Origin of the sequence: Neobacillus sp. 19, from assembly GCF_049463095.1 — a bacterium.
Lineage (GTDB): Bacteria > Bacillota > Bacilli > Bacillales > Cytobacillaceae > Neobacillus.
Genome location: NZ_JBMPZU010000011.1, coordinates 1 through 115,343 on the forward strand (window position 1 = coordinate 1; position 115,343 = coordinate 115,343).

General features: G+C 37.8%; 111 protein-coding genes, 3 pseudogenes and 1 riboswitch (1 of these 115 running past the window's edge). Of the genes and pseudogenes, 88 read left to right on the plus strand and 26 right to left on the minus strand.

What is annotated here, in order from left to right; translation table 11 throughout:
• From ACO1D1_RS02185 to ACO1D1_RS02210, 6 genes and pseudogenes are all read left to right on the plus strand, one after another.
• Positions 1-471: pseudogene (locus ACO1D1_RS02185) on the plus strand (transposase); the annotation flags it as partial.
• Between the two features lie 968 nt (positions 472-1,439).
• Positions 1,440-3,290: an Ig-like domain-containing protein gene (locus ACO1D1_RS02190; protein WP_423334748.1), complete on the plus strand. Its 1,851-nt coding sequence runs from the start codon at positions 1,440-1,442 to the stop codon at positions 3,288-3,290.
• A 453-nt stretch (positions 3,291-3,743) separates the two neighbouring features.
• Entirely contained in the window at positions 3,744-4,013 is a 270-nt protein-coding gene (locus ACO1D1_RS02195; RefSeq protein WP_423334749.1) for a hypothetical protein, read from the plus strand.
• A gap of 453 nt (positions 4,014-4,466) precedes the next feature.
• Positions 4,467-4,595, plus strand: a complete 129-nt coding sequence (locus ACO1D1_RS02200) for a hypothetical protein (RefSeq protein WP_423334750.1) — start codon at positions 4,467-4,469, stop codon at positions 4,593-4,595.
• Between the two features lie 6 nt (positions 4,596-4,601).
• Positions 4,602-5,039, plus strand: a complete 438-nt coding sequence (locus tag ACO1D1_RS02205) for an SMI1/KNR4 family protein (RefSeq protein ID WP_423334751.1) — start codon at positions 4,602-4,604, stop codon at positions 5,037-5,039.
• A gap of 37 nt (positions 5,040-5,076) precedes the next feature.
• The gene (locus tag ACO1D1_RS02210; protein ID WP_149872297.1) at positions 5,077-5,280 is read left to right on the plus strand and encodes a serine kinase; all 204 of its coding nucleotides are present in this window, start codon (positions 5,077-5,079) and stop codon (positions 5,278-5,280) included.
• 437 nt (positions 5,281-5,717) lie between these two features.
• On the opposite strand, the gene ACO1D1_RS02215 is transcribed toward ACO1D1_RS02210, so the two are convergent.
• Positions 5,718-6,740 (minus strand): hypothetical protein, encoded by a 1,023-nt coding sequence (locus ACO1D1_RS02215; protein WP_423334752.1) that lies wholly within the window; start codon positions 6,738-6,740, stop codon positions 5,718-5,720.
• 211 nt (positions 6,741-6,951) lie between these two features.
• On the opposite strand from ACO1D1_RS02215, the gene ACO1D1_RS02220 reads away from it, so the two are divergent.
• Entirely contained in the window at positions 6,952-7,173 is a 222-nt protein-coding gene (locus ACO1D1_RS02220) for a hypothetical protein (RefSeq protein ID WP_423334753.1), read from the plus strand.
• 559 nt (positions 7,174-7,732) lie between these two features.
• Here the strand turns inward: ACO1D1_RS02220 and ACO1D1_RS02225 are convergent.
• The 3 genes from ACO1D1_RS02225 to ACO1D1_RS02235 all read right to left on the minus strand — a co-directional run bounded on the left by ACO1D1_RS02225 (position 7,733) and on the right by ACO1D1_RS02235 (position 10,628).
• On the minus strand, positions 7,733-7,870 hold the full coding sequence (locus ACO1D1_RS02225; RefSeq protein ID WP_423334754.1) for a hypothetical protein: 138 nt from the start codon (positions 7,868-7,870) through the stop codon (positions 7,733-7,735).
• 120 nt (positions 7,871-7,990) lie between these two features.
• Positions 7,991-9,304 carry a hypothetical protein gene (locus ACO1D1_RS02230; protein ID WP_423334755.1) on the minus strand — a complete coding sequence of 438 codons (1,314 nt, stop codon included), beginning with the start codon at positions 9,302-9,304 and terminating at the stop codon, positions 7,991-7,993.
• 97 nt (positions 9,305-9,401) lie between these two features.
• Positions 9,402-10,628 (minus strand): LysM peptidoglycan-binding domain-containing protein, encoded by a 1,227-nt coding sequence (locus ACO1D1_RS02235; RefSeq protein WP_423334756.1) that lies wholly within the window; start codon positions 10,626-10,628, stop codon positions 9,402-9,404.
• A 518-nt stretch (positions 10,629-11,146) separates the two neighbouring features.
• On the opposite strand from ACO1D1_RS02235, the gene ACO1D1_RS02240 reads away from it, so the two are divergent.
• From ACO1D1_RS02240 to ACO1D1_RS02265, 6 genes are all read left to right on the plus strand, one after another.
• The gene (locus tag ACO1D1_RS02240) at positions 11,147-11,659 is read left to right on the plus strand and encodes a hypothetical protein (protein WP_423334757.1); all 513 of its coding nucleotides are present in this window, start codon (positions 11,147-11,149) and stop codon (positions 11,657-11,659) included.
• Between the two features lie 1,035 nt (positions 11,660-12,694).
• Complete coding sequence (locus tag ACO1D1_RS02245; RefSeq protein ID WP_423334758.1) at positions 12,695-12,907, plus strand: helix-turn-helix transcriptional regulator; 213 nt, start codon at positions 12,695-12,697, stop codon at positions 12,905-12,907.
• Positions 12,900-13,199 (plus strand): DUF2178 domain-containing protein, encoded by a 300-nt coding sequence (locus ACO1D1_RS02250; protein WP_423334882.1) that lies wholly within the window; start codon positions 12,900-12,902, stop codon positions 13,197-13,199. The genes ACO1D1_RS02245 and ACO1D1_RS02250 overlap by 8 nt, the downstream gene beginning before the upstream one ends.
• Positions 13,200-13,220: 21 nt before the next feature.
• Complete coding sequence (locus ACO1D1_RS02255; protein ID WP_423334759.1) at positions 13,221-13,415, plus strand: hypothetical protein; 195 nt, start codon at positions 13,221-13,223, stop codon at positions 13,413-13,415.
• A 185-nt stretch (positions 13,416-13,600) separates the two neighbouring features.
• Positions 13,601-13,756 (plus strand): hypothetical protein, encoded by a 156-nt coding sequence (locus ACO1D1_RS02260; RefSeq protein WP_423334760.1) that lies wholly within the window; start codon positions 13,601-13,603, stop codon positions 13,754-13,756.
• A gap of 208 nt (positions 13,757-13,964) precedes the next feature.
• Positions 13,965-14,309: a hypothetical protein gene (locus tag ACO1D1_RS02265; protein WP_423334761.1), complete on the plus strand. Its 345-nt coding sequence runs from the start codon at positions 13,965-13,967 to the stop codon at positions 14,307-14,309.
• Here the strand turns inward: ACO1D1_RS02265 and ACO1D1_RS02270 are convergent.
• Together ACO1D1_RS02270 and ACO1D1_RS02275 are read right to left on the minus strand one after the other, a co-directional pair.
• A complete protein-coding gene (locus tag ACO1D1_RS02270; RefSeq protein ID WP_423334762.1) occupies positions 14,306-14,515 on the minus strand; it encodes a Spo0E family sporulation regulatory protein-aspartic acid phosphatase in 210 nt (69 codons plus the stop codon). The genes ACO1D1_RS02265 and ACO1D1_RS02270 overlap by 4 nt on opposite strands.
• Positions 14,516-14,835: 320 nt before the next feature.
• On the minus strand, positions 14,836-16,854 hold the full coding sequence (locus ACO1D1_RS02275) for a putative bifunctional diguanylate cyclase/phosphodiesterase (protein ID WP_423334763.1): 2,019 nt from the start codon (positions 16,852-16,854) through the stop codon (positions 14,836-14,838).
• 246 nt (positions 16,855-17,100) lie between these two features.
• Here ACO1D1_RS02275 and ACO1D1_RS02280 point away from each other — a divergent pair, with 246 nt between their 5' ends.
• The 25 genes from ACO1D1_RS02280 (at position 17,101) to ACO1D1_RS02400 (ending at position 45,829) form a co-directional block, all read left to right on the plus strand.
• The gene (locus ACO1D1_RS02280; protein ID WP_423334764.1) at positions 17,101-17,832 is read left to right on the plus strand and encodes a LytR/AlgR family response regulator transcription factor; all 732 of its coding nucleotides are present in this window, start codon (positions 17,101-17,103) and stop codon (positions 17,830-17,832) included.
• A gap of 104 nt (positions 17,833-17,936) precedes the next feature.
• Positions 17,937-19,898, plus strand: a complete 1,962-nt coding sequence (locus ACO1D1_RS02285; protein WP_423334765.1) for an ATP-binding protein — start codon at positions 17,937-17,939, stop codon at positions 19,896-19,898.
• Positions 19,899-20,206: 308 nt separating this feature from the next.
• Positions 20,207-20,641, plus strand: coding sequence for a hypothetical protein (locus ACO1D1_RS02290; protein WP_423334766.1), 435 nt, complete (start codon positions 20,207-20,209; stop codon positions 20,639-20,641).
• A 25-nt stretch (positions 20,642-20,666) separates the two neighbouring features.
• Positions 20,667-21,422 (plus strand): EAL domain-containing protein, encoded by a 756-nt coding sequence (locus ACO1D1_RS02295; protein WP_423334767.1) that lies wholly within the window; start codon positions 20,667-20,669, stop codon positions 21,420-21,422.
• A gap of 112 nt (positions 21,423-21,534) precedes the next feature.
• Positions 21,535-22,257 (plus strand): LytR/AlgR family response regulator transcription factor, encoded by a 723-nt coding sequence (locus ACO1D1_RS02300; RefSeq protein ID WP_423334768.1) that lies wholly within the window; start codon positions 21,535-21,537, stop codon positions 22,255-22,257.
• 352 nt (positions 22,258-22,609) lie between these two features.
• Positions 22,610-23,359 (plus strand): YveK family protein, encoded by a 750-nt coding sequence (locus ACO1D1_RS02305; protein ID WP_423334769.1) that lies wholly within the window; start codon positions 22,610-22,612, stop codon positions 23,357-23,359.
• Positions 23,349-24,053 (plus strand): CpsD/CapB family tyrosine-protein kinase, encoded by a 705-nt coding sequence (locus ACO1D1_RS02310; RefSeq protein ID WP_423334770.1) that lies wholly within the window; start codon positions 23,349-23,351, stop codon positions 24,051-24,053. The genes ACO1D1_RS02305 and ACO1D1_RS02310 overlap by 11 nt, the downstream gene beginning before the upstream one ends.
• A 148-nt stretch (positions 24,054-24,201) precedes the next feature.
• The gene (locus tag ACO1D1_RS02315; RefSeq protein WP_423334771.1) at positions 24,202-24,966 is read left to right on the plus strand and encodes a tyrosine-protein phosphatase; all 765 of its coding nucleotides are present in this window, start codon (positions 24,202-24,204) and stop codon (positions 24,964-24,966) included.
• Positions 24,967-25,571: 605 nt separating this feature from the next.
• Entirely contained in the window at positions 25,572-27,398 is a 1,827-nt protein-coding gene (locus tag ACO1D1_RS02320) for a polysaccharide biosynthesis protein (RefSeq protein ID WP_423334772.1), read from the plus strand.
• A gap of 59 nt (positions 27,399-27,457) precedes the next feature.
• Positions 27,458-28,339: a UTP--glucose-1-phosphate uridylyltransferase GalU gene (galU, locus tag ACO1D1_RS02325; protein WP_423334773.1), complete on the plus strand. Its 882-nt coding sequence runs from the start codon at positions 27,458-27,460 to the stop codon at positions 28,337-28,339.
• A 35-nt stretch (positions 28,340-28,374) separates the two neighbouring features.
• The gene (locus tag ACO1D1_RS02330) at positions 28,375-29,034 is read left to right on the plus strand and encodes a sugar transferase (RefSeq protein WP_423334774.1); all 660 of its coding nucleotides are present in this window, start codon (positions 28,375-28,377) and stop codon (positions 29,032-29,034) included.
• On the plus strand, positions 29,031-29,879 hold the full coding sequence (locus ACO1D1_RS02335) for an NAD-dependent epimerase/dehydratase family protein (protein WP_423334775.1): 849 nt from the start codon (positions 29,031-29,033) through the stop codon (positions 29,877-29,879). Before ACO1D1_RS02330 ends, ACO1D1_RS02335 begins: the two co-directional genes overlap by 4 nt.
• A 357-nt stretch (positions 29,880-30,236) precedes the next feature.
• Positions 30,237-31,142, plus strand: coding sequence for a glycosyltransferase family 4 protein (locus ACO1D1_RS02340; protein ID WP_423334776.1), 906 nt, complete (start codon positions 30,237-30,239; stop codon positions 31,140-31,142).
• Entirely contained in the window at positions 31,135-32,172 is a 1,038-nt protein-coding gene (locus ACO1D1_RS02345) for an SDR family NAD(P)-dependent oxidoreductase (RefSeq protein WP_423334777.1), read from the plus strand. The genes ACO1D1_RS02340 and ACO1D1_RS02345 overlap by 8 nt, the downstream gene beginning before the upstream one ends.
• A gap of 14 nt (positions 32,173-32,186) precedes the next feature.
• Entirely contained in the window at positions 32,187-33,296 is a 1,110-nt protein-coding gene (locus ACO1D1_RS02350; RefSeq protein ID WP_423334778.1) for a capsular polysaccharide biosynthesis protein CapF, read from the plus strand.
• A 3-nt stretch (positions 33,297-33,299) separates the two neighbouring features.
• The gene (gene wecB, locus ACO1D1_RS02355) at positions 33,300-34,430 is read left to right on the plus strand and encodes a non-hydrolyzing UDP-N-acetylglucosamine 2-epimerase (protein ID WP_423334779.1); all 1,131 of its coding nucleotides are present in this window, start codon (positions 33,300-33,302) and stop codon (positions 34,428-34,430) included.
• Complete coding sequence (locus ACO1D1_RS02360; RefSeq protein WP_423334780.1) at positions 34,427-35,623, plus strand: glycosyltransferase family 4 protein; 1,197 nt, start codon at positions 34,427-34,429, stop codon at positions 35,621-35,623. Before wecB ends, ACO1D1_RS02360 begins: the two co-directional genes overlap by 4 nt.
• A 1-nt stretch (position 35,624) precedes the next feature.
• A complete protein-coding gene (locus ACO1D1_RS02365; protein ID WP_423334781.1) occupies positions 35,625-36,731 on the plus strand; it encodes a glycosyltransferase family 4 protein in 1,107 nt (368 codons plus the stop codon).
• Between the two features lie 127 nt (positions 36,732-36,858).
• Complete coding sequence (locus ACO1D1_RS02370) at positions 36,859-38,286, plus strand: O-antigen polymerase (protein WP_423334782.1); 1,428 nt, start codon at positions 36,859-36,861, stop codon at positions 38,284-38,286.
• On the plus strand, positions 38,279-39,547 hold the full coding sequence (locus ACO1D1_RS02375; RefSeq protein WP_423334783.1) for a glycosyltransferase family 4 protein: 1,269 nt from the start codon (positions 38,279-38,281) through the stop codon (positions 39,545-39,547). The genes ACO1D1_RS02370 and ACO1D1_RS02375 overlap by 8 nt, the downstream gene beginning before the upstream one ends.
• A gap of 161 nt (positions 39,548-39,708) precedes the next feature.
• Positions 39,709-40,743: a glycosyltransferase gene (locus ACO1D1_RS02380; RefSeq protein WP_423334784.1), complete on the plus strand. Its 1,035-nt coding sequence runs from the start codon at positions 39,709-39,711 to the stop codon at positions 40,741-40,743.
• Positions 40,744-40,755: 12 nt separating this feature from the next.
• Positions 40,756-41,772 (plus strand): glycosyltransferase, encoded by a 1,017-nt coding sequence (locus ACO1D1_RS02385; RefSeq protein WP_423334785.1) that lies wholly within the window; start codon positions 40,756-40,758, stop codon positions 41,770-41,772.
• 223 nt (positions 41,773-41,995) lie between these two features.
• A complete protein-coding gene (locus ACO1D1_RS02390; RefSeq protein ID WP_423334786.1) occupies positions 41,996-43,084 on the plus strand; it encodes a polysaccharide pyruvyl transferase family protein in 1,089 nt (362 codons plus the stop codon).
• 29 nt (positions 43,085-43,113) lie between these two features.
• On the plus strand, positions 43,114-44,622 hold the full coding sequence (locus tag ACO1D1_RS02395) for an oligosaccharide flippase family protein (protein ID WP_423334787.1): 1,509 nt from the start codon (positions 43,114-43,116) through the stop codon (positions 44,620-44,622).
• A 52-nt stretch (positions 44,623-44,674) separates the two neighbouring features.
• Positions 44,675-45,829: a hypothetical protein gene (locus ACO1D1_RS02400; RefSeq protein ID WP_423334788.1), complete on the plus strand. Its 1,155-nt coding sequence runs from the start codon at positions 44,675-44,677 to the stop codon at positions 45,827-45,829.
• Between the two features lie 118 nt (positions 45,830-45,947).
• On the opposite strand, the gene ACO1D1_RS02405 is transcribed toward ACO1D1_RS02400, so the two are convergent.
• From ACO1D1_RS02405 to ACO1D1_RS02415, 3 genes are all read right to left on the minus strand, one after another.
• Positions 45,948-46,859 carry an IS3 family transposase gene (locus tag ACO1D1_RS02405; RefSeq protein ID WP_423334883.1) on the minus strand — a complete coding sequence of 304 codons (912 nt, stop codon included), beginning with the start codon at positions 46,857-46,859 and terminating at the stop codon, positions 45,948-45,950.
• Positions 46,855-47,121, minus strand: coding sequence for a transposase (locus tag ACO1D1_RS02410; RefSeq protein WP_423334789.1), 267 nt, complete (start codon positions 47,119-47,121; stop codon positions 46,855-46,857). Before ACO1D1_RS02410 ends, ACO1D1_RS02405 begins: the two co-directional genes overlap by 5 nt.
• Before the next feature lie 212 nt (positions 47,122-47,333).
• Positions 47,334-47,618: a hypothetical protein gene (locus ACO1D1_RS02415; RefSeq protein WP_423334790.1), complete on the minus strand. Its 285-nt coding sequence runs from the start codon at positions 47,616-47,618 to the stop codon at positions 47,334-47,336.
• A gap of 1,047 nt (positions 47,619-48,665) precedes the next feature.
• On the opposite strand from ACO1D1_RS02415, the gene ACO1D1_RS02420 reads away from it, so the two are divergent.
• Positions 48,666-48,827, plus strand: coding sequence for a hypothetical protein (locus tag ACO1D1_RS02420; RefSeq protein WP_423334791.1), 162 nt, complete (start codon positions 48,666-48,668; stop codon positions 48,825-48,827).
• Between the two features lie 649 nt (positions 48,828-49,476).
• Positions 49,477-49,626, plus strand: coding sequence for a hypothetical protein (locus ACO1D1_RS02425; protein ID WP_423334792.1), 150 nt, complete (start codon positions 49,477-49,479; stop codon positions 49,624-49,626).
• Positions 49,627-49,861: 235 nt separating this feature from the next.
• Here the strand turns inward: ACO1D1_RS02425 and ACO1D1_RS02430 are convergent, their stop codons facing one another.
• Positions 49,862-50,524, minus strand: a complete 663-nt coding sequence (locus tag ACO1D1_RS02430) for a helix-turn-helix domain-containing protein (RefSeq protein ID WP_423334793.1) — start codon at positions 50,522-50,524, stop codon at positions 49,862-49,864.
• Between the two features lie 1,393 nt (positions 50,525-51,917).
• Between ACO1D1_RS02430 and ACO1D1_RS02435 the strand changes: the two genes are divergently transcribed.
• The 5 genes from ACO1D1_RS02435 (at position 51,918) to ACO1D1_RS02455 (ending at position 55,802) form a co-directional block, all read left to right on the plus strand.
• Positions 51,918-53,453, plus strand: a complete 1,536-nt coding sequence (locus tag ACO1D1_RS02435; protein WP_423334794.1) for a YifB family Mg chelatase-like AAA ATPase — start codon at positions 51,918-51,920, stop codon at positions 53,451-53,453.
• Positions 53,453-53,998 carry an REP-associated tyrosine transposase gene (locus ACO1D1_RS02440; RefSeq protein ID WP_423334795.1) on the plus strand — a complete coding sequence of 182 codons (546 nt, stop codon included), beginning with the start codon at positions 53,453-53,455 and terminating at the stop codon, positions 53,996-53,998. The genes ACO1D1_RS02435 and ACO1D1_RS02440 overlap by 1 nt, the downstream gene beginning before the upstream one ends.
• A gap of 194 nt (positions 53,999-54,192) precedes the next feature.
• Positions 54,193-54,690, plus strand: a complete 498-nt coding sequence (locus ACO1D1_RS02445) for a DUF7686 domain-containing protein (RefSeq protein WP_423334796.1) — start codon at positions 54,193-54,195, stop codon at positions 54,688-54,690.
• A 105-nt stretch (positions 54,691-54,795) separates the two neighbouring features.
• Complete coding sequence (locus ACO1D1_RS02450; RefSeq protein WP_190284760.1) at positions 54,796-54,939, plus strand: hypothetical protein; 144 nt, start codon at positions 54,796-54,798, stop codon at positions 54,937-54,939.
• 363 nt (positions 54,940-55,302) lie between these two features.
• A riboswitch (cyclic di-GMP riboswitch) is annotated at positions 55,303-55,386 on the minus strand.
• A gap of 203 nt (positions 55,387-55,589) precedes the next feature.
• Positions 55,590-55,802 (plus strand): hypothetical protein, encoded by a 213-nt coding sequence (locus ACO1D1_RS02455; protein WP_423334797.1) that lies wholly within the window; start codon positions 55,590-55,592, stop codon positions 55,800-55,802.
• Positions 55,803-55,856: 54 nt separating this feature from the next.
• Here the strand turns inward: ACO1D1_RS02455 and ACO1D1_RS02460 are convergent, their stop codons facing one another.
• Positions 55,857-56,615: a hypothetical protein gene (locus ACO1D1_RS02460; protein ID WP_423334798.1), complete on the minus strand. Its 759-nt coding sequence runs from the start codon at positions 56,613-56,615 to the stop codon at positions 55,857-55,859.
• A gap of 330 nt (positions 56,616-56,945) precedes the next feature.
• On the opposite strand from ACO1D1_RS02460, the gene ACO1D1_RS02465 reads away from it, so the two are divergent.
• Together ACO1D1_RS02465 and ACO1D1_RS02470 are read left to right on the plus strand one after the other, a co-directional pair.
• Positions 56,946-57,293, plus strand: coding sequence for a hypothetical protein (locus ACO1D1_RS02465; protein WP_423334799.1), 348 nt, complete (start codon positions 56,946-56,948; stop codon positions 57,291-57,293).
• A gap of 108 nt (positions 57,294-57,401) precedes the next feature.
• Positions 57,402-57,812, plus strand: coding sequence for a hypothetical protein (locus ACO1D1_RS02470; protein ID WP_423334800.1), 411 nt, complete (start codon positions 57,402-57,404; stop codon positions 57,810-57,812).
• Positions 57,813-58,627: 815 nt separating this feature from the next.
• Here the strand turns inward: ACO1D1_RS02470 and ACO1D1_RS02475 are convergent.
• Together ACO1D1_RS02475 and ACO1D1_RS02480 are read right to left on the minus strand one after the other, a co-directional pair.
• On the minus strand, positions 58,628-59,263 hold the full coding sequence (locus ACO1D1_RS02475; protein ID WP_423334801.1) for a competence protein ComK: 636 nt from the start codon (positions 59,261-59,263) through the stop codon (positions 58,628-58,630).
• Positions 59,264-59,915: 652 nt separating this feature from the next.
• Complete coding sequence (locus ACO1D1_RS02480) at positions 59,916-60,140, minus strand: helix-turn-helix domain-containing protein (protein ID WP_423334802.1); 225 nt, start codon at positions 60,138-60,140, stop codon at positions 59,916-59,918.
• 717 nt (positions 60,141-60,857) lie between these two features.
• Here ACO1D1_RS02480 and ACO1D1_RS02485 point away from each other — a divergent pair.
• The 8 genes from ACO1D1_RS02485 to ACO1D1_RS02520 all read left to right on the plus strand — a co-directional run bounded on the left by ACO1D1_RS02485 (position 60,858) and on the right by ACO1D1_RS02520 (position 68,566).
• On the plus strand, positions 60,858-61,775 hold the full coding sequence (locus ACO1D1_RS02485) for a hypothetical protein (protein WP_423334803.1): 918 nt from the start codon (positions 60,858-60,860) through the stop codon (positions 61,773-61,775).
• Between the two features lie 143 nt (positions 61,776-61,918).
• The gene (locus ACO1D1_RS02490) at positions 61,919-62,941 is read left to right on the plus strand and encodes a LacI family DNA-binding transcriptional regulator (RefSeq protein ID WP_423334804.1); all 1,023 of its coding nucleotides are present in this window, start codon (positions 61,919-61,921) and stop codon (positions 62,939-62,941) included.
• Positions 62,942-62,981: 40 nt separating this feature from the next.
• Positions 62,982-63,929 (plus strand): nucleoside hydrolase, encoded by a 948-nt coding sequence (locus tag ACO1D1_RS02495; RefSeq protein WP_423334805.1) that lies wholly within the window; start codon positions 62,982-62,984, stop codon positions 63,927-63,929.
• Between the two features lie 87 nt (positions 63,930-64,016).
• A complete protein-coding gene (rbsK, locus tag ACO1D1_RS02500) occupies positions 64,017-64,928 on the plus strand; it encodes a ribokinase (RefSeq protein WP_423334806.1) in 912 nt (303 codons plus the stop codon).
• A gap of 85 nt (positions 64,929-65,013) precedes the next feature.
• The gene (locus tag ACO1D1_RS02505; protein WP_423334807.1) at positions 65,014-66,339 is read left to right on the plus strand and encodes an ABC transporter substrate-binding protein; all 1,326 of its coding nucleotides are present in this window, start codon (positions 65,014-65,016) and stop codon (positions 66,337-66,339) included.
• Between the two features lie 195 nt (positions 66,340-66,534).
• Positions 66,535-67,401, plus strand: coding sequence for a carbohydrate ABC transporter permease (locus tag ACO1D1_RS02510; RefSeq protein WP_423334808.1), 867 nt, complete (start codon positions 66,535-66,537; stop codon positions 67,399-67,401).
• 61 nt (positions 67,402-67,462) lie between these two features.
• Positions 67,463-68,302: a carbohydrate ABC transporter permease gene (locus ACO1D1_RS02515; protein ID WP_423334809.1), complete on the plus strand. Its 840-nt coding sequence runs from the start codon at positions 67,463-67,465 to the stop codon at positions 68,300-68,302.
• 75 nt (positions 68,303-68,377) lie between these two features.
• The gene (locus tag ACO1D1_RS02520; protein ID WP_423334810.1) at positions 68,378-68,566 is read left to right on the plus strand and encodes a DnaJ domain-containing protein; all 189 of its coding nucleotides are present in this window, start codon (positions 68,378-68,380) and stop codon (positions 68,564-68,566) included.
• A 581-nt stretch (positions 68,567-69,147) separates the two neighbouring features.
• Here the strand turns inward: ACO1D1_RS02520 and ACO1D1_RS02525 are convergent.
• Complete coding sequence (locus tag ACO1D1_RS02525) at positions 69,148-70,671, minus strand: ATP-binding protein (protein WP_423334811.1); 1,524 nt, start codon at positions 70,669-70,671, stop codon at positions 69,148-69,150.
• Between the two features lie 409 nt (positions 70,672-71,080).
• On the opposite strand from ACO1D1_RS02525, the gene ACO1D1_RS02530 reads away from it, so the two are divergent.
• Positions 71,081-71,251: an FCD domain-containing protein gene (locus ACO1D1_RS02530; RefSeq protein ID WP_423334884.1), complete on the plus strand. Its 171-nt coding sequence runs from the start codon at positions 71,081-71,083 to the stop codon at positions 71,249-71,251.
• Between the two features lie 68 nt (positions 71,252-71,319).
• On the plus strand, positions 71,320-72,168 hold the full coding sequence (locus ACO1D1_RS02535; RefSeq protein ID WP_423334812.1) for a hypothetical protein: 849 nt from the start codon (positions 71,320-71,322) through the stop codon (positions 72,166-72,168).
• Between the two features lie 562 nt (positions 72,169-72,730).
• On the opposite strand, the gene ACO1D1_RS02540 is transcribed toward ACO1D1_RS02535, so the two are convergent.
• Entirely contained in the window at positions 72,731-72,961 is a 231-nt protein-coding gene (locus tag ACO1D1_RS02540) for a hypothetical protein (RefSeq protein ID WP_423334813.1), read from the minus strand.
• A gap of 325 nt (positions 72,962-73,286) precedes the next feature.
• Here ACO1D1_RS02540 and ACO1D1_RS02545 point away from each other — a divergent pair.
• Positions 73,287-73,942: pseudogene (locus tag ACO1D1_RS02545) on the plus strand (altronate dehydratase); the annotation flags it as partial.
• A 302-nt stretch (positions 73,943-74,244) separates the two neighbouring features.
• Here the strand turns inward: ACO1D1_RS02545 and ACO1D1_RS02550 are convergent.
• Both ACO1D1_RS02550 and ACO1D1_RS02555 read right to left on the minus strand, forming a co-directional pair.
• Complete coding sequence (locus tag ACO1D1_RS02550; RefSeq protein WP_423334814.1) at positions 74,245-75,534, minus strand: Ig-like domain-containing protein; 1,290 nt, start codon at positions 75,532-75,534, stop codon at positions 74,245-74,247.
• A 131-nt stretch (positions 75,535-75,665) separates the two neighbouring features.
• Positions 75,666-75,854, minus strand: a complete 189-nt coding sequence (locus tag ACO1D1_RS02555; protein WP_423334815.1) for a hypothetical protein — start codon at positions 75,852-75,854, stop codon at positions 75,666-75,668.
• Positions 75,855-76,303: 449 nt separating this feature from the next.
• Here ACO1D1_RS02555 and ACO1D1_RS02560 point away from each other — a divergent pair, with 449 nt between their 5' ends.
• The 13 genes from ACO1D1_RS02560 (at position 76,304) to ACO1D1_RS02620 (ending at position 90,088) form a co-directional block, all read left to right on the plus strand.
• Positions 76,304-76,771: a hypothetical protein gene (locus ACO1D1_RS02560; RefSeq protein WP_423334816.1), complete on the plus strand. Its 468-nt coding sequence runs from the start codon at positions 76,304-76,306 to the stop codon at positions 76,769-76,771.
• 886 nt (positions 76,772-77,657) lie between these two features.
• The gene (locus tag ACO1D1_RS02565) at positions 77,658-78,437 is read left to right on the plus strand and encodes an IclR family transcriptional regulator (RefSeq protein ID WP_423334817.1); all 780 of its coding nucleotides are present in this window, start codon (positions 77,658-77,660) and stop codon (positions 78,435-78,437) included.
• A gap of 84 nt (positions 78,438-78,521) precedes the next feature.
• On the plus strand, positions 78,522-79,610 hold the full coding sequence (locus ACO1D1_RS02570) for an alanine racemase (RefSeq protein ID WP_423334818.1): 1,089 nt from the start codon (positions 78,522-78,524) through the stop codon (positions 79,608-79,610).
• Positions 79,611-79,622: 12 nt separating this feature from the next.
• Positions 79,623-81,239, plus strand: coding sequence for an N-acyl-D-amino-acid deacylase family protein (locus tag ACO1D1_RS02575; protein WP_423334819.1), 1,617 nt, complete (start codon positions 79,623-79,625; stop codon positions 81,237-81,239).
• Between the two features lie 16 nt (positions 81,240-81,255).
• The gene (locus tag ACO1D1_RS02580; RefSeq protein WP_423334820.1) at positions 81,256-81,720 is read left to right on the plus strand and encodes a RidA family protein; all 465 of its coding nucleotides are present in this window, start codon (positions 81,256-81,258) and stop codon (positions 81,718-81,720) included.
• A 42-nt stretch (positions 81,721-81,762) separates the two neighbouring features.
• Positions 81,763-82,407, plus strand: a complete 645-nt coding sequence (locus tag ACO1D1_RS02585) for a bifunctional 4-hydroxy-2-oxoglutarate aldolase/2-dehydro-3-deoxy-phosphogluconate aldolase (RefSeq protein ID WP_423334821.1) — start codon at positions 81,763-81,765, stop codon at positions 82,405-82,407.
• Entirely contained in the window at positions 82,404-83,354 is a 951-nt protein-coding gene (locus tag ACO1D1_RS02590; RefSeq protein ID WP_423334822.1) for a sugar kinase, read from the plus strand. Before ACO1D1_RS02585 ends, ACO1D1_RS02590 begins: the two co-directional genes overlap by 4 nt.
• Before the next feature lie 78 nt (positions 83,355-83,432).
• The gene (locus ACO1D1_RS02595; protein ID WP_423334823.1) at positions 83,433-85,022 is read left to right on the plus strand and encodes an ABC transporter substrate-binding protein; all 1,590 of its coding nucleotides are present in this window, start codon (positions 83,433-83,435) and stop codon (positions 85,020-85,022) included.
• Between the two features lie 8 nt (positions 85,023-85,030).
• Positions 85,031-86,029 (plus strand): ABC transporter permease, encoded by a 999-nt coding sequence (locus ACO1D1_RS02600; RefSeq protein ID WP_423334824.1) that lies wholly within the window; start codon positions 85,031-85,033, stop codon positions 86,027-86,029.
• Positions 86,030-86,066: 37 nt separating this feature from the next.
• Positions 86,067-87,011, plus strand: coding sequence for an ABC transporter permease (locus tag ACO1D1_RS02605; RefSeq protein ID WP_423334825.1), 945 nt, complete (start codon positions 86,067-86,069; stop codon positions 87,009-87,011).
• Between the two features lie 22 nt (positions 87,012-87,033).
• Entirely contained in the window at positions 87,034-87,999 is a 966-nt protein-coding gene (locus ACO1D1_RS02610; RefSeq protein WP_423334826.1) for an ABC transporter ATP-binding protein, read from the plus strand.
• Between the two features lie 16 nt (positions 88,000-88,015).
• On the plus strand, positions 88,016-88,972 hold the full coding sequence (locus tag ACO1D1_RS02615; protein WP_423334827.1) for an ABC transporter ATP-binding protein: 957 nt from the start codon (positions 88,016-88,018) through the stop codon (positions 88,970-88,972).
• A 66-nt stretch (positions 88,973-89,038) separates the two neighbouring features.
• Positions 89,039-90,088 (plus strand): aldo/keto reductase, encoded by a 1,050-nt coding sequence (locus ACO1D1_RS02620; RefSeq protein ID WP_423334828.1) that lies wholly within the window; start codon positions 89,039-89,041, stop codon positions 90,086-90,088.
• A gap of 455 nt (positions 90,089-90,543) precedes the next feature.
• On the opposite strand, the gene ACO1D1_RS02625 is transcribed toward ACO1D1_RS02620, so the two are convergent.
• A complete protein-coding gene (locus ACO1D1_RS02625) occupies positions 90,544-91,731 on the minus strand; it encodes an ROK family protein (RefSeq protein WP_423334829.1) in 1,188 nt (395 codons plus the stop codon).
• A 313-nt stretch (positions 91,732-92,044) separates the two neighbouring features.
• Between ACO1D1_RS02625 and xylA the strand changes: the two genes are divergently transcribed.
• From xylA to ACO1D1_RS02670, 9 genes and pseudogenes are all read left to right on the plus strand, one after another.
• Positions 92,045-93,370: a xylose isomerase gene (gene xylA / locus ACO1D1_RS02630; RefSeq protein ID WP_423334830.1), complete on the plus strand. Its 1,326-nt coding sequence runs from the start codon at positions 92,045-92,047 to the stop codon at positions 93,368-93,370.
• Between the two features lie 18 nt (positions 93,371-93,388).
• Positions 93,389-94,885, plus strand: a complete 1,497-nt coding sequence (gene xylB / locus ACO1D1_RS02635; protein WP_423334831.1) for a xylulokinase — start codon at positions 93,389-93,391, stop codon at positions 94,883-94,885.
• A gap of 20 nt (positions 94,886-94,905) precedes the next feature.
• Entirely contained in the window at positions 94,906-96,975 is a 2,070-nt protein-coding gene (locus ACO1D1_RS02640; RefSeq protein WP_423334832.1) for a TIM-barrel domain-containing protein, read from the plus strand.
• Positions 96,975-97,391, plus strand: coding sequence for a PTS sugar transporter subunit IIA (locus tag ACO1D1_RS02645; protein WP_423334833.1), 417 nt, complete (start codon positions 96,975-96,977; stop codon positions 97,389-97,391). Before ACO1D1_RS02640 ends, ACO1D1_RS02645 begins: the two co-directional genes overlap by 1 nt.
• 13 nt (positions 97,392-97,404) lie before the next feature.
• Positions 97,405-98,187 (plus strand): PTS mannose/fructose/sorbose/N-acetylgalactosamine transporter subunit IIC, encoded by a 783-nt coding sequence (locus ACO1D1_RS02650; RefSeq protein WP_423334834.1) that lies wholly within the window; start codon positions 97,405-97,407, stop codon positions 98,185-98,187.
• Positions 98,174-98,980 carry a PTS system mannose/fructose/sorbose family transporter subunit IID gene (locus tag ACO1D1_RS02655; protein WP_423334835.1) on the plus strand — a complete coding sequence of 269 codons (807 nt, stop codon included), beginning with the start codon at positions 98,174-98,176 and terminating at the stop codon, positions 98,978-98,980. Before ACO1D1_RS02650 ends, ACO1D1_RS02655 begins: the two co-directional genes overlap by 14 nt.
• A gap of 10 nt (positions 98,981-98,990) precedes the next feature.
• Positions 98,991-99,467, plus strand: a complete 477-nt coding sequence (locus ACO1D1_RS02660; RefSeq protein ID WP_423334836.1) for a PTS system mannose/fructose/N-acetylgalactosamine-transporter subunit IIB — start codon at positions 98,991-98,993, stop codon at positions 99,465-99,467.
• 185 nt (positions 99,468-99,652) lie between these two features.
• Positions 99,653-100,898, plus strand: a pseudogene (locus ACO1D1_RS02665) (IS91 family transposase).
• Positions 100,873-101,127, plus strand: a complete 255-nt coding sequence (locus ACO1D1_RS02670) for a hypothetical protein (RefSeq protein WP_423334837.1) — start codon at positions 100,873-100,875, stop codon at positions 101,125-101,127. The pseudogene ACO1D1_RS02665 and the gene ACO1D1_RS02670 overlap by 26 nt, the downstream one beginning before the upstream one ends.
• A gap of 751 nt (positions 101,128-101,878) precedes the next feature.
• Here the strand turns inward: ACO1D1_RS02670 and ACO1D1_RS02675 are convergent.
• The 3 genes from ACO1D1_RS02675 to ACO1D1_RS02685 form a co-directional block, all read right to left on the minus strand.
• The gene (locus ACO1D1_RS02675; protein WP_423334838.1) at positions 101,879-102,016 is read right to left on the minus strand and encodes a hypothetical protein; all 138 of its coding nucleotides are present in this window, start codon (positions 102,014-102,016) and stop codon (positions 101,879-101,881) included.
• Between the two features lie 2 nt (positions 102,017-102,018).
• A complete protein-coding gene (locus ACO1D1_RS02680) occupies positions 102,019-102,489 on the minus strand; it encodes a hypothetical protein (protein ID WP_423334839.1) in 471 nt (156 codons plus the stop codon).
• A 540-nt stretch (positions 102,490-103,029) separates the two neighbouring features.
• Positions 103,030-103,176 carry a hypothetical protein gene (locus ACO1D1_RS02685; protein WP_423334840.1) on the minus strand — a complete coding sequence of 49 codons (147 nt, stop codon included), beginning with the start codon at positions 103,174-103,176 and terminating at the stop codon, positions 103,030-103,032.
• Between the two features lie 349 nt (positions 103,177-103,525).
• Between ACO1D1_RS02685 and ACO1D1_RS02690 the strand changes: the two genes are divergently transcribed.
• The 8 genes from ACO1D1_RS02690 to ACO1D1_RS02725 all read left to right on the plus strand — a co-directional run bounded on the left by ACO1D1_RS02690 (position 103,526) and on the right by ACO1D1_RS02725 (position 111,992).
• Entirely contained in the window at positions 103,526-104,227 is a 702-nt protein-coding gene (locus tag ACO1D1_RS02690) for a GntR family transcriptional regulator (RefSeq protein ID WP_423334841.1), read from the plus strand.
• Between the two features lie 34 nt (positions 104,228-104,261).
• Positions 104,262-105,467, plus strand: a complete 1,206-nt coding sequence (locus ACO1D1_RS02695) for a saccharopine dehydrogenase family protein (RefSeq protein WP_423334842.1) — start codon at positions 104,262-104,264, stop codon at positions 105,465-105,467.
• A 33-nt stretch (positions 105,468-105,500) separates the two neighbouring features.
• Positions 105,501-106,934: a gamma-aminobutyraldehyde dehydrogenase gene (locus ACO1D1_RS02700; RefSeq protein WP_423334843.1), complete on the plus strand. Its 1,434-nt coding sequence runs from the start codon at positions 105,501-105,503 to the stop codon at positions 106,932-106,934.
• Positions 106,935-106,980: 46 nt separating this feature from the next.
• Positions 106,981-107,778, plus strand: coding sequence for a hypothetical protein (locus tag ACO1D1_RS02705; protein ID WP_423334844.1), 798 nt, complete (start codon positions 106,981-106,983; stop codon positions 107,776-107,778).
• An 88-nt stretch (positions 107,779-107,866) separates the two neighbouring features.
• Positions 107,867-108,949, plus strand: coding sequence for an ABC transporter ATP-binding protein (locus tag ACO1D1_RS02710; protein WP_423334845.1), 1,083 nt, complete (start codon positions 107,867-107,869; stop codon positions 108,947-108,949).
• A 96-nt stretch (positions 108,950-109,045) separates the two neighbouring features.
• A complete protein-coding gene (locus tag ACO1D1_RS02715; protein WP_423334846.1) occupies positions 109,046-110,119 on the plus strand; it encodes an ABC transporter substrate-binding protein in 1,074 nt (357 codons plus the stop codon).
• Between the two features lie 164 nt (positions 110,120-110,283).
• Positions 110,284-111,201: an ABC transporter permease gene (locus ACO1D1_RS02720; RefSeq protein ID WP_423334847.1), complete on the plus strand. Its 918-nt coding sequence runs from the start codon at positions 110,284-110,286 to the stop codon at positions 111,199-111,201.
• Complete coding sequence (locus tag ACO1D1_RS02725) at positions 111,198-111,992, plus strand: ABC transporter permease (protein WP_423334848.1); 795 nt, start codon at positions 111,198-111,200, stop codon at positions 111,990-111,992. Before ACO1D1_RS02720 ends, ACO1D1_RS02725 begins: the two co-directional genes overlap by 4 nt.
• 164 nt (positions 111,993-112,156) lie before the next feature.
• Here ACO1D1_RS02725 and ACO1D1_RS02730 read toward each other — a convergent pair whose 3' ends face one another.
• From ACO1D1_RS02730 to ACO1D1_RS02750, 5 genes are all read right to left on the minus strand, one after another.
• Positions 112,157-112,879, minus strand: a complete 723-nt coding sequence (locus tag ACO1D1_RS02730) for a 5'-methylthioadenosine/adenosylhomocysteine nucleosidase (RefSeq protein WP_423334849.1) — start codon at positions 112,877-112,879, stop codon at positions 112,157-112,159.
• Positions 112,880-112,889: 10 nt separating this feature from the next.
• Complete coding sequence (locus ACO1D1_RS02735) at positions 112,890-113,738, minus strand: MetQ/NlpA family ABC transporter substrate-binding protein (RefSeq protein ID WP_423334850.1); 849 nt, start codon at positions 113,736-113,738, stop codon at positions 112,890-112,892.
• Positions 113,739-113,844: 106 nt separating this feature from the next.
• Positions 113,845-114,306, minus strand: a complete 462-nt coding sequence (locus tag ACO1D1_RS02740) for an S-ribosylhomocysteine lyase (RefSeq protein ID WP_423334851.1) — start codon at positions 114,304-114,306, stop codon at positions 113,845-113,847.
• 89 nt (positions 114,307-114,395) lie between these two features.
• Complete coding sequence (locus ACO1D1_RS02745) at positions 114,396-115,076, minus strand: methionine ABC transporter permease (protein ID WP_423334852.1); 681 nt, start codon at positions 115,074-115,076, stop codon at positions 114,396-114,398.
• A protein-coding gene (locus tag ACO1D1_RS02750; protein WP_423334853.1) for a methionine ABC transporter ATP-binding protein crosses the window boundary here: on the minus strand, positions 115,073-115,343 show its 3' portion. It continues 797 nt past the right edge of the window; the window shows 271 of its 1,068 coding nt (coding positions 798-1,068); the start codon falls outside the window, past its right edge; the stop codon is at positions 115,073-115,075. The genes ACO1D1_RS02745 and ACO1D1_RS02750 overlap by 4 nt, the downstream gene beginning before the upstream one ends.

A 115,343-nucleotide genomic window follows, 5' to 3' on the forward strand; every position in this document is an offset into this window, starting at 1 on the left:
CTATCCAAAGACCACTATTCAGTCGTGTGTTATTCATGAATTACGTAATAATGTTAAGTATGTTCCAAATAAAGACCGTAAGGCCGTTATGGATGATTTAAAGAAAGTCTATAAGGCTGTTACTCTTGAAAAGGCTGAAATTGCCTTTGACGAATTTAAGGGGACATGGGCAAAAAATACCCTGCTGTTGTGAAATCTTGGGAGGCTAATTGGCTCGAACTTACTGCCTTCTTCTCGTACCCTGTAGAGATTAGGAAACTAATCTATACCACGAACACGATAGAAGCCTTCCATAGACAATTGAGAAAAGTCACGAAAACCAAGACCGCTTATCCTACCGACAATGCACTCAAAAAGATTGTATATCTGGCTACAGTGGGTGTTACGGATAAATGGACTAATCCTATTCCGGGTTGGATAGAATGTAGACAACAGTTTGAGATTATGTTTGAAGGGCGGCTTGGGAAGTAATTCTGTAAGTTACCCTTTATAGAGTTAGGGCTACGCCCTAAGGGTTTATCGCTTTTGTTCTCCCAAAAGGAAAAAGAGAGGAAAATTCCCCTCTCCTTTTGTACAGAACCCTATTAGGTGCTCGGGTTGCTCCCCAGCATTGCCCTATCCCCCTAGTAGGTAAGAACATTGTAATGTCAGTATAGTCTAAAATAAGGTAATTCAACCATTTACACAAAATAATTTACATTCCCCCGTTCCGTCGGAAAAATCGCCAAAAGGGTATCCAATAGAGGACATAGGAGCCCGTTCCGCCGAAGAAATCCCCAAAAAGGTATCCAATAGAGGTTATTGGAGCCCGTTCTGCCGGAAAAATCGCCAAAAGGGAATCCAATAGAGGTCATAGGAGCCCGTTCTGCCGAAGAAATCCCCAAAAGGGTATCCAAAAGAGGTTATTGGAGCCCGTTCCGTTGGAGAAATCCCCAAAAGGGTATCCAATAGAGGTTATTGGAGCCCGTTCCGGCGAAAAAACGATCAAAAGGGTATCCAATAGAGGACATAGGAGCCCGTTCCGGCGAGAAAACCATCAAAAGGGAATCCAATAGGGGTCATAGGAGCCCGTTCTGCCAAAGAAACCCCCAAAAGGGAATCCAATAGAGGTCATAGGAGCCCGTTCCGTCGGAAAAACGATCAAAAGGGTATCCAATAGAGGTCATAGGAGCCCGTTCCGTCGGAAAAACGATCAAAAGGGTATCCAATAGAGGTCATTGGAGCCCGTTCCGTCGGAAAAATCCCCAAAAGGGTATCTTACAAGACTCATAGAAGCCCTGACCCGCCGATCATCTTACGAAAAAGGTATCTTATAAAAAATAAATCCAACTGGAGTATCTTGGGTGATTCCTTAAATTTGGATTCCTTGATAAAATATTGTTAGTTTTAAAAAAAATGGTAGTTTTCAAGATGGAGAGGGATATGCTTTGGGCAAAAGAATGATTGCGGCACTCACAGCGTTCATGTTGGTTCTGCCGAGCGCGGGACTTGCGAATACGGGCGCAGAAAGCCGCGGAAACAGCGTTATAAAAACAACCACGGAGCCAACATCCAGCGGGACAACCATGTCTTCGCAGCCAACAGAACAAGCAGGACGTACTTCAACAGAACCGGAACCGAATTCACCGACGATTGAGAGCGTGACCATCACTCCGGATGATGCAAAACCGGGAGACATCATCACGATCACGGCAAAAATCAACTCCCCGGTGTATGGGATAAAAAAGGTGCAGGCAAATCTGAATGGTTCCACGGGCAAGCAAATTGACCTAAGGTACAATAGCACGGACGGCACATGGACTGGCACCTATCAAGTCCAGGACTACGACCATCAGGGAAAATGGCATCTGGCCTTCTATATCTATGGAAGTGAATATTGGTGGTACCGTGACACGGATCAGTCGATTACGGTGGTCAATCCGAACGAAGACCGGGTGAATCCTGTCATGACCAGCTTCCGCTTGGAGCAGCAGCCGGTGAAAGCGGGCGAGCCATTTAGCGTGACAATCAAAGCGGCCGACACTTCTGGTATCAAGTCGGTGAAGGCAGATTTTCGGATGCCGAACGGCTCGACGATGGTCGGGCAGCCGCTGACCTACGACAGCAAGACCGATCAGTGGAGCTTCAGTTACACCTTTTCAGGAAACACAGAACCGGGCACCTGGGGCGTGATAGTTCAAATCACAGATTTGGCAGGCAACGTGACAACCGAAATCAAGGACTTTGAACTTGCCAATGCGAATGCGGATTACACCCCGCCAAAGGTCGAGAACATTACCGTCAGCAAACAGGCACTCAATTTAGGGGATCTGCTAAAGGTCACAGCGAAAATAACTGATGACAAATCAGGTGTCCTCTCAGCCGAACTGCACTTTTCCGGGAAAAATTACTACCAATCCCAGCTGGCCTACAATCCTGCCACTGGATTATGGGAAACTACTTTCCAGGTGCATCGCTTTATGGAACCTGGGACCTACAAGCTGGATCTGCAAGTGTACGATAAAGCCCAGAATTTAGTCTATCCGGAAATGAATCAAACGGTCCGGATTCTGTTAGTAAAGCCTGTGGTCAATCAGGTAACCGACAGCGATAAAGTTGTGGCCGGTCTGTCACAGGCAGGGACGAAAATCGAAGTAAAAGCAGGCGAAACAGTCATTGGCACTGCCACGGCCGGTGCAGATGGCAGCTTCTCCGCCCCGATCGCAGCCCAAAAGCAAGGGACTAAGTTAGTTGTTTCAGCAACTGCCGCTGATTCAGGGAACGGAGCCGAGGAAACAACGATTACCGTTGCAGCGAAAAACCCTGCAGGCTGGGTGACCACCGACGGCAAGCGCTACTATTACGATCCTGTCACCTTTAAGCCGAAAACAGCCTGGTTTTTGCTCGGCACCACTTGGTACTACGCTAACAACACCGGCGTGGTGCAAACAGGCTGGCTGAAGCAAGGCACCACCTGGTATTACCTCACCGGCAGCGGCGCGATGGCGACCGGCTGGCAAAAGGTCGGCACCAGCTGGTATTACTTCCACAGCAGTGGCGCGATGCTTACCGGCTGGCAAAAAGTCGGCACTACTTGGTATTACCTTTACGGAAGCGGCGCGATGGCCACCGGCTGGCTAAAAAACGGCACGACCTGGTACTATCTTGATAACAGCGGAGCGATGCGGGTCGGCTGGTTAAAACTCGGCACGACCTGGTATTACTTTAACAACAGCGGCGCCATGGTCACCGGCTGGGCCAAAATCTCAGGCAAGTCCTATTACTTTTACAGCAGCGGGGCATTGCGGTAATCGGATAATGATTCGATTTATGAAGACCTAACGGGCCGCCAATTCACGTGGATTGGCGGCTACGTGTGTTTCTAAGTGATCCTTTTAGAAAAAGTGAAAAAAGGAGAAAATACGATTGGAGTTCGTTTCTGTGGGGAATTTGTTGAAATGGTATCTAATAAGACTTATAGGAACCCGTTTCACAAAAAGATCCCCTGAAATGGTATCTAATAAGACTCATTGGAGCCCAATCCATCGGGAAACTCATCAAAAAGGTATCTTATCAGACTTAAAAGATATCTCCTCCAAAAATTCAAATCGAGAGATCGGTCGCAGACACGTTGCAATTACATAGAACCCCTTTGTATAAATATGGTAAAAGTGGAATATAAAATTAGGATGTTCCGGAGTTTCTGCCCTGATTAAATTTTTCGAGTATATGGTGTGAAGTTCCATTATATTAGGAGGTGTACGATGAAAAATAAGGATTTGGTTCTGTCTATTTTTTTAAATGCGTTTTTAGGCTATTTATGGATACTTTTCAAGGAACATATTAATGGGATCGGATTGGACAATCCTTTAATTGGATTAATTATGATATTTTGCGGTAGTTGGTGTTTTTGGGAAATCGTAAATAGAATAACTCCTTTTAATGAATATAAAAGAAGTCATCCCGTAAAAATTGCTGGATTTGTTTCTTTTGGGATGGTGCTTATTGTTAATTTGTTTGTGAATTTAAATTAAAGGCATACAAATTGTTCATAAACTCTTAGTGGAATGCCTTTTATCAGAAGCAATCACTATTAATATAGTTCCAACAAATAATAGGATACCTTCAATTACTATGGACCAAATACGAAATGGCAGAATAGTAGCCAATGTCACTCCTGCCAAATTTAAAGTGAATCCGATTGCAAATATTCTGTTATGTGGTAATGATTTTACTTTATTGATAATAACTTCTTCCCCCTTTTGCCAGTACAAATTTCATCACTTCTTAGTACACAACTGCGTCCTATCTTTCTCTTAATTTTACACTACATTCCCATCAATTTGGAAAATAACCTTGTTTTTATTCTATATTCATAATGTAAATAGTGAACTCGTTACTGTCATAGCGGCGCTATTTTTTTGCGATAGCAGAATTGCTGCTTCATTTTATTGAAGTAATTTGTACGAATAAAAGGGGGAAATGTAGTGGAAACAATTGAAATGGTAGAGGTAGACGAGGGGAACTTAGACGACCAGGGAGGTTATTGTCTTCGCAGCAGGCCAAATTCAACCGGGTACATGAACAAAGAGTTATCCCATAAAGGAGGAGTTTAAAGATCCATGTGGAAAAAATATATCACCGCCATTTCGAATGAATACCATTTTAAAGACCCCGCCACCGAGAGCGAAATCACCCAGATTCAAATGGAATTAAATGTCGAACTCCCAGATGAATTAGCCAGTTTATTTAATGAAACAAACGGTGTTTTCGACAAGTGGAATTGTCCTTTGATTTGGTCCACCTCGCAAATTGTGAAGGACAATCTCTTTTTTAGAAATTTTGAGGATTATACAGATATTTACATGCCGTTTGATCATTTGTTCTTTTTCTCGGACGCAGGGAATGGCGATTTATTTGCCTACGCCATATTAAAAAACGGAACCATCGAAAAAACCGATATCTATGTATGGAATCACGAGGATGACAGCCGGACCTGGGTAGCCGCATCATTAGAACAATTCATTGAAGGCTGGGTAACAGGTAAAATTTCGGTATAGTTTTTTACTTATTCCAGAAAGGAGGATAAAGACGAGTTTGAAATTACTTTTTGCTATTTTACTCATGATGTTAGGCAGCATTTTGATTGCATTAACCATTGATAACCTTGGTCAGATAGGTAACATAATAAAGAATATAATAGGGGTTGGATGTTATCTAGGGGCGGCTTTTATTGCAAAAAGGAAAGGGAAACCCGCTCATTACCCGGAAAGAGAAAAAAGAAAGTCAATCGGTAAATGAAATCCAGTTACATTGACCAAAGCAGGAAAAAGAGGACCCGATCGGTAAATGAAATAGGGTTACATTGACCAAAGCAAGAAAAAGAGGACCCGATCGGTAAATGAAATCGGGTTACATTGACCAAAGCAGGAAAAAGAGAACCTCATCGGTAAATGAAATCAGGTTACATTGACCACAGCAAGAAAAAGAGGACCCGATCGGTAAATGAAATCGGGTTACATTGACCACAGCAAGAAAAAGAGAACCTCATCGGTAAATGAAATCCAGTTACATTGACCAAAGCCAGAAAAAAAGCACCCAATCGGTAAATGAAAGCCGGTTACATTGACCAAAGCCAGAAAAAAACCACCGATTCGGTAAATGAACTCGGCACCAATGAACCAACCCCCACCAAAAAGCCAGTCCCCGCACTCCAGGGACTGGCCAACTAACTTTCATCAATTATACTCGTAATCAAAATTTCCAGAATAGTAGTGGTGGAACTTGTGCGCCGCGTCGAAGTAGTCCAGCGATACCCGGAACGCCTTCCCGTCTTTGTCCCAAAAGACGAGCATGATGACATCCGCGGCACCAGTTCCCAAATCCTCCGCGCCGAAGTCGTCGGCACTCCACTTCACAGCCTTAAAATCACCTTCGCCCGCAACCTTCAACGTATAAAGCCAATACTTTTCTCCCTCAATTCCAACCAGATCGTGGTAGCCCGTTCCAACCTTCTCAACAAGCTCAGCCTTGGTGATTCCGACATTAATCGACTTTTTCAAATCCTCAACCACCGACACCACCGCCGCACTCCCGGCATACGACATTCGGCCATCATCCATCAAGTAGTACCCGCTAACGAAATTCTGCCGCATCATCCCGCCAGACCGCGGATCAAAATAATACCGGCCGCCGGCAAGCTCCTGCCACCCCGTCACCATCGCACCACTCTGATCCAAGAAGTAGGTCATCCATCTTTCCTGAAGCCAGCCCGTCCGCATCGCCCCAGAATGACTCAAATAGTACCAGCGCCCGCCATCGAGCAACCATCCCGTCTTCATCGCGCCCGACTGACTCAAATAGTACCAGCGTCCGCCATCCTGCATCCACCCAGTCTTCATCGCACCCGACCGCTCCAAGTAGTACCAGCGCCCGCCGTCCAGCACCCATCCAGTCCGCATCGCGCCCGAACCATCTAAGTAATACCACTTGCCGCCATCAAGCATCCAGCCGGTCCTCATCGCGCCTGACTGCTCCAAGTAATACCATCGCCCGCCATCAAGCATCCAGCCGGTCTTCATCACACCAGCCCGGTCCAAATAGAACCAGTCCTTGCCGTTCAGCAACCAACCCGTCCTCTTCACGCCAGCATCCACATAACGCCACTTCCCGCTATCAACCGTCCACCCCGCCGACGCCACCCCCGGATACCCCAGCAGCAGCAGTGCCCCCAACATCAAAGTCCAAACCTTTTTTTTCAAAATAAACTCACCTCATGTTTTTATGACCTGTTAACCTATTAAAATTAGTCCAAATTGCTGAAAATCCTTCTAAAAATTTCAGTCAAAATTTGCATCCCCTTAAATCGATAAGGTCAAACAAAAAAGGAGAAAATTCCCCAAAAAATCATCAGACTTTCGATGGAGGAAAAGGAAAGGGACAAATACCTAGTCAGGCCGAGGCCTGACATTTTTGGCTGACAAGCAGTGCCATCAAGAAGGAGTTTCGGCTAAAAAGGAGGGGGCAGCGAGTAAAAAGGGAAAAGGAGCGAGTAAGCATGAGAAAGTGACGAGTAAAACGCGAAAAGCGACGAGTAAAGTGGAGAATTCATCGAGCAAAATGAAGAATATGGCAAGTATCAAAAACCTGAAAAATGGTAATTTAAATGGACCTTCGAGAAGGAATATACCATAATAAAGGGGCTACAACACGGTAAAGGGCAAGAGAAGTTACCTGAGCCAGGCTGATCGCCTGGCTTTTAACTTAAAAAAGGGAAGTGGTCGATACAAGGCCAAAACCCGTCGATAAAACAATAAAACCTATCGACATCGACCTCAAACCCTCATCCGTAAGCCCACACAATCAAAAAACCCGGCTCTCTTTAAGTACCGGGTTCGCATTAGTGATCCAAACTTCTCAATCACACTGCAATGCACAATGAAAATCAATTAATGAATCAAAATTTACCTGGATCCTTAACCTTTATGGAGGCCACTTCTCCGCAGTCCTTGCAAAATGTATAAATAAGGGAAGAACCTATACTGAAAAATTTGTCTATCGGATAAAGCTTTGCATGATTATTGCTTATTTTTCCTTGTGTAAATGAAGTACTTCCACAAGCCTTACACGTTTCCTGGGTAGTGCCACTCATATCATCACCTCAAATAATCGTTACGTCTATTTTAAGTGATGGAGATTTATTATTTCCAATAAAATGCAAGGAACCCAACCGAAAAACTAAACACGCTGCACATCAAGGGGCTGGTTCACTTTTCGTAGTTTCTGTTTTTGGCAGATTAGAAAGGTACTCAAATAATTGCGTCAGATACTTGTTTAGTTCAAATCCATCCTCATTCGCAAACTCCGAAAATAGCAGACCGCTTTCCTTCATCTCCGAATCCCCCTTTAATAAGTGCTATCAACAGTATGGGCAGTCTAGCAATCTTTTAAACATTATTTTTTACACAAAAAAAACCAGCTCCCAAATAGCGGAACTGGTTCGTCACTTCACTTAACCATTCAAATCATTCATTTCTTTCAAGTATTCGCCCCATTCAATCCAGATCGTGTCAGTATCACTACTGCAGTTAATGAGATACTGGTCGCGAACGGTTTTGAAGTTGAAAAACAAGGTGGTTTCGATGTCTGCCCTTAAAGTTTCGATGGTGGTCGGGATGCCCAACAGAATCGCGAGCTCGGCCGTTAGATCCGCGTACTGCTTTTTGGCGCTCGTGAGCCCTTTCGTGGACGCCCATCCGACTGATTTGCCGTTCGCAACTAATTGGTATTCTCCAGCCTCGATCCGATTCACGGCGACATCATACTTCCGCGCAATCTCAGAGACCTTGACCAACAGCGCATCATTCGGAATCCACGTGCCATCAGGGCCAATTTTTTCGCCATTAATCACGGTATTCACCGCCATCACACCGCTTGGATAAAAATAATACTTGTTCGTACCAATCGATTTCCAGCCGGTGACCATCGCTCCGGACGGATCCAAATAATAGGTGCCGCTGCCGTGTTCCAGCCAGCCTGTCCGCATGCCGCCGCGCATATTCAGGTAATACCAGCTGCCGCCGGTGTACACCCAGCCCGTTTTCATGACGCCTTTCGGATCAAGAAAATACCATGTGCCGCCGTCCTTCACCCAGCCCTTCATAGGACCATTTTCACCGTAATAATACCAATTTCGGCCAAGCTGAATCCAGCCGGTTTTCATCGCACCGCTGCTGTTAAAATAATACGTTGTCGCCCCCACAGTCAGCGGTGCAGTCCGCATCGCACCGCTTTTTTCAAGATAGTACCATGCACCGCCATCCTTCACCCAGCCAGTCTTCATGGCGCCACTCGCATCAAAGTAATACCACACGCCGCCAACCGCGGCCCAGCCCGTTTTCATCGCGCCGCTCGAGCTGAGAAAGTACCATTTGCCGCCTTGTTGCAGCCAGCCGGTTTTCATGATGCCCGTTTTGTAATCTAAAAAGTACCACGTATTCTTATCCTTGATCCAGCCTTTGTAAGGGGTTTGGACCTCAAGATAATAGTACCAATATCCATCCTCCATCTTAATCCATTTCGGAAAAGGCACAAATCTGTGGAAACGATTATTTTCCTTGGTGATCCAGCATGGATACCCGTCCTTATCATCATCGAGGTTATAAGGATCATTCGTTGCACTGAAGCCATTTCCTGTCCAGAACATCATTAATGTGAAATCATCCTCGTAATCTGCGCACGTCCTGCCTATGGCAGCAGAGGCAGGCGCCTGCAAGCAAAGAGTAAAGATAAAGGCAAGAAACGCTGTAAAAAGAACTTTCTTCATAGAAATCTCCTAATCTACAAGTTATTTCCTTAAATATACGATTTTTTCCATAGAAAAACCAGTACCTTTTCAAAAGATACTGGCTGGTTTGCGAAGATTAGTAGAATCGCTTAAATGCTGCAAAATGCGCGGTGTAGTAATTGCTTTTTAAATTGGAAATCATGATCCCGTACTTCTCATCGGCGTGGATGAATTGGTTGTCGCCGAGGTAGATGCCCAGGTGGGAGATTCCCTGTTTATAGGTATTTTGAAAGAATACGAGATCGCCTGGTTTCGGGCTGTCGACATAATAGCTGCGGTCATAATAGCCCGCGGCGGAATAGCGGCCGATCTTGTTGCCGGCCTGGTTCGCGACATAATAGATGAACCCGCTGCAATCGAAACCGGACGTAGTGCTGCCACCCCACACATATGGCGTTCCCATTAAGCTCTTTGCCACAGTGACCATCTTCGTTGAAAAATCACCCTGCGGGACAGGTGCCGGTGCCGGAGTTGGCGCAGTACTCGCCGTGCCCGTTACCTTCAGTTTTTGCCCGACATAAATCATATCGGAGGATAAGCTGTTCAACGCCTTCAAGTTTGCCACAGTCATGTTGTATATGCCGGCAATCTTGCCAAGCGTATCCCCGCTTTTGACCACATACTCACCAGATGCCGGCGGCTGTACGGCTGCTGGAGGAGGAGTCACAGGAGTCGGAGCGGACGCACCCGTCACTTTCAGCTTCTGCCCAACGTAAATCATGTCTGAGGTCAAGTTATTCAATGTTTTCAATTGCTGAACCGTCATGCCGAATTGGACACCAATTTTGCTGAGACTGTCGCCGCTTTTGACAGTGTACTCACTCGTTGGGGCTTGCACACCCGGTGTCGGAGCAGGTGCTGGCGTCGGTGCCGGTTTCGCCGGCTGTGGCACAGTTATGGTCACCGTTTGGCCGGGAGCGGATACTTTCAAGACTTGTCCAACATAGATCAATGTGCTTTTCAGTCCATTCCACTGCTGCAGCTCGCCGACCGTCACGCTGTAGCGGTTGGCGATTTTGATCAGCGCGTCACCGCTGACAACGGTATAGGTGGTCTGCTGTACAGCCTGGACAGTCGAAGTCTCGGGAGCGGTGGAAATTTGCAAAATTTGATTTTCATAGATACGGTCGGATGTCAGACCGTTCTGGGCTTTAATGCCATTGACAGTCGTCTTATATTTCGAGGCAATTTTCGATAGGGTGTCGCCTTTTTGGACTTTGTATGTATCTGCAAGGGCCGAACCAGCAAAAAGCGTCGAAAAAAGAGCAGTTGTCGATAGCGTGCGAACAATAGTTTTCTTCATCTAGTAAAAATCACCTCAAAATTTCATATTTTTCTCCATTTTACCATAGTTTGCTAGCGTTTTGAGGGAAAATATTGCGAAACTCGAAGAATTCACAAGAATAATAGTGGGTTTTGCCGTAGTAATTTGGCGGAAACCAAATCGCGGAGGCACTTTCATGGAAAAAATCCGCCTCGATTCCAGAAGAGATACATTCAATGAGCGAATTTGCGGGTGTAATGGGCGAATTCCACCGTTTAATGGGCGAATTTCATGGTCCAATGAGCGAATTTCCACATCTAATGAGCGAATCTAAAAAACAACAAACTTACAAAAAATTGAAAACGGTGCCTGACACCATAAACAACACAAGGATAATAGAAAGGGTGTCAGGCACCACGTGGGATTATTTTCCTATTTGGAGTGTGCTTATGAGGACAAAACTCCCAAAATGTGTGAACAAGAATGGAATAAGAAGGATTCTGGCGTGTTCCCGCTGAAATTATATTTGTATATTCCAATTTTAGGGAGATGTCATCATGAGAAGTAGCCGGCCTTATAAATCTCCATATGCTGCCATGCTTTGGTCACTTGTGCTCCCGGGTTTTGGGCAGCTGTACAACCGGGAATACTTGATCGGTATAGCACTGCTGGTATTAGAGTTTTTGATTAATCTAAAATCAAACTTAAATTTGGTACTCCTCGATGCATTTGATGGCGACCTTCATTCTTCCCAGCAATTGATTGATTACAGCTGGGGCCTGTTCTATCCATCACTTTACGCATTCGCGATGTGGCAGGCGTATAATGCGGCAATCGTCAATAACAACAAGCTCGAAGGCAAAGCGGTCGAAAAAAGAACCTATCTCTCCGGCTTCTTTATCGGCCTGGCCATCGGAATGGATTTGGGTCTGTTTTTGCATGACTCCCCCTTCATGAAGGTCTCTACATTTCTAGACAATCCCGTGTTAAACGGCATCATGTTTGGAATGCTGTGCGGCATCATGGCACACCTCGTGGAAAATAAATATTATCGAAAAAAACAAAAATGAGAAGGTTATGGGAGCCGATCTCGCCATTCTTGAATGAATCTTATCTACCATCTTTATGGTGGATTTTTTTTGCTTTTCTAAAGTTACCTTTTTGATAGTCGGCACAATGTAGAGAATTAGCAAGCGGGCCAGAGTGCCCGTGCAATCCGAAAAAGTGGGGGAACGGGCACTCTGAGAGGCTCACAGTGCCCATGCAGCCCAAAAAAGTGGGGGAACGGGCACTCTGAGAGGCTCACATTGCCCGTGCAATCCGAAAAAGTGGGGGAACGGGCACTCTGAGAGGTTCACAGTGCCCATGCAGCCCAAAAAAGTGGGGGAACGGGCACTCTGAGAGGTTCACAGTGCCCATGCAGCCCAAAAAAGTGGGGGAACGGGCACTCTGAGAGGTTCACAGTGCCCGTGCAATCAGAAAAAGTGGGGGAACGGGCACTCTGAGAGGTTCACAGTGCCCGTGCAATCCGAAAAAGTGGGGAACGGGCACTCTGAGAGGCTCACAGTGCCCATGCAGCCCAAAAAAGTGGGGGAACGGGCACTCTGAGAGGCTCACAGTGCCCGTGCAATCCGAAAAAGTGGGGGAACGGGCACTCTGAGAGGTTCACAGTGCCCATGCAATCCAAAAAAGTGGGGGAACGGGAACTCAGAGAGGTTCACAGTGCCCGTGAAATCCAAAAAAGTGGGGGAACGGGAACTCTGAGAGGCTCACAGTGCCCATGCAGTCCGAAAAAGCGGGTAGAAGGGAACTCTAAGCGGTTCACAGTGCCCGTGCAATCCAAAAAAGCGGGTAGACGGGAACTCTGAGAGGTTCACAGTGCCCATGCAAGCGAATACCAGTCACAACGGTTGCTATGCCCCGAAAAAAATCCTCAAACAACAATATCTACCCATCTCCCGCAAGTAAATTTCAATAAGAGTTCCAACCACCCCTCAAAAAAAGTAAAGTAAGCTTGCCATCCAAGCTTCAGGTAAAGTACACTTTACGTAAAGTTAGCTTTACTTTGCGCCGCGAGGGGACACCGATTTTTTAAAGGAGCCATTATGAAAAATTCAATTCGGGAAAAGCGGACGTCGCTGCATATTACGCAGGAGGAGCTTTCGGAGCTGCTGCGTGTATCAAGGCAGACGATCATTTCACTGGAAAAAGGCAAGTACAACCCATCATTAGTCTTAGCACACAAACTTGCACAGCTCTTTGATTGCAGGATTGAAGATTTATTTACGTTTGAGGGGGAAGAAAATATTGATGGATAATCTAGTTGGCGTTTCAGGATTATTGCTGGGGGTGGTGATCACAATTATCGTTCATATCGTGGTCAACCGAGTCGGGGCAAAAAAGCATATGTTTGATGAGCGGCAGAAATTCATCAGTACCAATGCAAGAGCCATGTCCTGGAATGTCACCACGATTGTGATTTTGGCTGCCTGGGCAGTGGTGATTATCATCGAGGGGATTTCTCTTTCATTTTTCATCATGACGGGGATCTATGTGCTCCATTGCTCGTCGCTGTTTTTGACGAGCGCGTATTTTGCCAATCGAAACTAAACCATGAGGGAGATGAGGATCATGTCAGCTGAAAAAAAGTGCCCGGTATGCGGCGGCAGTGAGTTTGCTCAAGGAACGGATTTCATGGCGATCAGGCCGTTGGATAAAAAACTCGCCATGGGGGTCAATAAGATCTATACCTTTTGCCTGGATTGCGGGGAGATTGTATCGACAAGGGTGGAGAACCCCGGAAAGTTTAGGAAATATCTAGAGTGAAAGATATAATGAGAGTTTATAAAGATAAAATCGAAGGACATTTATTCTGCATGGGCTATTTAACCCAACACCATATTGTCAAAATTCATACAATTTACACAACTCCCTACTGGAAATGTATTTACAATTCTATATCCTTCAAGTAAAATAGGAAAATAGTATGAAATGGAGGGGGATATTGGGAGTTGGAGCGGGAAGAAAAGAAGAGTAGCCCGGATACCGCTAATTTTTCAGAGATTGTGAAAAATGCGTATGATAAGGGCGTCAATGAGACAGAAATCACGCTGGAAAAATTGATGGAAGAATTAAAAGCCGATTTGCGACAATTGGTTGTTGGCTAACAATATAGTATAGATTCAAAAGGCTATTAGGAGGGACACTTCTTGATGGCTTTTTTTGCGTTTGCTTTCAACTATTAAAAGCTTAATAAATGATGAAAGTAAATGGTCCCCGTCCCCAAGCCCATTAATCAAAATCTTAATGACAACACACCCCTCTAAATGTTACAATAAGTGTAAAATTACACCACGTCAAAAGGAGGGGACACCCGTGAAAAGGGCATGTATATTTACTCTCTTTAACTTTGGGTGGTCGATTAGTTTAGCGACGTTTATGCAGCAATACATTGAAATTATGCTTATTCAGCTATTTCTTGTGCCGATTGGTACGATTGTGCTGGCCTTGGCTGCGACGCGGCATCCGCTATGGGCACCGCTTATTGTCTTCACATCGGGTCTGACCTACACAGTTTGCTACAGCATCTATAATTATGACACCTTCATTATTTATAACCACTTCAGTGACATTTTTGATGATTTGGCCTTCGTCTCAGCGGTGCTCACGTTCATTCCCACACTATTCTTGTTCCAAATGAAAAGGGCTAGAAAAAATTAAATGATATACAAAATGAAGAGAACGAATTTCGGGAACTGTTTGATTACGAAATGAGTTCTCTTTTTCTCTGTTTTCATTAATTCGTTTAATAAATGATCTAAGTGCTGGCTGCATTCAAGCGTTTCGGTCGAAGTTGGCCCATACTTTTCGGCTAATTCAAACATTTCATTGCGATAGACTTCGATCAGGTTTAATAAATATGACATCTAGAGACACTCCTAGTAAGTAAATTCGAGTAATAGATAGGCATATAATACCATTTATGGGGCGTTTTGTGACAGAAAAAACCAATTTTTTGGTTTAAAATGTGAAATTTGTTAGGAAAGTAGCCAGTTTGTTACTTAGGGGAACAAATGACATAATCTATTCCGGTTTCTATGACAATTCTCCAAAAAAATAGGAGAAGGAATGTTTCCCGAATTTCCAACCCCATCATCAAAGCAGCCCTCATCTACGACGCAGTTCCTTCTCATTATTCCACAGTTTCATTCGATCCTATCAATCTTGCTTGAATTCCAAACGATTCTTAAACGTAAACCTCTGGTGCACGGGAACCATCCGCTTGAAGTAAAAACCCAAACTCCTCAATCTCCCCCGCCAGCAACGGTTTACTAAAATAGTAACCTTGCGCATACTTGAGGCCAGCGGCAAGTAAATAAGTAATTTGTTCCTGTGTCTCCACACCAACGGCAATAATCGCAATCTCCAGCTCTTCTTCCAGGGCAACAATAGACTTAATCATCGCATCCTTCGCAAACCGATCCTCGCTCAGCGTGGGCTCACCCCCGCTCATGGCAAACCGATCCTCGCTCAGCGTGGGCTCACCCCCGCTCATCGCAAACCGATCCTCGCTGAGCGTGGGCTCACCCCCGCTCATCGCAAACCGATCCTCTTTCTGCGCAAGTCCAACTTCGCCCATCGCACCCCCATCCTGGGCCATCGTATCCCCAACTCCAACTCCTTCCCCATCAAACACACCCTGTATAACAGTGCGGTCAATTTTTACTTTATCAATCGGGAGGTGTTTGAGATAGTCAATCGAAGTATAGGCCGTGCCGAAGTCGTCGAGCGATACGGTTACGCCCAGCTTCTTCAGGGTATAGAGCTTGTCCATGATATCAAATAGATTTTCTAAGAAGACTTCCTCCCTAATTTCCACTTCTAAACAGGAAGGAGGAATCGGACTGTTATGTAAGGCATCTAGAAACATTGAAAACGAGCGATCCTGCTGCAACATAGCCGGAGAAAGATTGAGTCCAAACCGCATCTCGCCGTAACCGGCATCCGTCCACTTCCGAGCTTGTTCGCCCACTTGGTTCATCACCCAAACGGTAAGCTCCTCGATCAGTCCCGTCTGTTCCGCAATCGGAATAAATTCAGCGGGCGGAATCTCACCGTAAACAGGGTGCCTATACCGTAACAGGACCTCTAAGCATTCAACCGCACCAGTCTCAAGATTCACCTCAGGCTGATAGACAAGATAGAAATCGCCGTTCCTGATGGCATCCTTTAAATCATTCGTAATCGTCGTCATCAACGCTTCTTTTTCATCCGATTCATTTGTATAAAAACGGTATCGATTCCGTCCGGCTGCTTTCGCCTTATAGAGGGCGTGATCGGCCTTCGAGATAAGTGCCTCCTGTGACAATCCATCCTGCGGAAAAAGGCTAATCCCAATGGAACAGGTCGCTTCAAAACAAAAATCACGGACAGTCCAGGGAATTTGCAGCCCCGCCAATAGTTCATCTGCTAAACGAGTAATTTCCTCATGAGAAGACACCTCTGGCAGGATAATGGCGAACTCATCGCCGCCAAGTCGATAAATAGAACCACTTGATGGCAGCATACCTTGAATCCTGCCAACCAATTGCTGCAGCAGTTCATCACCAATCGTATGTCCCATGGTGTCATTGACCAATTTAAACTGATCGCAATCGAGATAAAACAAAGAAACACTTCGGCCCTCATGATTGGATTCATCGATAGCTGCTGCCAATTGCTGATAGAAGGATCGTCGATTGCCCGCTCCTGTTAATGGGTCATAAAAGGCAAGTTCAATGAGTTTTTGTTCATACTGCTTTTTTTCAGTCATATCCCTTGTAATCGCTGCAAAGCCGGTAATCATGCCATCTGCATCTCTTAATGGGGAGACGGAGAGATTGACGTCAATAAAGGAACCGTCCTTCCTTAGGAATGGTGCTTCCCAGTTACGAATGGCTTCGCCTTTAAGTAACAATTCCCTTCCGTGCTTTTCCTCCTCCCATAGCCCGGCGGGAATAATCGGCAGCGGCTTCCCTATTAACTCGTCTCGCTTCCATCCGTACATTTGCTCAAAGGACGAATTAACGTATAGTAGTTCATTTTCTAAATTGGTAATGTTAATCGCATCTGACGTATGGGTAAAGAAAGAGTACATCTTCTCGTTGGTTGCTTGTAAGGAAGATTGTAAGCGATCATTTTTTATTCTGAAAAATCTTCCTATCATAAAGGTGATCACCAGCAGGATGCAGATAATAAACAAATAATAAATATGAAAAACGTACATAATAAGGACTTTCCTCCTGAATCGCAGGGTAATACCCATCATTTTAGTGATTATTTACCATATCTACAAGAAGATGGGCGTGAAAAGGAGATAATGGTGAGTAAGGGGGCCCAATACCTGCCTCTAATGTCCTATTCCATGCAACAGGTATAAATGGAACTTTTGAAAAAATAATACCATTAAATGACAAACTCCTTTACAATAAGAAAATGTAAATATTTTTTCTTTAAAGGAAGGGAATGTTAGGTGAATCGGATAAAGTTGGTGCTGGCCGATGATCAAGATTCCATCGACTTAATCAAAACGCTTGTTAAAGACATTTCGCACTTTGATATAATTGGCGAGTGTAACAATGGAGAACAGCTTCTCGAGGCAGTCATGGGAAAGAAACCAGACCTTGTTCTTACGGCAATTAAATTTTCGCAGAAAAATGGCATGCAGGCGATCAAGGAGTGCCTCTCCGTTTTTCCCGCTTTGAGAGTCATTTTTATAACAGGCGATCATGATTATGCGATTGAAGCATTTGATATCGCCGCAGTTGATTATATCGTAAAGCCGGTAACAAAGGAGCGTTTATTCCAAGCGCTTGAGAAAGCGAAGGAAATTATTTTCTTTGAACGGCACAAGATGGGAACCCACCCCGGGTCACAGCAAAAGGTCCTTTCACTAAGGGACCATAACGCTATGCTATTTATTCCGTTGTCCGATATCTATTTTATTGAAAAGGTCGGGAAGAAGTGTTTGGTTTATACAGAGAAAGAAATCTATGATACGAGTGAAACAATGGCTAAGATATTGCCCTCACTTAATCACTCTTTTTTCCATGCACACCGTTCATATATTATTAATGTAACGAAAATTTCTCAAATCACTCCCCAGAAAGAAACATTTATCGTTCATTTTAAGGATTATGATAAATTGGCGAAGATCTCTAAGTTAAAAATTAATGAAGTAAGAGAACGAATTTCGAATGGCTGATGCTTACGAAATTTGTTCTTTATTTTTGCATAAATAATAAACGGAAATAGCCTCTTTCCTAAGTGAAAGGAATGAATGAAATGATCCATTCCAGTCCCTATGACATGAAAGTTGTCATCATTTCTGTCATGATTGCCCTCATTACTTCGATTACAGCCTTACTAGTTTTTTATACATTAGATGAACGAGTAAAAAGAGTCGAACGGGATTTAAGAAACACGCTTCGCCGGCAGCAGGGAATGACGTTAAAATATATCAAACAGGGCAGCGAATATGTCCATACATTAATGGAAGGCCAATTGTTAGGGAGGATGGGTCTTACACCTGACATGGCCATCGGGACAAATCTCCATGAATTTTATTCAAAAAAGGATTGCGATGCCATCGAGCAAGCCTATTCAAAGGCGTGGAATGGGGAAATTACCGCATACGAGGCCCATCTAAATGGGATTGATTACTTTGTGACCTTAAGTCCGGTCTTTCGGGATGGAAGAGTGATCGAAGTAATCGGGTCGGGTGTGGATATTTCTGAGCGAAAGAGGGCCGAAGAAACCTTACATGAGTCGCTGGCATTAAGAAGAACGCTGATTGATAGTTTGGAAATCGGCATGGTCGTGATTGATCAGAAATATAAAATAATGGCTTTAAATCGAACATGGTGTCAATTGTTCCATATAGAGGAACCGATGCAGAATATCATTGGGAATGATATTTTCGAACAACTTCATTCGTTTTTCTATCACAATCAGGCGGAACAGGAAAAGGTAAAGGAGATTCTAGCGAATGCACAGCCATTTGTAGATGAAGTGGACCAATTTGAACAGCGGGTTTTTAAACGAAGCTATTTTCCCTTTTATATGGATGATGAATTGAAGGGTCATATATGGGCGATTGAGGATATGACCAAACAAAAGTTAATGGAAAAAGGGATCATTGAAACAAAGGAGGAAGCGGTGAAGGCTAACGAGGCCAAATCGGAATTCCTATCGCGCATGAGTCATGAGCTGCGCACTCCGCTAAACGGGATCCTCGGATTTTCGCAATTAATGGAAGGGGATGAAACGCTAACGCCGAAGCAGCAAGGGTTTGTTCGCGAAATCGTAAAGGGAGGCACGCACCTGGTAACGTTGATCAATGACATACTGGACATTTCGGCGATTGAGGCCGGAAAAATGAAATTGACGATCGCCCCCATCAGGATAGACGGTTTGATCAATCAGTGTGTACAGTTTGTCGCCCCCTTGGCTGAGAAGAAAGGGATCACCGTAACCATCGAATCAACCAGCCATCAAGAACGCTATGTATCCGCAGATAACATAAAGTTGAGACAGATTATTTTGAACCTGTTGGATAATGCCATTAAATACAATCGTGAAAATGGCACCGTGCTGATTCGCTTTGAAGTGAAGGATGGGCTTCTATTCGTCCATATCATCGACAGCGGGATTGGGATCCCCGTCACCGAACAAGTGAAGATATTTGAACCATTTTACCGGATTAATCATGTTCACGAAGAAGGGACAGGGATTGGCCTGCCGCTTGTCAGCCGGTTGATTCATTCAATGGGCGGCAACATCGGATTGCAGAGCGATAGCGGCGAGGGAAGTGATTTCTGGATTAGCTTGCCGCTTGTGGATGCTCCGGCTGTCGAAAACGAGGATTCCTTTCCAACAGTTACCGAGCCCCAGCTGGAATATACCGATTTTATGATCCTTTACATAGAGGACAATTTGCAAAATGTCCAATTAGTAAAAGAAATCTTCGCAACCATTCCCGGAATCCACTTGATTTCGGCGATGACGGGTTATGAGGGAATGGTACTAGCCATGGAGCGGAAGCCGGATTTAATTTTATTAGACCTAAATCTTCCTGATCTCAATGGGTGTGATGTGTTTGCGAGGATAAAAGCGAATCCCGCCTGCGCACAAACACCGATCATCGCCGTTAGTGCAAATGCCATGCCAAATGTGATCAAGCAAGTACGGGCGAAAGGGTTCGCGGAATACATTAGTAAGCCTATTGATATTCCAACACTTTTAAGTACCATTGCCAAATATATAGCCTAGCAGATGACGAATATCAGCGGGTATAAAGTAGGGCTGCCAAAACAAGACAGCTCTATTTTTTATGTCTAAATACCTAGAAGTTATTTTTGGGAAAAGGCGTGAAATGTCGATTCTATGCCGTTACGTGTCGAAATTTGCATTTGATAGGTCAATTTACCTGCCTAAATAGCTTTGTCGAGGTTAGACATATTTACTAATATTAGGTACATTTGGAACATATGTGGGAGTGCGGACGACGGCACAACCCAACCACAAATGATCAATAGTAGCGAAAACACCATTTGCGTAACTAAACGGAGGGGATTACTGTGATCCAAAAGTCTATTGTAGCCCTGCTAGTAACAAGTGTCCTTTGGATGGGAATCTATGGGGAAGACTGGCTGATGGAAGAAGTGGCCGAAGCGGTTGAAACCGTCGAAACCGTCGAAAGAATAGAAGACGATATTCATACATTACATGTAATTTCAATCGGTGTTAAAGATATGGAATACCAGCTAGTTAATGGAATCGAGGGAGTTTCCACAGCAGCGAACACGAATCCAAGCAGTGATAACGACCTAAATAACCGAACTACACGATATTATATCACCATCGATACGTTTTTTGATCACTTTGGAAATCGCATCGGCACGGACGATCCCATGAAACAGGAGACTTTCCATCAAGTGCTGCCTGCCGATTCGCTCCTAATGAATTGCACCGACAAATGGCATGTTCTTTGTACAAAACAAAATCTTGAATGATTTCACAGAAAGGATGGGGTTGAGCATGAGCGTAGGGTATACCAGTACGATGATCAGACAAAAAATCGAGCATGTTTACCAACCGATGTGGAATGTAGAAAACGTAAGTATATTCGGTTATGAAGCACTTGTCAGGTTTCCCGATGGTGTGTGCGACGGAGATATTGAAAAGGCCTTTGCGCTGGCTAGAACAGAAGGGACATTGTACGAAATGGATACGAAGTCCATTACGACTGCCATCAGCAGTTTCCCCGTACATACATTGTATAAGGGGTTATTGTTTATTAATGTGTTTCCATCCACCCTCCTGCACCCACACTTTCCATTATTTATTCGTCAGTTAGTGTCCATATTTCCCTACATCCGCGGGAGAGTCGTGTTTGAGATCAGTGAAACGAAACAAGAAGAAGCTTGTTGGGATCACCCTGGGATGAAAGAACGGATTGCATTAATAAAGGAATCGGGCTTTACAGTCGCACTTGATGATATTGGCAAAGGGGCGGCAGGGTTGCAGAAAATCATTGAATTTGCCCCCAATTATATCAAGCTGGACCGGTACTTTGCGAATGATCTATCCTCCTCAAACGAAAAGCAGGAAATGGTTTCATTATTGATTCAATATGCGAGTGGCAAGATGATCGTTATCTTAGAGGGGATTGAACAAGAAGCCGATTTTGAAGCAGCAAAAGAAATCCAAGTTCCAATTATTCAAGGATACTTATTAGGATTTCCGCAAAAACTAGAAACACTTCAACGGAGGAGCAAGGTTATTCCTTCATAAACCAACCCATCCTTTCCGCCCATTTATTCTCCTCTATGAGGGGTGTACAATAGAAGTGCATTCTTACACCAGGAAGGTAAAACCATCAAAAAAATGGAAAGAGGGTGGGTGAATGAAGAAGCTGAAAGTAATGATTGCCGATGATGATCTTTCTTCAAAATCCCTACTTTATTCCTATCTTCAGTTCGTTCCGAATTATAAGGTAGTGGGAGAAGTGTCGAATGGAGAGGAATTGATTCAGCGGGTGATGAAGGAGAAGCCTGATATTGTGTTAGTCGATATCGATATGCCAAAGTTAAATGGAGTCGATGCGGCCAAGGCATGTAAAAGGATGTTTCCGGCGTTGCAGGTCATTTTCACAACGGGGTATGACGAGTTTGCTGTTGAGGCGTTTAATCTGGCTGCGGCTGATTATCTTGTGAAACCGATTGAGAAGGTTCGTTTCTTTATCGCGTTAGAAAAGGCAAAACTGGGTCTGCAATTACAAAAAAGAATAGAAGAGCGGAAAATTGCTGCGAAACTTTCAATCAAGTCTAATCATACCTTTCTTTATATTGCCATGGAGGAGATCCTTTTTGTGGAAAAAGAAGGACGGAAGTCGCGCATCCATACGGTAGATGATTTGATTGAGACCATTGAGTCACTTCAAGAAATTGAGAGGCGTTTACCGAAATACTTTTATCGTACCCATCGCTCGTACGTGGTCAATTTAAGGAAAATCGTCAAGATTGAATCGTTCGGCGAGTCCTATCTTGCTTATTTTCTCGATTCAAATAAGACCGCCCATGTTTCAAAATTACAAATCAATACCGTGCACCGGTTAATTGGAAATTAATAGCGCTAATCATGAGGTGAACAGCCTCTTTTTTGTTTTTATTAATAGTTATGTATCTGAAAGGGCACCTACAGTGCCGTTAAATCACTATTCATATTATTATGTTCCGACTAGTTTCTTCCTATTATATTATAATGAAGCGTTTACATAGAATATATTATTCTGAAATGAATGAGGCAAAGGGTACCGTCCCAATTATGGAAAATCCGCCCAAATAATAATTCCCTCTTCAAATTTCTTACAAATGGGTGTTTAATAGATTAAGTAAGATTAATTTTGACAGAACCCCATATTAATTGACAAATTATGATATAATATTCATGTTTTGGATAAAGGTATTTAGGAGGACGAAATGGAAGAGACGATTAGTTTAAAAGAACTACTTGAGACGTTAAAAAAACGATTGCTTTTGATCGTGTCGATAACGGTTATTGCCGCATTAGTGAGTGGAATTATTAGTTTTTACTTCTTAACCCCGATTTATCAAGCTTCAACGCAAATTCTTGTGAACCAAACGAAAAGTGATCAAACAATGTACAACCCTGGTGAATTGCAAACAAACCTTCAATTGATTAATACCTATAATGTCATTATCACAAGCCCGGCGATTTTGGATATTGTGTCGAAAGACCTCGATTTAGGCATGACGGCTTCAGAATTAAAAGGCAAGATTACCGTTGGTAGCGAAAAGGATTCTCAAGTAGTGAACTTGTCCGTTCAGGATCCAGATGCTGATCTAGCGGCGAAGATTGCCAACAAGACAGCCGAAGTGTTTCAAAGTGAAATTTCAAAGATCATGAATGTCGATAACGTCAGCATTTTAGCAAAAGCAGACGTGTCTGAAAATCCATCTCCAATTAAACCGAGACCATTATTAAATGTGGCCATTGCGATTGTTGTTGGCTTAATGGCCGGTGTCGGATTGGCATTCTTACTTGAGTACTTTAATAACACGATTAAAAACGAACAAGATATAGAGAAAATCCTTGGTCTGCCAATTTTAGGTGTCATTGCAACCATCGATGATCAAAAGATAGAAGAATTAAAACTGCGCCGTGCAGCGAAAAAATCAACAGTAAGAGGTGAGTCACTTGGGTCTTAGAAAGAAAAAGGTACAAACAGGGAGAGATTCCAGCCGAAAGCTGATTACGGCAATTGCGCCTAAATCACCGATTTCCGAGCAATACCGGACGATTCGGACGAATATTCAATACTCATCAATTGATTCAGAAATCAGAACGATAATGGTGACCTCCTCCGGCCCGGCGGAAGGGAAATCAACGACAGCAGCGAACCTAGCTATTACATTTGCTCAGCTTGGTAAAAAGGTGCTGTTAGTGGATGCCGACCTGCGCAAGCCGACGGTGCACCACACGTTTGAAGTGAATAATCTCGTTGGCTTTACGACAGTGTTGACAAAGCAAAAGACACTGGAAAAAGCGGTTCTTGATACAGAAGAACAGGACTTATATGTATTGCCGAGCGGTCCGATTCCGCCAAACCCAGCAGAGTTATTAAGCTCAAAATCGATGGAGCAATTTATCGAGGATGCAAAGAGTCAATTCGATTATGTTATTTTCGACACGCCGCCGTTACTCGCGGTTGCCGATCCGCAAATCATTGCCAATCAGTGTGATGGTTCGGTTCTCGTGGTCTTTAGTGAAAAGACAGAAATCGACCAAGCAAAGAAAGCGAAGGAATTACTTGCGAATGCGCAAAGCAAACTATTAGGTGTCGTGTTAAACCATAAACAGATAAAGAGTAATGACTATTACTATTATTACGGTGCTAAATAATCCGGTTGAGAAATGGAAGAAATTACTGGAAAATTATCAAGGTTTCGACAAACTCCGACAAATTGCCACCCTTTACTGGTGCATGTGACAATGGTACTATTAAAATTGTCATGGAATAGAAACAAATTTCGGAAAAAAGGTGTTGCTTATGATCGATTTACATTGTCACATATTGCCTGGGATTGACGATGGGGCAAAGGATTTGTCAGAGAGCATCAAGATGGCGCAGAAGGCTGTGGAGCAGGGGATTCATACGATTGTCGCTACTCCGCATCATTTGAATAACCGTTATGAAAATCCGAAGCAAGAGATAATTGATAGAGTGATTGATTTAAATAAAGCATTACTAGAACAAAAGATTGATATCAATGTATTGCCTGGCCAGGAAACGCGGATCTATGGGGAAATGGTCGAGGGTGTGGAAGCGGGGGAAATCCTTGCACTTGATGGAACACAGTACGTGCTAGTGGAGTTCTCATCCAGCCATGTGCCCCGTTACACCGAGAAGCTGTTTTATGACCTGCAGATGAAGGGTCTTGTTCCGGTAATCGTCCACCCGGAACGAAACCAGGAATTGATTGAACGTCCCGATCTCTTATACCGCTATGTGAAAAACGGAGCATTAACCCAAGTGACCGCGGCCAGTATTTGCGGCGATTTTGGCAAGAAAATTAAGAATTTTACCCTGCAATTGATTGAAGCAAATTTAACGCATTTTATTGCCTCAGATGCCCATAATACCGGCAACCGGACGTTTAAAATGCGCGAGGCCTTCGATTTCATTCAAGCAAAATACGGCAATGATATGGTGTATTTGTTTGAAGAGAATGCCCAACTTGTGATTGAAGGGAATCATGTGTATAAAGAAGTGCCTGAGCGGGTGAAAAAGAAGAAGTTTTTGGGGATCTTTTAGTTTGTTGATACCCTACTACTAGTAACCGCCCTTACGGGCTGTTAGGTAGGGAGTGGTAGTTTGACCCACTAAGACTATAGGATTTATAGTAATCCTTATATTTTGCCAGGTTCCAATACCTGGACCGGCGAGGCTTCCTGTCCGTTATCCATGGGGGCACTCGATCATGCTGTGGGCCCCTCCCTTTTTTTTGAGACGGGACCTTAGACGCATGTCGTCAGGAGCATGGTGTGAGGTAAGGTTAAATGCCAATTTAAAAATATAGAGAATGACAAAACAATAAATAGCTAATGAAAGAATAAGTGTCAAAAGCACTTGCTATTCCATTAGGTATTTATTTTTTTGATTGGAAAAGGGGCGGAGCGGCGCAAAGGTGAACGTGTCTGGACATGTTTAGCACGAATGAGTAATTTCTCACAATGAAAATAGTTATTGTTTAGCTCTGCTCACACCGCCTTTATTATGTTGGGGTACTACTCATATCAAGTTTGTTTTTATGCATGGGTTGATTGTTGAGACTCATGCAAGTTTTTTGACACAATGTTTTACTAGGTAAAAGAGTTTATTAGATTGACGAAATAAAAGAAAAAAGGGGGATTAGACAAATGACATATGGGAAGAGATTGACCGCGCTCGCCTTACTGGATTCAATCATTGTGTTAACGGCAGTGTACATAAGTTATTTTACGTTGAATCCGGAGCTGGAGATCTTTAAGATTCCGATGCTGCTTGTTACGGCGGTTACGTTATTGACCAGCCATCATGTATTTGCATCTATTTATAAGCTGTATAACAAGGCGTGGCAATATGCGAGCGTCGGTGAGTTGATTGCTATTGTGAAAGCTGTCACGTTCACCATTGTTGTGGCTGCGGTCATGCAGAAGCTAGTCTTTGGAAATATTTATGTAAGAGCATTGATGATTACGTGGATGTTGCACGTTTTGTTCATTGGCGGTTCTAGGTTTTCGTGGCGGATGTTCCGTGACAATTTCATGGTGAAGCAAAAAAATGTAAAACGGACATTGATTATTGGTGCAGGCCGCGGCGGGACGATGGTTGCAAGGCAATTGCTGAGTAACTTTGATATTGACTTGAAGCCGGTTGCCTTTATCGACGATGATCCGAAGAAATACAAGTTGGATATACTCGGGATCCCTGTTGTGGGGGATTCCGCTCATATTAAGGATGCAGTGGACAAGTACAAGATTGAAAACATTGTGATTGCGATTCCTTCTTTAGGGAAGAAAGAACTGAATCGGATTTTTGAAGAATGTTCGAAAACAAAGGCGAAAACGCAAATTATGCCGATGATTGAAGACCTAATGACCGGAAAAATAACGGTCAATCAATTCCGCGATGTCCAGGTCGAGGATTTATTGGGCAGGGAACCTGTTGAGTTGGATATTGCCGGTATTTCGGAAAAAGTCTCCGGTAAAACGGTGATGGTTACCGGTGCAGGTGGCTCGATTGGATCGGAAATCTGTCGGCAGATCTGTAAGTTCAATCCGAGCAAAATTGTCCTGTTGGGACATGGCGAGAACAGTATTTATTTGATTGATATGGAACTGCGAAAACAGTATCAAAATCAAATTGAAATTGTGCCGGTGATCGGTGATATTCAGGATCGGGCGCGGATATTTGATGTAATGGAAGAACATCGGCCGTTTGTCGTTTATCATGCGGCGGCGCATAAGCATGTGCCGTTAATGGAATATAACCCGAAAGAAGCGGTTAAGAATAATATATTTGGTACTAAGAATGTAGCGGAAGCTGCTGACACCTTCGGCGTCAATACTTTTGTAATGATTTCTTCTGATAAGGCTGTGAATCCTCCGAATGTGATGGGGGCAACGAAAAGGTTTGCTGAGATGATTATTCAGAGTTTGGCACCAACTAGTAATACGAAGTTTGTGGCGGTTCGGTTTGGGAATGTGCTGGGAAGCCGCGGGAGTGTTATTCCGTTGTTTAAGAAGCAGATTGCTGCCGGTGGGCCGGTTACAGTTACCCATGAAGAGATGACTCGCTATTTTATGACGATTCCTGAGGCCTCACGGCTTGTTATTCAGGCAGGGTCACTTGCCCGTGGCGGTGAGGTGTTTGTTTTAGATATGGGTGAGCCGGTTAAGATTGTCGATTTGGCAAGAAACCTAATTAAACTGTCTGGCTATTCTATAGAAGAAATCGGGATACGGTTTTCAGGTCTTCGACCTGGGGAGAAGATGTATGAGGAACTTCTTAATGAGAATGAAGTACATCCTGAGCAGGTGTATCCGAAGATTCATATTGGGAAGGCGAAGGTTATACATGCTACTGCTTTAGGTGAGTTGATTGAGAGATTATTAGCGATGCCTGAGACAGAGATGCATGATACTTTGATTGCAGTGGCTAATAATAAGTTTGAAAGAGCAACTTCCTTTGCTGCAGTAAAATAGATTAATAAATAGGTTCAAACCTTTCGGTTTGATGTCGAAATTGAAAAGGTGGATTTTATATGAAAAGAGTACGGAAAGCGATAATACCTGCAGCGGGGTTAGGAACACGATTTCTTCCAGCTACGAAGGCAATGCCAAAAGAAATGCTGCCAATTGTTGATAAGCCAACGATACAATATATTGTTGAAGAAGCAGTGGCTTCGGGAATTGAAGATATTATTATCGTAACCGGTAAAGGAAAACGGGCGATTGAAGATCACTTTGATATTGCTCATGAATTAGAGCAAAATTTAATGGAAAAAGGCAAGTTAGATATATTAGAAAAAGTTCGTTATGCTACTAATCTTGCGGATATTCATTATATTCGCCAGAAAGAGCCAAAAGGTTTAGGGCATGCGGTATGGTGTGCACGTAATTTTATTGGAAATGAACCTTTTGCCGTGCTTTTAGGTGATGATATTGTTCAGAGTGAAACACCTTGTCTAAAACAACTGATTAATCAATATGAAGAAACTCTTTCTTCGGTGATTGGTGTTCAGACTGTACCGAATGAAGAGACACATCGTTATGGAATTGTTGATCCTTCGGTTCAGGAGGGCAGAAGGTATCAGGTTAATAATTTTGTTGAAAAGCCGAAGCCTGGTACTGCTCCTTCTAATCTAGCGATAATGGGCCGTTATATTCTTACTCCGGAGATTTTTATTTTCTTGGAGCAACAAGAGACTGGGGCAGGTGGGGAGATTCAATTGACGGATGCGATTCAGAAGTTGAATCAGATTCAGCGGGTGTTTGCTTATGATTTTGAGGGTAAGAGGTATGATGTTGGGGAGAAAATTGGGTTTGTGAAGACGACGATTGAGTTTGCATTACAAGAACCGTCATTACGTAAAGAAATTCTGGCCTATATGGATGAAATAATGGAGACAGAAAAGGTTAAATAATTATTTGACCTTTTCTGATTGGGGTGAATTATTGAGTGATCTATAGAAAATATATAAAGAAAATATTGGATATTATTCTTGCCTTTATAGGCATTGTAGTACTTTCGCCAATTTTTTTAATATTAATTATTTGTATCAAGTTAGATTCTAATGGTCCAGTGCTATTTAAGCAGCGTAGAATTGGGAAAGAAAAATCAGAGTTTTATATTTTGAAATTTAGAACGATGAAAATTGATACGCCCAAGGATACACCGACACACCTGTTGGAAGATCCTGAAAGTTATATTACTAGAGTTGGGAAGTTCATGCGTAAAACTAGCTTAGATGAGCTACCGCAAATCCTTAATATTCTTAAAGGTGAAATGAGTATTATTGGGCCGCGTCCTTGCCTTTGGAACCAGTTTGATTTGATTGCTGAACGAGATAAGTACGGTGCAAATGATATTTATCCTGGGCTTACTGGGTGGGCACAGATTAATGGTAGGGATGAATTGCCTATCGAAATAAAGGCAAAGCTTGATGGAGATTATGTTGAAAAACTGAGTTTTGGTTTTGATGTGAAATGCTTCTTCGGAACTATAGTAAGTATTCTAAAGCACGATGGTGTTGTTGAAGGTGGTACTGGCGAGATGGAGAGGGAAAAAGCAAAGGTGACTAAGGTAAAAACTGACGGTTCTGAGAGAAACGTAGGATGAAGAGAATACTTATTACTGCGAAAAACAGTTATATAGGAAACGCCTTTGCAATTTGGACTACCGATAAATTTAATATAGACTATATCACTTGCCGAAATGATGAGTGGAAGGAACGGGATTTTTCGAAATATGATGTAATTTTACATGTGGCAGGAATTGCTCATGTATCAACAGACCCTAACATGGAATCACAGTATTACAAGGTTAATAGAGATCTAACGATTGAATTAGCAACAAAATCCAAAAGTGAAGGCGTTAAGCAGTTTATCTATTTGAGCAGCATAATCGTCTATGGGGAAAGCAGCAGTGGAGAAAGAATTATAAATAAAAACACTATTCCGAAGCCAAGTAATTTTTATGGCAATAGTAAACTTCAAGCAGAAGAAGGAATAAAGCCTTTAGAAAGTAATAACTTCAAAGTTGTTATTATTAGACCACCAATGATTTATGGGAAAGGGTCAAAAGGAAATTATCCTAAGTTAGCAAAGGCAGCCCAAAAGTTACCGTTTTTTCCTGATGTCGATAATCAGCGGAGTATGCTTCATATAGATAACTTGTGTGAGTTTATTAGACTTATGATAGACAATGAGGAGAATGGATTATTCTTTCCGCAAAATAGTGAGTACGTTAAGACTTCAGAAATGGTAACAACAATTGCAGAAGTTCATGGTAAGAAAGTTAAATTAACAAAAATCTTTAATCCTGTCTTAAGAGCTATGGTGTCAAAGGTAGGTATTATTAATAAAGTATTTGGTAATTTAGTGTATGCGAAGAATATCTCTGAGTATAAACAGAATTACAGAGTTAGAGATTTAAAAGACTCTATAATGATGACGGAAAAATAAGAAAAGTGGGTGAAGGGTTGAAAAAGCATATTTTAGTTATTGCACAGTACTTCTACCCTGAACAATTTCGGATAAATGATATTTGTACCGAGTGGGTCAAAAGGGGATATAAGGTTACAGTTATAACTGGAATTCCTAACTACCCGCAAGGTAAGTATTATAATGGGTATGGGTTATTTAAGAAAAGAAAAGAATTATACAACGGTGTAGAGATCATTAGAATTCCTCTTATCCCAAGGGGAAGCAACTCGAATAATGCTAGCTTTAAATTATTTGTCTTTTGTTGTCTCAGGGTATTTTTGGAAGGTTTGCACACGAATAAAGGCAGATTACGTTTTTATATTTGAAGTATCGCCAATGACTCAAGCGTTGCCTGGAGTATGGTTTGCTAAAAAAAGGAATATTCCTTGTTATCTATATGTCCAAGATCTATGGCCGGAGAATGTAGAGATTATTACTGGGATAACGAATAAGACAATTATAGGTTCTATTGGGAAGATGGTGGATTACATCTATAAAAGGTGTACAAAAATCTACACTACATCAAATAGTTTTAAGGAATCAATTGAAAAGCGCGGTGTCCCTTCTGATAAGGTGGAATACTGGCCACAATATGCAGAAGACTTTTATATCCCAATTGAGAAAACTACTATCGATGAAATTCCAGATGATGGTGTGTTTAATATAATATTTGCAGGTAATATTGGCAATGCTCAAGGGTTGGATATTCTACCGAAAACAGCTGTTTTGTTAAAGAAGAGCAACTTAAAAAGAAATATTCGATTTAACATTATTGGCGATGGGAGATATAAAGACACATTAGTTAATTTGGTTAATTCTGCCAATCTTTCTGATATGTTTAATTTTATTCCTAAACAGCCAGCAACAAGGATTCCGCAATTTATGGCTGCTAACGATGCTGCTTTTTTATGTTTAACAGATAGTCCTTTATTTGCAATGACAATTCCTGCAAAACTACAATCTTATATGGCTTGTGGTATTCCTATTATTGCCTCTGCAGACGGAGAAACAAATCGAATTTTAGAGGAATCTAATGCAGGTGTTTCAAGCCCTGCTGGAGATGCTCAAAGACTTTCTGAAATAATAATTGATTTATCGCTAAAGACTCAAGAAGAACTAACAAAATTAGGGTTTAATGCAAGGGATTACTACGATAATAACTTTAATAAAAATGAATTATTAAATAGAATGGATCATCATTTTGGTTTAAATCCTATAATGGAGGAAAAATACCATGTTTAAAGATAAGACAATTTTAATAACTGGCGGCACAGGTTCCTTTGGAAATGCCGTGATGAAACGTTTCTTAAACACTGATATCCGTGAAATTCGTATTTTTTCAAGAGATGAAAAAAAACAGGATGATGTGCGTAAACAATATAATAATGAGAAGCTTAAGTTTTATTTAGGTGATGTAAGAGATTTAGCAAGTGTTAAAAATGCAATGCATGGTGTAGATTATATTTTCCATGCAGCGGCATTGAAGCAAGTGCCATCATGTGAGTTCTTTCCACTTGAAGCTGTAAAAACAAATGTTTTAGGAACGGATAATGTGATTACTGCTGCTATCGAATATGGTGTGAAAAAAGTGATTTGCCTTTCAACAGATAAAGCAGCTTATCCAATAAATGCAATGGGAATTTCAAAGGCAATGATGGAAAAGGTTTTTGTTGCAAAATCAAAGACTGTATCTCCAGATAAAACTCTTATTTGTGGCACTAGATACGGGAATGTTATGGCTTCAAGGGGATCAGTAATTCCATTATTTATTGAGCAGATTAAAAGTGGACATCCTTTAACGGTAACAGATCCAAATATGACTAGATACTTAATGAGTCTTGAAGAAGCAGTAGAGTTAGTCATATTTGCATTTCAAAATGCTGAAGCTGGAGATATTATGGTTCAAAAAGCTCCTGCAAGCCTTATTGGAGATTTAGCACAAGCTGTCAAAGAGATATTTAATGCAGAAAATGAAATTAAAGTTATTGGTACTCGTCACGGTGAGAAGTTATATGAGACCCTTCTTACAAGAGAAGAGTATGTGGTGGCAGAAGATATGGGCGGCTTCTTTAGGGTCCCTGCAGACCAAAGGGATTTAAACTATGATAAGTATTTTGTAGACGGGAATAAAAACCTTACTACTATAGAAGAATATAACTCCCAAAATACAGAACTATTGAATGTAGAGCAAATAAAGGAAAAACTTCTTGCTTTAGACTATGTGCAAGACGAACTTAAGAAATGGAATGAAAAAAGTTACGTCATGAATTAAGGATGGAATAATTAATGAAAATTTTAGTTACTGGATCAAAAGGATTTGTTGGTAAGAATCTTATAGCCGAGCTAAGAAATAAGGGATATAACGATATATACGAATTTAGTAGAGAGTGTGATAATTCTTTATTAGAAAAATACACTAAAGATTGCGACTTTGTATTCCACCTAGCTGGAGTGAATAGGCCTAACGACGAAAATGAATTTATGGAAGGTAATTTTGGTCTTACAGCTGAATTGCTATCTCTATTAAAAAAATCCAGTAATAAAGCGCCTGTTTTGATCACTTCTTCAATTCAAGCTGTAAGGGATAATCCTTATGGGATAAGTAAAAAGGCTGGAGAGGATTTATTATTTGATTACTATAAAGAAACTGATGTAAAAGTTTTCATTTATAGATTACCGAACCTCTTTGGAAAGTGGAGCAAACCAAACTATAATACGGTGGTTGCTACTTATTGCCATAATGTAGCTAGAAACTTGGATATCCAAATAAACAATCCGGATGCAGAACTGACTCTTTGTTATATTGATGACGTCTTAGAAGAATTTTTTAGGGCTATAGATGGAAAACCTACAATCTCAGATGACTATTGTGTTGTACCGGTAACACATAAGATAAAACTTGGTGAACTTGCAAATGTCATTAAAAGTTTCAAAGAAACCAGGGGAAATTTAAGTATTCCTAATATGGAAGATTCTTTAACTAAGAAGCTTTATAGCACTTATTTGAGTTTCTTACCAGAGAATGAGTTTTCGTATGATCTAAAGATGAATTGTGATCCTAGGGGATCTTTTACAGAGTTTATTAGAACTCCAGAAAGAGGTCAGGTTTCCATAAATGTGTCTAAACCAGGAATTACTAAAGGGAATCATTGGCATCATACGAAAAATGAGAAGTTTTTAGTTGTAAGTGGAGAAGGCTTAATTAGATTTAGGAAGCCTGATTCAGAGGAAATTACTGAATATAGAGTAAGTGGAGAAAAGCTACAAGTTGTAGATATTCCTACTGGATATACTCACTCCATTGTTAATGTAGGGGAGAAAGACCTAGTAACCGTAATGTGGGTAAATGAGTGCTTTAATCCTGAAAAGCCCGACACTTACTTCTTGGAGGTATAACAAATGAAAAAATTAAAAGTGATGACAGTCGTTGGAACAAGACCGGAGATCATAAGACTGTCAGCTGTTATAAACAAATTGGAAGAATCAAATGCAATAGAACATACCCTTGTCCATACGGGACAAAATTATGACTATGAATTAAATGAAGTGTTTTTTAATGATTTTAAATTAAAAAAGCCGAGTTATTTCCTTAATGCAGCTACTGGAACAGCGGTAGAAACAGTGGGTAATATACTAATAAAAATTGATCCAATTTTGGAAGAGGTTAAACCAGATGCATTATTAGTTCTGGGTGATACTAATAGTTGTTTATGTGCAATCGCAGCAAAGAGAAGGCATATTCCTATTTTCCATATGGAAGCAGGCAATAGATGCTTCGACCAAAGAGTGCCGGAAGAAACCAACCGAAAAATTGTTGATCATACTGCAGATATTAATCTAACTTATAGCGATATTGCAAGAGAATACCTACTTAGAGAAGGCTTACCAGCGGATAGAATTATTAAAACTGGTAGTCCAATGTTTGAAGTCTTGAATTCTAGAAAAGCTGACATTGAAAATTCAGATGTTTTAGATCGGTTAAACCTTGAAGAAGGAAATTATTTTGTTGTATCGGCACATAGAGAAGAAAATATCAATTCAGAAATCAATTTTCTAGACTTAGTTGGTAGTTTAAATGCAGTTGCGGAAAAATATAATATGCCTGTAATTGTAAGTACTCATCCACGAACTAGAAAAATGATTGATGCAAAAGGAATAGAGTTTAATCCGTTGGTAAAAACGATGAAACCTTTAGGGTTCAATGATTATGTGAAACTTCAAACGAAGGCGAAAGCGGTACTTAGTGACAGTGGAACGATTAGTGAAGAATCTTCAATTCTTGGGTTTAGAGCACTTAATATTAGACAGGCTCATGAAAGGCCAGAAGCTATGGAAGAGGCATCTGTGATGTTGGTCGGACTTAAGAAGGAAAGAATATTACAAGGATTAGAGATTTTAGAAATGCAAGAAAATGAAACTTTAAGGCATGTTGGGGACTATAGTATGCCGAATGTGTCTGACAAAGTGTTGAGAATAATTCTATCATATACAGATTATGTGAATAGAGTTGTTTGGGGGAAAACCAATTGAAAGTATTGCAGATAAATTCTGTATGTGGTGTTGGTAGTACTGGTAGGATTACAACTGATATAGATAAATTGTTAAAAGACCAAGGACATGAAAGTTATATTGCCTATGGTCGTGGAAGTGCAATTAATTGTGATACAGCTATACGTATTGGAAATGATATTGATAATTACCTTCATGTTGCAAAGACTAGAGTTTTTGATGAACATGGTCTTGGGTCAGTGAAAGCAACAGAGGATTTTATTAAGAAAATAGAAGAAGTAAACCCTGATGTTATTCATTTGCATAATATTCATGGATATTATATTAATATTGAAATTCTTTTTGATTATTTAAAGAGTGCAATCAAACCAGTGGTGTGGACATTACATGATTGTTGGGCATTTACTGGACATTGTGCTTACTTTGATTATGCTAATTGTAATAAGTGGGAAACTGGATGTCATAATTGTCCACAGAAACAAAGTTATCCAGCCAGCTTATTTATTGATAACTCTAAGAGTAATTACAAAAGAAAAAAGGAAATATTTTCAGAAGTTAAGAATATGACTATTATTACTCCTTCTAAATGGCTATCTAGTTTGGTAGAGAAATCATTTTTAAAAGAGTACCCGGTTAAACTAATTAATAATGGCATTGACCTTTCTATTTTTAAACCTACAGAAAGTAGAATTAAAGAAAGATATAATTTAACAGATAAATTTATTATTTTAGGTGTTGCGAGTACATGGGATAGAAGAAAAGGGCTTAATTATTTTATTGACCTGGCGAGTCAACTAAACGAGGATACCTATAGAATCGTCCTTGTAGGCATTTCAGATAAACAAAAGAAAATATTACCCTCCAATATTGTTGGAATTACTCGTACGAATGATGTACAAGAGCTTGCTGAAATATATACATCAGCAAACATATTTGTTAATCCAACATTAGAGGATAACTTTCCAACCACAAATTTAGAATCACTTGCTTGTGGTACTCCTGTTGTTAGCTTTAATACGGGTGGAAGTCCAGAAAGCATAAATGACACTTGTGGGATTGTAGTGGAAAAGGGAAATATTGATGAATTAATTAAAGTAATTGAAGAACAAAGATTAAACAATAAATTTAATTTGAGCGATTGTGTTAATAGATCCAAGTTATTTGATAAGAATGCTAGATATAGGGAATATATAAATGTATATAAGGGGACTTAAGATGAAGGTATTATTTTTGACAAATATCCCTTCACCATATAGGGTAGATTTCTTTAATGAGCTTGGGAAAAACTTTGAATTAACTGTTTTGTATGAACGTAAACAAGCAAAAGATAGAGATGAAAAGTGGGAGGCAGACAAGCCAAAGAATTTTAGAGAAGTGTTTTTAAAAGGTATAAAGGTTGGTAATGAATCAGGGATATGTTTCTCAGTAATTAATTTTCTGAAAAATAAACAATATGATCAAATTATAGTTGGGGGATATAGTACTCCGACAGGAATGCTTGCTATAGAATATTTACATCTTAATAGAATTTCCTTTTTTTTAAGTAGTGATGGAGGAATAATAAAAAAGGATTATTGCTTGAAACGTTTAGTAAAACGACATTTTATCAGTAAAGCTTCAGCATGGCTTAGTACGGGGCAAAAAACGACAGAATATTTATGTTACTACGGTGCAGATGCAAATAGAGTTTATAAATATCCTTTTACATCTATAAAAGATAGGGATATTTTAAAGGGAGTTCCGTCAGTATCTGAAAAGTCAAAAGTTAGAAGACGGTTGGGCATTAAAGAAAAAAAGGTAATTATTTCTGTAGGTCAATTTATATATCGTAAAGGTTATGATGTTCTACTTAACTCAAGTAGGATTTTAGAAAAGGATATAGGAATATATATAATTGGTGGCGAACCAACTGAAGAATATATGAAAATAAAAAAAGAATTTGATTTGACAAATGTGCATTTTGTGGGTTTTAAAACAAAGGTTGAACTAATGGAGTATTATAAAGCTGCTGATTTATTTGTTTTACCAACTCGTGAGGATATATGGGGTCTCGTAATTAATGAAGCAATGGCAAATGGTTTGCCAATAATAACAACTGATAATTGTATTGCAGGATTAGAACTTATTGAAGATTATGAAAATGGTTTTATTGTACCTGTAAATGATCATGAAAAACTGGCAAATAGAATTATTGATGTTCTTGACAATAATGAATTGAAGTATAAGATGTCAGAAAATAATATTAAGAAAATAAAGAATTTTACTATTGAAAATATGGCAAAATCTCACTTAGAAGTAATTGATAAACACTTTTCGAAATAAATAACCTTATTTTTAAAAAATTTACATTTAATGCAACAAATAATCTTTAGAAAATAGATTTGTACTTTATTTATAAAGTAAATTCATATGAAAGGATTAGATTATTCATTCTTTTGGGGGAAATATTTTGAAAGATAATAATGATAAACTTGGGAAATTATATTTACTATTTCTTTATATAATATTAGGAGCTTTCTTATTATTCTTAATACCATCTAATTTAAATAACCATGATTACGAAAGTTATTTAGTATTATGGTTATCTTATATTTTAGTAGGTGGTATTTTTACATTTACAATGTTAATAAAAAAGGTAGATATAATTGAACCTTACGTATTCGTTACAATCATATTTTTAATAATGTTTAGTTTAGTTCCATTAATAAATATAGTCACAAATGATACTTTATCATTTGGGGTTAATGTTATGGATTCGTCCATCAAAGCAACAATAGTGTATGTATTATCGTATATATCCTTTCAGATAGCATATTTCTTTAAGTGGAAGCCCAAGTCTACTATTAATAATATTTCTTCTAGGAATCAGATTGTTTTTTGGGATTTAACAGAAAAACAAAAGAATTGGATATATAAAATATGTCTTGTATTATGGTGTCTCTTTTATCTCTTTTCATTAATTTATATTTTATCTTCTGGAACTAGTTTGATTTATATCTTTACAATTGGATTAGCAGGTTCAGTAAATATATCAAATTCTACAGACACTCCTTTAGGGTTTTTAGGTATGTTCAATTATTCCTTAATACCAATCTGGCTATATATTTCTCACTGTGGGAAAAATAAATTATTAAATTATATACTATTTTACTTAACATTTGGAACTTTTCTGGTAAGGGGATTTCGTTTTGTATTGGTTATTTTAATTATAGCCCCTTTTGTATTTAAATATTTAAAAGAAGGAAAGCGGCCAAATGGTTTTAAAATTTCAGGATTAAGCGTGATTATAATTTTTATGATTGGTCTTGTTGGTTATGTTAGAGATAATTTACGTGTAGGACAGATGATTGATTGGACAAATTTTAATCTTGAATTCATTAAGGATGCATTAATTGGAAACTTTAATGTATATCAAGGCTATTATGCAATAGTGAAAGTAGCACCAGACATTGTATCATTTTCTGGTCTAGCACCAGTTTATAATACAATTATCATGTTCATTCCAAGAGCGATTTTTCCTTCAAAAAGATATCTAGATAGTACTGGAGAAATGACAAGAATAGGAATTTCTGAATATGCGACACAAGCAGGTTTTGCTGCGCCAAATTTAGGAGAATTTTATGCATGTTTTGGCTTGATTGGATGTATTGTAGGAATGATTATTTTTGCTAGATTCTGTGTATATATAAAGAGAAAGTATACAAAAGATACGCCGAATATTCACGATTTAATATTATATAGTGTTTTATTTCCTTCAATATTACAATTGATTATTAGAGGTTACCTGCCTTCAAATTTTTACTTAATTTTGTTCTTAGTAATTCCAGGACTATTTATTAAATTTATATTAAAAGGAAGTGCGAAAGACCATGACTAACAACTTATTAAATAAAAAAATCATTGTAGTTCATCCGGGACAACAGCACTCCTATCATTTAGCAACAGCATTAAAGAATAATGGACTACTCTATAAATATATAACTACTGTATACAATAAAAAGGGATCATTTACAAATAATGTCCTTAGATTTCTTAAGGGTAATAATAAAAAAAGAGGAGAAGCGAGACATTCAGATAATATTCCTGATAATGACATCCTTTTATTTTGTGAAATAAGAGGGTTACTATCCTTATTAATATTAAGAGTATCTTTCTTAAAAAAATTTTGGCCTCGATGGAATGACTATTTAAATGATAGCTTCGGTAAAAAGGTTGCAAAGTATGCAATAAAAAATAATGTGGATATAGTAATTTCATATGATAATAACTCGTCGGAATTATTTGGATTATTAAAGTTAAAAGCTCCAAATATAACTTGTGTATTGGATTGCTCAGCAGCCAATAGACTATATGTAAGACTTTTATATGAAAATGAAATGAAAAAAAATAAGCAAGAAGAATTATGTTTGGAGAATCCTGAGTTATTTAATGGTCGTGTATTAGAAAGAATTAAGAGGGAAATAAAATTAGCAGATTATTTTTTAGTTCCATCTCAGTTCGTAAAAAAATCGTTGGAAATTAGCGGTATTAATAGTGAATCCATTCTTGTAGCTCCTTATGGAGTTGATATAAATCATTTTAGAGGTATTGGTTCATCAAATTCTAATTATGAAATGAAAATAGTTTTTTTATATGTTGGACGAATTACTTATGCAAAAGGATTAAATTACCTGCTGGATTCATTTTCAAAAATTAATAATACAGAAATAGAGTTGAGATTAGTTGGAAATTATAGTATTACCCCAGGTCTGTATGAAAAATATAAAGATCATCCTAAAATAACTTTTTTAGGAAATGTGATGCATAATGAAATGAAAAAAATCTATTCACAAGCTGATGTATTAATTATTCCATCTTTAAATGAAGGAATGTCTCTAAGTGGCTTAGAAGGATGGTCTTGTGGCTTACCACTGATTTGTACAATGAATTCAGGTGTTAATGATTTCGTTGAAAACTATAAAAATGGAATAGTTATACCTGCGGGAGATAGTAATGCTCTAACAAAGGCAATTTTATGGTTTATTAATAATCAAGATAAATTAAAAGAAATGAAAGATTATGCTAGGAAAGCAGCTGAGAATTTATCTTGGGAGACATATAATAATAATATCTATAAAGAAATAAAAAGAATTTTATAAAAATATTTAATAGGGAATTTTGGTTCTCTGTATTTAGTTTGGTAGTAAAGGAGTAATAAAATGATTTCGAGAGTTTTGGTGATAACAGGTGGGTTTGCAAATGGGGGAATTGAAGCATTTATTATGGAACTCTATCGAAATATTCCCCGGAGAAGATACAAATGGATTTTTTAACAATTAGTCCAGAAAGGGGATATTATGATAATGAAATTTTAAACAGCTCTGGTAATTTGTATCGGGTTAAGGCAAGTACACCAAAATGGAAGTATTTCTCTTGGATAAAAATAAAGATTAGACTATTAATGTTATATATAAACATTTTAAGAGGAAATAAATACCAAGCATTGCATGTACATGGAACCGGAGGAACTGGGCTGTTATTCTTGTTCATAGGAAAGTTATATAGAGTGAATGTAAGGATTATCCATAATCACGGTATTCCAGAAAGCTATAAACCAACTCTTCTAAATTCTATAGTTCGATATATCAAAAAATTAAGTACAGACATTATTTCCACACATAAATTAGGTTGTTCAAAAAAGATATGTGAATTTTACTTTGGTAAGAATTGCTTTAATGATAGTCGTACTGCTGTAATTAGAAACGGAATAGATTTAGAAAAATTTTCAAATGTATATAAAAAAGGTTACGTAAAAACAAAATACTCTATACCTGAAGAAAAATATAATTTTATTCATGTAGGTAGGTTCTCGAAGGAGAAAAATCAAATATTCTTAATTAGGATGTTTGCAGAATTATGTAAATTACGTAGTGATGTCCACCTAACAATCATTGGCTATGGCTTATTAGAAAAGGAAATTAAAGAAGAGATTCACATAAAGGGAATTGATAGGAACATTTCATTTCTACCTCAGGACAGTTTTATTCCCGAAGTAATGTCAGCTATGAACTTTTTTGTACTCCCTTCATTAAATGAAGGGTTGGGTATTGTCTTAATAGAAGCCCAGGCAATGGGTTTGCCATGCTTTGTTTCAAGTGCGGTACCAAATGAGGCAGATTTAGGTATGTGTATGTATTATCCTTTGAATAAAGGTGAAAAATACTGGGCAAATGTTATTAACGAATCAATAGATAAAAAATCATACAAAAGTAGTATTGATAACAAAAAACTATCAATGTTTGATATAAGAAGCACAGCAAGTATAATGGCTAAAATCTATTGTGAAGAAACATAAGGATGTCGAACTATGACTAAAATTAGTGTAATTGTTCCAATGTACAAAGTTGAAAAACATATAAAAAAATGTATTGAAAATTTAAAGAATCAATCCTTAAAGGATATTGAAATAATTATTGTTGATGACGGATCTCCTGATAATTGCGGTAAAATTGCAGATGATTATGCGGAAACTGACAAAAGGATAAGAGTAATTCATAAGGAAAATGGCGGAGTATCGTCTGCTAGAAATGCTGGAATAAAAGTAGCCAGAGGAGAGTATATAGGATTTGTGGATCCAGATGACTGGATTGAGCCTGTAATGTTTGAAGAAATGTATAAGACAGCAAAAGATAATAACTCCGATTTGTGTAGATGCAAAGGATATTATCAAATCAATGGGAATTTCAAAATTGCCGAGGATATTATTGATAATTTTCATGATAGGGATGTATTTGAAAGCCAATATATTTCAAGACTATTTTCCACAAAATCATTTAGTATTCAAGATAGGATACCATCTGCAGTTTGGTTATGTATTTTTTCTAGAAAACTAATATTGGAACATAATTTATTATTTTCGCATGATTTAACAATTGGTGAGGATACACTTTTTAATATGGAAGCAACTTTTCACTGTAATAAATTATCTATTTGTGAGGGGAAATTTTATCATTATTTAATTAACGATGTATCAGCTACAAAAGCTTATTCCAATAATTTATTTGATAATCTGTATGCTTCTTGGTTGAGCTATAAGAACTTTTTTGAAAAGAATTACTATAACCAAGATATAGATGATAGGCTTAAGATGTGCATTATAAATTTTGCAATACAATCGATAATAAATGAAACAAGGGCAAAAAATACTGTTTTTAAAAGTTTGTCAGAGATCTTAAACATTTGCAACAATAAGGAATTGAATTTAGCATTAAGTGATGTAAATGTTAAAACTATTCCCCTAAAGGATCGACTTAAGGTTTTCATGATGAAATATAAATTTATTCCTTTTATTTATTTCTACTATACGGTATTAAGAAAGAAATAAAAGGAATATCCAATATAGAGAAATAAGGGCAGTAAAAGATAGGTTGGAATTTTAATCCAGTTATAATTGAATTAAACTAATTGGAACATATTCTTCACTCTAAATACAGTATTTTTGAAATGGAAAAAACACTTTGATATTGATTTGATCTTCGTGGGGAAAGGTAAATTTTTAAAAAACATAATCATAAACTAATTAGGAGTTAAAAGAAAGGGTTATTCATATGAAAAAAATAATGGTTTATGCGTATACTCACTTTAATTTAGGTGATGATCTTTTTATAAAAATGCTTTGTGAAAGGTATCCTAATGTAAGATTTTTTTTATACGCTCCTGGTAAATATAAAAATAATTTTAGTAATGTGAAAAATATACGTATAATTCCAATTGAATCAATAACATTTAGAGCCATTAACTATATATCGAGGATTTTAAAAATTGGGTATCTCTTTAGCCGTGAAGCTATAGCAAAAACTTGTGATGCAGCTGTTTATATTGGCGGATCATTATTTATTCAAGGAGAAAATTGGGAAAGTGGAATAAAAAATGTAAAAAGTATGCAAATTAAAAATAAACCTTTTTTTCTTTTGGGAGTAAACTTTGGGCCTTACAAAGATATGGAATATTTTAATAAATATAAGGAATTATTCCAAGGTTATACAGATATATGTTTTAGAGAGCAGTATTCATTTGAATTATTTAATGATTTAAGCAATGTTAGAATTGCTGATGATATAGTTTTCCAATTAAGGAAACCAGATATAAAAACTATTGGGAAAAATATTGTTATATCAGTTATCAAACCATCAGTGAGGAAAGACCTGATGGATTTTGATGATATTTATTATAAAAAAATTAAGGACATATCTATGTATTTTATTGAAAAAGGCTATAGTATAACACTTATGTCCTTTTGTGAATTAGAAGGTGATGAAGAGGCAATAGAATCAATACTGAAGTTAATTCCAAGTGATTATAAAAATAAAATAAATGAGTACTTATATAAATATAATATTGACGAAACATTAGATATTATTGCTGCTTCAAATTTTGTTATTGCATCTAGGTTTCATGCTATGATATTAGGGTGGGTATTTAATAAACCTGTATTTCCAATAGTTTATAGTAGCAAAATGACTAATGTTATGAGAGATGTAGGCTTTAATGGTCTATTCACAGATTTTAATACTATTGAAGCATTACAACCAGAGAAAGTCTTTGAATGTATGAAAACAAATTTAATTGATGTTTCTAATCAAGTCAAAAATTCAGAGAAGCATTTTGAAAAGTTAGATGAGTACCTATTAAACTAAAGTATTTATTGAAAAAGGAAGAAGTCGTTATGAATCAAATGAAAATGGGAACTCTTTTAACATATGTCACTCAGTTTGTTCAAATTATTATTACAATTTTATATACACCAATTATGTTGAGATTATTAGGTCAATCTGAATTCGGTCTTTATTCCTTAGTAATATCTGTTACAGGTGTTCTATCTATATTAGATTTAGGCCTCGGAAACACAATTGTTAGATATACCGCAAAATATAAAGTTTTAAAAGATAAATTAACTGAATATAGTTTAAACGGTTTTTATTTGATACTGTATACTCTTATTGGACTAATTACCTTACTACTGGGTTTATATATTATCTTAAATCTTAACACGATATTCTCAAACTCACTTTCTCCTGAAGAAATAGAAAAGGCTAAGATATTAATAATAATATCTGTTATTAATTTATCTTTGTCATTTCCTTTAGGTATATTTGGATCAATTATGATGGCTTATGAACAATTTATATTTATAAAAATTATTTCCCTTGTTAGAATTATTTTAAATCCATGTGTTATGCTCCCTTTATTAATGAACGGTTATGGGTCGATTGCAATGGTAGTTGTTATTTCCTCATTAAATATTATTAGTTTGCTTATTAATATATGGTATTGTTTTAAAAAATTAAAAATTAAATTTCATTTTAATAATTGGAATTCAAAATTACTAAAGGAAATATCCGTTTTTTCCTTTTATACATTTCTGATTCTGATAGTAGATAAGATTTATTGGAGTACGGATCAAATTATTCTAGGAATTAATCAAGGTACCAAAGAGGTATCTATTTATTCAATTGGAGCAACCTTTTCAACGTTTTTTATTACTTTTACTAGTGTAATAAGTAGTTTGCAGTTGCCGAGATTTACTAAATTAGTTACATCAGGTGCCTCGGATAAAATTATATCGGATCAGTTTATAAAATTAAGTAGATTTCAATTTATAATAGGCTGTTTTATTTATGGAGGATTTTTGTACATTGGAAAGGATCTAATTATTTTATGGGCTGGTAAGGGTTATAATAATTCTTATTATATTGCATTAATAATTATGACTAGTTTGCTTTTTGCGGTAGTTCAAAATAGTGCTATTGCTGTCGTCCAAGCGAAGAACCTTAATCATTTTCGGTCTATTGCTCAATTAATTATAGCATTAATAAATATCGGATTAACTATTCCATTGTCAATAAAGTATGGTGGGTTAGGGGCTGCTATAGCTACTAGTGTAACTTATTTAATTGGAAATAATATTATCATGACAATATATTATCATAAAAAAGCAAAACTTAATATGATTGAACTTTGGTTGCAATTAATAAGATTCGTGCCATCATTTTTAATCTTAATGATATTATTGATATTTATCAATCTAATTGATTTCTCAGGGTCATATTTCAGTCTAATTGTTAAGGTGATTTTATACTCAGGATTTTACTTTACTACTATATATATTTTCAATATGAATAAATATGAAAAAAGTTTTATTTCTTCTATATGGGTGAAGTTGAAACTAAATTGATTTAGTAACATGTTAAGTTGTTTGTATTAATAAGTAAAAGGGAGAAAAATTGATGTCCATTCCAAATAATAAGTTACTAACTATTTACCAACCTAATATTCTTTCTGGTGAAAATGGAGTTAGAATTCAAGCTGAATTCGAAATTAATGGAACGATCGATGTACTATGGTATGAGGTAGAATCAAAATATGGACAATACCTTACCTATGAAAGATTAGATGGCTTTCTAGTTGGTTTATTATTGTATGCTCTTAAAAACGAACATGATATACAGATACTAGGACCAGTTTCAGAAAGTCTATTTTTTCAGTTAAAGAAATATGTAATACCCTTAATTTCGCAGGTCTATGGTTATAAGCCAATAAACATCATATGCGATAATTTAGTATCTGGGAACTTGGAGAGTTTGAATGCTGTAGGAACAGGCTTATCATGTGGTATTGATTCATTTAGCACAGTATATGAAAATATGGTTAATGAAGATATAGAAAAGTTTAAAATAACTCACTTTACTTTATTTAATGTGGGTTCACATCGAGACTTTGGAGGAAAGGAGGCAGAGAATCTTTTTTTTGAACGAGCGATCATGGCAAGAAAATGTGCTGATGAATTAGGTAAAGAATTTATTAGTGTGAATAGTAATATTAGTGAAATATTACAATTGGAATTTCAACCTACACATTCATTTAGAAGTATTTCGGCTGTATTAGTTCTTCAAAAATTATTTGGGGTATATTACTATTCCTCATCATATCATGCAAAGCACTTTAAATTAAGTAATAAAGACTCAGCTTATTACGATATCTTTAATATGAGTATGCTGTCAACTGAAAATTCAAAGTTTTATTCAACATGTCCAACTGCTACTAGAGTAGAGAAAACCAGAATGGTAGCAAAATATGTTCCTTCGCATAAATATTTGAACGTTTGTGTACATGATGGCTTCAATTGTGGAAAATGTTTTAAGTGTACAAGAACGCTTCTGACATTGGAGATTATAGGGGAATTGGATAAATTCTCCCACTTATTTAATATAGAGGCATATGAAAGTGTTAGAAAGAAATATATAGCAAAGATTATAGCTTATAGAGATAAAGATATATTTAACCAGGAGATTTCCAATGAGATTTTAAAAACAAATTTTAGAATACCTATCTATTCCAAATTTGCTGCCTTCTATCTCAAAATAAGGGATTTTATAAAATAATAGCTATGGAATTAAACGGTTAACTATCAACTTACGAAATTTGGGGTCAACCCAACTCAACTTAATACTGGTGCCTGTGGTCAAGCCCCCAATTTATAGACATTATTAAAATACGACATTATGCTAATTTTTGGTAATTATGATAGTAATCTTTAGGAGAAATGAATCCAAGTTTTTGTTGGATTCGTTTCTCATTGTAATATCGAAGATATCTTTTTAAATCTTCCTCAAAGGAAGGAAGTTTTACCTCGTAGAAGCAAGGAAACTCTGTTTTAAGTTGAGAAAAGAAGCTCTCAATTACGGCGTTATCCCAACAGTTAGCCTTTCGGGACATACTGGGAGTGAACTTTAATTTCTTCGCTAGTTTATTATGCTCGAAGGATCGGTAAACACTTCCTTGATCACTATGGATTATAACGCCCTCTAAAGATTTTAATTTTCTTCCTTTTTGAGCAGCTTGAATTGTAGTTTTAATAAGCTCCTTGTTGGGACTGGAGCTAACCTGTACAGCAAGTAATTCACGGTTAAATAAATCCATTAACGCTGAAATGTAATACTTCTTATCCTCTATCCAAACCTCTGTCATATCCGTCACCCATTTTTGATTTGGGTGAGTGGCTTCGAAGTCCCGATTCAGGAGGTTTTCATAGACATAACCAGCAGCCTTTCCTTTGGATTCTTTGGAAGTCTTTGGACGTCGTACAGTTGCTTTAAGATTTGATTCTCTCATGATGCGAGCTACTTTTTTTTGGTTAACAAGCGTTCCCTTGGCAGATAAATACTTGTTGATTCGTTTTGCGCCGTAGGTGCCTTGGTGAAGAGAGTAGACCCTTTTTATCTTGGTCAGTAACTCACGGTCTTTAGCTGATACCTGAGCTTTTGGTCTTCTAAGATAGGCATAATAGCCACTTGGAGAAACTCCTAGGATAGAACAAAGAAGGCGAACTGAATAATCCTTCCTCAAGTACGTAATAGCCTCAAATATCTTGCTTATTCGTTCTCCTTGAGAAAGGCCTGGAACTTTTTTAATATCTCATTCTCAATTCTTTTTCTTTTAGTTTTTTCTCTAACTCTTTCACTTTTTGACTATTATTTTTAGATTGAGGTGATTGGTGTGAATTAGGATTCTTAAGCCCGTCCTCGCCGTTCTCTTTATATAAATTAACCCACCGGTTTACAGTATCACGGTGTAGGCCTAAATCGTCTGCCACTTCTATAACTGATTTCTTTCCATCTAGAATCTTTTGTATTGCTTCTATCTTAATTTCGACACTTGTATGTTTTTTGGCCATTCTAGTTGTCCCCCTAAGATGCAGATATGTCGTGTTTTAATCTATACTATATGTCCATTATAAGGGGGTCAACCACTGTCACCGCCCGGATTTTGTCGAAGGTTGATAGGTTTTTAGATAGGTAGAAAATGATAGGAGATGCAACTGAACATTGAGCCTTATACATAAAAGAAAAAGAGAATCGACTATCAAGTAATCGATTCTCTTTAATATTACGCAATCAATCCAAAGCTTAAGTCGAGTAAATCTTTTTCTACGTCTTTTATCGTAGCACCCGATTCAATCTTTTTTATTATTTCTTGAACTGCGGGGGATATTGGCAAATTTTTTTCTGTGAATAATCGTTTTAAGTAATCTAACAGGTCAACTTTATTATCTTCCCGCATAGCTCTGCTGATTAAATCGCTGTAGATCCTTGTATGATCTTTACCGGCTGGTCCCTGTATTATTATGCCCGCATTATAAATTTTTTCGTTTTTAATATGCGATGGTGCCATTTTTACATCTCCCTTTCATTGTATGTCTAGGTAAAAGATAACATATTTAAAATACTAATGTATAATTTTATGAATTTCTGAATTTCGGTGTAAGACCCCCACTCGGCTAAAGTTTAAAGCGGTAAAGCAGTAGCAGTATAGTCAAGCTCGAACTAGATCAAAGTAATTGTAAATAATAAAGCCGCTGCTTATTAAGGTAGAGGAATTTTTATGATGATTGAGGCATGAAACAACTCTACCAATGCTGTAAAACTACTTAATATTGCTAGTGTTGCTTTTCTTTGAGTAATAAAATATGTGACACCATCTAGAATTATTTCCTGATTACGATTTTATCTAAAAACGTCTTGGTTTTCTTCTTGTGTGACTTCTTACAGATCGACCATTCCGAAAATGTCCTCTAACGTATACAGTACCGTTATTCGAATAAATATTAAAATATAGAAATAACCCTGAAATAAAAATTCCAATTATAATTAAATAAAGTAATAAGAATAGTAGTAGATAAAATGAAAGGGCCGCATTAACAAAAAGTAATAGACAAATTAAAGTTAAAGCAAGCTGGCGTAGAATCGGAGTTTGTTCAGGAATTATTGATGTAACTTGAATGCCAATAATGATTGATAGTATAATGCCAAAAGTTGTAATTATAATGGCAGCAATCAAAAGGTAACTTTCATTAGTACCAGCTGTTAATAAATGAAAGGAATTTTTTAATATAGATTCAATTTCTGAGAATTGTTTAATCTTAAATCGTGAAAGACACTTGATTCCAATATATGTACAAATAGAACTAATAAAGTACCACCAGATTAAGCTAAAAATTTTCATTATCATCTCCTCCACTAAAAATATATGCGTCAAGCCGCTTCGTTTATCCCACCTTTTTCCTATATGAAATTATTTTATCCTCAAAGCCAAAAATAGGAGTGCTGAAAATAACCTTTCGAGAAATTCCGGGGTCAGCCCCCAACTCATTAATTTTCTTTTACATATATGTTCGTGGTAAAATTCACATAAATTATCTTTTGTGGAGGGGGAAATTAAATGAGTAGGGTAATTTTAACAAGTGATCAACAGGCCAAGCGTATGAAGCTTGAGGAATTATTGGGATTATTAAAGGATGATGTAGAGAAGAACGAAATTTCACAATTCGGGTGCCTGTCACCACCCGAAATAGCTCGGATTTTGTCGAAGGTTGATGGGTGATTACAGCCAAGAGATTTTACCACCCTTGCCATCCTTTTTACCACTGTTTGCCAAGGAATTTACCGGTCTACGCCAACACATTTACCAATGGATAGAAATGCCCTACAGATTAACCAAATAGGTATCTTATAGTGGTTTTATTTTTGATTAATTACTTAGAGTGGTTACTGAAGTAATCGAAGATTATCTTCCTAGATCCTTCATTAGATTTCCGTGCCTGTCACGCCCCGAATAATCTTGTTTCACGAATATGTTCCACATTGGCCCGAAGGATTGACAGCTAGTCAACCGCTGTCAACACCCTAATCTCGGGTCATAATACCGGTGCCTGTCACCGCCCGTATTTTGTCGAGATTTGTAGTTATTTCACAACTCTTGTTCTTTTAATGCTTACAGCCATGTTGCGGTGTTTGTCAAGAAATTTGTCGTATTTTACTTTCAAAAATCTTTCAAAATCCTACCGCGCTAACATAAATGAATACAATATAATATTATACACATTTGCGAAGTTATCCATGCTACACAAACGGTAGCAGGTTAGTTGAATATAGAATGGATGAATATTCCATTCTTTTTCAATGGAAGCCCAGAATATATGCTAGAATGAAGTTGAATTAAAATACAAGTTTTAAGCGAAAGGATGCTGCAAATGTCTGAGGAACTGTTTGATTTTGAGGAAATTGACTTTACGAAAAGTATGCATTATGAAGTGAACCTCACCAAAATCGAAAGGGAAGTCCTGAGTTATCCCAAAAATTCTGGTGCCTGTCACCACCCGGATTTTGTCGAAGATTGGTAGGTTTTTATATTTATAGAAGATGATAGGTCGGAGTTGCTGCTGAATGTTGTTAGGGAGGTTGGTTGTCGCTCTTTTTCCTTTTGATGCCGCCCGATTTTTGTCGAAGGATTTTATTAGTAATAGATAAGGAGAGTCAGTCATTTAGTGAAAATGATTGCCGCAAATAAAATACGGCGGCCCAAGAAAATAAAGGCGATGTGATAAGACCGCCACTTCTGGAACACTGTGCTTGTTTCTATTTAAATCTCGCAAAAACTTGCCCTACTTCTTGACCAGTAATTTTTTTGCAATGACCACCAGCTCGAACATACATATCAGGCCCGTACCAGCAAGGATCATCGCCACATTTAATTTCTAAAACCAAGACAGAATTGCCTTTATAATGCATCTTTGAAACAATATTTGATTTTAGATTATCAGGGAGGGGTGAGTTACTTATTTTATCTGCTATAAAAGATATATATTGGTCTAAGCTTACATTTTTTAATTTGGCTTCTCTTTCTAAACCTACTATACCGAAATCTCCAATCCTTGAAGCAGTGATATTATCTAATTTTTCAATTCTTTGGGTATGTTCTTCACGATCGGTCACACCTATGAATAACCATCCTACTCTATTCTTACCTAAGTTTGCCAGGGCAGCAATATTATGAGTGATCTTTTCAAAACTGTTCTCATCAAGTTGTCTTTCTATTGCTAGTGTATAAAATCCCTGCTTAAAGTCATAAAAGGCTGGCTCAACCTTTGATAATCTTAAATAGTTCTCAAAATCAATTGAAAGAGTTCCGATGCTTCTGAGTGTTTGTTTTGCTTTTCTAAAGTGATCTTGGAATTTGCGGTGCCTGTCACAGTGATTACAGCCAAGAGATTTTACCACCCTTGCCATCTTTTTTACCACTGTTCGCCAAGGAATTTACCAGGCTACGCCAACACACTTACCAATGAATAGAAAACCCCTACAGATTAACCATCTAGGCATCTTGTAGGGCTTTTAGTGTTGATTAATTACTGAGAGTGGTTACTGAAGTAATCGAAGATTATCTTTCTAGATCCTTCATAAATATCTTGATCAGTCCAGCTATAAGGATGAGGTTCCTCCCCGTATATCTCTAAAAGCTTTTCTTTTAGTTCCTTTGGGAAAGGGACCCAGCATTTGAAACCCACCCAAAATTCTGGTGCCTGTCACCACCCGAATTTTGTCGAAGATTGATAGGTTTTTAGATAGATAGAAAATGATAGAATAGAGTTGCAACTGAATATTGTGAGGGTGGCCGGGTTGTCGATCTTCTTTTCCTTTATTAGGGAGGGAGGTGATACTCCTGGAAACTTTTCTTGTAATTCTTCGAGAAGTGCTGAAAGGGATTCTGCGTGAAACAAGCGCATATTTCTATCGAAAAAACGTTCTAGAAAACAAGAAAACCGCCCCGCGCCGTCACAAGCAAAAGGGTGGTTCTCATAAATAACCTACTTTGACAACCACCACCCTGACGGTAGAGGTTGCAAGGAGAAGTGTTGACGCACTTCTCTTTTTTATTATATATCCATTATAAACAAAAATATTCCGATTTAAAAGGGAAAACTCCATAATCCCGGTGCCTGTCACCGCCACCGCCCGAGTGAATATCGGTCCACTGTCACCACCCAAATTTTGTCGAAGATTGGTAGGTTTTTATATTTGTAGAAAATGATAGAATAGAGTTGCAACTGAATATTGTGAGGGTGGCCGGTTGTTGATCTTCTTTTCCTTTAATAGGGAAGGGGGTGATATATCTGGAAACTTTTCTTGAAATATTGCGAGAAATTCTAAAAGGAATTTTGCGTGAAGTTAGCGCTTATTTCTTTCGGAAAAACATCTTAGAAACAAGAAAACCGCCCCGCGCCGTCACAAGCAAAAGGGTGGTTCTCATAAATAACCTACTTTGACAACCACCACCCTGACGGTAGAGGTTGCAAGGAGAAGTGTTGACGCACTTCTCTTTTTTATTATATATCCATTATACAGTAAAGTATTCATGGTGAGAAGCAAATGAATTGTAGCATAAAAATTCGGGTGTCTGTCACCACTCGAAATCACTCGGATTTTGTCGAAGGTTGATGGGTTTTCATTTTGATAGAAAGTGATAAGATGGAGGTGTGAATATTTCGCAATAGCCTTTTTGAGCTTTCTTTTAATCCTTTCTATTTAAACTGTTTTTTCCCCCTCATTTTATTTTTATTCCCATTATATTTCTTGCAACCTAGATAAAGTCAAAATAAATGGTGTTTCATAAGGCTATTTTGGAGGTTGTTTTATGACAAAAAAGGTAACAAGTATCGGTTTGAAAGGGATGGAAGGTTATCGTGTACAAGTGGAGGTGAGGATTCGACAAGGCACAGAATCAATGGTGATTGTTGGCCTGCCGGATGCTTCTGTAAAAGAATCAAAGGAGAGAGTTGTTGCTGCAATTAGCCATTTTGATATGGATGTAACGGATCAAAAGGTGGTGGTTAATTTGTCACCGGCGGAACAGAAGAAAAATGGACCGCTGTTTGATTTGGCGATAGCGATTGCTGCTTTAAAGGAACTCAATGTAATCAAGGCGGAAATACCTTTGGACATTGCCTTTATTGGTGCCTTATCCCTTGATGGTGAGGTAGTAAAAGCCGAGGGAATGCTTCCGGCATTGGTTTCGGCAAAGTCGCTGGGGATAAAGAAGGTGTATTTTCCCTATGATTCACAAGTACCGATTCATATGCTGCAAGGGGTAGAGTGCATTGTGGTGCACCATATTGAGGAAGTTGTGCAACATCTAGAAGGACAAGAAAGTCTATTACTGCATCCCAGATTAACCCGAGAGGATTGCATCTCCAACCTTCCAGCCCCTCAGCAAAAGGATTTCTGTCATGTGATAGGGCACGAACAGGCAAAACGAGCTTTAGAGATTGCCGCTGCCGGCGAACATAATGTACTTATGAGCGGTCCGCCGGGATGTGGGAAAAGCTTGCTTGCTGAAACCTTTCCATCCATTCTACCCCCGCTTACCAATCAAGCCCAGTTAGAAGTGCTCAGCCTTTACCAGCTTGCTGGAGAAAATAGAATGTCAACCAACATGGTACCATATCGACATCCACACCATTCCGCATCTTCTGTAGCCATCATTGGCGGCGGTTCAACTCCTCGACCGGGAGAAATATCACTAGCACACCATGGTGTATTGTTTTTAGATGAAATAGCTGAGTTTACAAAAAAGACACTTGATATGCTCAGGCAACCCCTTGAATCAGGCAAAGTAACGATTAGTAGAGCACATTCAACGATAACCTATCCATCATCCTTTATCTTGATTGGGGCAATGAACCCATGCCCTTGTGGATATCTTAGTTCTAATCGTCAGTATTGCACCTGTTCACAAAAACAAATTCACACTTACCGAAATCGTTTATCAGGACCAGTCTACGACCGACTTGATATTTTGTTATCCTTAAAGTCGGTTAATTTGGACCAACCATCGAAACAGTCAGAAAGCTCAGAGGAAATAAGAAATCGTGTGGAAACTGCAAGGCAGTTACAGTATCAACGTTACAGAGCGGAATATACAAATGCAAAAGTGCCCTTTGAAATCATGACAGAGGTCAGCCCCTTAATGAGTGATCAGAGAAAAATGCTAAACAATCTTGCTGCAAAACAAAATTGGAGTAATCGCGTCCAAATTAAAATTATTCGACTGGCTAGAACGATCTCAGACCTGGCTAGTGAAAACATGATAACTGATCATGCGATTTGGGAAGCGATGACCTTAAGACGCTGGGGAATGCATAAACAACAAACGATGGCGAGGGAAACCTAATGTCACGTCCAAAAAGAGTATGGGTTCCCGACTGTTATTATCATATCGTTTGCAGAGGCAATCGCCGTGACCCGCTTTTTCGTAACGCCAGTGATTTTCAAGCGTTTCTTCATATCCTCCATCAACTTCATGAAAAGTACCCTTTTGAAATGGCCTCGTATTGTTTAATGAACAATCATTATCATCTGCAAATGAAATCAGAGGAGTATCCGTTATCAAAGCTTATGTCACAGGTTAATAAACGGTTCGCGAATTACTATAATACCAAATACCGGTTAACCGGTCATGTGTTTGAAAAACGCTATTACGACAAAATTATTGAAGATAAACAGGGAATGCTTGAGGTTAGCCGTTATATTCATTTAAATCCTATAGAGGCAAAAATGACACGGAAGCCCGAACATTATCCATGGAGCAGCTTTTATTTATATAAGTACGTACCTTCCGTACTGCCTTGTTTTATGAATATCAGTAGCTTGCTGGATTATTACGAGGGAACACTGGCTCAAAAAAGAGAGAAATATTGTCAGAGTTTATTTGTTTGAGGATGCCTAGACACCGCTTTTAGAACAGTAAAGCGTGAGGTCTTAGCAGTGGGGAATAATAATTGAGTTACACAATTAAATGGAAAAATTGACAGAATCGAAAAAACGGTAACTTCTCATCCAGACTGTGTCTATGGTCTAGGAAAGAAGTCAACAGTCATGATAAAATAAAAAGAAAAAATGTAGGTGACTGTATGAATTGGTGTGAACGCTGTGAAAGAAATGAAGCAAAAGTTCATCTCAAAATGGAGGCGACTAGTATGCATCTATGTACGAATTGCTATAACCAACTTATGGCTGAGGAACTTGAAGTTGATTTGGATCAGCTGCTTGAATCTTTTGCAATGAAAGACGGTCAAGGCGTTAGTCGAACCTTTTATGTGGAACGCCGAGTAAATCCAATTGGAATATATTTAGAAGCAGTAGAAAACATAGAATTTGGTTACAAATTTGCTGTCCATGGTGAATTAAAAAGTAACCAACAAGAACTTCTTAGCAAATTAATGGAAAAGGTAAGAAAAGGTATCAGAGAGCAACAGGTTGAAACCGGCGTTTTCCCTAATGGCCAAGAATACAATACTGTTATTAATGATCAACTCAAAGGTCTTATAGAGTATGATGCATCTTCCGAAGGCACCCCACTTGTGATTAATACCGGTGCCTGTCACCACCCGAATTTTGTCGAAGATTGATAGGTTTTTATATTTGCGGAAAATGATAGAATAGGGTTGCAACTGAATATTGTTAGGGTGGTTGGTTGTCGCTCTTCTTTCCTTTTCGGGGAGGAGGTGATAATCATGGAAACATTTCTTGAAATGCTACGAGAAATTCTGAAAGGAGTCATGCGGGAAACCGCTGCTTTTATCTTTCGGAAAAACATTCTAGAAAACAAGAAAACCGCCCTACGCCGTCGTAAGCAAAAGGGTGGTTCTCGCAAATAACTAACTATGACAACCATCACCCTGACGGTAGAGGTTGCAAGAGAGAAGAGTTAGCAGCTCTTCTCTCTTTATTATATATCCATTATAAACAAAAATATTCCAAATTAAAAGGGATAACTCCACAATCAGTTATCTGTAGAATGCCATGACTGGGGCCAGTGAATTTCGGTTCACTGTCAATAAGATACCTGTCACCACCATTCTATATTGAGTTCGCGAGTACCGTCACTGCTACACTAAGTATGACTGTGCCAAGTATTATTGAAATATAAAGTAGGTTCTTTTTCATTTTCTTCTTTCTCAGTACCTCTTCAGGTGTGTTCCACATACTTTTTGACATCAAAAAATTCCCCTTTTTCATTTGATGGTAGCTGGCTGGCATGTCCAATGACAGAAGCCCCTATAGCTTTGCGTCGTCACCTTTCAGTGAGTTTGCCTTTAAAAAAGTATTATATATTAAACTTCAGATGTCTGTCACGGCTCGATAATTTTTTATCGAGAGCAGCGGCAAACCCCTAGCTTATGCCTTGAGTGCTTCTAAAGGCAATTTCGAATTTGTGATTCTAAAAATAAAACAACATATATAGAAATAATAAAGCTGTTTATTTAATTCGGGTGCCTGTCACCACGTGGATTTTATGGAAGATTGATTGGAATCGTTAGATAAGGATGACCCATTTGGTTTAAATGAGGAAATAAAAATGTTGATTTTTAAATGTATCGATTGTGGTGAAGAGGACGAGGTTCCTGAATATGTAGTTGAAGAGTTTCATTTTGATTTGGAAGAAAATGAAGAAGTGGAAGTGGTCTGTCCTTTTTGTAATGGCACTATATGTCGAGCGAGGAATATCCCAAGTGAATAAGCTTCACTTGGGACGTGGATTAAGTCGCGTTAGCGATTTTGTACGATATACTCTTTATTTTACTTTTGATACCTGAACCTTGATTTTATCTTCACGAGAATTAATATTAGTAATTCGTATCTCGTATTTACTGGCTGCTTGATAGACGAATTGGTCACCTGTCGAATAACTTTTTCTTTTATCAGAATCATAGCCGGTTGATCCAACTGTTATGTCTGCCGTGTTTAGCCCAATATAACTAACTGAAACATAGACTTCATTATTCAAGTAATTCACTGTTTGATTCAATGCGATTTCGCTTTCTTGATAGGTTGGAGCGGTTGAAGATGGACTTTCCAAAGAAGTGCCTTTATTGTTGCTATTTTTTATTTGAAGTTCCTCTTCCTTTTGTTGTAATTGCTTTTTAGCCATATTTAATTGTTCGGTCAATGTTGCATTTTCAGAATCACTATTCTTTAATTTCACATTTACCTCATCGTTTGCCTTTTTGCTAAGTTTTATTTGGTCGTTAAGGATTTCATTTTCACTCTTATACTTGAGATTTTCTTTTTTATAATAACTTACCTGATTGATTAATTCGGAATCTGATGGCGTGCTATTACTTCCAATAGGAAACCCGAGAGCGAAACCAAAACTCAATACTGTAATCGTGTAACTCCAGAGCCCCAATCTACTATCTAAACTAATTCTTTTCTTTTTAGGTCTTTCTTTTGCAACGGTATTTTTATCGTCTACTTTTCTAGTAGATACAGAAAATGCCTTCAACTTACCCGGGTTATTAGTGGGCAGCTTTCTTTTGAAATCATCACTCATATTTTACACCTTTATTAAAAATTACTTGTAGTAATATTCTTCAAACAACTATGGGAATATCATACAGATGATACTATATTACCATTTCAAAGGGATTCATAATATGTTTATTTGATATAAGACTAAATTTTTGTCATCACGCTAACTCATGTAAAATCTGATCATAAAAAGAGCTAAGCACCCCCTAACTCGTTCCGTTTCCTAATGATACTAACTTGTGACAATTTCTGCTGCAAATTATGAACACTTTTTAACATTCCTGTAAAAATAGAGGAGAAAGAGCTGGCCTTTAAAGAATAAATGAAGTATTTCAATAAAGGTGGTTTTTCAATGGCTAAAATGATGGCTAAAACGATGATTCTGCAAAAAGGGGAACGGGATTATATTAATGGTGTTGTCCAAGCAATTATGGATTGTGATGTCTCAAACGAACACTGGCTATTGGATTATGACGGGGTGTTAAAGTACAAAGCCTGTAAAGTGATTGATGCTGCATTAGAGGCTCAAATTAATAGCGGTAAAATCAAGGCAAGATGTTATTTCGGGGAATTTCTGATCAGAAATTTCCACTATAAGGCCGGTGGTACCGATGATTTGTCCAAACAGTGGGCCAAGAAAGCGGTAAAAGCTGTTATTTCACATGGTAAAAAAACAGCTTTAGCGGTTTATGGTAGATAGGCGGAATAAACATGGTCTACAAGGGAGCCTGTGAGGATAAACAGTCACTCATAAAAAATAGCAGGTTAATGTTAATATTTTGTAGTCTAATAAAAGGGAGTGAAATAAATGCTTTTCAAAGGTAAGGAACAGATAATTAGGGATGTCATTTATTTGGCGGAATCTTGGAAAAACCTCCATGATTCATCAGGATTTGAGGGTAGCAGTCTGAAAGAAATACGAGAATTTGAAGCAACACCCACGGGTAGAAAGATCCAAGCTGCAGAAGACGCATTATACAGTTACATGATGGCTTTAAGTGTGGAGGATGTGAAAATGCTCAAGGCTATCATGTACCTTGGCCGGGACCGTGATTACGATAAATCCCTTTCTCCTTTTGAAATATATAACGACTATTTTGAGTACATTGGGAAAGGCGGTTGGAAGAGTAAAGAAATTGGAGTAAATCAAATGACTGAAAAAATGCCATTGGCTAATTATTTAAAGAGCGGTTTAAACATTCTTGAGGTTGTAATTTAATAATCATACTAGGTGTAGCCTTTCTGGAGGCTGCACCTTAATTTTTTCGGCCCAGCCTTTAACAAGTTAACTAAAATAAACTACAGGCTCTCAACTTTTTTAAGTTTTTTGGTACAGGTTTCAACATTCTTTTTAGACATTTACCCAGAAGAATCCTTTATTGAAGCACACTGAGGTTACTTTCAATTAAACATTTGATTGGTGGCGGAAATATGGGGAAATGATAGAATCATGAAGGTTCGCGTGAAGTAAGTCAAATTGTACAAATATTTGGGCCATTATCTGTAAATTTCCCTGGCAATTCTCGACAATTTCCTTATCGATTTTGCAGGGGAAATCCTAATAGATTGCTATTTAGCTGCTGTTTCAATCAAATGTTTGCATAAGATAGCATATACGGAATTTGGTCGAAAGGATGTCGATTCGTGAAAATAAGGATTCAAATCTATTCCGTACCTTATTTTTATTACACCATTCAGCAATTTTTTTACCGTTTTAGCTAAAGAAAGGTGTATCTATCTAGGTTTGTAGCCGTTTTAATTAAACGTTTGTTTGATAGCGGAATTGGAGGAGAAAGGTCGAGGCGTGTCTGATTGCGGAATAAATGAAGATATTTCAATAGAAATGTAAAAGCATCGGCAAACGCCAATGCTTTGAATCCTTTTCATCAATAGGTGTTTTATCTAGATTCTTAGGGGTAATCGTGAATGATGCCACTATTTTAGTTTAGGCCGACTCTTTTAAAAATTAATAGATATAATTGCTTTTGCAAACTTTCTCCTTACGAACTGAATTTATCGGCAGCATATAATCCATTATGCGCGTTTCTTTGGCCCTTTCCTATGACCTTTCTTTGGACTTTTCGTAAATGTTAGCGGCTTTTTTTCTTCATCGGTCATTATTTTCTTAAATTGTTCGGCGGTTTGCAGTTTATGGTTGAACGAATAAAGATTCGAAGGAACAATAATAATTAAACCATTCTTAAACTCTATTCGGGCTTTTCGATTTAATATACTTGTTCTTAAAATAAGATCCGGATTAAACCAGATGGCGTCTGGACGCTTTGCAGATTTATTTGGAAAAACACAAATCATATGTATAGGATTAACCATTACAGGGCACATATGTTTATCGCAAAGCAGCATTTTGGAGGTTTCCATTGCTCCACTTAAATTAAAACCAATACATCTGATACTATCATCGAGAATTTCTAAAGGGGACCTGTCTACAATAATCACTCTGTTTATTTCCGTTACGATGGTACAAAGCTTTCCGTTCCGATCATGCTGTCCAACCATATACATAAAATCCTTATTAATGATGTACTTTTCTACGCTAATCATTGATTCATCTCCCTTTAACGGTTTTAGGTTACGATCTTCCAGTAATACAAGTTGTTTGGAAACGTGTAACCCCATGCAGCCATACGTTCTAAAATTAGGATACGCCATTCTTTGGGTGGATCTTTAAACTTTTCTCAACATTCCCTGCTCACTCCTTGAGTTAGATATTATTTTTAAAAGAAATAAGCTGCTACCAAGAAGATAAAAGCCACTTCCTATTAAAGCGGTTTCAAATCATTTCGCGAGATCATCATGATGTTATCGGAAGGTTTATTGCAGCATAGGGTGTGTACACTTAGTGATGGTTACGGAACTGTTATTATGGCTGGTACATTAATACTATCTGTATATGTAAAATATTATTAAATATGGTATTATTACCCTCTAATATTATTATACAATACTTTTGGCCTATATATGAAGGATAAAGTAAGAAAATCGCTAAAATTCAAGACAGTTCGTGACAAATATATGACAGCTTTCGATTACTTTCATCAAATATTATTCACTGAAATTTAGTTTTGGGATGGCTAGTATAATATTGTGAAATTATGAACAAATAAAGAGTCAAGAAGAGGCTAATCTAAGAAGTTTTTTGTATGTATTGGATTATTCAACTTTATTCTACGGTGGCTGAAATATGTATGAAATCTGAGGAGTTCGATCTTAAAGAGCTGGACCCCATATACGTGTTGATTGGTGCATGTATTGGAATATGTATATATTGCAAAAAGGATGGTCTGAGAACGGTTGACGATGTTTATTCTTCATTCGTCTCCACTAGGGTAATAATCTTTCGCATATCTTTTATATTTAGTGCTTCGGCAATCCGCTCGATATGGTTAAAATTAATATTTTTCCTTTGTTGGTTCCCCAACTCATTCAGTGCTTCGGGACGTACATCTGCTAGGCGGGATAATTCCCTCATTGATATATTATGCTCTTCAATTAATTCATGAAGCATTACCTTAACCTTAGTTCCCATAGCGCCCGAATCACCTCATTTCAAATCATCTCTAATGAAAAGCTATCATATAGAAATAACTGAGGTGGGACGCTTAAGCGTCTCATTTTTGGTTGATTATGTTGAAAAGATAAAACTCTTCTGGAATAGTGATCGTTTGGACTAAATGTTGTCAAAAGGGGGGGATTAGTAAAGCCAATTTTTATTAATCAGAGTGCAGATTTCGCCATTATTTTTTGGCTGTTGGAAGGAAAGTTCATGATTGGAGCGGGATAAGGTTCATTTCAATCAAATGTTTAAGTAATAGCGGAACGATGGGGAATAGATAGAATTATGTATGATCACGTGAAACTAGTTAAAATGTGCAAGTTTATGGGGGGTTATCTGTACATTTCATTTATGTATCTCGACAATATTCTTTTCGCATTAGCTGAGAAAATACTTATAGATTCATACTTTGCTGTTGTTTCAAACAAATGTTTGAATAGTATAGCATATAAGGAATTAGGTCGAATGGATGTCGCTTAAAGAAGAAAATTTTATATTTGCCGTAATTCAATAAGAAACTATCATAAAATGCGAAAAATGCCTCCAAAATTGAATTTTGGAGGCATTTTTGATGTTTTAAGGGTCAAAAACGCCCTCAAATGTAAAATTGACGAGTTCGATTCTTTCTCTCAAACCCACTATCGTAGAGGTGCCGGAAACGGAAACATAGCGGTGAAAGGGTGGCTTAAGATGATGAATTTGAAATCAGGCAAGATAGAGGGCTTTGAACAGTTTTCCCAATTTGAGAGTTTACAAGAGTTTAATCAACATATGGAATGGTGGCTGCTGGATCATAAGAAGGATTTTTCAAAGGGGGAGCTAGTCGGCTTAAAGCGGCTGGTTCGTTTTGCTGCGAAAATCCCTGGGGTGTGCAATGCGAAGATAGGCACGATGTTAAAAGTGATCCATCAAGAGTACAGGAATAATGGCATTTCTCGTTCGACATTTAAACGGATGATTCTGAAGGCGAAGGATGTAGGGATTTTCACGGTCTATGAAACGGAGCGCACAAACGGCTCCCAATCAAGTAATCTCTATGTGTTCAATCGTTTTCCGGTAAATGAACTACCTAAACAACAAACAATGAACCACCCAATAGAAACTATTAATCTTTTAAAAACTGAAAAAGATCAAAAGATAAAAAAACGTATAGAGGAACCGTCTCCATTGGACCATACCTTTGTGAGCGACCGTGTACCAAAGCCTTTTGCAGAATTTGTTACATGTTTCTTCGACGATGCTAAATTAATCGAAGACTATTGGCGTATGGTTCATATTCTTGCGTTTGATTATAAACTGCACCAAGAAACGGATGTCATTGTTCCAATCGCCATCGATGCGTTCCGGCAATTAATTCGAAAACTAAAACTTACAAACGTTGTTAGAAAGCCCATTGCCTACTTTTACGGGATCTTAAAAGAGAAGTTCTATGTGTATTATGATGGCAGACTAAATGAAATGCGTGCAGAAGGACTAATTGATGATAAACCATTTCTTCATAATGTTAATGGAGAAACCTTTGAATGGAATTGGTTGCACGGGGAAAGTCCGAAGAAGGTTCATACGCTTCAAGGTAATGAAGAACGGGGACGGATTGTGTATCTATAATTTGTTGTGTAAATGTGAAACCAGTAGTAAATTTTCCATTCTAACTTTTTGTAATATTGAATTTCAAACCCGCATATCATTAGTTAAACGTTTTCGTAAAACGCTTTCGTAAAACGTTCAACTATAAAAATGAGGTAAAGGAAATGAAAACAACGATTAAAGACATTGCCATGAGAGCAAATGTATCAATTACTACAGTATCAAGGGTTATAAACCAAAAGACAGATGGTATGAGTGAAACTACTCGGCGGAGGGTTTTGGAGATTATTCAAGAAATGAATTATCACCCAAATAAAATTGCCAGGAGTATGATTACGAAACGTACTAATACAATAGGGCTCATTATACCGGATATACGAAATCCATTTTTCCCAGAACTAGTTAGAGGTGTGGAAGATGTAGCAAAAAAATACCATTATAATGTCTTTCTATGTAATACAGATGAAGATATTGAAAGAGAAGAAAGCTCACTAAGACTTTTGAGGGAAAATCATGTGGATGGGATTGTTTTTGCTAATTCCTATACCTCGAAAGATAGAATGTCTCAAGGACTAGTTTATAAACCTACTACACCCATCGTGCTTATTGATCGTGGATTGGATGATGAAATGTTTAGTAGTGTGTATGTTGACAATGAAAAAGCGGGATATCTGGGAACAAAACATTTAATTGATTTGCAACATGTGAAAATTGGGTGTATTACAGGTCCGGGCTATACTCAAAATACTCAGTATCGCCTTAACGGTTATTTAAAAGCGCTTGAAGAAGCATCTATCCCCATTAACAAGGACCTTATTTTATCAGGAGATTTTAGAATGGAGGGTGGATATCATGCAGCAAAAATATTATTGAATAGAGAAAATGTTACAGCCATATTTGCACATAACGATTTAATGGCCTTTGGTGTTTATCAGGCTGCCTCCGAATTGGGGGTGAATATCCCTGGTGATTTATCAGTCGTTGGTATTGACAATATTAAATACAATCAGTTATTAAATCCAGGGCTTACAACTATTGAGCAGTCCGTATATAAAATGGGAGAAACTGCAGCACAAATATTATTCGAACAGATTGAAGAGGGTGGGGAATCACAGAGAGTAAAGGTTAATATGGAACCTACACTTATCGTTCGCAACAGTACAAAAGGGTTACCTTCAATGTGTTGAAACAAGGTTTATCATTCAAAAAAATTCTAAGGAGATTATTATGAGAAAACCAATTATATTCGATTGTGATCCAGGGCATGATGATGCAATCGCATTATTACTAGCACTTTCATCGGAACAATTAGATGTAAAATTAATTACTACGGCCGCTGGTAACCAAACACAGGATAAAACGATACTTAATGCACGAAAGCTTTTAAGTTTTATAGGGGTCCATCATGTCGAAATAGCAAGAGGTGCTGAGAAACCAATCGTTCGTGAATTAATCATTGCTGATAATATTCATGGGGAAACAGGATTAGATGGCGCAGACCTTGGAGTACCGATAGTGGAGGAAAGTAATCGTTCAGCATTAGAGGCAATGCGGAGCATACTATTAAATGCCGAAGGAAAAATGACAATCATTGCAACAGGTCCACTCACCAATGTGGCTATCTTGTTCCTAGCCTATCCAGAATTAAAAGAAAAAATAGAGTGTATTTCGTTAATGGGCGGATGTGGATTCGGCGGCAATTGGACACCGGCTGCTGAATTTAATATCTATGTTGATCCAGAAGCAGCAGATATAGTATTCCGTTCGGGTGTACCCATTATAATGAGCGGATTAGATGTTACTCATAAAGCCCAAATTCTTAAAGAAGATATTGAACGAATTCGTCGTATTGATAACAAAACAAGTAGAGTTATAGCATCCTTACTAGACTTCTTTTCTGAAAATTCCCCTCCATACTACTTGTCTAAAGAGCCCCATATAAAAACGGCACATTTGCATGATCCGTGTGCAGTAGCATATTTAATTGACCAAACTTTATTTCAAGGGATTGATTGTTATGTTGGCATCGAGACGAGTGGAAGATTGACAACGGGCTGTACTGTCGTTGACATTAATCGAAGATCTGGGATGGAAAGTAACGTCAAATTTCTATTTGATATTGACCGTGAGCGTTTTATAGATAGGATTGTTTCAGCGATTAAGTATTTTCGATAATCCAAATAATAGTTTTGGATTCATTTAAGGAGAATGAAATCGTGATAAGGAATAAGAATGAACGACCAAGAATTTGAGGTGGACTAATTGGAAAAGATCCTCGTTGTAGGCAGCCTAAATATGGACCTTGTAACATACGTTCCACATCTACCTAAAGCTGGTGAGACTATTGATAGTGTAAAGTATCGGGAAAACCCAGGCGGTAAAGGTGCTAACCAAGCTGTAGCTGCTGCAAGGCTAGGTGGTGATGTAACGATGATTGGTAAGGTAGGTTTAGATAATTATGGTGATACGTTAATTGCGAATTTGAAACAAGTGGGGGTTTCTAGTTTAGGAATAAAGCAAGAAGGCAAAACAGGGTTGGCCTTTATTAGTGTTAGTGAGGATGGAGAGAATCATATTGTTTTAGTGGGTGGTGCCAACAAGGAATTGAAGCGTTCAGACATATCGGGAATGAAAGAACTAATCAAAGAAAGCAATATGATCATCATGCAACTTGAGATACCACTTGATGCTGTAGTGTACGTTCTAGATCTAGCTGTGAGGTATGGAAAAAAGGTCATATTAAATCCAGCACCTGCACAAAGCTTGCCAATTGATGTTCTTAGAAACGTAGATGTGTTGATACTAAATGAAATAGAATTACAAATGTTAACTGACGGTTTGGCCCTGACTAATCAAGAAATCATTAGTAGGGGACAACATTTGAAATCCTTAGGCGTGAATAAGATTATTGTTACTATGGGTGATAGAGGATCGTATCTTATTAATGATGAAGAAGAAGTTCATATCCCTCCATATAAAATAAATCCTGTTGATAGTACAGCTGCTGGTGATGCTTACATAGCTGCATTTGCTGTTGGAAAATCAAAAGGAATGGTGGATAGTGAAGCAGCCAGTTTCGCAAGTAAAGTAGCAGCTATTGTTGTGACGAGGGAGGGTGCACAACCATCCTTACCCACATTGGAAGAAGTAAATGGGTTTCGTTGTTTCCGTTAAATGTAAGTATAGGTGTGGGGGAAATTATCCTATTCATATAAAAGGAACAAATAGATTACTACTAATTTTTTGAGGAGGCTCTATAATGGTGCCAAAAAAAGTAGGAAAGCAAATGAAATGGTTTACCTGTATTTTCGTTATTCTTATGTTAATGGCGGGATGTGCTAAAGATCAACAACCAAAAGATTCAGGAGAGGCAGCGCCAGCCAAAAAAGAAGTTAAGACGATTCATTTTCTTGCCCATTCTAACTACGAAGCCCCTCTCAAAAAAGTCATAGAGGAATTTGAAAAGGAAAATCCAGATATTAAGGTTGAAATGGAGTTAGCACCTTTTAGCCAATTAATGGAGAGTATCGAAATTAAATTGGGCTCGAAAGCAAGTGATACCGATTTAATTTTCGTGGATTCTCCTCTAGTCGTTAATTATTCGGTCAAAGGGTATCTTGAGCCGCTTGATAAATTGCTTGAATCAGAGTCAAAGAAAAAGTGGGTAAAATCCGCTTTGGATACTGTAACTTATAAAAATCAAATAATGGCTGCACCAATGAATAATTCTAGTCAAGTGCTTTTCTACAATAAAGATATTCTAACAGAAAAAGGAATTCCACTTCCAAAAGAGGATGAGAGGCTTACGTGGGAAGAAGTGATCGAAAAGGCAAAACAGCTAACTTATAATGATGGTCAACAACAAGTATTTGGATTTTCCTTAGATCGTGTGGATACTTCTTTTCAATTCCTGCCACTGGCACAGGGCTTAGGTGCATCCATGCTTAGTGAAGATGGTTTAACGACAGAAGGCTTTACAAATTCTCCTAAGGCAATGAAAGCATTCACGTTCTATTCTGATTTATACAATAAGTGGAAAGTAAGTCCTAAAATCAATCAAGAAGAGTCCTTAGACTACTTTATTTCTGGAAAAGTAGCTATGTTTTTAGGATTAAGTCACAACTTGCCTAAATTAGTAGATTCCAAACTTAATTTTGGGGTTACATTATTTCCATACTTTAAAGATGGGGAAGTAGCAACACCTACGGGTTCTTGGAATATCGGTATTTCTAAATTTTCAAAAAATAAAAAGGAAGCCGCTAAGTTCCTAGAATATTTAACAGTAGGAAAAGGTGCAGAAACTATGTTTGAAGTAGGCGGAACACTCCCTGTCCATATTGATTTGTTAGATAAAATATTTAAAGACCCTATGTATAACGAATTTCCAAAGATCGTGATTAAAATGTCTGCAGAAGAATCTAGAACTACAGCCACCCCTCGCCCGAAAACACCTGGCTATTTGGAGTGGGATACAAATGTAAGTAAGGCACTTAAGGAAATAAAAAATGGAACGGATCCAGAGGCTGCGCTAGATGAAACTGTTAGAATCATAGACAATTTATTAAAGAAATACAAAGGTTTGTAAAGAATAGGGTAATTTTAATCAATTTTTACATTCCGCACATGATATATATGTAGAGTACTATTTTCAGCATTAACAAGAGATCTAATTGTTGTGTGCGGAATTGCATTATTAGAAGATGAGGCCGTTTCATCTTAATATCAATTTCATTAATTGATCGAAAATTTCTGTGGAAAACCCTATAGAGTAGGTGGTTATATGAGGAAAATTAAGAACATATCTACGCCCTATTTGTTTCTTTTTCCGGCTTTAATCGGTTTGTTGTTGTTTAAAATCTATCCTATTATTAGTGCGTTTATACAAAGTTTATTTAAAATGGAATTTTTAAATGGAGTGGAAAAGTTTGTAGGGCTTGGGAACTACTTATCTTTATTTTCTGATCCAGTTTTTTGGAATTCAATAAAAGTGACACTGTGGTTTAATCTATTGATTAATCCACTTCAAATTATTTTAGCATTTGGTTTAGCCATTCTATTAAATTCTAAGATTAAAAAGATAGCTTTTTTCCGGGGTATTAATTTTATTCCTGTTGCTGTTTCTATCCCAACCGCATGTATTTTGTGGGAGATTATGTTGAGCCCTGAACAAGGGGTGGTTAACTCGATATTAGTTTCCCTTAATATGAGTCCTCAACCATTTTTGACAGATAGTTCACAGGCACTGGAATCAATTATTGCGATTTCATCATGGAGGGGAATAGGTTATTGGGCGCTATTTTTTTTAGCTGGTTTACAAGAGTTACCAAAGTCACTTTATGAAGCAGCAGCTATAGATGGTGCTAACAGGTGGCGTCAATTTATAAATATTACTTATCCAATGATGAAACGGACACTTACATTTGTAGCGGTTGCAGTAACTGTTGCTAACATGCTCCTTTTTTCCCCGATGTATATATTAACCGGTGGCGGGCCTCAACAAAGTACAAATGTCCTTATGGTAGAAAGCTACAACAGTGCTTTTCTATATTCTGATATGGGGAGAGCATCCTCCATCGTCGTTATTATTCTTTTAATCACACTTGTGGTCATAGGATTTCAATTTAAGTTTTTTAGAGCCAAGCATTAAAAATGTGTAATTAGATAGGTATAGGACGTTCCAAGTAAATTTTAAAGGAGTAAGATTATGTATGCCTAAGCAATCTCGTTTTACTTGGTTAATTTATGTTACTCATCTCATTATCGTTTTTTTAGTTGTTTTCCCCTTAGCATTCGGGCTCATTTCTTCCTTTCGTCCTTTAGATGAGATCTTCAAATATATGTCTCCAGTAACATGGAAAACATTTCTGCCAATTAATTTGACTATGGATGCCTATATTAATCTTTTTGTGGAACGAGGATTCGGCAGAATACTATTTAATACCTTTTTTGTTACAATTGTTAGTGTAATTTTTGGTGTAATTGTAGGTTCATTGGCTGCCTTTTCCTTTACGATGTTTAAATTTAAAGGTAAAAGTTTACTCTTTTTTATTGTTTTAATTACATTCATGGTTCCATTTGAAGTAATTGCCATTCCATTATATAGCCTAGTTAATAGCTTAGGTTGGATAGACACCTACTATGGCCTAATCGTTCCAGGAATAGCCAATGGACTTGTCATTTTTCTATATCGGCAGTTTTTTATGGATATTCCCAAATCCTTAGTTGAGTCAGCTCGTATAGATGGAGCCTCCTGGTTAAGAATATATTGGAGTATTGTCATGCCACTCGCTAAACCTGTTACTGTAACAGGAAGTCTACTCATTTTTATTCAACAATGGGAATCGTTTATGTGGCCGCTAATTGCTACACGTTCCAAGGACTATAGAGTGCTTCAAGTCGCTTTAAGTGACTTTGTAACAGAGTCAGGAACATATTGGAATGAATTGTTTGCCGCTGCATTAATATCAATTATTGTTCCAGTAATTATTTTGTTGCCATTGCAGCGATATTTTGTTAAAGGAGTAGCAAATACAGGTTCTAAAGAATAGTCTAAAAAATTCTGTGCGGCTTACAATTCTAGACACATATTTTAGCATTCAGGTGAGGGGCGAAATCAAAGTGATTTGGAAAAAATCTTTATAAAGTATAATATTCCACAAGGTTCAAGCAAGGAAGAAATAAAAAGGATCTTTAGAAGTTTAGCTGAAAAATACCACCCTGATATGCCGACAGGCGACGAGAAGGTATTTATTGAACTTCGTAAGGATTTAGAATATCTTATTAAACATTTGAATATGAATGTCAGTGCGTAACTACATGCCTGTCACGCCCTGAAGTTTGTCGGAAATTGATAGGCTTTTATATTTGTGCAAAAAGATAGAATAGAGTTCTTGTAACTGAATATTGTTAGGGTGGTTGGAAAATAGAAAAACCGCCTTCGCAAGCAAAAGGGTGGTTCTCGCAAATAACAAACTTGGGGGCCATTGAGTCACCCCCCACTCGGCTAAAATTTTAAGCGGTAAAGCGGTATAGTCAAACTAGATCAAAGTAAATTGAAAATAATAAAGCCGCTGATCAGGCAACGGTTTGGCTAATGGGTGGACCAAGCAATTCCAACTGCAATATTGGATCGAATATTGCCATCGAGGAGAGATTATTGAGTTCAGACCCCCCTCGTGCACTGAGGGTAGATTAAAATATATATAAGAAATATATTGACATACACATAATAATGTTGTATGTTTATATAGCAATTATTAAAAAGACATGTATTAAATGGTCTAATTAGGATAATGCTAACTCTAGGGACAATAATTGAGCCCTGTAAAAATATATGGACGTATGAGCCATGCTAGAGAGGAGATAACTATTCGTTATCTCCTCTTCTATTTTTTTATAGTGAAAAATGTTTTCTAAAACCATAATGAACAACAAAGGTATTTGAAAAATTTGGTACTTCGCTGGCATCGTCTCGATAACCCCATGAATAACGGTAATTATAGCTACCATCTGGCTTCGGTTTTCCATGTCTCCACGAATTTCCAATAACCCCTAATTTATATAAATACTTAAGTGTTTCTTTTAAATTAACAATATTAGGGTAGTCTCCCTTATTTCTTTCATAAAATAGATCTATTTGACTATAACTAAAATTTTGTCTTTTAAAATTATTAATCAATTGGAGACCATTTAAAATCATATTTTTATGCTCATTTATGCTAATTTCATTTTTCAATTCATCTGTAAACCAGCGCGAATACTTTTGTGAGCAGTCTAAGAAAGAGTTAGGTTCGAATGAGTATTCCTCAGGGTTTGTGGACTTAATAAAATTTAGATAAGAGACAATATCTCTTGGTCTTCCAAAACTATAATCTAGTAGGTAGTCAATAACTTCCTTTCCTCTAATTTTTTTTGGAAAGTACAATTTATACAACTCTTTATTAGTAAGATTTGAATTGTTATTTAAGGACTTTTTGATTTTATTAAGAATCATCTCCATAAGTGGGTGTTCTTCAGGAGATTGGTATATTTTATCTATCCAGTAAAGATTTACACGACCTTCACTAGTTAATTTATTTGAATTACTCGAATTGCTATGGATATCATCAATAATATCACTTCTTAAAAGAGCAATAATTTTAGTATTGTTTTTTTTAATCCTTTGGAACTTTCTATTATAATACTGAATCATTTCTAACATGGAAATTAATAGTTTGCAATAAAAATGATGATTATTTATACTATCCTCTAAATCATCCAAGTCATCATAAATTAAAATAATATCTTTATGTTTCACTAAGCATTTAAAAACTAATGATTCTAAACTGTTTAGTGATTCAAAATATTCCCTTTGTCCATAATTACTAGAGACACTATTCAAATCCTCAATTGTTGCAGCAATAGATTGACCTGTGATCTTTTGGTTGCCTGTCAAATTACTTTTCCTTGATTGAGTTTTATTAAAATCTTTAAGCCTAAACACTCCATCGGGATATTTTAGCTTAATAAACTTTTTAAGCTTATTACTACTTGACCAAGGGATTTTTGTTTTTATTTTTTGCTCGGATAACATTACATTTGCCATTTGTAGTAAAAAGGTCCATTTCCAAAAAAGAGGAAGCTCGTCCTCTTTTAAATCCCTATATTGCAAATCAAGAAATTTTTGTAACTTAAAATCTTCTTTTTTTAGTAATTTACATGAAATTTGCTTTTCTGAACACTTTTTAATAATATATTTTGCTAAGTATGTCTTTCCGGTTCCTTTGCGACCTGATATGATGAATTTATTAGGAGACATAATTTCATCATATTTGCTGTCTTTATTATAAAAAAGTTGTTCAAAATTGTATCTCTCAGATTCTTCTTCTCCATCTACATTACCAATAAAAATATCTCTTAAACGGACTCTTTGTGACAAAGCTACAACTCCCCTAAAAATTTCCTGTGGTTATTATAACACAAAACGACAAATTTCAAATCACTTAAAATTAATACGTTTTCATTCTTTATCATGTAAACTATAATTTATGGAATTTAACCTAAGTTAAATGGCATTCTATCATCTAATTAATTATTATTAACCCATAATCTTGTAAGAAATTTTGGCTTACTTTTTTAAAGTGGATATGAAAATTCGGGTGCCTAGGCAACGCTTGGATTATATTTGAGGAAGGAAGTAAGCAGTCATGATAATATAAAAATGCGGGTGAAGGTATGAATTGGTATGAACGCTGTGCAAGTAATGAAGCAATAGTTCATTTCAAGATGGAGGCGACTAGCATGCATATTAGAGGAATGTCTTTTTTTATCTAGCCTATCGCTCCTTTATATGTTCATATAAATTCTGTTCAACATTTATGGATGTGCACTGGGAGATTTTCCAAGCTATTAAGAGTTGCGATCCCGACAAAGCGGAAGAGTTAATGAGACAACACATATTAAATGATTGTATAGCAATTGATTCTCAAGTAGGGAACTATTTTAATAACATAAATTAGGTCTAGTGTCTGACTCCTAAGCCTCAGAATAATGGGTATATAAAAAAATTGGTATGAGGTGATAAACATTGGCTGGTAACCAAATTTATTGTAAACATTGCGGAGACCCTATAAAATATCCTCAATTTAACTTTTGTACTCATTGTGGGCAAAGAATTATAGATGAAAGAAATACTGATGATGTTGAGGAATTAATTCATTTAGAAGTCAGGGATCGAAACGGGGGTTATAAACCTCCTTTTCCAGTTTGTGATAGATGTAGCTTCCCACCTATATTTGCAGACGAAGATGTATATTGCAGTATGTGTGGGTCCTGTTTAATGCCTGATAAAATAAATAAATCAAGTTCTACAAATGAATTTATTGAAAAGGGCATCGGTTTAAATGAAAGGGTAATGATTGATTTAGGTAGATTTACAGATTATTATTTAGAAAAAGATGAGATATGTCTATTTTATCAAGAAGACGTTTGTTGGTATGAATACACTACTAATTATAGAGATGAGCTATATGTATCTACATCCATGAATATAGGTAATATTAGATATACAGCATTTACTAAAATGTCAGACGGAGAACCGGATAATATATGGAACAGTCGAGCAGCCGGCACTCTATACTTAACTAATAAAAAAGTTATACTCTATGATAAAGGTTTTAGTAATATATGGACAAAATTAATCGTCGAGGGAGATTTTCCAGAACAGGTTATGTGTTTTCCATTAGAGGAAATTACAAATATTCAAAGGAGCATGAATTTCTCTAATAGCGGCTTAGTTGGTACTAAAATTTCAACAATATATGGAGAATGCATTTTAACACCCTCACACAGAAAATATAGAGGCAGACGTACACCTAGAATGAATGAATACCCATCGTTGCAAGAGTTTTCTGATAAAATTTTTAGATTATTATAGTTAAACGATATTCGGGGTCAGGCCCCCACTCAGCTAAAGTTTAATGCGGTGAGCGAGTTAATTTAACGGAGAGGATACTCTCTGTTTTTTTGTCCTTAATTTATCAAAATTTATTATCGAATGATGGATGGATTTGGAGGGATTGTTGAATATTGTAACTTGAAAAATGAATTACCTAATTCTGGTTCCTGTCACCACCAGAATTTTGTTGAAGATTGATAGGCTTTTATAGTTGTAGGAAATGATAGAATGGAGTAATGCCAGGCAATATACTGCCTTGCCTTCTGTATATTTAGTTAGCATACCTTCAGGTATGCCATTATTATGCGGGAGGCATTATAGATTAACTCTCATGCTTTACTGTATTAACTGTGGTTGGGGTAGTTTTAATCAATCGTTTGTTTAGTATCAAAACGTGCCGATTTTTGTATATTAAATGTTTTTATAAGTTAATATTGAAGACAATTATCGGAAATTAAGACCTATCATCGACAGGGATTTTTCTGACAAACCGGCCTGACTGTGTTTAACATAAGGGATTTGGCCGTGTTTAATCAATCGATTAATTAGTAAATTTCTTATTAATCAAACGTTTGATTGGATTTGCTGCTTTTGCTGTCAAAGAGGGGGTTAAGTGATTCTTGAGGGAAGAAGTTTGTCGAGGGACGGTTTGGTCATAACGAGTGAAAAGTGGTTCGGTTTCGTTGTTTATTGATGAATCAGGTAAGATTACAGGCGAAGAAAATACAAGCAATGGACATGCTATTTCATTTTGGCACTTTTCTTGCCACAACGTTAGCGACAATTGTAGCAATGATTGCAACCGTCCCCTGCTCATACTGCTTCATAGTCTCCATGCACTCCGTATTTAGTTAAAGTATCAAACAAAGTTCTAAAAATTTTGAATTAAAAAGGTTCCCTAGATGTCTTATACTCTTCTAGAGTTACAAAAATAAGGCTAGAGGAGTTGATTGGTTGAAAGCGCCTACAAAGATGTTGGTGACGGTACTTTCTTTGGTTATGGTTGTGAGTGCAATTCCTGGGAAGATTTTTGCTGAGGAGGAAATGAAACAAGGCAGGGACACCTCGCAATTAAAATGGGAAAGTATCTCGTTCGGCCTCTGCTCGGAAGATTCTCAGATTTCTTGGTTGCCCAAGGGGGGACCACTGTTCTGACTGAGGTGCCGGAAATGTTCGGTGCGGAAACGATCCTAATGGAGCGGGCAGTAGATGGGGAAGTGTTTGAAAAGACAGTCGATCTCATTAATGATTTCAAAGCGTACTTCATTGAAAATAAACAACCTATCTATGAAAATCCATCTCCAGGAAACAAAGCAGGGGGAATTACCACCTTGGAGGATAAGTCCCTTGGCTGTACACAAAAAGCAGGGACATCCACGGTAACCGATGTCCTGAAATACGGTGAGCGCTTAACACAAAAGGGACTCAATTTGTTAAGTGCACCCGGTAATGATCTTGTGGCCTCCTCCGCCTTAGCTGCGGCAGGGTGCCAGTTGGTTTTATTTACAACGGGACGCGGAACGCCGTTTGGCTCGTTTGTCCCAACCATGAAAATTTCAACGAATACTCCTATTTACGAAGCGAAGCCACACTGGATTGATTTTAATGCGGGAGTCCTGCTTGAGAAGGATTCAGATGCCGTCTTACGAGAGTTTATTGCGTACATGATCGAGGTGGCAAGCGGGAATTCGTCAATAACGAGAAAAATGATTTTAGAGAGATTGCTATATTTAAAAAGGGTGTGACATTGTGAAGCAGGGGACGGTTCTTTGTTATAACTGAATGTTGGTTTCACTGTGTTTGAAAAATAAACGGTAAAATTCCGTTTAAATTGGGAAATACCCATATTTCCCTTAGAATAAGGGGAGGTTTTCCGTTTATCTTATCCAAATCTTTGGATTTTGTCATATTCAGGGCAGTTAATCGGAATATCTCCGCTTATATTGCTTCTTAAGCTTCCTCTATTTTCATGTATTCGGAATATGGAATTCAGGATTGTAGGGGTATGGGGCTTTAATAAAAAGGAGTGTTCCACTAAAACACTCCTTCTGTTCATTATCGAATCCAGGCTCCATCTCGCCCTAATTTATAGGTGCCTATCTTCGTGTTATATGCCATTTTCCCATTGCTGTACAAGTAGTACCATTTACCATTTGAAAAAACCCATCCTGTTTGCATAGCCCCGTTATTGGTTAAGTAATACCAAGAACCTCCATCTTGTTGCCAGCCCGTTTTCATAGCACCACTCGAAGCTAAATAGTACCATTTGCCACCATCAAATAGCCATCCGGTTTTCATAGCACCACTTGATTGAAGATAATACCATTTTCCTCCATCATAAATCCATCCTGTTGCCATAGCCCCTGTTTGATAGTTTAGGAAGTACCAAGTATTACCTTGTTTAAGCCATCCGACTTTTTTAATGCCATTTGCATAAAAATACCACTTATTATTTGCCAAAACCCATCCGTTTAAGACAGGGGCTTTGACTACAGTAGTATAACTTGTACCCCTTCTGTTACCAGCTGCATCAACAGCGGTCACGGAAATAGTTGTTCCTGCAGGAATAGGTTCACGAAGATTAAGCATATATTTACCATTTGAATCAGTTGCGGCTACACCAAAAGTCCCCTTAAAGGACACTTCAACAGTGAAACCTGGCTCTGATTTACCTGTGATAATTAGATCATCAGAATCTACGGGATCAATAGTTGGCGCAGAAGGTGGTGTAGTATCTCCAGGTGTTGGTTGCTCGAGGTAATCCCAAGCTAGAGCATAAGGGTCATTTGTAACTCTTGCCCCTATATTAACCGCTTTAATATAATAAACCCCGGCAGCAAGATTATGTAGCTGAGACATCTCATGGTCATCTACTATCATATCCTCTGGATAAATAAGATTTCCACTTGCATCTTCAAGAATAAAGCCAATATCAGACCATGAATAAGAATCCATAACACCAGCAATAACAATTTTACTAGGTTTAGGGATTACAATTTTAAAGACATCAACATCAAATTGAGAAAACGTACCTAAAACAATATCCCCTCTGTTTAATGGGTTTGCATTGTAATTAAAGTCATTTGGTTCCATCTCATAAACAGTAGATCCATCTAATGCCTTTGTTGAATAACCCTTTTGAGCGGCCACTTGAGATTTTACTAGTTTGTTAATCTTTGAATTTTCAAAGCCCTCACTTTTTTCTGCTTGAACACTATGCGTTTTTACTTTTTCGAAATTTGCTTTTGCGGAGTCATAAGGTGTCTCTGCATGGACTGCATAGCCACCTGTTAGTAGCATTACGAGGGATAAAAGCAAAAAACTACAAAACTTTTTTAATTTCAATTTCTTTTCCTCCTTTTTGGTATTTATATCCAACGGGTCTATTTTACTAGTTTTTTGCAAAAATAGTAATTATAAGTTTCTGTCATTAACCGACAGTAAAAATCGACATCTCCTCAAAAATGGGTTTCCCATTAAAAATCATATAGGCTTCCCTGTATATTTTCTTCATCAGGATGTAAAGGTTCTGCTTCAGGTGCAATCTTACTTAGTAAGCTTTCTGATACAATGAGTGGTTCTTTGTGATCTTTGTCAATCGGCTGGACGAATGTACGAATGGTCTGATCTTCTTGTAATTTCACAATGCCTTTGGGGTCAGGCACTAGTTACTTAAAACTTTTATTGACCAGGGTCCAGATTTCGCCATTATTTATAGGCTGTAGGAAGGAAAAGTTCATGATTGGAGTGGGATAAGGTTCATTTCAATCAAACGTTTAAGTAATAGCGGAATGATGGGGAATATATAGAATTATGTATAATCACGTGAAACCAGTTGAAAAGTACAAGTTTATGGGGGATTATCTGTAAATTTTACTTGTGAATTTTGACAATTTTCTTTTCACATTAGCTGAGAAGATCTCTATAGATCCAACCTTTGCTTCTGTTTCAAACAAATGTTTGAATAGTATAGCATATAAGGAATGAAGTCGAATGGATGTCTCTTAAAGAAGAAAAGTTTGCCTTTGCTGCAATTTATAAAGAAACTATCTAAAAACATGAATATCCTCCAAAATTAGTTTTCCCCGTCAGTGAACCACCTAAACAACAAACAATGAACCACCCAATAGAAACTATTGATCTTTTAAAAACTGAAGAATATCAAAAGATAAAAAAACGTAAAGAGGAACCGTCTACATTGGACCATACCTTTGTGCGCAACCGTGTACCAAAGCCTTTTGCAGAATTAGTTGAATGTTTCTTCGACGATGCCAAAGTAATCGAAGACTATTGGCGTATGGTACATCTTCTTGCTTTTGATTACAAACTCCACAAAGAAACCGATGTAATCGTTCCAATCGCCATTGATGCATTCCGGCAATTAATTAGAAAACTAAAACTTACAAACGTCGTCAGAAAGCCTATTGCCTACTTTTACGGGATCTTAAAAGAGAAGTTCTATCTATATTATGATAAATTGTGCAGCGAAAGGATTGCAGCTGAGCCAAGAGAGGATGATGAAAAGGTGATGAAAAGGTCCTTTATAAGATTGGCGGAGAATTCTATGAGTGGGATTGGCTGAATGGGGATGATATGAAGAAGGTTCATCCGGCTCAACGGTTTACAGCTCGGGGACCTATTGTGCATGTTCAGGACGGTGCCTGACGCCGTCCGGGGCCAGTGAGGTCAGGCTCCCACTAAGCTAAAGTTGAATGTGGTAGAGCATGAGAGTTGAACGTAAGTCTTAAACTGTTCTACTGCCATAATGAGAGTTAATCTAAAATGCCTCCTGCATAATAATGGCATACGAAGGTATGCTCACTAATTATACAGAAGGCGAGGCGGTAAATTGACTGACATTTGCTGGTACATGTATTGTCATTAGGTGGTAAGAAAAGTGTCATCGGTGGTACATTTCATTGGCTGTAAGCATAGTATTACGGCCTCAAGGTTTTACCAAAATATGCAGTTGAGTGAATAAAATAATGCATACTTTGACTTCAGTGAGATTTAAGATTAGTTTTACTAACTCACCTTGTTAGCTTAAGATCAATACTTTACAAGCTCGAATTAATATAAGAAAGAGTCAACCTTACCTTTAAGAATGATCGTAATCATCATGCTCATAACAATTAAAACAGTCCCGTTTTTTTCGAAGAACAATAAGTGAACATTTTACTATAAACGTAGATACAGAAAAATTTGTTTAATAATGGGTCAGCGTATTTGCTAGACCATAGACAGGAATGATTGTTTTTCTCCGATAAAACTATACATCTAGACAAAAAAGTAAGAGGTGATTGCCCTTACTTTTTTGTTATATATATGTTGCATAAAATGTTGAAATTGATAGAAATATATCAATGTTCAAAAGATATTGACATTTCAGTAGATACGTTGTATTTTGGTTTTAGGATAGTTTTTTCCGAACAGTGTTTTCATATGCGAACAAAAAAGAGGTAAATAAAATGAAGTTAAATAAATCAGCATCTCGTGTAATGGATATCTTAACGATTTTATCTTCTGCAAATGAACCGTTATCAGTTTCAGAGCTGAGTCGGGAGTTAAAGGCTCCTAAAAGTAGTACCTTTGAAATATTGACGACTATGGTAGTAAAAGGTTTTCTTGAGTTTGATGAAGTCCAAAAGACATATAAGCCTGGCATAAAGTTATTTGAGGTTGGAACGTCTTATCTAAATAATACTGATCTAACGAAAGAAGTCCGTCCTTATTTAGAAAGTCTGGTAAAAGCCACGGGAGAGACAGCGTTTCTCGCTATTCCAATCGATGAAGATATCGTTTATTTGGATAAAGTGGAAGCGCCTTCATCGATTAGAACTACTGCTACTTTAGGAATGCGTCTTCCAATGTACTTAACGGGATTAGGGAAGGCGCTCTTGGCTGCTTACCCAGATCAAAAGGTAGAAGAAATCATGTTAAATAAAAACTTTACACCGATGACATCAAATACGATTTCAGATTACGAAAGCTTAAAGGTGAACTTAGAACAAATTCGTCAAAGGGGATATGCAATAGATAATCGTGAGAGGGAAGAGGATGTTTTTTGTATCGCTGTTCCTATTTGGGATTATTCTAATCAACCCATCGCCGCAATTAGTATTGCCGGATTAGCTACACGGATGACAGAAAAAAGTGCTAAAGAATATGTAGTTTATTTAACAGATGTAGCAATGAGTCTATCAAAGCGATTTGGATATAAGTATGACCAACTTTTCAGAATAGAATAGAAAAGTTGTTTTATTTAGTATAATTAGCGAACGTTGTTCGCATATGCGAACAAATTAGACATTCACGGCAAGGGGGAGAATGATATGGATACACCGGTTGTTGTTATTAATAAAACTAAACTCATCAAAAATATTAATAAAATGAGTAAGGTTGCCAAAGAAAACCAGGTTATGCTTCGTCCGCATATAAAAACGCATAAAATTCCTTATATTGCTATGGAGCAATTAAAGGCGGGGGCGAGGGGAATAACTGCAGCAAAAATAACTGAGGCCGAAGTGATGGCGGATCATGGTGTGGATGATATTTTTATTGCCTATCCACTTGTAACTGAACAAAAGATACAAAAGGCAATTGATCTTAGTAAGCGTGTGCGACTCATACTAGGGGTTGATAGTTTAAAAGGTGCACAAAGAATATCAGAATTAGCAAAGCAAAATAATGTCAATATGGAAGTAAGGCTAGAAGTGGATTTAGGCTTGAAGAGAACAGGGATCCCGTATGATGATGTTCTTCAAATTGCGAAGGTAGTTTCAAATTATGAAAATCTAAATCTATCAGGAATTTATACATTTAGAGGTCCGGTTCTTAATGGAAGTCCCACACTTGATTATGATGCAGCTGGTATAGATGAGGGTCAGAAGATGGTGACGCTAGCGGAACAATTAAGGGGGGCCGGGTTATCTATTTGTGATGTTAGTGTTGGGTCAACATCTACATCATCATCTGCGGCAACCGTTCCTGGGGTAACAGAAATTAGACCTGGAACATATGTGTTTTATGATGCCATGCAGGAGAGCTATGGATGCTGTATAGAGGAAGAATGTGCTGCTGTCGTTCAGGTTACCGTCATTAGTAGACCAACAAAAGATCGTGCCATTATCGATGGAGGCAGTAAAACTTTTGCCACGGACGTACAACCGAATCAGGCTCCCATTTATTTAAAAGGGTTTGGAAAAGTTGTAGGTCACCCTAATATCACGTTAGAAAGAGTAACAGAAGAACATGGAATGCTCCATATTGAAGGAGATTCGCCGATTAATGTAGGCGATATTCTAGAAATAATTCCTAACCATATTTGTACCACGATCAATCTTCATAATCATGTATTCATTAGGGATGAAGAAGACCATTATGATTTATTTACTGTAGAAGCAAGAGGGAAATTGCAATAAGGAGGGAAGCATATGCTTGATACAGTTATACATAATGGTCATATCGTGGATGGAACTGGAAATCCCTGGTTCTATGGCAGTATAGGAATGAAAGACGGAATTATTACTCATGTAGGGTCTGTCAATATCGAGAGTAGAGAAACTATCGATGCGAAAGGCCAGATTGTAGCACCAGGCTTTATTGATGGGCACACACATTCCGATTTATTAGTTTTAAATGATCCACAAATAGATATTAAATTACAGCAGGGTGTGACAACCGAAGTGGTAGGTAACTGCGGATTAGCACCAGCTCCTTTCGTGAAAAAGCATGGCAACTTATTGAAAGAATATGTTGCTCCAATTATTGGAGATACCCTTGGTGATTGGTCGTGGGGAACGGTAGAAGAGTATATCAGTGAGCTGGATAAAGCCAGTATTTCCGAAAATGTTTCTACATATGTTGCACACGGTGCTGTCCGAATAGCGGTCATGGGATTTGAAAATCGCAAACCGACTAGAGAAGAAATGGATGAAATGAAATTCATTCTGGAAGAAGGGATGAAGGCTGGTGCCATCGGATTATCGATTGGTCTGCTTTACTCCCCAGGAAGATATGCCACAAAGGAAGAATTAGCAGAGCTTTGCAGTGTTCTGCCGAAATATGATGGAATCCTTTCAACACATATACGAGGGGAAGGAAATAACCTCATTCCTTCTATTAAAGAAGTCATTTGGATTGCCGAGAAAAGCGGAATATCTTTACATGTCAGCCATTTAAAAGCTGCTGGCAAAAGAAATTGGGGCAGTGTTATGGAAGCGCTCCAAATAATCGAAGATGCAAGAGCGCGCGGCATGGATATAACATGCGATGTGTATCCATATGATGCAGGATCCACATCATTAACAACGCTATTGCCGCCGTGGTCATTAGAAGGGGGAATCCCCGCATGCCTTGAGCGGATCCGCAATACCTCCTTAAGAAATAGGATTAAGGATGAAGTAGGTGAAGAACAAGAGGATTGGGATAACCTCGTCGTATCTACTGGGTGGGATAATGTGGTGATTTCATCAATTACGAAGAATACTCAATTTGAAGGAATGAGCATTCTAGAAATTAGTCAGCGCATTGGAAAGGATCCAATTGACACAGCTTTAGACTTATTGCTTGAAGAAGATGGGAATATATCCATTGTCTACTACCACATGTCAAGCCGTGATGTGGAACAAGTAATCAAATGGGATTACTCCCTTGTTATTTCCGATAGTTTAGGCTGCCAAATAGGAAAACCGCATCCACGTACTTTTGGTACATTTCCGCGATTGTTTGCTAAATATGTACGAGAAAACCGAACCCTTTCATTAGAACAAGCTGTCCGAAAAGTAACCTCCTTTCCGGTACAGCGCTTTAAGTTAGGAAAACGAGGTTTACTGGTCCCCGGATATAAGGGGGATATAACAATCTTTGATCGTAAGACAATCAGTGATGTTGCCACCTATGAGCAGCCAATGCAATATCCCGAAGGTATTTCTTACGTATTTGTAAATGGGGTAAAAACCATTGAACATAAGCGGAATTTACGTACATCTCATGGGGAAATGATTAGGGCGGAAAGGCTATTATGCAACTGTCATAGTTTACATGTTTAATAAGGAGGAATAGAAAATGAGTCAAGTAGAAAAAAGATTAGAAGAAATGGGAATTGTGTTGGGAGTAGCGCCTAAACCTGCTGCAGAATATGTACCTGCCAAAACGGTTCTTAACCTAGTTTATACATCTGGTGCAGATTGCCGTATTAATGGGGAGCTAATGTATGAAGGGAAAGTAGGAAGTGATTTAACAGTAGCACAGGGATATGAAGCATCCCGCCAAGTCATGATTAATCTATTGAGTGTTTTAAAAGGCCATATCGGTGACCTTGATCGTGTAAAACAAGTTGTGAAATTACTAGGATTCGTGAATTCCGCAGATGGATTTACTGAACAGCCATACGTAATTAATGGAGCATCTGAACTCTTGGTTCAAGTATTTGGGGAAAAAGGAAGACACGCACGATCCGCTATTGCATCTAATGAACTTCCATTTAATACACCAGTTGAAATTGAAATGATTGTGGAATTAGAAGAGTAATAGCAATGCTTAGGTTTAAGCTAATAAAAAAGGAGTGATTACGTGTCCTTACTTAGTCGATTAAAGGCGGAGAAAATAGTTGCCATTTTGCGGCATGTTCCTACTGCCAAAATCCATCCTGCAGTACAAGCTTTGCATGAGGGTGGTGTGAACATATTGGAAGTGACGATGAATAGTGAAGGGGCCCTAGATTCTATTCATCAGCTTAGAAGCACGTATGACCAAGAAGAAATTGCGATTGGAGCGGGTACGGTTCTAAACCTCAAAATGGCTAAAGAGGCCGCATCCGCAGGAGCACAGTTTTTCATTTCTCCCAATTTTGACCTTCAAGTGGTTCAGTATGCAGTTGAACATGATATTGAGGTATGGCCGGGAGTCATGACTCCAACGGAAATAGTAAATGCCTGGAATGCTGGGGCAAAAGCGGTAAAACTTTTCCCTGCTGGATTTCTTGGGACAGACTATATAAAAGACATATCAGCCCCTTTGGACTCAATTCCAATCATGGCAACAGGCGGGATTAATCTGGAAAATATTCAGGATTATTTAAAGGCTGGGGCGGCTGCAGTAGGTTTAGGAAGTCAATTAGTGAATAAAGAGTTGATTGCAAATAATCGCTTTGAAGAGTTGAAAATACTTGCCGCACAATTTGTAAAGGCAGCTACTAAAGAAAGGGTTTCACCATGATGGATATTGTAACAATCGGTGAAACAATGGTCTTGTTTCACCCAATGGAGGAAAGACCTTTAAAATATTCTTCTCTCTATACCAAGGCAATTGCCGGAGCGGAATCTAACGTAGCAATTGGTCTCTCACGTCTTGGAAAGAAAACGCGGTGGATCGGCCGCCTCGGAAATGATCCATTCGGAGATATGATTATGACAACCTTAGCCGGTGAACATGTTGATTTATCGAAGGTTGTACGAGACGATGACCACGCTACATCTGTTTTCTTTAAGGATATGTACAGAATTGGAGACCCAATGGTTTATTATTACCGAAAGGGATCTCCATCAAGTGTATGGAAACCGGAGCACGTTCAAGAAGATTGGTTTGCAGACGCCCGTATTTTGCATATGACGGGAATAACTCCTGCATTAGGGTTAGAGACGCTGCCGTTCACAATGGAATGTATGAAAGTGGCAAAGTCATTAGGGCTGACCGTTTCTTTCGACCCAAATATTCGCTATAAATTATGGGGAGCGGAGCGTGTAAAAGAGGCTCTGTTAAGTTTAATTCCTTTATGTGATATTTTTTTACCAGGAATTGACGAAGCTCAGTTTTTGTTTGGCGATCTGCCAGCGGAACAATTGGCACAAAAGATGATGAATTTGGGCCCGCATACTGTTGCAATTAAGCTTGGTGAACATGGTGCATTCGGAATGAAGAGAAATCTAAGCCCGATTACTGTGCCGGGAGTGAAGGTTGGAACTATTATTGATACCGTTGGGGCCGGCGATGCCTTTGCCTCAGGTTTCCTTTCGATTGTTGCAGAGGATGTCTATAACTTTTCATTGGAAAGAGCGCTTGAACGAGGAAACAAGCTTGGTTCTATTGTCATTCAAGGAAAAGGTGACTGGGAGACATTGCCTACATTGGAAGAGCTAAATAGAGATAAAGTTATAACGAGATAAATTAATAACATTTGGTTATCAGGAGAGATATGAATTAGCCATAAATTATTAAATTAATAATAAAAAGGAGTGAATATAGTGGCAGGTAAAAAATTTGTAATAATGTTTATTGCTTTAGTTTTCTTACTTATGGGATGTACAAGTCAGTCAAAGGAAGTTAAAAATAATGTTTCTAATAAAAGCGCAGAAGCAGGAACCCCTAAAGAAGGTGGGACTTTAAAAGTAGCTATTACTGGTGAGCCGCCAACATTAGATTCTCATCTATCTTCTGCTTTCCTAGCCTCTCAAATAGGTTGGCATATATATGAAGGGCTTTTCACACTAGATGAAAATTATAATGCTATCCCAATGTTAGCAAAAGACTATGAATATGATGAGGCACGCAAAACATATATTATTAATTTACGAGAAGGGGTAAAGTTTCATAACGGGAAAACATTATCAGCCGATGATGTCATTGCATCTCTAAAAAGATGGGGTGAAAAAGCAAATTATGGGAGGATTATGTTTAATAATGTGAAAGATTTAAGGAAAATAAGCGATTTAACAATTGAAATTGAATTACTTGAACCTTCACCAATTGCACCAATACTTTTAGCATACCCAAACCAACAGACTGCCATCTATCCTAAAGAAGTAATAGATAAAGCCGATGAAACTGGAATAAAAGAATTCATAGGAACAGGGCCATTCAAATTTGTAGAGCATAAGCCAGATCAATATATTAAACTTGAAAAGTTTAAAGAATACGTAGCACGAGAAGAACCATCTAATGGGATGGGTGGGAAAAAGACTGCGCATGTGGATGAAATAATGTTTATTCCTACACCAGAAGCATCCGTTCGATATGATGGAGTACAAACCGGACAATTTCATTGGGCAGATAGTGTAAGCACTGATATGTATGAATCAATGAAAACGAATACACAGGTTGAACCGGCTATTGTAAAACCATATTGGTGGCCAATGGCAGTATTTAATAAACAAAAGGGTGTATTTGCTGATAAAAAAATGCGACAAGCTTTTGCGTTAGCATTAGATATGAAACAGATTATGAAAGCTTCTTTTACTTCTGAGGAGTTTTATCGACTTGATCCTAGTATTATGTTTAAGGAACAAGAAAAATGGTGGAGCGATGCTGGTTCAGCAGAAATGTATAACAAATCAGATATAAAAAGGGCAAAACAGTTAGTGAAAGAAGCTGGTTATAATGGAGAAAAAATCCGTTGGCTAACAACAAAAGAATACGATTATATGTATAACATTGCTGTAGTAGCTGCGGAACAGCTTAAACAAATTGGTTTAAATATTGAATTAGAAGTTGTTGATTATGCAACGATTGTAGATAAACGTATGAAACCAGATGAATATGAAGTATTTAGTGGAGCAACAACGTTTACGCCAGATCCTGGTATATGGGCGAACTGGGATAAGAAATGGGGCGGATTTTGGGTAGATGAAGAAAAAGATAAAATGGTAAACCTTGTAAATACTGAAATGGATGAAGTGAAAAGAAAAGAATTATATGATGAACTGCAAGCGCATTTTTGGGAAGAAGTTCCTTTGGTTAAATTCGGAGACTTTTTCATTTTAACTGCAAAAAGCCCTTCAATGAAAGGATTTGAACCAACTCCATTCCCATTCTTTTGGAATACATGGATTGAGTAATTATTAAATTGAGTGCTACAAAAGCCAAAAATTTTTGTAGCACTCCTTTCATATCGCTATTTATAAAAAAATATATAGGTGGTGAACTTATGTCAACTATACCTAACACAACTAATAATGATAATCGAACACAAATTTTCTTAGACGAGGAAAATAAGGAAACAATAAAGATTAAAGAGCCCGGACTACTTTGGTATCTTTTTCGAAGAAAAACGGTTGTCATAGGATTCTTATTATTTTTGCTAGTTGTCGTTTGTGCTCTTCTAGCTCCAGTTTTAACAAGTTATCAACCAAGTGAAATGACTGTAGAAAATCGATTAACAGCTCCAAATTCTCAACACTATTTTGGAACCGATAACTTTGGAAGAGATGTGTTTTCAAGAGTTATTCATGGGGGAAGGGCTTCACTTTTGGTTGGAACAATTGTGGTCATACTGGCAGTAGGGGTAGGGTCACTACTAGGTTTAGTGTGTGGTTATTACAGGAAAGCTGATGCCATTTTAATGAGGATTATTGATGGTTTAATGTCATTTCCAGGTCTAATACTCGCAATTGCCATGATGGGGGTTCTTGGTTCTGGCGTTTTTACAGTAATCATTGCTCTAAGTATTGTTTATTTCCCGCGAGTTACACGTGTAGTTAGAGGTTCGGTTTTAGTCTTAAGTGAATCACCTTTAGTTGAAGCGGAAAAGTCACTCGGTGCAAATGGTCCATACATTTTGTTTAAACAGATATTACCTAATTGTTTATCGCCTATTATTGTTCAAACAACTTTTATTTTTTCATATGCGATTCTTGGAGAGGCGGCATTAAGCTTCTTAGGTGTAGGTGTACCACCAACAATTCCAAGTTGGGGTAATGTTTTGAGTGATTCAAGAGTGTTTATTGTACAAGGATGGTGGATGGCAGTCTTTCCAGGCTTAGCTATTATGGCAACTGTATTGGGACTAAATCAATTTGGTGATGGACTAAGAGATATTTTGGATCCCAAATCTCGCAGATCTTAATGGAGAAATTTAAAGTATTTAGAGGGAGTTAAAAAATATGATTAATTTTATCGGGCGGCGTTTCTTAACACTACTTCCTACTATGATGATACCTTTAGCGCTTGTGTTTTTTCTAATTCGCTTAGCTCCAGGAGATCCGGCTGCGGTTATGCTTGGAGATAATGCTTCACCAGAACAAGTTGCTTCACTTAGGGAGGCAATGGGGTTTAATAACCCCATTTATATTCAATTTTTTGCATGGTTAAAACAGATTTTTTTATTGGACTTAGGTAATTCGATTTTTTTAAAACAACCTGTTATAGATGTAGTACTTAGTCATGCAGGGGTAACGCTGCAATTAACTTTGTATGCGTTAATCATTGCAGTAATAGTCGGGTTACTATCAGGGATCATCTCTGCTATTTACCGTAATACAGCTATCGATCAGACTGTAATGATAGCAGCAATGGTTGGTGTTTCTTTGCCAGAATTCTGGTTTGGTTTGAATTTAATATTAATTTTCTCCGTAGGATTAGGCTGGTTCCCGGTAACGGGTTATGTACCGATATCTGAAGGTTTCTTTGCTTCTTTACATTCATTAACTCTTCCAGCTGTGGCACTAGGGCTAATTCAGGCTGCATTTATTGCTAGGATAACAAGATCAAGTATGTTAGATGTCATTAACGAAGATTTTATTAGAACAGCCAAGGCAAAAGGGATCCCTAATAAACTGGTAATCTTTAAACATATTCTTAAAAATGCAATGATTCCTATACTAACAGTTATTGGAATTACAATGGCCATATTAATGGGCGGAGCAATAGCTATTGAAACAGTATTTAACTTACCTGGTATAGGGAGGACAATGCTGAATGCTGTAACCCGTAGGGATTATCCTTTGATACAAGGCCTTATTGTGTTTATTTCGTTTGCTTTTATTATCATCAATTTACTAGTAGATATTGTATATGCGTTCATTGATCCAAGAGTAAAGTACAAGTAAGCTGCGACTAAGGAGTGATTAAATGTCTAACTCAGTACTTGAAGTAAAAGATTTAGACCTATCCTTTAAAACGACAAAGGGGGAACTTCAGGCCCTTTCGGAAGTATCATTTACTATTTCGGAGGGAGAGATAGTAGGACTCGTGGGAGAGTCTGGATGTGGAAAAAGTATCACATCCCTATCGATTATGGGCCTTAATTCGGAAGAGACTAGCTTGATAAAAAATGGAACCATTACTTTTAATGATCAAGATATGACGAAATGGAGCCAAGATCAATTCCAAAAAATAAGAGGAAAAGATATTTCAATGATCTTTCAAGAGCCCATGACTTCTTTAAATCCTGTTCTTTCAATAAAAGATCAGCTTACGGAAGGAATACGATTACATTTAAAATTAAGTAGAAAAGAAGCTCAAAAACATGTACTAAACATTCTTGAGAAGGTAGGGATACCAAAATCACGTAACATATTAGATGAGTATCCTCACCAACTTTCTGGAGGAATGAGACAACGGGTAATGATTGCAATGGCCTTAGCATGTAATCCAAAATTACTAATTGCTGATGAACCCACCACTGCATTAGATGTTACTATTCAGGCACAAATTCTAGAATTATTAAAGGAAATAAATCGAGAATATAAAACCTCCATGCTTTTTATTACACATGATTTAGGAGTGGTTTCTGAAATATGTGATAGGGTAATCGTTATGTATGCTGGTCAAGTCATTGAAACAGGAACTGTAGATGATATTCTTCATAATCCTAGGCATCCTTATACAAAGGGGTTACTTAATTCAGTACCAAAAATAATGGAAACTAGAAAGAGATTAGATACTATTCAGGGAACTGTTCCACAATTAAGCCAAATGCCAAAGGGCTGTCGCTTTGCACCAAGATGTAAACATGCGACACAAACATGCATGAACAAACCTAAGATGGTTAATGTGGACAATGAACATTATGCTAGGTGCTTTTACGCAGTATAAGAGGGGGAGTCAACAAATGCCAATACCACTACTCGAGGTAAAAGAACTAAAAAAGGAATTTTCAGTTGGACCTGTACTAAAGAAAAAGAGGGTTCAGGCTATAAGAAATGTGAGCTTTACTATACAAAAAGGAGAAACATTTGCTTTAGTAGGAGAAAGCGGATGTGGAAAATCTACTACAGGCAGGGCTGTAATTAGACTAATAGATCCAACAAGTGGGACAATTAAGTTTAATTCTGTTGACATGTCAGAATTAACTAATAAGGAATTAAGAGTAATGAGACGGAATATGCAAATGATATTCCAGGATCCTTATGCATCGCTAAATTCCAGGATGACAATTGAAACTATTTTGAAGGAACCTTTTAAACTCCAAAAGTTATATTCAGAGAAAGAACGTGAGGAAAAAGTAATCTCATTAATGGAAGAGGTTGGGTTACCATCAGCTTATCGCAAGAGATATCCACATGAATTCTCAGGTGGACAAAGGCAAAGAATTGGTATTGCTAGAGCACTTGCATTGAGCCCGGAGTTAATAGTAGCAGATGAACCAGTTTCAGCATTAGACGTATCGGTTCAAGCACAGGTTTTAAACTTAATGATGGATTTACAAGAAAAACACAACTTATCTTATCTCTTTATCTCTCATGACTTAAGTGTTGTAAAGTTTATCAGCCATCGGATTGGTGTAATGTATCTTGGTGAAATAGTAGAGATAGGCGAAACGGAATCTATTTTTAATAATCCACTTCACCCATATACTCAATCCTTATTATCATCCATACCAACAGTTGAAAAAGTTAAAAGGGAAAGAATAATATTAAAAGGCGATGTTCCAGATCCAGGAAATCCTCCAAAAGGTTGTGCGTTCCATACTAGATGTCCTAGTTGTATGGAAATATGTAAAAGTGTTGCACCGGTTGCAAAAAAAGTAGGTGAGCAAATCGTTACTTGCCATCTCTATAATGATTAAGTGAGAAAGTATAAAGGTAGTTATCTGATTAATCCGAATTTAACTAATGGTTAATTGGGAGGATATATGGAAAAGAGAAGGTTAGGAATTGCAAATTTGGACATCAGTGTTATTGGCATGGGATGCTGGCAATATGGCGGCGGCAATTACTGGGGAGAACAAAGCCAAAAAGATGTAAATGAAGTTGTTCGTCTAGCCTTGGATCAGGGTGTCAATTATTTTGATACTGCTGAGATGTATAATGATGGGGAAAGCGAATCATCGTTAGGGAAGGCTTTAAAAGGCAGGAGAGATCAGGCGATAATTGGAACAAAAGTAAGCCCCTCAAACGCTTATTCAAAAGACCTTATAAATAGTTGTAATGATAGTCTTAGGCGCTTACAAACAGATTATATTGATTTATATATGTTGCACTGGCCAATAAACGAAGTATCAATTAGACATTTTACAGAAGATCATAAGATAATTAATAACCCACCGCATATTGAGGAAGTACTCAGTACATTAGACAAGTTAAAAAAAGACGGAAAAATCCGTTACATTGGTGTTAGTAATCATGGAATTTCCCAATTATCAGATATGACTAAATTGGGTGTAGATATTGTTTCAAACGAATTACCATATAATTTATTTTCAAGATCAATTGAGGAAGAGATCCTTCCATTTTGTTCGAATAATAATATTGGAGTTATTGGATATATGCCGTTACAGCAGGGGCTATTAACAGGAAAAATTAACTCTATCAATCAAGTAAATCCAACACGTGCTACATCACGTCATTTTCACCATAGTAGAAGTAATAATGCTAGACATAGTGAAAACGGTGCGGAGAATGAGGTAAATGAGGCATTAAATAAAATAAAAGCAATTTCTGAAGATCTTGGGATAGAGATGGCGGTTTTATCTTTAGCTTGGGCAATTTCAAATAAGGGGATTGCAACATCCATCGTTGGTGCTAGAAATAAAGAGCAGCTTATATTAAATTTACGGGGTGCTACATATAAACTTACACCTGGCATTATTCATGAGCTAAATAATATAACTTTACCTATATTAAAAAAGCTTGGTTGTAATCCAGATTATTATGAAAATAGGAAAAGAAGTAGAGTGTTTTAAAATGGTCCACTATATCGGACAATAGGGCAGGATTTATTCAAGGGTATCGTTATTTAAAAACTGACAAAGCCTCAATTGTGTTTATTGTCCGAGTTTTGATACATATAAAGATTTTAATGAAGAGGTTCTATCTTGTCCTCTGATGTGAATGAGATGGGAGAGTAGGGAAGGTTACTTCATGTTTATATCAAGTGTCAATTTAGGGTTCAATTCCGCTGTTTACACAGCAGATTTGGACCCTATTTTTGTGAATCTTATGGGAACAGTCTCTGTGGCGATAGTAGTTTTTTAGAAACAGCAGCACTGTGGGGAGTTTCATGAAATTCCCCACAATACCGACAGTACCGAAGTGTTTTATTCCATACTAAAGGAAGAGAGTCACCGGATTTTGTCATTATGGTACCTCTTGAATAAACTAGGAAATGTCATACTCAGCAGGACCATCAAACTTGCAATTATTTGTTTAATACCTTATGTTCATTTAGGAACTTGGATATAGCAAAGGAAGAGGCGCCCAATGCACTTGAGTAGATGCCTAAGGCAGAAAAACGAATAGTAGGTATGTTTTTATGGTAAGTTGACAGCCGTTCAGTTAAAACGCGATCGATTGGATTCGTAAGCCAGTTTTCAAAGCGAGCCATTCGATTTCCAATGACGATCATTTCCGGGTTGAACGTGTTAATAATATTGGTTAATCCAAAACCGATATATTCTCCAATATTGTTTAATACTTGGAGCACTTTTCGATTTCCATTTCTTGCATTGCTAATGAGGGTGTCTATGGTCATATCTTGTGACTCATTAAGAGCTTTTACTAATTCGGTTTCTTTTAAGAGAGCACATTCTGAAGCGTACAATTCCCAACATCCATAATTTCCACAAGGACATTTTTTTCCGTTTGCTTCGATCGAAAAATGCCCCATTTCCCCTGATATTCCTGATGAACCGGTATAGAGTTTATTATTAATGATAATCCCGCCGCCAATACCGATTCCAATACTGAGATATATTAAATTGGAAATACTTTTCCCAGCGCCATATAGTTGCTCGCCATATGCACCGGCATTAGCTTCATTTTCAATTTTCGTTGGAATGTTAAACTTCGTTATGACTAATTCTTTAATAGAGACATGTTTCCATTTTAAATTCGGGGCAAGAAGAATTGATTCATCTTTATTGACCATTCCAGGAACCCCAATACCAATACCAACAATTCCATATGGGCTTTTTGGCGCCTTGTCGATCAGTGACTCAATCATGATAAATAACTCATTTAAAACATAGTCATACTCAATGTTTTCGAGCAATATATTCATTTCCTCCACAATGTTTCCGCTTAAATCTGTTAACACACCTAAAAGATAATTTACGCCTAAGTCGATTCCTATTGAATAACCAGCGTGATTATTAAAATAAAGTAAAACTGGTTTTCTCCCACCGCTTGATTGTCCTTCTCCAATTTCGTAGATGAAGGAATCAGTAATAAGCTCTGAAACCATTGTTGAGACAGTTGCTTTGTTTAACCCTGAGTCTTTAGAAATTTGCGCACGGGAGACTGGCCCTTTATCTCTAATGTAAGTGAAGACGATAGCTTTATTAATTTGTTTCATTAGATTCTGATCGCCTGTCTGTAATGTTTTCATTTTTCCTCCTCAGACTTATTCGTTTTTTTTATAGTACCATAATCGAGAACTTCATCACTAGTAGTAATTGTGTTATGTTTGTTTAACCGTTAATCTTTTCATAGTAATTTAATGATTGGAACAGATGATTTATCTGATTTATTATATATTTTTGACAAAAAATAGACATAGAAAATAAAATTTATTAAATATTTTCAAACATAATAATTGACAACGGTCTCATGAATAACTAATCTTAGTTTAAAGGTTAAACAAACTACCGAGTTATTTGGTTAATAAAATTACATAAATTTACAGAGGGGGAAATGGAATAATGACCTACTTTAAAAATATTAATAAAATCAACTATGAAGGACCAAAGTCAACCAATCCATTTGCATTTAAATTCTATAATCCGAATGAAAAAATCGGCGATAAAACTATGGAAGAGTACTTACGTTTTGGAGTAGCTTATTGGCATACATTTACAGCAGATTTATCAGATCCATTTGGGGCTGGAACTGCGATTCGCCCATGGGATAAATTTAAAGGAATGGACTTAGCGAAAGCTCGTGTAGAGGCTGCGTTTGAATTCTTTGAAAAATTGGGGGTTCCTTACTTCTGCTTCCATGACGTTGATATTGCGCCAGAAGGAACTAATCTAAGTGAAACCTATAAAAATTTAGATACTATTGTGGCCATGATGAAAGATTATATGAAGGACAGCAAAACGAAATTGCTTTGGAATACAGCCAATAATTTTTCCCATCCACGGTTCGTTCATGGTGCTGCCTCTTCTAATCATGCAGATGTCTTTGCTTATTCAGCAGCTAAAGTGAAAAAAGGGTTGGAAGTAGGTAAAGAACTAGGTGCAGAAAACTATGTTTTCTGGGGTGGACGTGAAGGATACGAAACACTTCTAAATACAGATATGAAGCTAGAGATGGATAATCTTGGACGACTATTCCATATGGCAGTTGATTATGCAAAAGAAATCGGGTTCGATGCTCAATTTTTAATTGAACCAAAACCGAAAGAGCCTACATCCCATCAATACGACTTTGACGTGGCAAGTGGTTATGCCTTCTTACAACATTATGGTCTTCAAGATTATTTCAAGTTTAATATTGAAGCCAACCATGCAACATTAGCTGGTCACACATTTGAGCACGAACTTCGCTATGCTCGGATCCATGGCATGTTAGGTTCTGTTGATGCAAACCAAGGACATCCGCTTTTAGGATGGGATACAGATGAGTTTCCATCAGATTTATTCTCTACAACATTAGCTATGTATGAAGTTATTAAAAATGGCGGATTAGGCAAAGGCGGATTAAACTTTGATGCGAAGGTAAGAAGAGGTTCATTTGAGCCGGAAGATTTATTCCATGCACATATCGCTGGAATGGATAGCTTTGCAGTAGGGTTAAAATTGGCTCGAAAATTAATCGATGATCATGTCTTAGATGGTGTTATTCAAGATCGTTATAAAACCTATACAGAAGGAATTGGACTTGATATTGTCAAAGGAACTACCGATCTTAAGAAGCTAGAGGATTATGCATTAGGTTTAACGGAAATCAAACTTGAATCTGGTAAATTAGAAAGAATCAAAGCGGCTATTAACCAATATTTATTAACGCTTTATGCAGGTGAATAATCGTAGGCGGGTGCTAAGATGAAATATGTGATTGGCATTGATTTAGGGACAAGTGCGGTGAAAATCTTGCTTGTAAACCAAAATGGTGATGTTGTACAAGAGGTTTCAAAACCATATCCCTTAATTCAAGAAAAAACAGGATACAGTGAACAAGACCCGAAATGCTGGGTAGATCAGACCGTTTCCGGACTGTCTGATCTCCTAAAGGATTTTGAAGGCAATACCGCAGAGATTGAAGGTATAAGTTTTTCAGGACAAATGCATGGTCTAGTGCTGGTTGATAAGGATTATAATGTGCTCCGAAATGCGATTCTTTGGAACGATACACGAACAACCAAGCAATGTCAGGATATTTATAAAGTCGTTGGTGAAAAGACATTATTAGCCATTGCGAAAAATCACGCTTTAGAGGGCTTTACATTGCCAAAATTGTTATGGGTAAAAGAGTATGAGCCAGACGTATACGCAAATATTCATAAAATGATGCTGCCGAAGGATTATTTGAGATTTCGTATTACTGGAAATATTAACTGTGAATACTCGGATGCTGCCGGTACATTGTTGTTGGATATTCAACAGAAAGTTTGGAGTAAAGAAATCACTTCCCTGCTTGATATTGATGAGGGCATTTTACCAGAGTTGGTTGAATCAACGGATTTTACAGGGACGATTACACAAGCATTTGCTAATGAAACAGGGTTACATCCAGCTACAAAAGTGTTTGCTGGTGGAGCGGATAATGCCTGCGGTGCAGTTGGATCGGGCATTTTATCGAAAGGAATGACCATGTGCAGCATTGGCACTTCCGGTGTCGTATTATCCTATGAGGAATCGGCTGATTTAGATTTTGAAGGGAAGGTTCATTATTTCAATCATGCTGAAAAAGATGCTTATTACACGATGGGCGTTACATTAGCGGCAGGACACAGTCTTTCATGGTACAAAAATACCTTTGCTCCAGATGAAAGCTTTGACGACTTACTTTCTCATTTAAATGAGGTTCCGATTGGAGCGAATGGACTGTTATTTACCCCTTATTTATCAGGAGAGAGGACCCCTTTTAATGATGCAGCCATCCGTGGAAGTTTCATTGGAATGGATATTTCTCATTCTAAGGAAGACTTCACAAGAGCAGTTATTGAAGGGATCACGTTTTCACTGAACGAATCTATTGAGATTTTCAGGGGAAATGGAAAAACCATTGATACCATCATTTCGATTGGTGGTGGAGCGAAGAATGAAGATTGGCTGCAAATACAGGCAGATATTTTTAATGCCAATGTAGTCAAACTTGCAAGTGAGCAGGGTCCAGCATTAGGAGCGGCGATGATTGCAGCATCTGGTTTGGGATGGTTCCATTCCATGAAGGATTTTTCAAATAACATTGTCAAAGATTCGAAAACGTATTCACCTAATGAAGAAAACGTAAAGAAATATAAGAAATTATTTACCCTTTATCAAGGGGTCTATCGACAGACGAGAGAATTAAACCAATTATTAAGTGAATTTAGGTAACATTTAAGGAGGCGAAGATTGTGTTTTATCAAAAAGATAACCGATTAGTTCGTGAGTTTGATCATGAAGTAGTTTGGATTGAACCATGGGGTAAAGACAGCTTTAGAGTACGGGCTACGCAAAATAAAGATATGAGTGAGGAAAATTGGGCACTTTCAGTTCAAGTTCCAGATGTATCCGTAGATATTCACATCGATGAGGCAAACGACACAGCCGTTATTACAAATGGAAGAATCAAAGCTGAATTTTCTTTCAGGGGTCACATTACTTTTAAAAATGAACATGATGAAGTCATTTTGGAAGAGTTTTTACGACAACGGGCAGTATTACATGATGTAGGAAATGAGGATGTGAACGTAGAGTCTGTAAATGCGTTTTCTTCCACATTGAAATTAAAACCAAGAGAATTTAAATCCATTCTCGGATCGGATGATTTCTCACTTATCGCTCGATTTGAATCAGATCCAGATGAAAAAATATTTGGAATGGGCCAATACCAGCATCCCTTTTTAGATTTGAAAAATTGTACGATCGAGTTGGCCCATCGGAATTCCCAAGTTACCGTACCGTTTTATGTTTCGAGTAAAAATTATGGATTTTTATGGAATAATCCTGGGATTGGAAAAGTGAATTTCTCTAAGAATGTAACGGAATGGAATATGTACTCAACCAATACATTGGACTACTGGATTACGGTCGGATCGACTATTGATGAAATCGAGCAAAACTATGCAAACGTAACAGGAAAAGTGCCTATGATGCCAGAGTATGGATTGGGCTTGTGGCAAAGTAAAATGCGCTATCAAACCCAAGAAGAAGTAATGGAGGTTGCGAGAACCTACAAAGAAAAAGGAATCACCCCTTCCATTATTGTCATCGATTTCTTCCACTGGACGGAGCAGGGTCATTATGATTTTGATGAAAGATATTGGCCAGATCCAGAAGGAATGGTGAAGGAATTAGAAGAAATGGGTATTAAAACGATGATTTCCGTTTGGCCGACCATTTCTACAAAAGCAAAAAATTATCAAGAGTACTTGGAAAAGGGCTTACTTGTTCGAACAGATCGAGGCGTTCGGATGACAATGGAACAATTGGGTAACTTGGTGTATATGGACCCTACGAATCCAAAAGCAAGAGAATTTGTTTGGAACAAGTTAAAGAAAAGCTATTTTGATAAAGGAATTGAATTGTTCTGGCTTGATGTCGCTGAACCAGGATATATGGTTTATGACTATGATATTTATCGTTATCATAAAGGAACAGATGTGAAAGTGGGGAACATTTTCCCATCTGATTTTTCTAAAATGGTTTATGATGGTCTCGTTCAAGAAGGAAGAGAAAATGTATTAACGTTAACAAGAGCTGCATGGGCAGGAAGCCAAAAATATGGGGCATTGGTATGGTCTGGAGATATTGATTCCAGTTTTAAAGCATTCCGAAATCAAATTAATACGGGACTAAATATGTCATTAGCTGGTATTCCTTGGTGGACAGCTGATATTGGCGGGTTCCACGGCGGCAATCCAAATGATACAGAATTCCGTGAATTAATGATTCGCTGGTTCCAGTATGCAACCTTCTCCCCAATATTAAGAATGCACGGAGACAGACAACCACATACAGATCCAATTGGCGTAGATGGCGGTGGACAAGCTGCAAGTGGAGCGCCGAATGAAATCTGGTCTTATGGGGAAGAAAATGAAAGAATTTTTACAAATTTCATTCAGATCAGAGAAGCATTAAAACCGTACTTAAAGCAATTAATGAAAGAAGCGCATGAGCTAGGGCGCCCAATCATGAGGCCTTTATTTTATGATTTCCCAAATGATAAGACCGCTTGGGAAATCGATAATACTTTCATGTTCGGACCAGATGTCCTAGTAGCCCCAATCATCGACTATAAGGATAGGAGCAGAAATGTGTATCTGCCAGAGGGGACGGAGTGGGTACATGCCTTTACAGGTAAAACCTATGCTGGCGGCGAAAACTACCATGTGGAAGCACCAATTGACTATATTCCTATTTTTTATAAAGCCGATAAAGTAAATCAATTACCTAAATTAGACGGTAAGAAGGGGATTAACTAATGTACAAAATTATAGTTACTAGCCATGGTAAGTTAGCAGAGGGCATTGTAGAATCACTTTCCTATTTTATGCCAAACCATAAGGTAGAGTACATTTCGTTAGATCAAAATGGTATTGAGGATTTTAAAAATAGAGCAGCTGAATTATTAGCTGCTCAACAAGAAGAGGTTCCACTTCTCGTATTTACGGATTTATTTAATGGTTCACCGTTTAACGTCTTTGCACAGTTGTTGCCAAAATCAGGATTAACCTATGACATTGTCGCAGGAGTCAGCCTGCCAGTCCTAATGGAAGCAGCCCTGCAACAAGAATTTGCAGCGATTGAAAACGTCCTTCAAACACTTAAAAATGTACGAACGACCGTTATTTATAGCGAAGAGCTGCTACAACTTAGTGAAAGCAACGAAGACGAATAGGAGGTAAGCGGAGATGGCACCTGATATTGAATTATGGCAAATGCTGTTGATCATTTTTTATGGATTTTTCATCAACTATGAAAAGAATAGTACGATGTTTGGTACGTATCAGCCAGTTGTCGCTGGTTTCATAGTTGGTATCATCATGGGTGATGTCACAACTGGACTATTTGTTGGTGGTACATTGCAATTGATGGCACTAGGGATTAGTAATTTTGGCGGTGCGTCTGTTCCAGATTATCAGACTGCATCTGTCGTGGCCACATTCATTACGATTTCAACGGGGCAAAAACCTGAATTAGGGATTGCGATTGGGATTCCAGTAGCCCTATTTATGGTACAACTTGATATTTTAAGAATGACCTTTGGTGTTTGGTTACAAAACCAAGCTGAGAAGTTTGCTGAAAATGGACAATATAAAAAGATTGAATGGATGCAATATATCGGTCTTTTCGTTACGGCGGCAACCACTGGTATTCCTATCTTAATTGCTGTTGTGTTTGGTCCATCTGTTGTAGATACTATTTTAAATTATACACCAGACTGGCTAATGGGGGGCCTGAAGGTTGCAGGGGGATTATTACCGGCTGTTGGTATTGCGCTACTATTAAGATACTTACCGACAAAAGAAAACTTCAGTTACTTATTAATCGGATTTTTATTAGTAGGGTATTTAAAACTTCCTATCTTAGGTGTAGCACTATTTGGAGCAGCGATTGCCCTTCTTACTTACAAGAGAAGCATAACAGCTGCTAAGACTCAAGTTCCGGCAGGAGGCTTTGATGAAGATGAATAACGATGGGAAATTAGCTAAAAAGATAAGATACAAGGTATTATGGAGATGGATATTTACCAGTAGTGTGTCCTCTAACTATCAAAAAATGCAAGCATTGGCTTATTGTTATGCTATCCTGCCTTTTTTAAGATTTATTCATAAGGATCATCCGGATGAACTACAAAAAGCCGTTAAAAATCATTTGCAATTTTTCAATACGAATCCTTGGATTGCCCCCTATGTTTTAGGCGTTAACTTAGGGATTGAAGAAAAAGAAAAAAATAATGCGTTGGAAACCATCAGTAGTGTGAAGACTAGTTTAATGGGCCCATTGGCAGGTATGGGAGATAGCTTATTCGTTGTTGTGCCATGGACCGTTTTTGGAGCAATTGCTGCAAATATGGCATTAGACGGCAGCCCAGTCGGGATCTTTCTATGGCTTGCGATTGGAATTGTCCTTAAATTACTTAGTTTCCCATTATTTGAAGCAGGTTATAAATCTGGTACAGCCTTAGTTGAAAAATTACATTCGCAATTAAAACATATTACTTCTGCTATTTCGATTGTTGGACTAATGGTCGTTGGTGCCTTAATCGCTTCGGTGGTTCGTTCACAAATTGCATTCGAATTTAAACAAGGTGATGTAAAGATTAATGGACAAGAAATATTGGATCAAATCTTACCAGGCCTTGTACCAGCGGCAGTCGTTTTCTTAGTTTATATTTTACTTGGCAGGAAAGTCAAACCTGTTTGGACAATACTCATTGTTTTGGTATTATCAATTGTAGCCTATGTACTAAAAATCTTAAAATGAGGTGGATAACATGCAAGGTATTACACATATTCGAGTAGACGATCGATTAATTCATGGTCAAGTGGCAACGTTTTGGACGAATGAATTAGGTGTTAACCGTATCATGGTCATTAATGATGCCATTGCAAATGACCCAACACAAAAATCAATCTTACGTATGGCTGCACCAGCACACGTAAGTACTTCTATTATTACTCATGAAACAGCAGTAACCAATATTTCAAATGGTAAATATGCTGGCCAAAAGGTATTAGTAGTTGTTAAATCTCCACTGGATGTTTTGAAATTAGTGGAAGCTGGATTAGATATTACAAAATTTAATGTGGGAAATATTTCTTCAAGACCAAATACAGTGGCATTAAAGCCTAATATTAGTGTGACAAAAGAAGAAAGAGAAGCATTAGAAAAGCTATTGGACAAGGGAATTGAAATCACCTCTATTATGACTCCAAGTGATTCAAATGATTTACTAAAGGATCATATGTAAGATTAGTAGTTTATGGTTCTTGTAAATTATCAACATAGACAACCATTACCCTGACGGTAGAGGATGCAGGAGAGAAGTGTTAGCCGCACTTCTCTTTTTTATTTGTTTAGGAAATTATAAATTTCTAGACTTGTGGATAACTGTTCGATAAAATGTTCGTATAAATAATTGTGGAGTTTTTCTGTATGAGTCGTACTAATAGCGGAGTTATCAAACGAATATTAAAAGATCACTTTGATGGTTATTGGAGGATGCATTCTGACCTTTCCTGTATCGTATCGTGAAGATATAAAAGAAACAGTAGAGAAAGCCATTAGATGTGGAACTCGTGATTTGGGATACGCACGTTATGAGTGCCTCGGTTGCGAAGGGGGACCAAATCCGGCTTTTGTATGCTTTACCTGTAAAAGTAGATTTTGCCATAAATGTGGTAAAAAATATACTGATGACTGGTCAGATAAGCAGCAGGAAATGATTTTTAATGTTCCACATCGTCATATGGTGTTTACGATTCCGAAGGAATTGAGAAAGGTTTTCTTTCAAGACCGAAAAAAGTTAAATGAACTAAGTAAGAAAGTAGCTGAAGTTTTTCAATTTTACTTTCAACGTAAAAGTAAGAAACGGGATCTACAGGTTGGCATAATTACAGTTATTCATACTTTTGGACGGGATTTGAAATTTAATCCTCATATTCATGCCCTAGTAACGGAAGGTGCAATTGATAACCGTAATGAGTGGGTACCTACTGAATTTATTCCATATGAATATTTAAGAAAGTCCTGGCAAAAGGTCGTGTTAGATTTACTAAAATCTTGGTTTCCGAATAACCGCTCTGTTATTAATCTTATTAATGATCTATATCAACGATATCAAAAAGGATTCTATGTGAATGCAGAACAGAGAATGAGGGATGCAAAAGGAGCTGCGAAATACATAGGGAGATATTTAGCTAGACCTGCTATTGCGGAATATCGCATAGTTAAATACGATGGCAAGACGGTTCACTTTTGGTATGAAGACCATCAAACAGGAAAAAGAGTTGATGAGACACAGCCTGTCTACAAATTTCTTTTCAATTTATTACAACACATTTCGCCCAAGTATTTTCGAATGGTTGGTCGTTTTGGTTTGTACAGTAGAAGATCATATAAAAAGGCAAATCAGATTTTAAGTCTTTATTCATTTATGAGAACAAAACAACTCTCATTATTACTTGAGACAAAAAAGAAAAAGAAAAAGAAGACCTATAGACAGCGAATGATTGAAGCATTTGATAAAGATCCATTTATTTGTTCACATTGCCATCGTGAGATGGACTTGGTTGAAATATGGCATGCGGATTATGGATTCTTGTATCATTATATGGAAGATATGGAGTCCGTAAAAACGTTAAGGAGGATTAGTCTTGGCCAAAAACAAAGAGCAGGATGAATTAAGTAAAGCATTTCTGGAATCGTTGGATAAGGACGATCCATTTGGGTTGAATGAGGAAATAAAAATGTTGATTTTTAAATGTATCAATTGTGGTGAAGAAGATGAGGTTCCTGAATATGTAGTTGAAGAGTTTCATTTTAATTTGGAAAAAAACAAAGAAGTGGAAGTGGTCTGTCCTTTTTGTAATGGCACTATGCGTAGAGCGAGGAATATCCCAAGTGAATAGCTTCACTTGGGACGTGATTTAAGTCGCGTTAGCGATTTTGTTCATTTCCCTATCTCCCTCGCATACAATACGCTTTTTGGCGCTTTAAGTAACTGCGTTGGCGTTACTCCTTAAGCAAAATAAAAAGAGTCCTAGGATAGGACTCCCTAAAAATTATATTTTTTCAACCTCATCATAATATAGAGTTATTGGTGTTTTCCGTAACTCATTTTTTCTTCCGTTCCAAAGTCGCCCCTGTATATTATCATTATCTGAAATATGTTGGACTTGAGCAATTTTCCTATCAAATGCATATGGGTTCCTGCATGATCTTCAGTTCGCGCAATAATTCGCACCCGATCTCCAATTTTCACAACCTATCCATTCTTCAGGGTAATAATGGATGGCATATAAATCACCTCACTTAAATTTTCCTACATTTAAGTGTATGGAGTTAAATTACAAAAAGAACGCCGTTAGTTGGTTAAAGCTTTAGTTCCTAGACATCCGTTTATTAAACTTACAAATGTCCTCATAAGCCCTCGCTTCTATCGTCATTTTGCTTCTTCTTAGTGCTTCTTGTTGTTTGTAATCCTTTTTTGATGTACGTATAACCTTTTCGGTTGCTACAATACCCTGCATAATTACTTGTGTAATTTCGATAATCATATTTTCTACCGTCCTTTATAGTTTAATGAACTTAACGTTTCAACATCATTCACTAAAAGAAAGGCAGATATACTTTTGTATAACAATTACATGTAAACTTTGATCACATCGTCATTTTCACGTTCTTGCACAATCGCCCAACCCTGCGCTGTTGGATATGATATCCACTCATGTCCGGTCTATAAGGATCTTCAAATGTACCTGTTCCTGTTTTTGGTGCTGTTTTAACATACCATTTCATAATTAAATCTCCTCCACTCTAAAATCATCAAAACGTACATCGGCACTCCCGCCGAAACCATGCTTAGTAAAAGATTGATTGAAATTATCATTTGTTGATAGCGATTTAACGCCATTACGGTAAACGTCTATTTGCGAACCACTTAAGACAACTTTTAATAAATCACCTATTTGTAGCGTGTCTACCGTAATACTTGCTAGTTGTGTAGAAGCCGCAGAAACATTTTTATAAATCCTTAGCGTTGTTCCTTGTTGTTGAGCAAAAAGATAATTGCTACTATCAGCAATCCTGAATATTATCCGCTGTCCGCTTGAATTTGCCGCCATTTTTGCAGATATGGCAATGTTATCAGACCGTCCAGCATCAATACTTGCGACTGTATTTGACCCTGAGACTCTGTAAGCTTCGTTGTTTTGAATTCCGAATCCACCGACTGTATTTTGCCAAGCTTGCCCTGAATCAGCTACGCCCAAAGCATTATTGTCTGCCCTGTTAAATGAGTCTGTAACAATAACGGTAGGTTGTGAAGGTGCAGTCGTTTTAACTATAATGCTAGTCTTTGCACTTTGAATACCGGTGCCTGTCACAACCCGAGGAATCGATATTCTATCAGTCGATTTTTGACATTCTTTTCAACCGCAACCGGATCGAAAGTCAATGTAGAGAAGGGCTGCAGCATTTTTAAACAAACATTTGATTGAATGACAAAATTTATGCCTGTTTATGGAATGAAAGCCTTATATACCGGCATTTATGGCAAAACTAATCAAATGTTTGTTTAGTTTTTAGCTGCTTTCAAAAGAAAAAATACATTATGTTTCATTCGGCTTTTGTCGAAAGAATGGAGAGCATTTAAACAGCTCCCTTATCTTTCGGCAATATTTTTAAGTGAAAATCGGGTTAATAGTTGATTTAAAGAGGTTTATCCCGATTTTAAATAAACATTTATTTAGTTGACAAAATCTATGCTATCTATGATGCGCAATCCACTCGTACCGGGCTTTTTGGTCAATTCAATCAAACGTTTGATTCCATATTATTTTGTAGAACGGCAACTGGTAATAGGTAACTAGTAAATGGACAAAGCTCCGATCATCTTCAGACGTAATAATTTGGGAAACATTCGTATGGTCAGTAAAAATGGTTGCCAGTGTATCCAATACATCGTGAAATATTTATCTAACATCCACGCTAACAAATAATAGCAGTATCATATTTACGTTTAAATCATTCCCTTCAATCCCCTTGTTATTGAGTAAGGCAAATACTCCGGTCTTTTTTTCGTTCATTTTAAATTCATTTCCTAATTTATGAAAATTTATCAAATTTTTTAAATAATTGTTGTATTTTCAGAAAACATACTTTATTCTAAATATATTGTATACAATGATTGTGTACAATATAGATACACAAAAAGATTTATTGCGTGTACATTCGGATTTTATACAAAATATTTATCAATCATAAGGCTTAAATTTGTTATGCCAATTGATTATTGGAGTGTTAAAAGTGAGTAAAAGTAAAAACGAATCGCTAGAAAATTATATTTACGAGGAAATTCAATCTGCAATCTTAAAAAGAAAAATCCCATTGGATACACATTTAAGTGAGGAACAGTTGGCTGAAGCATTTAATGTTAGTCGTACTCCAATTCGTTCTGTCTTGAAGAGACTGAATTATGAAAAAACAATTCGCTTTATACCTAACAAAGGGGCATTTATCAATAATCCAAGTGAAAAGGAAATGGCAGATGTTTTTCAATTAAGAGAAATAATTGAAATTCAAGCAGTGAAATTCGCTTGCCGTAATGCCTCGATGGAACAATTGGAAGAATTAGAGTCTCTAACCTATTTGGAAGAAAAACTTTATAGAGAAGATCAGTATGATAAAGCAATACAAATAACATCTGAATTTCACTATAGATTAATTTGTTTGGTAGGGAATGAACTGATGAAGGAATATAGCAAAGAACTTATTAATATTTCTAATATTCATCTAGCCTATCATGATCATGCAGATAAGGAGAGTCCTCGCTGTCCAAACGAACATAGAGAAATAATTAAAGCGATAAGAAAGGGAGATGAGGAGGATGCTATTCGTGTATTTTTAGAACATTTTAAAACGGTTAAAAGTCATTTAGCCTTAAATAGTAATAACAAACAGAATATTTCTTTTAAAGATATTTTTGAACCTTATCAAAAAAGTAATTAATTATATTAACCTATTATTTGAGGAGGATTTTTTCATGAAAATTGCAGTGTTAGGTGGGGCAGGAAAGGTTTCATTAGGAGCTATTCTAGATTTTATTGAAAGCGATTCCGTAGGAAAAATACTATTGGCAGATATTAATATCGAAGCTCTTAGAGAAAGAAAAGAATCCTTAAAATCAGATAAAGTAGTGATTGCTCAGGCCGATTTAAATAATCATGACTCTCTTGTTGAATTGCTTTTCGAATATGATGTTTGCTTAAATGGAAGTTCCCATCATTTTAACATGAAAGTTATGAAAGCGTGTCTAGAGGCGAAAACAAATTATACTGATTTTGGCGGTTTATTCCACTGGGCGAAAGAACAAATGACAATGCACGACGAATTTAAAAGAGCTGGAATTACAGGCATTGTTGGCTCAGGGAGTGCTCCTGGGATTGTAAATGTTATGGCTAAGTATGGATATGAAAATCTCGATAATGTTAAATCTGTTCATATACGCGATGCCATAGTGAATTTTAATTTGAAGGAAAATGATTTTATTCCACCATATGCAATTGAAACATTGTTAGATGAATTTATTATGAATCCATACGAATTTAGAAATGGTGAATTTGTAGAAAGTACCCCTTTTTCAGGAGCAGAAGAGATTACTTTTCCAAATCCAATTGGAAAACAAACAGTGATAAATACGATACATTCTGAAGTAGCAACTATTCCTGTATCGTTTAAAGATAAGGGAATTCAGGATGTTACATTTAAACTGGCACTTCCTAAAGCATTTGAAGAGAAGCTGAGATTTTTAGTAGAACTTGGATTGGGCAGCGCAGAATCTATTGATGTAAGAGCCAATAAGGTCATTCCACGCCAAATTCTTGCAGAGGTTGTAAATCACAAGAATAGTCAAAAACGAACTGAGAATACAAAGCATGATGATCATAAAGCACTTAGGGTAGAAATAGAAGGAATGAAAAATGGTAAACCAGCCAAATATGTGATTGATACAATCATCTCTCCATATGCCAAATGGCCACATATATCACAAGGGGTATTTTCAGTCGGATTTCCAGCAGCGGTAACAACCAGATTGTTAGGTAGAGAGATTAAGGAAAAAGGATTCTTTGCATCTGAACAAGTTATCCCTACTGAACTTTATTTTGATGAATTAGCCAAGAGAGGAATAAAGGTTGAAGCTAATTTTATTCAAGAAATTTCTAGTAGTGTCGAACTGATTAGTAAATAAATTCTTATATTTTAATAGGGGGAGGTAATACAGATGACTACACAATATAAGGTATTTGTGAATGGCGAAGTAACTGAAAGTATAACAGGAAAGTACGCTAACATAGTGAATCCTGCAACTGGCCAGGTGATAGCTGAAATGGCGTTATGTACGGAAGCGGACGTGAATCTAGCAGTTGAGGCTGCTGAAAAAGCATTCCAAACATGGAGAGAGACAACACCGGCCGAAAGGAGTTCAGTGTTACTAAAATTGGCGGATGTCGTAGAAAGGAATGCCGACCGGTTCGCTCTTTTGGAATCTCAAAACGTCGGAAAGCCACTTGAGTATGCAAAGGGGGATGTCAAATTATTTGTTGATAATATAAGATTCTTTGCAGGCGCTGCAAGAAATTTACAAGGATTAAGCTCTGGGGAATATCTTGCTAATCACACAAGCATGATCCGCCGAGAACCGATAGGAGTAGTAGGTTCAATTACACCCTGGAATTATCCGCTAGCAATGGCGGGCTGGAAAATAGGCCCGGCAATCGCGGCAGGGAATACAGTGGTATTGAAACCGTCTGAATTAACACCGTTAAGTACACTATTACTTGCTGAAATAAGTATAGGTATCCTGCCTCCTGGTGTATTAAATGTAGTTACAGGATATGGTGACATTGTTGGTGCTGCGCTGGCACGTCATCCGAAAGTAAAAATGATCTCCCTGACTGGAAGCGTACGTGCGGGAATGGCTGTTGCTCGTGAAGCAATAGAGACGCTAAAGAAAGTACATTTGGAACTTGGCGGAAAAGCACCTGTAGTTATCTTCGACGACGTTGACATTCCGACAGTTGCAGAGAAAATGAAAATTGCCGGATTCTACAATAGTGGTCAAGACTGTACAGCAGCTACACGGTTGTATGTGTCTGAAAAAATATACGATCGCTTTGTAAGTGAATTAGTATCGGCAGTGAAAAGTATAAAAGTAGGTAATCCGATGGCAGAAGATACAGAAATGGGACCGTTAATATCGAAAGCGCACCTTAATAGAGTAAATGGCTTTGTGAATCGTGCAAAAAGTAATCCAGATGTGAAAGTATTGACTGGCGGAAAAATCATTGAGGGACCTGGCTATTTCTATGAGCCAACTGTAATCGCTGGGGCTAAACAAACAGATGAAATTATTCAAGAAGAAGTATTTGGTCCTGTTATTACGGTCATCCCGTTTAAAGACGAGGAAGAAGCTATTCAGATGGCAAACGATTGTAAATATGCGTTAGCATCCTCTGTTTGGACGAAAAATATCGATTGTGCAATGAAAACCATCAAGCGATTGGAGTTCGGTGCAGTCTGGACTAATACCCATCTCTCACTCGTTAGTGAAATGCCACATGGCGGATTTAAGATGTCTGGTTATGGAAAAGATCAATCCATCTACTCTCTTGAAGAGTATACAGAAATTAAGCATGCGATGATTAAAGTTCAATAATCAGAAGAGAGAATGTGTAGTAAGTAATCGAGTGAGGTGGAAATAAATGCACACGACGAAACAAGTACGGTCCGATTATTTTGAATTTTCAATCAATGATCAACCCTCTTCTTTTGACGAAGTTTTCCCTGATTTTCATTCAGGTGATCGAGTTGGAGTAGTGGTAAGGGAATCTGGAGGTGCCATTGGAGCAAGTGCCCTCTTCATGGCTTCGATTGCTAGATTCTATGATTTTTACCGAAGTCAGTTAGGGAATAATCCAGGAGAGTTGAGGATCTATCCCGATTTCTATGTTTTTCACGTGGGGCGCCGTGATACAGAGCATTATTGGTTTGATATCTGGCCGCCAAACAAGGAAGTAGATGTTATTGATGAACCCGAACTCATTCTTGAAGCAATTAATGATAGGGGAATTAGCCGTCTAATCATTCCGGATGCTCCGAGGATGAGAACAAAAACCTTTTATACCATTCCTAAAGAAAATCAAATTGAATCTGAAGCAGCAACTTTTCTTCAAGAAACGGTAAGCAGCGCGGAAAAACGTATTAAGACCTGTGTAATTTATTCACCTACTGGTCGTACTGAACGAAGTGATGTCATGATCAAAAGTAATGTAGAGACAGAAAGTAATGTTTATAAATGCATCAAGGATTCTCATGGTTTAAGTGATGAGTTACGGATAGAACTAAAGAACGAACGCCAAAATTTATTAGATAAAGGCAGAGTTATTGAAACCTATCGCAGAACATCACTTACAGAAGCCATTTCTATGCTCTCAACTTCTTTAGGGTTAAGTGAAACTACATTGCATTATTTATCTAACATGAGAAGACCAAGGGTTTAGTTCTATGCGAAATACCTTACTATTAAATAATTTCAACTTAAAGGAGCGCAGCGCTTTTTATATCAAATGAGGCGGGTGAAATACAACAATGCAACAAACACACTTATCTATTAGAAATGCTTCAAAAATATACAAGAAAGACAAAGCAGTTGATTCTGTTAACTTGGATGTTGAAAAAGGAAAGTTTTTAACAATACTAGGCCCGTCTGGTTCTGGGAAAACAACACTTCTCAAAATGGTCGCGGGCTTTGAAAAGTTAACTGAAGGAACAATTTTGTTAAACAATATGGATATAAGCGAGAAAATGCCCTTTGAGAGAGACATTGGGATGGTATTTCAAAATTATGCACTATTTCCACATATGACTGTGAGGCAAAATATCGCTTATCCGCTCCGTATTAGAAAAATGGACAAAAAAACAATCCAAACCAAAATTCGTGACATAGTTGAGCTTGTAAACCTTACTGGTTTTGAAGAAAGAAACTCCAAGCAATTGAGTGGAGGACAGCAGCAAAGAGTTGCGCTTGCGCGAGCCATCGTATTCAATCCCCCGCTCTTATTACTCGATGAGCCTTTGGGGGCGTTGGATAAGAATTTACGGGAAAAAATGCAGATTGAAATTCGAAGAATACAAAAAGATACAGGAATTACAACTATTAATGTAACGCATGACCAAGCTGAAGCGTTGACAATGTCTGATCTTATTTGTGTAATGAACGAAGGGAAAATTGAACAAGTAGCAACACCTGAAGAACTTTACGAGCATCCGGCTAACAAATTTGTCGCTAATTTCATAGGAGAAGTCAATTTGTTTGAAGGGGACATTGTGTCAAGAGGAAATAATGGCACTGTTGTTAAGCTTAGCAAAGAACCTGATAAAGTATTTAATGTTAACGAAGTAAAGAAAATTGATAGCAATAAGGTTTATCTCGTACTTCGTCCAGAAAATATTCATCTAGTGGAAGAGGTTAATGAATATGAGAATTTCCTTAAAGTAACTGTCATGGAAAAGGTATACGGTGGAGATGCCATCAAAGTGAAAGCAAAAACGTCTTTTGATCAAGAAGTGTTCATTAAATTTCCAGTAAGATTGAATAATCAAATTGAAATAGATAGCGAGATTACTATTGGATGGGATGTTCATCATTCTACGTTAATTGCTTATGAATGACAAAATGAACTGTAAGCGAGCTTTATATTCGTTCAGTTATTATTTATAACTAACGCTTAATATAAAGAAATCACTATTGACTCTAGGGGGTAAAAGATGAAAAAGGTTAAAGTAGGCATGTATTTTCTGATATTAGCATTAATTTTAGCATTGTCAGCCTGCAGTTCAAAAAGTTCAAACTCTAAAGGCGACGGTAAAGGGAAATCAGAACAAAAGGAATTGGTCATTGTAGACTGGGGCGGAGCATCTTCGGACGCATTTAAAAAAACCAAGTATGAGCCATTTGAGAAAAAGTATGGCGTAAAAGTTAAAGTTGTTTCTCCCGTAGACTATGGACAGCTATATGCTATGTTGAAAAGTGGAAATGTTATATGGGATTTAGTTATTGCCGATGAAAACATGGCACTTAAACTTGCTGCTGAAGGAAACCTGGAAAAATTGGATTTTAACATTATCGACAAAACTAATATAGACCCTCAGGTTGTGACTGACTATTCGATAGGTAATTATCATTCTGCTACGGTCATTTCCTATAACACCGAATTGATAGATCCAAACAATCACCCGAAAACGTGGGCAGATGTTTGGGATACGAAAAAGTTCCCTGGTGAACGGACGCTTTCGAAGATTCCGATATCAGTATTAGAAGTTGCTCTTCTAGCTGATGGTGTAAATCCTGATGAACTATATCCATTAGATGTAGACAGAGCTTTTGCGAGCTTGGATAAAATTAAGAAGCATGTGAAAAATTGGTGGTCTGCAGGTGCACAGCCAATAGAAATGCTCGATTCTAAAGATGTTTCCGTTGCAGGTGCATGGAGTGGAAGAATTGTAGATGCTAAGAGACAAGGATTGAAAATGGATGTTGAGTATAATCAAGCAGTTGTTCAGACAGCTTCTTATATTATTCCAAAGGGCGCTCCGAATAAAGACCTTGCTCAAAAATATATTGCCTTTGCTTCACAACCTGAACCTCAGGCAGAATTTGCTAAGATTATGAACTATGGACCAACGAACTTAGCTGCAATTGACCTTCTTACAGAGGATGAGAAAATCCTATTGGGTGAAGGTGGAGATGGGGATATCAAAAAGGTCTATGTCGATTACAAATGGTGGATGGAAAATATCGATGAAGTAAACGATCGATTCAACAAATGGTTGCTTGAATAAAGATATAAATTTAATAGAAATGTAAAAGGTGAGTATAAAGTTATCTGAAGAAGTATTTGCCATTTGAATGGGGATTGGCGGTCAAATTTATTAGTCATCTAAGTAAAAGCCAATTCCCACTAATGATTGGATGACAAATAACTGTACATAATGGAGGTGATTTTATGAAATCTGCAGTAGATTTTGTAAAACAAGATGGTATTGGGCAGGCGGGTTTAAAGAGCACTTCTATTTTACAAAAAGTTGCAAAGCTTAAAAGTTTAAAATGGTTACTTGTACTCATCCCTCTGGCCTATACAATTTTATTATTATATTATTCCATTTTTAGTGTCCTTAAATTAAGTATCTATGGTGAAAATGGATTCACACTTCAATATATAAGTGAAGTGTTAACCGATCCTATATATATAAAAGTACTTTGGATAACTATAAAAACTGCGGCCATTGTAACTGTTACCACACTGTTCATTGCCTATCCATTAGCATATCTGGCAGCGATTGCTGGTGGGAAGTGGAAGAGCTCCATTCTTGGGATAATCATGGTTTCCTTTTGGATCAGCTTATTGGTTAGAACGTTTACATGGCTGGTCATATTGCGTGATCATGGGGTGATAAATGAGTTTTTAATGTACTTGGGAATTATCGATAAGCCCATACAACTGGTTTATAATTTCACTGGGGTAGTCATTGGTATGACCCATATTTTACTTCCATATATGGTATTATGCCTTTACTCCGTCATGGATGGAATTGATCGTAACGTCATACAGGCAGCCCATGGATTAGGCGCTCGTCCACTAAAAACATTTGCCCAAATTTTTCTTCCGTTATCATTACCGGGAGTTCTTTCGGGGGCGCTTATCGTCTTTGTTTTAGGTTTGGGATACTTTGTCACGCCTATGCTGATTGGTGGTCCCGACAACACGATGATTTCGGAATTAATTCAACAAAATATACAAACAACCCTGAATTGGGAAAGAGCGTCGGCTCTTTCAATCCTACTATTGGTCACCACCCTTATACTTCTCAGCATAGCTTCTTTATTTGCCAGAAACCTTTCGGTATTAAAGGAGGATAAATGATGTTATTACGATCATATGCAGTATTGGTTCTTTTTTTAATTACAATGCCGATCTTAATTATGATTCCGATTTCTTTCAATTCTGGACATACGTTAAAGTTAACTTTTTCGGATTATTCTCTGAAATGGTATGAGAATTTTTTTAATAATGAACTCTGGCTGGAAAGCTTGGGAAGGAGTATTTCAACTGCACTTTTAGTAGCGGCTTTATCAACAGTCATAGGTGGTATGGCTGCGTTATCTGTAAATAGACTGAGCTTTCCAGGGAAGAACATTTTTATGAATTTGATGGTCGCACCGATGGTTATCCCGGTCATTGTGGTGGGAATTGCCCTCTATCACTCTTTTTCATTCCTAAAATTGAATGACACTGTTTTAGGTGTTGTATTGGGACACTCCATTGTAGCGATTCCATTAGTTTTTGTTACAATGATGGCAGGTCTAAAAGGAGTGCAACGAGATCTTGAACTTGCAGCTCAAAGTCTCGGCTCTACACCGATAGGGGCATTTTTTAAAGTTACTTTTCCGTTGCTCCGTTTATCTATTTTTGCTTCATTCTTTTTTGCCTTTAGTACGTCACTGGATGAGGTCATAATTAGCATCTTTGTTGCTGGACCATCAACCAAAACACTCCCTATACTCTTATGGGAAAATATGCGAACCCAATTAGAGCCTACTATTGCAGTTGCTGCAACGATTTTAATACTTGGAACGATTACTGCTTTTCTTGCGCCAAAGGTTATCGATTTATTTAAAAAGGCCTTGTCTACGGCAGCTGACAAACGATCTTGATATTATCATTATTATTTCAGGGAAGAGAAGAAGCGTAATCTGTCTATTTACTTTTCCTGGGATCGAAAAATTAAAAAGCCGATGATTCCTTAGCGCAGGAATCATCGGCTTTTTTGATGTTGAAATTTGCTTAGCGTATTTCCGCGAGGGACGCCTTCATTTAGCTACACGGCGCTTGATAGAATCTGCTGAACCAGCAGATCAGTAAAGTGCGCTGCATGCTTGGCAACGTCATCCAGATTTTCATCGAAACTATCAGCCGTATCTCCGCCATGGCCGGCAATATCTGATACCGTCTTGATGGCTAACACCGGAATCCCATATTGGGCAGCAGCTTGCACGATGGCAAGTCCCTCCATATCTGATACCTTAACGGAAGGAAAAGTCGATTTGATCCATTCGACTCGATCTGATTCACTCATGAAGGAATCCAGCGTCAATATTAATCCGAAATCGAGTGAATACGGTAGATCATTTGCTTGGGCAGCAGCTTGTCTTGCTACATCCAGCCAGTTCTCGTCTAGATCATATTTTGCCGGCATTTGTGGGACCTGACCATGCTCATAGCCAAAGCAAGTGGCATCGACATCGCCATACCTGTATTGCGTAGCGACAACGACGTCGCCCACCTTTAATCCCTCGGCAAATGCACCCGACGAACCTGCATTGATGATCAAATCCGGTTTATATCGTTCGATCAGCAGCGTAACTGCGACAGCTGCACTGACCTTGCCGATCCCACTTTCTACTAGAATCAGAGGCTGGTCACGATAGATTGCTTCTTCAACGATAACCTTGCCTACTTGTGACCGTGCCGTAATTCGTGATTTAATGCGAAAAGGAGCCATTTCCTCCTCCATCGCTGTGATAATTGCGATTCTCATCATCAGAGCCTCTCTATTCTTCCAGGAATGAAATTGGCTTATTTACAGGTACCTTCGAGCCGCCGAATTCCTTTTCTATATATTTTTGGGTATCGTCATTATGATACAATTCACCTAATTTCAAGATGCCAGGATCATCCTTTTTATCAGAGGTGGTTACAAGCACGTTGATGCTGCTTTTTGTATCTACGGAAACTTCCTCATGGAATACGGAGTCCTTCAATACGTTAAGTCCGCCTTCCATCGCAATCGTATTACCGATCAATACAAGATCCACGTCTTGAATCACCCGCGGACCAGTCGTGTCGTCGATCAATTTGAATTTTAAGTTTTTCGGATTCTCTGCGATATCGCTCACCGAACCTACCCCTTCATCGAAGCCGTCCTTTAACTTGATCAGTCCGGATGCTTGCAATAATTTTAAACCTCTGGATGTATTGGCCGGGTTATCAGCTAAGGCAACGAGCGCGCCGTCCGGAACGTCTTTGATATCCTTGATCTTCTCCGAATAAATTCCCATTGGTTCAAGGTAAGTCGTCGCTACCGCAACAAGGTTGGCATTACTGTCTTTATTGTAGCTAACTAAGTAACCCCAAGATTGGAAGGCGTTTACGTCAACTTCTCCCTCTTTGGTTGCGTTATTCGTTACAACACCACCATTGATCTCTTTGACTTCGATATTGAGGTTGGCATCCTTGGCCGCCTGAGACTTCGCGATATGCTTCCAAATTTGGGCGTCAGAACCCATTGAACCAATGACGATTGTCTGGCCGTCGCTCGAAGTCTTGCTTCCGCAGCCAGCTATCAACAGTGTCAATGTCAATCCAATCGCCAATCCACCTAATAATTTTTTAAAATTCATATGTTTTCTCCCCTTAGACTAAATGAAATATTATTGCCTTAATGCATTGTCATGCCGCCGCTTACAACTGCCGTAAGCTGCGATCAATCAAGCGTAATTTTATCGATTACAATACCCTTTCGAATGGATCTCTGCTAATTCCGGCATGTAGGACAATTTTCGCGTACTCTTGTGCGGAGAACAGCGAATGATCCTTGTAATTGCCGCATTCCAACGCGGATACGGCCGGAACCTCCGTCGTTTCCAGCACACGCTTCAACGTTCTTTCCAATGCGGATGCGATTTCTTCCGGATTATGCTCGTTCCAGAGAATCAGGTAATATCCCGTTCTGCATCCCATAGGTGAAATATCGATGATGCCTTGAATCTCATCTCTCATATATGTCGCCAACAAATGTTCAAGTGTATGAAGCGCAGCCGTCGGAATCGCATCTTGATTCGGCTGCAGGAACCGCAAATCGTATTTTTGCACGGTACTGCCTTTCTCATCGTGCTCGACTCCCGCCGCTCTGACGTAAGGAGCCTTTACGATCGTATGGTCCAATTGGAAGCTTTCTACTTTTGCCATTGTACTTCAGTCCTTTTTCTATAGTATTGTATATTTATTTCAGTACGTACCCGAAGGCAGCAGCTGTATAAATCGATAGGAGCTTGTTGTTAATGCGTTGACTTCTTGGTGAAATAATCCCCGATGAATTGGCATGCAAACACCAGAATCAGGATTAAAATCGTTGCTACAATTGTAATGTCCGTCTGGAATCGGTTATACCCCTGATTAATCGCCAGACTGCCTAATCCTCCCGAGCCGATGGCACCCGCCATCGTCGTCAGCCCGATCAGGTTAATGACCGTAACCGAAGAAGCGCGGATAATGCCTGCCAATCCCTCTTTCAAATACACACGGAAAATAATCTCCATTGGCCCCGATCCCATGGATTGAGCCGCTTCAATAATCCCGGAATCTACTTCTACCAGCGCATTTTGTATTTGTCTGGCATAGAAAGGTACTATTCCGATGACCAAAGGCACGATAGCTGCATGCATACCGATTGATGTCCCTACGATTAAACGGGTAACAGGAACGACAACAGCGATGAGAATGATAAACGGAATGGATCTGAACAGGTTAATGATTTTTTCCACGACACTATAAATCGGCCTGTTCTCCAGAATCCCTCCTTTATCTACGACAACCAGGGTAATGCCAAACAATAGGCCGAATAATACGGAAAATAACGAGGTCACGGCCACCATATAAATCGTTTCATATGTGCTCAAGAGGATATCCTCTCTTAAATTCCATATATTTGGGAAGTATTTCATAAAGAAATCGCTCATACTGAATCACCTACTTTACTGTTCTGCAAAAGACGGGAATCGATCAATTCGACCTCCACCTGAATCGACTGCAAATACTTTAGTGCTGCATCCAGATCGCTGGTGGTACCCGACATAACCACAATCAGGAAGCCGATTGGTGTCTGCTGTAAAATTTCCACATTAGCGAATAACAGATTGGTCGTCACCCTATACTTAGCGGAAAGCGCCGAAATGATTGGCTCGCTGGTACTATCGCCAATAAAAGAAATCTTGCACAAGATATCG

Bases quoted from the DNA above. Each gene is read 5' to 3' on its own strand.
- ACO1D1_RS02190 (WP_423334748.1), top strand. From the start codon at position 1,440: ATGATTGCGGCACTCACAGCGTTCATGTTGGTTCTGCCGAGCGCGGGA.
- ACO1D1_RS02195 (WP_423334749.1), top strand. From the start codon at position 3,744: ATGAAAAATAAGGATTTGGTTCTGTCTATTTTTTTAAATGCGTTTTTA.
- ACO1D1_RS02205 (WP_423334751.1), top strand. From the start codon at position 4,602: ATGTGGAAAAAATATATCACCGCCATTTCGAATGAATACCATTTTAAA.
- ACO1D1_RS02225 (WP_423334754.1), bottom strand. From the start codon at position 7,870: ATGAAGGAAAGCGGTCTGCTATTTTCGGAGTTTGCGAATGAGGATGGA.
- ACO1D1_RS02230 (WP_423334755.1), bottom strand. From the start codon at position 9,304: ATGAAGAAAGTTCTTTTTACAGCGTTTCTTGCCTTTATCTTTACTCTT.
- ACO1D1_RS02235 (WP_423334756.1), bottom strand. From the start codon at position 10,628: ATGAAGAAAACTATTGTTCGCACGCTATCGACAACTGCTCTTTTTTCG.
- ACO1D1_RS02240 (WP_423334757.1), top strand. From the start codon at position 11,147: ATGAGAAGTAGCCGGCCTTATAAATCTCCATATGCTGCCATGCTTTGG.
- ACO1D1_RS02245 (WP_423334758.1), top strand. From the start codon at position 12,695: ATGAAAAATTCAATTCGGGAAAAGCGGACGTCGCTGCATATTACGCAG.
- ACO1D1_RS02250 (WP_423334882.1), top strand. From the start codon at position 12,900: ATGGATAATCTAGTTGGCGTTTCAGGATTATTGCTGGGGGTGGTGATC.
- ACO1D1_RS02255 (WP_423334759.1), top strand. From the start codon at position 13,221: ATGTCAGCTGAAAAAAAGTGCCCGGTATGCGGCGGCAGTGAGTTTGCT.
- ACO1D1_RS02270 (WP_423334762.1), bottom strand. From the start codon at position 14,515: ATGTCATATTTATTAAACCTGATCGAAGTCTATCGCAATGAAATGTTT.
- ACO1D1_RS02275 (WP_423334763.1), bottom strand. From the start codon at position 16,854: ATGTACGTTTTTCATATTTATTATTTGTTTATTATCTGCATCCTGCTG.
- ACO1D1_RS02285 (WP_423334765.1), top strand. From the start codon at position 17,937: ATGAAAGTTGTCATCATTTCTGTCATGATTGCCCTCATTACTTCGATT.
- ACO1D1_RS02295 (WP_423334767.1), top strand. From the start codon at position 20,667: ATGAGCGTAGGGTATACCAGTACGATGATCAGACAAAAAATCGAGCAT.
- ACO1D1_RS02300 (WP_423334768.1), top strand. From the start codon at position 21,535: ATGAAGAAGCTGAAAGTAATGATTGCCGATGATGATCTTTCTTCAAAA.
- ACO1D1_RS02305 (WP_423334769.1), top strand. From the start codon at position 22,610: ATGGAAGAGACGATTAGTTTAAAAGAACTACTTGAGACGTTAAAAAAA.
- ACO1D1_RS02315 (WP_423334771.1), top strand. From the start codon at position 24,202: ATGATCGATTTACATTGTCACATATTGCCTGGGATTGACGATGGGGCA.
- ACO1D1_RS02320 (WP_423334772.1), top strand. From the start codon at position 25,572: ATGACATATGGGAAGAGATTGACCGCGCTCGCCTTACTGGATTCAATC.
- galU (WP_423334773.1), top strand. From the start codon at position 27,458: ATGAAAAGAGTACGGAAAGCGATAATACCTGCAGCGGGGTTAGGAACA.
- ACO1D1_RS02335 (WP_423334775.1), top strand. From the start codon at position 29,031: ATGAAGAGAATACTTATTACTGCGAAAAACAGTTATATAGGAAACGCC.
- ACO1D1_RS02340 (WP_423334776.1), top strand. From the start codon at position 30,237: ATGACTCAAGCGTTGCCTGGAGTATGGTTTGCTAAAAAAAGGAATATT.
- ACO1D1_RS02345 (WP_423334777.1), top strand. From the start codon at position 31,135: ATGTTTAAAGATAAGACAATTTTAATAACTGGCGGCACAGGTTCCTTT.
- ACO1D1_RS02350 (WP_423334778.1), top strand. From the start codon at position 32,187: ATGAAAATTTTAGTTACTGGATCAAAAGGATTTGTTGGTAAGAATCTT.
- wecB (WP_423334779.1), top strand. From the start codon at position 33,300: ATGAAAAAATTAAAAGTGATGACAGTCGTTGGAACAAGACCGGAGATC.
- ACO1D1_RS02365 (WP_423334781.1), top strand. From the start codon at position 35,625: ATGAAGGTATTATTTTTGACAAATATCCCTTCACCATATAGGGTAGAT.
- ACO1D1_RS02375 (WP_423334783.1), top strand. From the start codon at position 38,279: ATGACTAACAACTTATTAAATAAAAAAATCATTGTAGTTCATCCGGGA.
- ACO1D1_RS02380 (WP_423334784.1), top strand. From the start codon at position 39,709: ATGGATTTTTTAACAATTAGTCCAGAAAGGGGATATTATGATAATGAA.
- ACO1D1_RS02385 (WP_423334785.1), top strand. From the start codon at position 40,756: ATGACTAAAATTAGTGTAATTGTTCCAATGTACAAAGTTGAAAAACAT.
- ACO1D1_RS02390 (WP_423334786.1), top strand. From the start codon at position 41,996: ATGAAAAAAATAATGGTTTATGCGTATACTCACTTTAATTTAGGTGAT.
- ACO1D1_RS02395 (WP_423334787.1), top strand. From the start codon at position 43,114: ATGAATCAAATGAAAATGGGAACTCTTTTAACATATGTCACTCAGTTT.
- ACO1D1_RS02400 (WP_423334788.1), top strand. From the start codon at position 44,675: ATGTCCATTCCAAATAATAAGTTACTAACTATTTACCAACCTAATATT.
- ACO1D1_RS02410 (WP_423334789.1), bottom strand. From the start codon at position 47,121: ATGGCCAAAAAACATACAAGTGTCGAAATTAAGATAGAAGCAATACAA.
- ACO1D1_RS02415 (WP_423334790.1), bottom strand. From the start codon at position 47,618: ATGGCACCATCGCATATTAAAAACGAAAAAATTTATAATGCGGGCATA.
- ACO1D1_RS02420 (WP_423334791.1), top strand. From the start codon at position 48,666: ATGAGTAGGGTAATTTTAACAAGTGATCAACAGGCCAAGCGTATGAAG.
- ACO1D1_RS02425 (WP_423334792.1), top strand. From the start codon at position 49,477: ATGTCTGAGGAACTGTTTGATTTTGAGGAAATTGACTTTACGAAAAGT.
- ACO1D1_RS02435 (WP_423334794.1), top strand. From the start codon at position 51,918: ATGACAAAAAAGGTAACAAGTATCGGTTTGAAAGGGATGGAAGGTTAT.
- ACO1D1_RS02440 (WP_423334795.1), top strand. From the start codon at position 53,453: ATGTCACGTCCAAAAAGAGTATGGGTTCCCGACTGTTATTATCATATC.
- ACO1D1_RS02445 (WP_423334796.1), top strand. From the start codon at position 54,193: ATGAATTGGTGTGAACGCTGTGAAAGAAATGAAGCAAAAGTTCATCTC.
- ACO1D1_RS02450 (WP_190284760.1), top strand. From the start codon at position 54,796: ATGGAAACATTTCTTGAAATGCTACGAGAAATTCTGAAAGGAGTCATG.
- ACO1D1_RS02460 (WP_423334798.1), bottom strand. From the start codon at position 56,615: ATGAGTGATGATTTCAAAAGAAAGCTGCCCACTAATAACCCGGGTAAG.
- ACO1D1_RS02465 (WP_423334799.1), top strand. From the start codon at position 56,946: ATGGCTAAAATGATGGCTAAAACGATGATTCTGCAAAAAGGGGAACGG.
- ACO1D1_RS02470 (WP_423334800.1), top strand. From the start codon at position 57,402: ATGCTTTTCAAAGGTAAGGAACAGATAATTAGGGATGTCATTTATTTG.
- ACO1D1_RS02475 (WP_423334801.1), bottom strand. From the start codon at position 59,263: ATGGCGTATCCTAATTTTAGAACGTATGGCTGCATGGGGTTACACGTT.
- ACO1D1_RS02480 (WP_423334802.1), bottom strand. From the start codon at position 60,140: ATGGGAACTAAGGTTAAGGTAATGCTTCATGAATTAATTGAAGAGCAT.
- ACO1D1_RS02485 (WP_423334803.1), top strand. From the start codon at position 60,858: ATGATGAATTTGAAATCAGGCAAGATAGAGGGCTTTGAACAGTTTTCC.
- ACO1D1_RS02490 (WP_423334804.1), top strand. From the start codon at position 61,919: ATGAAAACAACGATTAAAGACATTGCCATGAGAGCAAATGTATCAATT.
- ACO1D1_RS02495 (WP_423334805.1), top strand. From the start codon at position 62,982: ATGAGAAAACCAATTATATTCGATTGTGATCCAGGGCATGATGATGCA.
- ACO1D1_RS02505 (WP_423334807.1), top strand. From the start codon at position 65,014: ATGGTGCCAAAAAAAGTAGGAAAGCAAATGAAATGGTTTACCTGTATT.
- ACO1D1_RS02510 (WP_423334808.1), top strand. From the start codon at position 66,535: ATGAGGAAAATTAAGAACATATCTACGCCCTATTTGTTTCTTTTTCCG.
- ACO1D1_RS02515 (WP_423334809.1), top strand. From the start codon at position 67,463: ATGCCTAAGCAATCTCGTTTTACTTGGTTAATTTATGTTACTCATCTC.
- ACO1D1_RS02560 (WP_423334816.1), top strand. From the start codon at position 76,304: ATGAACCACCCAATAGAAACTATTGATCTTTTAAAAACTGAAGAATAT.
- ACO1D1_RS02565 (WP_423334817.1), top strand. From the start codon at position 77,658: ATGAAGTTAAATAAATCAGCATCTCGTGTAATGGATATCTTAACGATT.
- ACO1D1_RS02570 (WP_423334818.1), top strand. From the start codon at position 78,522: ATGGATACACCGGTTGTTGTTATTAATAAAACTAAACTCATCAAAAAT.
- ACO1D1_RS02575 (WP_423334819.1), top strand. From the start codon at position 79,623: ATGCTTGATACAGTTATACATAATGGTCATATCGTGGATGGAACTGGA.
- ACO1D1_RS02580 (WP_423334820.1), top strand. From the start codon at position 81,256: ATGAGTCAAGTAGAAAAAAGATTAGAAGAAATGGGAATTGTGTTGGGA.
- ACO1D1_RS02590 (WP_423334822.1), top strand. From the start codon at position 82,404: ATGATGGATATTGTAACAATCGGTGAAACAATGGTCTTGTTTCACCCA.
- ACO1D1_RS02605 (WP_423334825.1), top strand. From the start codon at position 86,067: ATGATTAATTTTATCGGGCGGCGTTTCTTAACACTACTTCCTACTATG.
- ACO1D1_RS02610 (WP_423334826.1), top strand. From the start codon at position 87,034: ATGTCTAACTCAGTACTTGAAGTAAAAGATTTAGACCTATCCTTTAAA.
- ACO1D1_RS02615 (WP_423334827.1), top strand. From the start codon at position 88,016: ATGCCAATACCACTACTCGAGGTAAAAGAACTAAAAAAGGAATTTTCA.
- ACO1D1_RS02620 (WP_423334828.1), top strand. From the start codon at position 89,039: ATGGAAAAGAGAAGGTTAGGAATTGCAAATTTGGACATCAGTGTTATT.
- ACO1D1_RS02625 (WP_423334829.1), bottom strand. From the start codon at position 91,731: ATGAAAACATTACAGACAGGCGATCAGAATCTAATGAAACAAATTAAT.
- xylA (WP_423334830.1), top strand. From the start codon at position 92,045: ATGACCTACTTTAAAAATATTAATAAAATCAACTATGAAGGACCAAAG.
- xylB (WP_423334831.1), top strand. From the start codon at position 93,389: ATGAAATATGTGATTGGCATTGATTTAGGGACAAGTGCGGTGAAAATC.
- ACO1D1_RS02645 (WP_423334833.1), top strand. From the start codon at position 96,975: ATGTACAAAATTATAGTTACTAGCCATGGTAAGTTAGCAGAGGGCATT.
- ACO1D1_RS02650 (WP_423334834.1), top strand. From the start codon at position 97,405: ATGGCACCTGATATTGAATTATGGCAAATGCTGTTGATCATTTTTTAT.
- ACO1D1_RS02655 (WP_423334835.1), top strand. From the start codon at position 98,174: ATGAAGATGAATAACGATGGGAAATTAGCTAAAAAGATAAGATACAAG.
- ACO1D1_RS02660 (WP_423334836.1), top strand. From the start codon at position 98,991: ATGCAAGGTATTACACATATTCGAGTAGACGATCGATTAATTCATGGT.
- ACO1D1_RS02675 (WP_423334838.1), bottom strand. From the start codon at position 102,016: ATGAAATGGTATGTTAAAACAGCACCAAAAACAGGAACAGGTACATTT.
- ACO1D1_RS02695 (WP_423334842.1), top strand. From the start codon at position 104,262: ATGAAAATTGCAGTGTTAGGTGGGGCAGGAAAGGTTTCATTAGGAGCT.
- ACO1D1_RS02700 (WP_423334843.1), top strand. From the start codon at position 105,501: ATGACTACACAATATAAGGTATTTGTGAATGGCGAAGTAACTGAAAGT.
- ACO1D1_RS02705 (WP_423334844.1), top strand. From the start codon at position 106,981: ATGCACACGACGAAACAAGTACGGTCCGATTATTTTGAATTTTCAATC.
- ACO1D1_RS02710 (WP_423334845.1), top strand. From the start codon at position 107,867: ATGCAACAAACACACTTATCTATTAGAAATGCTTCAAAAATATACAAG.
- ACO1D1_RS02715 (WP_423334846.1), top strand. From the start codon at position 109,046: ATGAAAAAGGTTAAAGTAGGCATGTATTTTCTGATATTAGCATTAATT.
- ACO1D1_RS02720 (WP_423334847.1), top strand. From the start codon at position 110,284: ATGAAATCTGCAGTAGATTTTGTAAAACAAGATGGTATTGGGCAGGCG.
- ACO1D1_RS02725 (WP_423334848.1), top strand. From the start codon at position 111,198: ATGATGTTATTACGATCATATGCAGTATTGGTTCTTTTTTTAATTACA.
- ACO1D1_RS02730 (WP_423334849.1), bottom strand. From the start codon at position 112,879: ATGATGAGAATCGCAATTATCACAGCGATGGAGGAGGAAATGGCTCCT.
- ACO1D1_RS02735 (WP_423334850.1), bottom strand. From the start codon at position 113,738: ATGAATTTTAAAAAATTATTAGGTGGATTGGCGATTGGATTGACATTG.
- ACO1D1_RS02740 (WP_423334851.1), bottom strand. From the start codon at position 114,306: ATGGCAAAAGTAGAAAGCTTCCAATTGGACCATACGATCGTAAAGGCT.
- ACO1D1_RS02745 (WP_423334852.1), bottom strand. From the start codon at position 115,076: ATGAGCGATTTCTTTATGAAATACTTCCCAAATATATGGAATTTAAGA.